Source organism: Salinispora fenicalii, from assembly GCF_000514815.1.
GTDB classification, from domain to species: domain Bacteria; phylum Actinomycetota; class Actinomycetes; order Mycobacteriales; family Micromonosporaceae; genus Micromonospora; species Micromonospora fenicalii.
Window position 1 is genome coordinate 57,672 of sequence record NZ_AZWQ01000020.1, and the last position, 114,967, is coordinate 172,638.

General features: G+C 69.7%; 93 protein-coding genes and 4 pseudogenes (2 of these 97 only partly in view). 49 read left to right on the forward strand and 48 right to left on the reverse strand.

Annotated features, from left to right (window positions below):
• Positions 1-384 carry the 3' portion of an enoyl-CoA hydratase/isomerase family protein gene (locus tag B116_RS0110365; protein WP_018722897.1) on the forward strand. It extends 384 nt beyond the left edge of the window, so the window shows 384 of its 768 coding nt (coding positions 385-768); the start codon falls outside the window, past its left edge; the stop codon is at positions 382-384.
• Between the two features lie 113 nt (positions 385-497).
• A complete protein-coding gene (locus B116_RS0110370; RefSeq protein WP_033667542.1) occupies positions 498-2,474 on the forward strand; it encodes an ABC transporter ATP-binding protein in 1,977 nt (658 codons plus the stop codon).
• 44 nt (positions 2,475-2,518) lie between these two features.
• On the opposite strand, the gene B116_RS0110375 is transcribed toward B116_RS0110370, so the two are convergent.
• The 5 genes from B116_RS0110375 to B116_RS0110395 all read right to left on the reverse strand — a co-directional run bounded on the left by B116_RS0110375 (position 2,519) and on the right by B116_RS0110395 (position 6,194).
• Positions 2,519-3,280, reverse strand: a complete 762-nt coding sequence (locus tag B116_RS0110375) for an SDR family oxidoreductase (RefSeq protein ID WP_027660044.1) — start codon at positions 3,278-3,280, stop codon at positions 2,519-2,521.
• 42 nt (positions 3,281-3,322) lie between these two features.
• Positions 3,323-3,829, reverse strand: coding sequence for a hypothetical protein (locus tag B116_RS0110380; protein ID WP_027660045.1), 507 nt, complete (start codon positions 3,827-3,829; stop codon positions 3,323-3,325).
• Positions 3,826-4,644 (reverse strand): DUF692 domain-containing protein, encoded by an 819-nt coding sequence (locus B116_RS0110385; protein ID WP_027660046.1) that lies wholly within the window; start codon positions 4,642-4,644, stop codon positions 3,826-3,828. Before B116_RS0110385 ends, B116_RS0110380 begins: the two co-directional genes overlap by 4 nt.
• A complete protein-coding gene (locus B116_RS0110390; protein ID WP_027660047.1) occupies positions 4,641-5,531 on the reverse strand; it encodes a TIGR04222 domain-containing membrane protein in 891 nt (296 codons plus the stop codon). The genes B116_RS0110385 and B116_RS0110390 overlap by 4 nt, the downstream gene beginning before the upstream one ends.
• Positions 5,532-5,621: 90 nt before the next feature.
• The gene (locus tag B116_RS0110395) at positions 5,622-6,194 is read right to left on the reverse strand and encodes a TetR/AcrR family transcriptional regulator (protein WP_018722903.1); all 573 of its coding nucleotides are present in this window, start codon (positions 6,192-6,194) and stop codon (positions 5,622-5,624) included.
• A 195-nt stretch (positions 6,195-6,389) separates the two neighbouring features.
• On the opposite strand from B116_RS0110395, the gene B116_RS0110400 reads away from it, so the two are divergent.
• A complete protein-coding gene (locus B116_RS0110400) occupies positions 6,390-7,034 on the forward strand; it encodes an HAD family hydrolase (protein ID WP_018722904.1) in 645 nt (214 codons plus the stop codon).
• Positions 7,035-7,191: 157 nt separating this feature from the next.
• A complete protein-coding gene (locus B116_RS0110405) occupies positions 7,192-8,118 on the forward strand; it encodes a serine protein kinase RIO (protein ID WP_018722905.1) in 927 nt (308 codons plus the stop codon).
• Between the two features lie 119 nt (positions 8,119-8,237).
• Here the strand turns inward: B116_RS0110405 and B116_RS0110410 are convergent, their stop codons facing one another.
• Together B116_RS0110410 and B116_RS0110415 are read right to left on the reverse strand one after the other, a co-directional pair.
• The gene (locus B116_RS0110410; RefSeq protein WP_018251532.1) at positions 8,238-8,486 is read right to left on the reverse strand and encodes a DUF2630 family protein; all 249 of its coding nucleotides are present in this window, start codon (positions 8,484-8,486) and stop codon (positions 8,238-8,240) included.
• A 179-nt stretch (positions 8,487-8,665) separates the two neighbouring features.
• A complete protein-coding gene (locus B116_RS0110415) occupies positions 8,666-11,524 on the reverse strand; it encodes an aconitate hydratase (RefSeq protein ID WP_018722906.1) in 2,859 nt (952 codons plus the stop codon).
• Between the two features lie 223 nt (positions 11,525-11,747).
• Between B116_RS0110415 and B116_RS27815 the strand changes: the two genes are divergently transcribed.
• From B116_RS27815 to pulA, 3 genes are all read left to right on the forward strand, one after another.
• Positions 11,748-11,906, forward strand: a complete 159-nt coding sequence (locus B116_RS27815; protein WP_018722907.1) for a DUF5993 family protein — start codon at positions 11,748-11,750, stop codon at positions 11,904-11,906.
• 15 nt (positions 11,907-11,921) lie between these two features.
• On the forward strand, positions 11,922-12,533 hold the full coding sequence (locus B116_RS0110425; RefSeq protein WP_027660048.1) for a disulfide bond formation protein B: 612 nt from the start codon (positions 11,922-11,924) through the stop codon (positions 12,531-12,533).
• Between the two features lie 124 nt (positions 12,534-12,657).
• On the forward strand, positions 12,658-15,501 hold the full coding sequence (pulA, locus tag B116_RS0110430; RefSeq protein WP_027660049.1) for a pullulanase-type alpha-1,6-glucosidase: 2,844 nt from the start codon (positions 12,658-12,660) through the stop codon (positions 15,499-15,501).
• 66 nt (positions 15,502-15,567) lie between these two features.
• Here the strand turns inward: pulA and B116_RS29100 are convergent.
• From B116_RS29100 to B116_RS0110445, 3 genes and pseudogenes are all read right to left on the reverse strand, one after another.
• Positions 15,568-16,428: pseudogene (locus tag B116_RS29100) on the reverse strand (right-handed parallel beta-helix repeat-containing protein); the annotation flags it as partial.
• Positions 16,429-18,343: 1,915 nt separating this feature from the next.
• Positions 18,344-18,469, reverse strand: coding sequence for a hypothetical protein (locus tag B116_RS28635; protein WP_263404870.1), 126 nt, complete (start codon positions 18,467-18,469; stop codon positions 18,344-18,346).
• A 280-nt stretch (positions 18,470-18,749) separates the two neighbouring features.
• Positions 18,750-20,228, reverse strand: coding sequence for an aminopeptidase P family protein (locus B116_RS0110445; protein WP_027660051.1), 1,479 nt, complete (start codon positions 20,226-20,228; stop codon positions 18,750-18,752).
• Between the two features lie 119 nt (positions 20,229-20,347).
• Between B116_RS0110445 and asnB the strand changes: the two genes are divergently transcribed.
• A complete protein-coding gene (gene asnB, locus B116_RS0110450; RefSeq protein ID WP_027660052.1) occupies positions 20,348-22,309 on the forward strand; it encodes an asparagine synthase (glutamine-hydrolyzing) in 1,962 nt (653 codons plus the stop codon).
• 148 nt (positions 22,310-22,457) lie between these two features.
• Here asnB and B116_RS0110455 read toward each other — a convergent pair whose 3' ends face one another.
• From B116_RS0110455 to B116_RS0110465, 3 genes are all read right to left on the reverse strand, one after another.
• The gene (locus B116_RS0110455; RefSeq protein ID WP_027660053.1) at positions 22,458-29,594 is read right to left on the reverse strand and encodes a type I polyketide synthase; all 7,137 of its coding nucleotides are present in this window, start codon (positions 29,592-29,594) and stop codon (positions 22,458-22,460) included.
• Between the two features lie 94 nt (positions 29,595-29,688).
• Positions 29,689-30,546: an SAM-dependent methyltransferase gene (locus tag B116_RS0110460; protein WP_027660054.1), complete on the reverse strand. Its 858-nt coding sequence runs from the start codon at positions 30,544-30,546 to the stop codon at positions 29,689-29,691.
• A 25-nt stretch (positions 30,547-30,571) separates the two neighbouring features.
• Complete coding sequence (locus B116_RS0110465; RefSeq protein WP_027660055.1) at positions 30,572-33,064, reverse strand: lantibiotic dehydratase; 2,493 nt, start codon at positions 33,062-33,064, stop codon at positions 30,572-30,574.
• 101 nt (positions 33,065-33,165) lie between these two features.
• Here B116_RS0110465 and B116_RS0110470 point away from each other — a divergent pair, with 101 nt between their 5' ends.
• Positions 33,166-34,374 (forward strand): M20 family metallopeptidase, encoded by a 1,209-nt coding sequence (locus B116_RS0110470; protein WP_026321838.1) that lies wholly within the window; start codon positions 33,166-33,168, stop codon positions 34,372-34,374.
• 32 nt (positions 34,375-34,406) lie between these two features.
• Here the strand turns inward: B116_RS0110470 and B116_RS0110475 are convergent, their stop codons facing one another.
• The 12 genes from B116_RS0110475 to B116_RS0110530 form a co-directional block, all read right to left on the reverse strand.
• A complete protein-coding gene (locus tag B116_RS0110475) occupies positions 34,407-35,078 on the reverse strand; it encodes a VOC family protein (RefSeq protein WP_018722916.1) in 672 nt (223 codons plus the stop codon).
• Positions 35,078-36,178 carry an NAD(P)/FAD-dependent oxidoreductase gene (locus B116_RS0110480; RefSeq protein ID WP_018722917.1) on the reverse strand — a complete coding sequence of 367 codons (1,101 nt, stop codon included), beginning with the start codon at positions 36,176-36,178 and terminating at the stop codon, positions 35,078-35,080. Before B116_RS0110480 ends, B116_RS0110475 begins: the two co-directional genes overlap by 1 nt.
• Entirely contained in the window at positions 36,153-37,229 is a 1,077-nt protein-coding gene (locus B116_RS0110485) for a hypothetical protein (RefSeq protein ID WP_027660056.1), read from the reverse strand. Before B116_RS0110485 ends, B116_RS0110480 begins: the two co-directional genes overlap by 26 nt.
• Positions 37,222-38,481, reverse strand: a complete 1,260-nt coding sequence (locus B116_RS0110490; protein ID WP_018722919.1) for a metallopeptidase TldD-related protein — start codon at positions 38,479-38,481, stop codon at positions 37,222-37,224. Before B116_RS0110490 ends, B116_RS0110485 begins: the two co-directional genes overlap by 8 nt.
• Complete coding sequence (locus B116_RS0110495; protein ID WP_027660057.1) at positions 38,478-40,727, reverse strand: lantibiotic dehydratase; 2,250 nt, start codon at positions 40,725-40,727, stop codon at positions 38,478-38,480. The genes B116_RS0110490 and B116_RS0110495 overlap by 4 nt, the downstream gene beginning before the upstream one ends.
• Positions 40,724-42,193, reverse strand: coding sequence for a hypothetical protein (locus tag B116_RS0110500; protein ID WP_027660058.1), 1,470 nt, complete (start codon positions 42,191-42,193; stop codon positions 40,724-40,726). The genes B116_RS0110495 and B116_RS0110500 overlap by 4 nt, the downstream gene beginning before the upstream one ends.
• Complete coding sequence (locus B116_RS0110505; RefSeq protein WP_027660059.1) at positions 42,190-44,475, reverse strand: lantibiotic dehydratase; 2,286 nt, start codon at positions 44,473-44,475, stop codon at positions 42,190-42,192. Before B116_RS0110505 ends, B116_RS0110500 begins: the two co-directional genes overlap by 4 nt.
• Complete coding sequence (locus tag B116_RS0110510; RefSeq protein WP_027660060.1) at positions 44,472-46,907, reverse strand: lantibiotic dehydratase; 2,436 nt, start codon at positions 46,905-46,907, stop codon at positions 44,472-44,474. Before B116_RS0110510 ends, B116_RS0110505 begins: the two co-directional genes overlap by 4 nt.
• A 2-nt stretch (positions 46,908-46,909) precedes the next feature.
• A complete protein-coding gene (locus B116_RS0110515; RefSeq protein WP_027660061.1) occupies positions 46,910-48,709 on the reverse strand; it encodes a hypothetical protein in 1,800 nt (599 codons plus the stop codon).
• Positions 48,697-48,957 (reverse strand): lymphostin biosynthesis Trp-donating RiPP, encoded by a 261-nt coding sequence (locus tag B116_RS0110520; RefSeq protein WP_027660062.1) that lies wholly within the window; start codon positions 48,955-48,957, stop codon positions 48,697-48,699. The genes B116_RS0110515 and B116_RS0110520 overlap by 13 nt, the downstream gene beginning before the upstream one ends.
• A gap of 18 nt (positions 48,958-48,975) precedes the next feature.
• The gene (locus tag B116_RS0110525) at positions 48,976-49,596 is read right to left on the reverse strand and encodes an NADPH-dependent FMN reductase (protein ID WP_027660063.1); all 621 of its coding nucleotides are present in this window, start codon (positions 49,594-49,596) and stop codon (positions 48,976-48,978) included.
• A 284-nt stretch (positions 49,597-49,880) separates the two neighbouring features.
• Positions 49,881-52,553 carry a CHAT domain-containing protein gene (locus B116_RS0110530; RefSeq protein ID WP_027660064.1) on the reverse strand — a complete coding sequence of 891 codons (2,673 nt, stop codon included), beginning with the start codon at positions 52,551-52,553 and terminating at the stop codon, positions 49,881-49,883.
• A gap of 231 nt (positions 52,554-52,784) precedes the next feature.
• Between B116_RS0110530 and B116_RS0110535 the strand changes: the two genes are divergently transcribed.
• From B116_RS0110535 to B116_RS0110545, 3 genes are read left to right on the forward strand one after another with little or no spacing between them, the layout of a single operon-like run.
• Positions 52,785-53,963 carry a S8 family peptidase gene (locus B116_RS0110535; protein ID WP_026321841.1) on the forward strand — a complete coding sequence of 393 codons (1,179 nt, stop codon included), beginning with the start codon at positions 52,785-52,787 and terminating at the stop codon, positions 53,961-53,963.
• Between the two features lie 32 nt (positions 53,964-53,995).
• Positions 53,996-54,559: an RNA polymerase sigma factor gene (locus B116_RS0110540; protein ID WP_018722931.1), complete on the forward strand. Its 564-nt coding sequence runs from the start codon at positions 53,996-53,998 to the stop codon at positions 54,557-54,559.
• A gap of 15 nt (positions 54,560-54,574) precedes the next feature.
• Positions 54,575-55,036 carry a hypothetical protein gene (locus B116_RS0110545; RefSeq protein WP_018722932.1) on the forward strand — a complete coding sequence of 154 codons (462 nt, stop codon included), beginning with the start codon at positions 54,575-54,577 and terminating at the stop codon, positions 55,034-55,036.
• A 98-nt stretch (positions 55,037-55,134) separates the two neighbouring features.
• Here B116_RS0110545 and B116_RS0110550 read toward each other — a convergent pair whose 3' ends face one another.
• Both B116_RS0110550 and B116_RS0110555 read right to left on the reverse strand, forming a co-directional pair.
• Positions 55,135-56,172 (reverse strand): lytic polysaccharide monooxygenase auxiliary activity family 9 protein, encoded by a 1,038-nt coding sequence (locus tag B116_RS0110550; RefSeq protein WP_050591861.1) that lies wholly within the window; start codon positions 56,170-56,172, stop codon positions 55,135-55,137.
• A 369-nt stretch (positions 56,173-56,541) separates the two neighbouring features.
• Entirely contained in the window at positions 56,542-57,786 is a 1,245-nt protein-coding gene (locus tag B116_RS0110555) for a multidrug effflux MFS transporter (protein ID WP_027660066.1), read from the reverse strand.
• A 69-nt stretch (positions 57,787-57,855) separates the two neighbouring features.
• Between B116_RS0110555 and B116_RS0110560 the strand changes: the two genes are divergently transcribed.
• Positions 57,856-58,356 carry a MarR family winged helix-turn-helix transcriptional regulator gene (locus tag B116_RS0110560; protein ID WP_018722935.1) on the forward strand — a complete coding sequence of 167 codons (501 nt, stop codon included), beginning with the start codon at positions 57,856-57,858 and terminating at the stop codon, positions 58,354-58,356.
• Positions 58,357-58,364: 8 nt separating this feature from the next.
• Here the strand turns inward: B116_RS0110560 and B116_RS0110565 are convergent, their stop codons facing one another.
• Both B116_RS0110565 and B116_RS0110570 read right to left on the reverse strand, forming a co-directional pair.
• Positions 58,365-59,192 carry an MBL fold metallo-hydrolase gene (locus tag B116_RS0110565; protein WP_027660067.1) on the reverse strand — a complete coding sequence of 276 codons (828 nt, stop codon included), beginning with the start codon at positions 59,190-59,192 and terminating at the stop codon, positions 58,365-58,367.
• Positions 59,189-59,581: a thioesterase family protein gene (locus B116_RS0110570; RefSeq protein WP_027660068.1), complete on the reverse strand. Its 393-nt coding sequence runs from the start codon at positions 59,579-59,581 to the stop codon at positions 59,189-59,191. The genes B116_RS0110565 and B116_RS0110570 overlap by 4 nt, the downstream gene beginning before the upstream one ends.
• 117 nt (positions 59,582-59,698) lie before the next feature.
• On the opposite strand from B116_RS0110570, the gene B116_RS0110575 reads away from it, so the two are divergent.
• Entirely contained in the window at positions 59,699-60,757 is a 1,059-nt protein-coding gene (locus B116_RS0110575) for a phosphatase PAP2 family protein (protein ID WP_155245747.1), read from the forward strand.
• Positions 60,758-60,793: 36 nt separating this feature from the next.
• Here B116_RS0110575 and B116_RS0110580 read toward each other — a convergent pair whose 3' ends face one another.
• From B116_RS0110580 to B116_RS26550, 3 genes are read right to left on the reverse strand one after another with little or no spacing between them, the layout of a single operon-like run.
• Positions 60,794-62,338: a PH domain-containing protein gene (locus tag B116_RS0110580; RefSeq protein ID WP_033665535.1), complete on the reverse strand. Its 1,545-nt coding sequence runs from the start codon at positions 62,336-62,338 to the stop codon at positions 60,794-60,796.
• Positions 62,335-62,883 (reverse strand): PH domain-containing protein, encoded by a 549-nt coding sequence (locus tag B116_RS0110585; RefSeq protein ID WP_027660070.1) that lies wholly within the window; start codon positions 62,881-62,883, stop codon positions 62,335-62,337. The genes B116_RS0110580 and B116_RS0110585 overlap by 4 nt, the downstream gene beginning before the upstream one ends.
• Before the next feature lie 22 nt (positions 62,884-62,905).
• On the reverse strand, positions 62,906-63,130 hold the full coding sequence (locus tag B116_RS26550; RefSeq protein WP_082312780.1) for a hypothetical protein: 225 nt from the start codon (positions 63,128-63,130) through the stop codon (positions 62,906-62,908).
• A gap of 242 nt (positions 63,131-63,372) precedes the next feature.
• Here B116_RS26550 and B116_RS0110590 point away from each other — a divergent pair, with 242 nt between their 5' ends.
• From B116_RS0110590 to B116_RS0110625, 7 genes are all read left to right on the forward strand, one after another.
• Positions 63,373-64,473, forward strand: coding sequence for an AAA family ATPase (locus tag B116_RS0110590; RefSeq protein WP_018722941.1), 1,101 nt, complete (start codon positions 63,373-63,375; stop codon positions 64,471-64,473).
• Positions 64,452-65,471, forward strand: a complete 1,020-nt coding sequence (locus B116_RS0110595) for a DUF58 domain-containing protein (protein ID WP_027660071.1) — start codon at positions 64,452-64,454, stop codon at positions 65,469-65,471. The genes B116_RS0110590 and B116_RS0110595 overlap by 22 nt, the downstream gene beginning before the upstream one ends.
• Entirely contained in the window at positions 65,468-66,418 is a 951-nt protein-coding gene (locus tag B116_RS0110600; protein ID WP_027660072.1) for a VWA domain-containing protein, read from the forward strand. The genes B116_RS0110595 and B116_RS0110600 overlap by 4 nt, the downstream gene beginning before the upstream one ends.
• Positions 66,419-67,031: 613 nt before the next feature.
• Positions 67,032-67,769 (forward strand): 3-oxoacyl-[acyl-carrier-protein] reductase, encoded by a 738-nt coding sequence (gene fabG, locus B116_RS0110610; RefSeq protein ID WP_018722944.1) that lies wholly within the window; start codon positions 67,032-67,034, stop codon positions 67,767-67,769.
• A 14-nt stretch (positions 67,770-67,783) separates the two neighbouring features.
• Positions 67,784-68,551 carry an enoyl-ACP reductase FabI gene (gene fabI, locus B116_RS0110615; protein ID WP_018722945.1) on the forward strand — a complete coding sequence of 256 codons (768 nt, stop codon included), beginning with the start codon at positions 67,784-67,786 and terminating at the stop codon, positions 68,549-68,551.
• A 102-nt stretch (positions 68,552-68,653) separates the two neighbouring features.
• A complete protein-coding gene (locus tag B116_RS0110620; RefSeq protein ID WP_018722946.1) occupies positions 68,654-69,685 on the forward strand; it encodes a ferrochelatase in 1,032 nt (343 codons plus the stop codon).
• The gene (locus tag B116_RS0110625; protein WP_018722947.1) at positions 69,634-70,497 is read left to right on the forward strand and encodes an HAD-IIA family hydrolase; all 864 of its coding nucleotides are present in this window, start codon (positions 69,634-69,636) and stop codon (positions 70,495-70,497) included. The genes B116_RS0110620 and B116_RS0110625 overlap by 52 nt, the downstream gene beginning before the upstream one ends.
• A gap of 22 nt (positions 70,498-70,519) precedes the next feature.
• Here B116_RS0110625 and B116_RS0110630 read toward each other — a convergent pair whose 3' ends face one another.
• The gene (locus B116_RS0110630; RefSeq protein WP_018722948.1) at positions 70,520-71,314 is read right to left on the reverse strand and encodes a hypothetical protein; all 795 of its coding nucleotides are present in this window, start codon (positions 71,312-71,314) and stop codon (positions 70,520-70,522) included.
• A 117-nt stretch (positions 71,315-71,431) separates the two neighbouring features.
• Here B116_RS0110630 and B116_RS0110635 point away from each other — a divergent pair, with 117 nt between their 5' ends.
• The 7 genes from B116_RS0110635 to B116_RS0110665 all read left to right on the forward strand — a co-directional run bounded on the left by B116_RS0110635 (position 71,432) and on the right by B116_RS0110665 (position 78,529).
• Positions 71,432-72,247: a DUF3097 domain-containing protein gene (locus B116_RS0110635; RefSeq protein WP_027660073.1), complete on the forward strand. Its 816-nt coding sequence runs from the start codon at positions 71,432-71,434 to the stop codon at positions 72,245-72,247.
• A 226-nt stretch (positions 72,248-72,473) separates the two neighbouring features.
• Entirely contained in the window at positions 72,474-72,944 is a 471-nt protein-coding gene (locus B116_RS0110640) for an NfeD family protein (protein WP_018722950.1), read from the forward strand.
• A 4-nt stretch (positions 72,945-72,948) separates the two neighbouring features.
• Complete coding sequence (locus B116_RS0110645) at positions 72,949-74,058, forward strand: SPFH domain-containing protein (protein ID WP_018722951.1); 1,110 nt, start codon at positions 72,949-72,951, stop codon at positions 74,056-74,058.
• Positions 74,059-74,197: 139 nt separating this feature from the next.
• Entirely contained in the window at positions 74,198-75,019 is an 822-nt protein-coding gene (locus B116_RS0110650) for a hypothetical protein (RefSeq protein WP_027660074.1), read from the forward strand.
• Positions 75,020-75,337: 318 nt separating this feature from the next.
• Positions 75,338-75,775: a carboxymuconolactone decarboxylase family protein gene (locus B116_RS0110655; RefSeq protein WP_018722953.1), complete on the forward strand. Its 438-nt coding sequence runs from the start codon at positions 75,338-75,340 to the stop codon at positions 75,773-75,775.
• Positions 75,776-75,862: 87 nt separating this feature from the next.
• Complete coding sequence (locus B116_RS0110660; protein WP_027660075.1) at positions 75,863-78,130, forward strand: transglycosylase domain-containing protein; 2,268 nt, start codon at positions 75,863-75,865, stop codon at positions 78,128-78,130.
• Between the two features lie 114 nt (positions 78,131-78,244).
• Positions 78,245-78,529 carry a DUF6881 domain-containing protein gene (locus tag B116_RS0110665; protein WP_027660076.1) on the forward strand — a complete coding sequence of 95 codons (285 nt, stop codon included), beginning with the start codon at positions 78,245-78,247 and terminating at the stop codon, positions 78,527-78,529.
• On the opposite strand, the gene B116_RS28995 is transcribed toward B116_RS0110665, so the two are convergent.
• Complete coding sequence (locus tag B116_RS28995) at positions 78,526-78,726, reverse strand: hypothetical protein (protein WP_027660077.1); 201 nt, start codon at positions 78,724-78,726, stop codon at positions 78,526-78,528. The two genes, B116_RS0110665 and B116_RS28995, sit on opposite strands and share 4 nt — an antisense overlap.
• Before the next feature lie 316 nt (positions 78,727-79,042).
• Between B116_RS28995 and rpmF the strand changes: the two genes are divergently transcribed.
• From rpmF to B116_RS0110685, 3 genes are all read left to right on the forward strand, one after another.
• Complete coding sequence (gene rpmF, locus B116_RS26560; RefSeq protein ID WP_082312782.1) at positions 79,043-79,222, forward strand: 50S ribosomal protein L32; 180 nt, start codon at positions 79,043-79,045, stop codon at positions 79,220-79,222.
• Positions 79,219-80,463 (forward strand): GTP-binding protein, encoded by a 1,245-nt coding sequence (locus B116_RS0110680; protein ID WP_027660078.1) that lies wholly within the window; start codon positions 79,219-79,221, stop codon positions 80,461-80,463. Before rpmF ends, B116_RS0110680 begins: the two co-directional genes overlap by 4 nt.
• A gap of 76 nt (positions 80,464-80,539) precedes the next feature.
• Positions 80,540-81,232: a VOC family protein gene (locus tag B116_RS0110685; protein WP_027660079.1), complete on the forward strand. Its 693-nt coding sequence runs from the start codon at positions 80,540-80,542 to the stop codon at positions 81,230-81,232.
• 81 nt (positions 81,233-81,313) lie between these two features.
• Here the strand turns inward: B116_RS0110685 and B116_RS0110690 are convergent, their stop codons facing one another.
• Entirely contained in the window at positions 81,314-81,676 is a 363-nt protein-coding gene (locus B116_RS0110690; RefSeq protein ID WP_018722960.1) for a YybH family protein, read from the reverse strand.
• Between the two features lie 789 nt (positions 81,677-82,465).
• Here B116_RS0110690 and B116_RS0110695 point away from each other — a divergent pair.
• Both B116_RS0110695 and B116_RS0110700 read left to right on the forward strand, forming a co-directional pair.
• The gene (locus tag B116_RS0110695) at positions 82,466-83,233 is read left to right on the forward strand and encodes a DUF5753 domain-containing protein (protein ID WP_018827423.1); all 768 of its coding nucleotides are present in this window, start codon (positions 82,466-82,468) and stop codon (positions 83,231-83,233) included.
• Positions 83,224-83,415 (forward strand): DUF397 domain-containing protein, encoded by a 192-nt coding sequence (locus tag B116_RS0110700; protein WP_018722962.1) that lies wholly within the window; start codon positions 83,224-83,226, stop codon positions 83,413-83,415. Before B116_RS0110695 ends, B116_RS0110700 begins: the two co-directional genes overlap by 10 nt.
• A gap of 63 nt (positions 83,416-83,478) precedes the next feature.
• Here B116_RS0110700 and B116_RS24995 read toward each other — a convergent pair.
• Both B116_RS24995 and B116_RS29105 read right to left on the reverse strand, forming a co-directional pair.
• A pseudogene (locus B116_RS24995) lies at positions 83,479-84,626 on the reverse strand (right-handed parallel beta-helix repeat-containing protein); the annotation flags it as partial.
• A gap of 37 nt (positions 84,627-84,663) precedes the next feature.
• Positions 84,664-84,837, reverse strand: a complete 174-nt coding sequence (locus B116_RS29105; RefSeq protein WP_449619012.1) for a hypothetical protein — start codon at positions 84,835-84,837, stop codon at positions 84,664-84,666.
• 583 nt (positions 84,838-85,420) lie between these two features.
• Here B116_RS29105 and B116_RS0110715 point away from each other — a divergent pair.
• The 3 genes from B116_RS0110715 to B116_RS0110725 all read left to right on the forward strand — a co-directional run bounded on the left by B116_RS0110715 (position 85,421) and on the right by B116_RS0110725 (position 89,707).
• Positions 85,421-86,833, forward strand: coding sequence for an autotransporter outer membrane beta-barrel domain-containing protein (locus B116_RS0110715; RefSeq protein WP_027660080.1), 1,413 nt, complete (start codon positions 85,421-85,423; stop codon positions 86,831-86,833).
• A gap of 81 nt (positions 86,834-86,914) precedes the next feature.
• Positions 86,915-87,802 carry a TrmH family RNA methyltransferase gene (locus tag B116_RS0110720; RefSeq protein WP_223874560.1) on the forward strand — a complete coding sequence of 296 codons (888 nt, stop codon included), beginning with the start codon at positions 86,915-86,917 and terminating at the stop codon, positions 87,800-87,802.
• A gap of 114 nt (positions 87,803-87,916) precedes the next feature.
• Entirely contained in the window at positions 87,917-89,707 is a 1,791-nt protein-coding gene (locus tag B116_RS0110725) for a PucR family transcriptional regulator (protein WP_027660082.1), read from the forward strand.
• Here the strand turns inward: B116_RS0110725 and B116_RS0110730 are convergent.
• Positions 89,676-91,049: a hypothetical protein gene (locus B116_RS0110730; RefSeq protein WP_018722967.1), complete on the reverse strand. Its 1,374-nt coding sequence runs from the start codon at positions 91,047-91,049 to the stop codon at positions 89,676-89,678. The genes B116_RS0110725 and B116_RS0110730 overlap by 32 nt on opposite strands.
• Positions 91,050-91,136: 87 nt before the next feature.
• Here B116_RS0110730 and murD point away from each other — a divergent pair, with 87 nt between their 5' ends.
• A complete protein-coding gene (gene murD, locus B116_RS0110735) occupies positions 91,137-92,483 on the forward strand; it encodes a UDP-N-acetylmuramoyl-L-alanine--D-glutamate ligase (protein ID WP_027660083.1) in 1,347 nt (448 codons plus the stop codon).
• 87 nt (positions 92,484-92,570) lie between these two features.
• On the opposite strand, the gene B116_RS0110740 is transcribed toward murD, so the two are convergent.
• The 5 genes from B116_RS0110740 to B116_RS0110760 form a co-directional block, all read right to left on the reverse strand.
• On the reverse strand, positions 92,571-93,875 hold the full coding sequence (locus tag B116_RS0110740; RefSeq protein WP_027660084.1) for a hypothetical protein: 1,305 nt from the start codon (positions 93,873-93,875) through the stop codon (positions 92,571-92,573).
• Positions 93,875-94,177 carry a hypothetical protein gene (locus B116_RS0110745; RefSeq protein WP_027660085.1) on the reverse strand — a complete coding sequence of 101 codons (303 nt, stop codon included), beginning with the start codon at positions 94,175-94,177 and terminating at the stop codon, positions 93,875-93,877. Before B116_RS0110745 ends, B116_RS0110740 begins: the two co-directional genes overlap by 1 nt.
• On the reverse strand, positions 94,174-94,728 hold the full coding sequence (locus tag B116_RS0110750) for a hypothetical protein (RefSeq protein WP_223874561.1): 555 nt from the start codon (positions 94,726-94,728) through the stop codon (positions 94,174-94,176). The genes B116_RS0110745 and B116_RS0110750 overlap by 4 nt, the downstream gene beginning before the upstream one ends.
• A gap of 13 nt (positions 94,729-94,741) precedes the next feature.
• Positions 94,742-94,987, reverse strand: a complete 246-nt coding sequence (locus B116_RS0110755; protein WP_027660087.1) for a hypothetical protein — start codon at positions 94,985-94,987, stop codon at positions 94,742-94,744.
• 173 nt (positions 94,988-95,160) lie between these two features.
• Entirely contained in the window at positions 95,161-96,192 is a 1,032-nt protein-coding gene (locus B116_RS0110760; protein ID WP_027660088.1) for an asparaginase, read from the reverse strand.
• Positions 96,193-96,325: 133 nt separating this feature from the next.
• On the opposite strand from B116_RS0110760, the gene B116_RS0110765 reads away from it, so the two are divergent.
• From B116_RS0110765 to B116_RS0110775, 3 genes are all read left to right on the forward strand, one after another.
• Complete coding sequence (locus tag B116_RS0110765; RefSeq protein WP_027660089.1) at positions 96,326-97,003, forward strand: HEAT repeat domain-containing protein; 678 nt, start codon at positions 96,326-96,328, stop codon at positions 97,001-97,003.
• Positions 96,997-98,007 carry a MerR family transcriptional regulator gene (locus tag B116_RS0110770; protein WP_027660090.1) on the forward strand — a complete coding sequence of 337 codons (1,011 nt, stop codon included), beginning with the start codon at positions 96,997-96,999 and terminating at the stop codon, positions 98,005-98,007. The genes B116_RS0110765 and B116_RS0110770 overlap by 7 nt, the downstream gene beginning before the upstream one ends.
• A 117-nt stretch (positions 98,008-98,124) precedes the next feature.
• Positions 98,125-98,868 (forward strand): 3-oxoacyl-ACP reductase family protein, encoded by a 744-nt coding sequence (locus tag B116_RS0110775; RefSeq protein ID WP_027660091.1) that lies wholly within the window; start codon positions 98,125-98,127, stop codon positions 98,866-98,868.
• Between the two features lie 94 nt (positions 98,869-98,962).
• Here B116_RS0110775 and B116_RS0110780 read toward each other — a convergent pair whose 3' ends face one another.
• Positions 98,963-99,802, reverse strand: a complete 840-nt coding sequence (locus B116_RS0110780) for an NAD(P)H-binding protein (protein ID WP_027660092.1) — start codon at positions 99,800-99,802, stop codon at positions 98,963-98,965.
• 71 nt (positions 99,803-99,873) lie between these two features.
• Here B116_RS0110780 and B116_RS0110785 point away from each other — a divergent pair, with 71 nt between their 5' ends.
• Positions 99,874-100,812: an AraC family transcriptional regulator gene (locus B116_RS0110785; protein ID WP_027660093.1), complete on the forward strand. Its 939-nt coding sequence runs from the start codon at positions 99,874-99,876 to the stop codon at positions 100,810-100,812.
• A 247-nt stretch (positions 100,813-101,059) separates the two neighbouring features.
• Here B116_RS0110785 and B116_RS27450 read toward each other — a convergent pair.
• Together B116_RS27450 and B116_RS0110795 are read right to left on the reverse strand one after the other, a co-directional pair.
• Positions 101,060-101,374 (reverse strand): annotated as a pseudogene (locus tag B116_RS27450) (IS982 family transposase); the annotation flags it as partial.
• A gap of 405 nt (positions 101,375-101,779) precedes the next feature.
• On the reverse strand, positions 101,780-102,292 hold the full coding sequence (locus B116_RS0110795; protein ID WP_027660095.1) for a hypothetical protein: 513 nt from the start codon (positions 102,290-102,292) through the stop codon (positions 101,780-101,782).
• Between the two features lie 951 nt (positions 102,293-103,243).
• Between B116_RS0110795 and B116_RS0110800 the strand changes: the two genes are divergently transcribed.
• Both B116_RS0110800 and B116_RS0110805 read left to right on the forward strand, forming a co-directional pair.
• Positions 103,244-104,554, forward strand: coding sequence for an aspartate aminotransferase family protein (locus tag B116_RS0110800; RefSeq protein WP_027660096.1), 1,311 nt, complete (start codon positions 103,244-103,246; stop codon positions 104,552-104,554).
• The gene (locus B116_RS0110805; protein WP_027660097.1) at positions 104,551-106,041 is read left to right on the forward strand and encodes a CoA-acylating methylmalonate-semialdehyde dehydrogenase; all 1,491 of its coding nucleotides are present in this window, start codon (positions 104,551-104,553) and stop codon (positions 106,039-106,041) included. The genes B116_RS0110800 and B116_RS0110805 overlap by 4 nt, the downstream gene beginning before the upstream one ends.
• On the opposite strand, the gene B116_RS0110810 is transcribed toward B116_RS0110805, so the two are convergent.
• Together B116_RS0110810 and B116_RS25000 are read right to left on the reverse strand one after the other, a co-directional pair.
• Positions 106,013-107,428, reverse strand: a complete 1,416-nt coding sequence (locus B116_RS0110810; RefSeq protein WP_027660098.1) for an acyltransferase family protein — start codon at positions 107,426-107,428, stop codon at positions 106,013-106,015. The genes B116_RS0110805 and B116_RS0110810 overlap by 29 nt on opposite strands.
• A 162-nt stretch (positions 107,429-107,590) precedes the next feature.
• Positions 107,591-107,869 (reverse strand): annotated as a pseudogene (locus B116_RS25000) (hypothetical protein); the annotation flags it as partial.
• A gap of 415 nt (positions 107,870-108,284) precedes the next feature.
• On the opposite strand from B116_RS25000, the gene B116_RS0110820 reads away from it, so the two are divergent.
• From B116_RS0110820 to B116_RS0110850, 6 genes are all read left to right on the forward strand, one after another.
• Complete coding sequence (locus B116_RS0110820) at positions 108,285-109,247, forward strand: MurR/RpiR family transcriptional regulator (protein ID WP_018721808.1); 963 nt, start codon at positions 108,285-108,287, stop codon at positions 109,245-109,247.
• 105 nt (positions 109,248-109,352) lie between these two features.
• Entirely contained in the window at positions 109,353-110,756 is a 1,404-nt protein-coding gene (ngcE, locus tag B116_RS0110830) for an N-acetylglucosamine/diacetylchitobiose ABC transporter substrate-binding protein (RefSeq protein WP_018721810.1), read from the forward strand.
• A gap of 21 nt (positions 110,757-110,777) precedes the next feature.
• Complete coding sequence (locus B116_RS0110835; protein ID WP_018721811.1) at positions 110,778-111,719, forward strand: carbohydrate ABC transporter permease; 942 nt, start codon at positions 110,778-110,780, stop codon at positions 111,717-111,719.
• 10 nt (positions 111,720-111,729) lie between these two features.
• On the forward strand, positions 111,730-112,689 hold the full coding sequence (locus tag B116_RS0110840) for a carbohydrate ABC transporter permease (protein ID WP_027660099.1): 960 nt from the start codon (positions 111,730-111,732) through the stop codon (positions 112,687-112,689).
• 68 nt (positions 112,690-112,757) lie between these two features.
• Complete coding sequence (locus B116_RS0110845) at positions 112,758-114,491, forward strand: bifunctional 3'-5' exonuclease/DNA polymerase (RefSeq protein WP_027660100.1); 1,734 nt, start codon at positions 112,758-112,760, stop codon at positions 114,489-114,491.
• Between the two features lie 212 nt (positions 114,492-114,703).
• A protein-coding gene (locus B116_RS0110850) for a nucleotidyltransferase family protein (protein ID WP_027660101.1) crosses the window boundary here: on the forward strand, positions 114,704-114,967 show its 5' portion. 330 nt of this gene lie beyond the right edge of the window; only the first 264 of its 594 coding nucleotides appear in the window; it begins with the start codon at positions 114,704-114,706; the stop codon falls past the right edge of the window.

Consider the following 114,967-nt stretch of genomic DNA (forward strand, 5'->3'; position numbering starts at 1 on the left):
TGCGACCTGCGGGTACTCGCCGAGGACGTCCGGTTTTCCATGGCCGAGGTGACGCTCGGCCTGGTCCCCGACCTGGCCGGCACCAAGCGTCTGGTCGAGCTTGTGGGCTACTCGCGAGCCCTGGAGCTCTGCGCCACCGGGCGGCGGTTGGACGCCGCCGAGGCGGACCGGATTGGGCTGGCGACCCTGGTCGTGCCGGCCGGGGAGCTGGCCGGCGCGGTCAGTGACCTGACGGCGGGGCTACTCGCCAATGATCGGGACGCGGTCGTAGAGATCAAGGCGCTACTCGCCGGCGCGCCCGGCCGTACCCCGGCCGAGCAGGAACGGGCCGAACGGGAGGCGCAGACCCGGCGGCTGCGCGAACTCGCCGGCCGGGGAGAGTAGTAAGGGCCGTACGGGAAGATTCGGGTTACTGACCGGGTTGTCACAGGCGTCGGGAGAATCGACCCGGAGGTTGTGGTCGGCCCGATGACCCGGAGGTGAGCGTGTCCAATCCGATGTCCGGCGGCGGCATGGGTGGCTGGAGCATGCTCCGGTCAATGCGTAGCCACGACGAGATCTCGGCGCACCGGCTCCAGCGTGGGGTGGCGCGTCGGATCGTCGGCTTCGCCCAGCCGTACCGGCGGGACATCGTCGTCTTCCTGGCTACCGTCGTGCTGGCCGCGATGATCGGGGTCGCCACCCCGGTGCTCGCCGGCAAGGTGATCGACGCCATCACGCGGGGCGGCACCGAGGCATCCTCCCTGGTCGTTCGGCTGGCGTTGGTGATCGCCGCGCTCGCGGTGGCAGATGCGTTGCTCTCGCTCGCCCAGCGGTGGTATTCGGCCCGCATCGGTGAGGGCATCATCCTCGACCTGCGGACCCGGGTTTACGACCATGTCCAGCGGATGCCGTTGCAGTTCTTCACCCGGACGCAGACCGGGGCGCTGGTCAGTCGACTCAACAACGACGTGCTCGGCGCGCAGCGCGCGTTCACCTCGACCCTGTCCGGGGTGGTCAGCAACGTCATCCAGCTGGTGCTCACCGCGGCGGTGATGTTCACCTTGTCGTGGCAGATCACCGCATTGTCGTTGGTGCTGCTGCCGGTGTTCATCATTCCGGCCCGCCGGGTCGGGCGGCGCCTCGCCGAGATCACCCGAGAGTCCTACAACCTCGACGCGAAGATGAACGCGACGATGACCGAGCGCTTCGGCGTCTCCGGGGCACTGCTGGTCAAGCTCTTCGGCCAGCCCGACAATGAGGCACATCGGTTCGCCGCGCGGGCCGAACGGGTCCGGGACATCGGTATCCAGTCCGCGATGTACTCGCGGACCTTCTTCGTAGCGATGCTGCTGGTCGCCTCGCTCGCGCAGGCGCTCACCTACGGGCTGGGCGGGTGGCTGGCGGTCACCGGCAGCGTCAGTGCCGGCACCGTCGTAACGCTCGCGTTGCTGCTCACCCGGCTCTACGGCCCACTCACCGCGCTGTCCAACGTGCGGGTTGACGTGATGAGCGCGTTGGTCTCGTTCGACCGGGTCTACGAGGTGCTCGACCTGCAACCCGCCATCACCGAGAAGGCCGCTGCCGTCACCGTGCCGCGCGGCGACGGTCGGGTCGAGTTCCGGTCGGTGCAATTCCGCTACCCGAGCGCCGCCGAGATTTCGCTGGCCTCCCTGGAGGAGGTCGCCGCCCTCGATCGGACGGTCACCGAGCCGGTGCTCCGAGGCGTGTCGTTCGCCGTCGAGCCGGGGCAGATGGTCGCCCTGGTCGGGCCCTCCGGGGCGGGCAAGTCGACCCTGTCCATGCTGATCTCTCGGCTCTACGACGTTACCGACGGTCAGGTGCTCGTCGGCGGGGTTGATGTCCGGGACGCCAGCCTGGACTCCCTGCGCGACGAGATCGGTGTCGTCACCCAGGACTCACACCTGTTCCACGAGACCATCGCCGAGAACCTGCGGTACGCCAAGCCGGCGGCCACCGACGACGAACTCTGGGCGGCCCTGGCCGGCGCCCAGGTGGCGGATCTTGTGCGGGCGTTGCCCGACGGCCTGGACACGGTGGTGGGCGAGCGCGGCTATCGCTTCTCCGGCGGTGAGAAGCAACGCATCGCGATCGCCCGGGTCCTGCTCAAGGCGCCCTCGATCGTGATCCTCGATGAGGCCACCGCGCATCTGGACTCGGAGAGCGAGGCGGCGGTGCAGCAGGCGCTCTCGGTAGCGTTGACGGGGCGGACCGCGCTGGTCATCGCGCACCGGCTCTCCACGGTGCGGGAGGCCGACCAGATTCTCGTACTCGATCAGGGGCAGATCGTCGAGCAGGGGCGACATGAGGAACTGGTCGTCCTGGGCGGGCTCTACGCCGAGCTGTACCGGACGCAGTTCGCGGTCGCCGACTCGCCGACGCCGTACCAGGACGCGACCGGGCCGGAGCCGGTGACGCTGCCGATGCGCTCCTACGTTGCCGAGGAGGCGCTGCCGCCGGCCGCCGCCAACTAGCCAGCGCCGCTCCTCGACCGATGTCTGCTCTGGGGACTGGGTGACTACAGCCCGCGTAGCGCGCCGCCGTCCACGGGTAGCGTGATTCCGGTCAGGTAGCTGGCGGCGGGGGAGAGCACGAACGCCGCCACCCGGCCGAACTCCGCCGGCTCACCCAGCCGGCGGAGCGGGATCTCCGCCTCCGCCATGGCGCGGGCCTGCTCGGGGTCCCCGGCGGCGGCGAAGAGTTGCGCGTTCCGGTCGGTCAGGATGCGTCCTGGCAGCAGCCCCACCACCCGAACGCCCCGGGGGCCGTACTCGTCGGCCATGTCCTTGGCGACCCCGGCCAGGCCGGGCCGAAGGCCGTTGGAGATGCCCAGGCCGGCCAGTGGCGCCCGGGCCGAGGTGGACAGCACCAGCCCGATCGCCCCGCCGTCAGGCAGCTCGGCGGCGACGGTCCGAGCCATTCGGACGGTGCCGAGGAAGATCGTTTCGAAGGAGCTGCGCCACTGCTCGTCGGTCACCGTGGCCGCGCTACCCGGCGGTGGGCCGCCCACCGACACCAGCGCGCCGTCCAGCCGCCCGAACGCCTCCCGGGCGGCCGCCGTCAGCCGTTCGGGCAGCTCCGGGGCGGAGAGGTCGGCGGCCACGCCGACGGCGTGCGCGGGGCCACCGAGGCGGTGGGCGGCGGCGGTCACCGCCGCGGCGTCCCGGGCGGCGAGGACGACCCGAGCCCCGTCGGCGACGAGCGCCTCCGCGGTCGCGTAGCCGAGGCCCCGGGAAGCACCGGTGAGTACGTACACGCGGTCAGTTAGGCCGAGATCCATGCCCTGATCCTGCCGTATCCGCCCGCCGCCAAGCGGGGCTGGCTAGGGATGGCGGCGGGCGGGACGCAGGAGGCGCACCCGACCGGCGACCTGAATCGCGATGGCGCCGCCGACCCGCCCCCAGGACGGCAGCCGGCGTGGCCGTGGCGGACGACCCGGCTCCGGGTAGTGGTACCCGGCTTGCCAGCAGGCCAACTCGTCCGCGCCCAGCGGCGGCAGCTCGCCGGCGCCGTGGAGGTAGCGGGCCAGATCCCAACCCTCGCGAAGGGCGCCGGCGGGCGGTCGCCCGGCAGCCCAGTGCTGGAACACCTCCAGCCACCGTGGGTGCAGGCCGGTGGCGAGCAGTGGCCAGTATCGGGCCACCTCGCCGGCCCGCTTACGCAGCAGGGCAGCCCGTGCAGCGGCCAGCGGTTCCGGAGCGAAACCTGGTGGCGGCGGGGCGTCGGCCACCAGAGCGGCGACGAGGGCGGCCTGCCGGGCGGCCAGCGTGGTCACCCTCGGGTCGGTGGGCCGTGTCGCCGGTACGTTCGCCGGGCTGGCGGGGGTCACGTGACCCCCGGGAGGCCGCCGACGGCGGCGAGCGCGTCCAACTCGGCGTGGAGGGTAGCGGCCGGGGGGAAGTTCCCGTCCCGTTCCAGGAGCAGGGCCGGTGGTCTGTGGCGAGCGCACAGCTCACCCACCAGGTCGAGTACGGGCCGGGACACCGGGTTGGTGTGTGTGTCGTGGTAGTAGCCGTCCTGCTCGGCCCCGCCGGCCACGTGCGCGTACGCGACCCGTTCCAGCGGCAGTCGGTCCAGCAGGTCGAGCGGGTCGGTGCCCCGGTTGCGGGAATTGGCATAGACGTTGGCGACGTCGAGCAGCAGGTGGGCGCCGGTACGATCCAGGATTTCGGTGAGGAACGCCGCCTCGTCCAGTTCGTCGTCGGGCCAGTCGAAGAGCGCGGCGATCGGTTCCAGCGCGATCGGCACCGGCAACTCGGCCTGGGCGCGGGCGACATTGGCGCAGACCGCTGTCACCGCCTCCCTGCTGCGCGGCAGGGGTAGCAGGTGACCTGCCTCCAGCCCGCCGGCACGGACGAAGGCGATGTGCTCGCTCACCAGCGCTGCCCCGGTCAGGTCGGCCACCGCGGCCAGGTGAGCTACCCGGGCGGGATCGACCGGCTCGGCGCCGCCGAGGGAGAGCCGCACCCCGTGCGGGACGACGGCCACGCCGCGTTCCCGCAGCGCGGTGAGCCCAGCCGGCAGCGGACCAGCGGTCGGCACCGATTCGGCGATCACCTCGACGAAGCGTAGCCCGGGGAGGCCGGCGACGAAGCCAGCGATCTCGGGCCGCCATCCGATGCCCACCCCGACCGGACCGGTCATCCGCCGCACCCACCGCCCCCGCCGCCACCACCACAGCCACCGCCGCTTCCTGCTCCGGCAGTGCCGCCCCCGCCGACTGTTGAACTGTCGGCTAGGAACTGTTGCTGGATCTGCGCCTGCTCGGCGAAGCCGGGGTCCATGGCCCACAGGGCGGCCGTGCCGAAGAGGGCGACGCCCATCGCCGCCCCGGTGGCGCCATAGGTGGCATAGGCCGGATTGTGGCGGGGTGCCAGATGCGTGTGCCGGTGGTGTAGCCGGCGTAGGACCCGGTCGGCGGTTCGGGTGCGCCATGGGCGCTGGAAAAGCAGAATTGTCACGACCAGCAGCGCGACTTGGGCCAGAATGAGCCAGCCGACGGGACGTTCGTTCGCCAGACCGGCCCCGAACCGCAGCACGCCGATGGCGAACAGGACGGTGAGTGGCAGTACCGCGTTGCGTAGGGCAGCCCGCTGCTCGGCAGAGAGCGCCAGGCCGTGTTGCACCAGCTCACCGCGGAGCTGGTGGACGACCTGGCGCACTCCTCGGTCGCTGCTGAGCTCCTGGGCCCGTAGGCCTCGGCTGGCGGCGAGGTGGATGGCCTGGTCCAACGCAGTGCTGCCGATGGGCAGCGAGTCGCTGGCGGTCAACCGTCGGTCCGGGCCCACATTGATCGCACCAGCGCTGCGGAGCCCCGCGAGAGCTGTCCAGACCGCCAGCTGCGCACCACCGCGGAGGTAGGCGACCTGCTGGGGGCCGAGCAGGTTCGCGTCGTACGTCGACCCGTTCAGTACCTCGTTTCGACGTTGGAGTGCGATAGCGACGAGAACGGCGGCGGTCACCAGGTATAGCCCGAGGAAGACTGGGCCGGGGATGCCCCAGGTGTTGCTGGGGGCGGCGAGGAGGATCATAGGACACTCCTGTCATGGGGATGGGACCCATTGTGGGTCACCGATGCCAGCTGAGAGGAGGGCCGCCAGGGCCGGGATGGGCAGGGACGGTCAGCGCCGACGGACGGCTTCCTCGACCAGGTTGAGTACCGGTCCGAGGTCGTCGGCGGGGCGACCCATCGCCAGGTGCAGGACCAGACCGTCGTACGCCAGCTTCAGGAACTGGGCGAGAACGTCGATGGGGATGTCGTCGCGCAGGACGCCCGCCTCGCGCTGGCGGAGCAGGCGGTCGCGGGTGGCTTCGGCGATCGCCGCGGACCGTTCGGTCCACCGCCGGGCGAACGCGGGGTCGGTGCGGAGCCGGCGCGAGACCTCCAGCTGGCTGCCGAGCCAGCCCGTCGTGTCGGGGGAGGTAGCCCGGGCCAGCAGATCTCGCATGACCTGCACCAGGCCGTTGCGGGCGACAGTTTCGACCATCGCCGCGGCATCGTCCTCGGCCACGGCAAGGAAGAGGGAGTCCTTGTCGCGGAAGTGGTGGAAGATCGCCCCACGGGAGAGCCCGGTGGCCTCCTCCAGGCGGCGCACGGTGGCGCCCTCGTACCCGTGTCGGGCAAAGCAGACCCGGGCGGCGGTGAGGATCTCCTGCCGGCGCGCGTCAAGTTGGTCCTGACTTACTCTGGGCACGGGTCGATCGTGTCAAACCACCCGGCGTCCTGCAAACCGTACGTACGGCTTGCAATTTGATCCGCTGGCTGATAGCCCGCGTCCGCCCTCTTCCGCGGATTCCCCTGCCGGCGCTTCATCCGTTTGTCACAAAATTCTGACCATTTGGCTGTCTGGGCCTGTCGGGCGGGCACCTCGGTCCCGTAAGGTGCCGGAGTGCCGCTGCTCCTTCTTGACCTGGATAACACCCTGCTCGATCGAGAGAATTTGTTCCGATCCTGGGGCAAGCACTTCCTGGTCAAGATCGGTGCACCGCCAGGTGACCTCGATTGGCTGCTCTCCGTTGACGCGGATGGGCTTACCGATCGGTGGGATGTGGCGGATGCGATCCGAAACCGCTACTCGCTGGCGGTCCGCTCGGTCGACCTGGTCGAGGAGCTGCACGAGGGGATGCTCGCCGGCACCCGACTCGATCCACTGGTGGCGTGCGCGCTGCAGATCGTCGGCGATGCCGGGTGGATGCCGGTGGTGGTCTCCAATGGGACGGTACGGCAACAGGAGGAGAAGATCCGGCGGACCGGGCTCAACCGCTACCTGGCCGACTGGGTGATCTCCGAGGCGGCCGGGGTCAGCAAACCGAATCCGCGAATCTTCGCACTGGCCGCGCAGCGGGTCCGGATGCCGCTGCACGGGGCCTGGGTGGTCGGCGACGGCCCGGAGGCGGACATCGGCGGTGCCGCGGCCGTGGGACTACCCAGCGTTTGGCTGCACCGGGGTCGCACCTGGACCGATGGACGGTTCGCCCCCACCTACGCGGTCGATGGGTTGATCGCCGCCTTCGCCGCGGTGCTCGCGGCGTAATACCGGTTGCCGTGCGGCGAGCCGACGGTGAGCATGGGGACCGCACGGTACGCACCCGGGCGGGTGGCTCGGGTCGAGGAGAGGAGGTCGGTCATGGCCGTCTACACAGGTCACTTCCCGCTGTCTCCATTGACCTCGACCGAGGGAATTCACCGCAGTGCGCGATCACGACTCTCCGGTACCGGAACGCCGGACCCGCGGCAGACGCCGCTTCGACGATGACGAACCACGCTTCACCAAGCGCGGGTGGAGAACCGGGCCGCAGCCCGTTGACTCCGACCCGCTGACGGACGCCCAGACCTGGTCGTCCTGGGACGACGCGATCCACGGTCCCCAGCCGTACCCCGCCTGGCTGGTGACGGAGCTGGCCGCCAAGGACACCGACCTGGGCGTACTCAAGACCGGCAAGGAGGCGGACGTCCATCTCGTCCGCCGCGCCGTGCCCGACACCGATCGGTCCTGCCTGCTCGCGGCCAAACGATACCGAGATGCCGACCACCGGCTGTTCCACCGAGACGCGGGATATCTGGAGGGGCGGCGCGTCCGACGATCCCGGGAGATGCGGGCGATGACCCGGCGAACCGCGTTCGGCCGGCAGATGATCGCTGGACAGTGGGCGGCGGCGGAGTTCGCCGTGCTCGGCCGGCTGTGGGAGATCGGTGCCCGGTACGGCACGATCACCGTGCCCTACCCGGTTCAGCTACGGGGCACCGAGCTGATGCTGGAGTTTCTCGGTGACTGCGACGAGGGACAGGCCGCCCCACGGCTGGCGCAGCTGCGGCCGGCGGAGGCCGAACTGCGTGACCTGTGGGAACAACTCGTCGAGGCGCTGGTGGTACTCGCTCGGGCTGGCCATGCCCACGGTGACCTGTCGCCCTACAACCTGCTGGTGCACGAGGGGCGCCTGGTCCTCATCGACCTGCCTCAGGTCGTGGATCTGGTCGCCAACCCACAGGGGCCGGAGTACCTGGCCCGAGACGTTCGGGTAGTCACCACCTGGTTCGCCGCCCGTGGTCTGCCGGCGGAGCAGACAGAACCGCTGGCGCTCACCGAACAGCTGCTCCGGGAGGCGGGCCTACGTTGAAATTGCTCTGGGAGGCGGGCCGGCGTTGAGCACTGCTCCGAGGGAGGCGGGCCTGCCTCACCAGGATGCTCCTTCGCGGTCAAAGTGGTAGGCAACGCCGGGCGGGCCCGGCACCGCCTCTACTGGAGGTAGCGCGCCACCTCCGGCGCCGGGCGTACGCCCTGGGCGTCCGGGTCGCCGTGGGTGGATCGGGCGGCACGCCGCCGGCGGAGCAGGTCCCAGCACTGGTCCAGCGATGCCGCCAGATCCCGGAGCCGGTCGCGGCTCTCGTCGTCGGTGCCCTCCTCGTTGGCCTGGGCCGCGGCGCGGAGCTGGTGTTCCTCGTCAACCAGCTCGGAGATGCGCTTCAGGATGGTCTTGTCGTCCATGACCACGAGCCTGGCACAGCATGACGAGATCACACCCGAGATCGGGCTGCTGGCTCGCGGCAACGTCCGGTCAGCAGCGGTGGCGAGGCAGGGGAGTCGCTTCGGGTCGGCAGAGGCCGACCCGCCGGCGGATACGCGACGGGGCCCCCACCGGCGTGGGGGCCCCGTCCGTTACCGCTTCAGCCGATCATCCGGCGCAGCATGTACTGCAGGATGCCGCCGTGCCGGAAGTAGTTCGCCTCTCCGGGAGTGTCGATGCGGACCACCGCGTCGAACTCGACCCCGGTGTCGGTGGTGACCTGGACGGTCCGCGGGGTGTTGCCCTCGTTGAGGGCGGTGACTCCGGTGATGCAGAAGGACTCGGTGCCGGACAGGCCCAGCGACTCGGCGGTCTCGCCGGCCGGGAACTGCAGCGGCAGGACGCCCATACCGATCAGGTTGGAGCGGTGGATCCGCTCGTACGACTCGGCGATGACCGCCTTGACGCCCAGCAGCATCGTGCCCTTGGCGGCCCAGTCCCGGGACGAACCCGAACCGTACTCCTTGCCGGCCAGGATGATCAGCGGGATCCCCGCCTCCTGGTAGGCCACCGCGGCATCGTAGATAGTGCTCTGCTCGCCGGTCAGGTGGTTAACCGTGAACCCGCCCTCTGGGAGTGCGGTCCCGGTAGCGGAGTCGCCACCGGGCACCCGAAGCTGGTTACGCAGCCGGATGTTGGCGAAGGTGCCCCGAATCATGACCTCGTGGTTACCCCGGCGGGAGCCGTACGAGTTGAACTCGTGCCGCGGCACGCCGTGCTCGGCGAGGTACCGACCCGCGGGGGAGTCGGCCTTGATCGCACCAGCGGGCGAGATGTGGTCGGTGGTTACCGAGTCGCCGAGCTTGGCCAGGACCCGCGCCGCCCCGATATCGCGGACCGGCTCCGGCTCGCGCTGCATGCCCTCGAAGTACGGGGGCTTGCGGACGTAGGTCGACTCGCCCTCCCAGGCGAAGGTGTCACCGGTCGGCGTCGGCAGTGTCTGCCACCGCTCGTCACCGGCGAAGACATCCGCGTACGCCGAGCTGAAGCCACCGGCGCCGATTGCGGCGGAGATGACCTCCTGGATCTCGGTGCTGCTCGGCCAGATGTCGCGCAGGAACACCGGGTTTCCCTGGGCATCATCGCCGATCGGCTCGTTGGCCAGGTCGATGTCCATGGTGCCAGCGAGCGCGTACGCAACCACCAGCGGCGGGGACGCCAGGTAGTTCATCTTGACGTCCGGGTTGATCCGGCCCTCGAAGTTGCGGTTGCCGGAGAGTACCGAGACGACCGCGAGGTCCTTCTCGTTCACCGCCGCGGAGATCTCCTCCGGCAGCGGGCCGGAGTTACCGATGCAGGTGGTGCAGCCGTAGCCGACCAGGTTGAAGCCGAGCTTGTCCAGGTACGGGGTGAGGCCGGCCCGCTCGTAGTAGTCCATGACGACCTTCGAGCCCGGGGCGAGGGTGGTCTTCACCCACGGCTTGCGGGTCAGGCCCCGGTCCACGGCGTTGCGGGCCAGCAGCGCGGCGCCGATCATCACCTGCGGATTGGAGGTGTTGGTGCAGGAGGTGATGGCGGCGATCACCACCGCACCGTGGTCCAGCTCGAACTCGGTGCCGTCGGCACCGGTCACCCGGATCGGGTTGGTGGCCCGGCCACCGGCGCCCACGGCCGCGTTCGCCAGGTCATGCGGGGCGTCAGCGGGGTCGGAGACCTTGTTCGCGGGGGCATCGCTGGCGGGGAAGGACTCGGCGCTGGCGTTGTCGGCGGGGCCGTTGACGCTCTCGGGCGCCAGCCCGGCATCGCCGTTGTCCGCTTCCTCGGCGACGTAGTCGGTGAGTGCTGCCCGGAACAGGGTCTTGGCGTTGCCCAGCGGCACCCGGTCCTGGGGCCGCTTCGGGCCGGCGAGCGACGGCTCGATGGTGCCCAGGTCCAGCTCCAGCCGCTCCGAGTAGTTCGGCTCCGCGGCGGAGTCGTGCCAGAGGCCCTGCTCCTTTGCGTACGCCTCGACGAGCGCGACCTGCTGCGGGTCGCGGCCGGTCAGCTCCAGGTAGCGCACGGTTTCGGCGTCGACCGGGAAGATCGCGACAGTGGAGCCGTACTCCGGGGACATGTTGCCGATGGTGGCCCGGTTGGCCAGTGGCACCGCGCTGACACCGGGGCCGTAGAACTCGACGAACTTGCCGACCACACCGTGCTCGCGCAGCATCTCGGTGATGGTTAGGACCAGGTCGGTGGCGGTGGTGCCGGCCGGCATCTCACCGGAGAGCTTGAAGCCGACGACCCGGGGGATGAGCATGCTGACCGGCTGGCCGAGCATCGCGGCCTCGGCCTCGATGCCGCCGACGCCCCAGCCGAGCACACCGAGGCCGTTGACCATCGTGGTGTGCGAGTCGGTGCCGACCACCGTGTCCGGGTAGGCCTGGCCGTTGCGCTCCATCACCGTTCGGGCGAGGTATTCGATGTTGACCTGGTGCACGATGCCGGTGCCCGGCGGGACGACCTTGAAACCGTGGAACGCGCTCTGACCCCAGCGCAGGAACTGGTAGCGCTCCTTGTTGCGCTCGTACTCCAGCTCCATGTTGCGCTGGAAGGCGTCCTCCCGGCCGAACATGTCGGCGATGACGGAGTGGTCGATGACCAACTCGGCCGGGGCGAGCGGGTTGACCTTGGTCGGGTCGCCGCCCAGGTCCCGCACGGCCTCCCGCATGGTGGCCAGGTCAACCACGCAGGGCACGCCGGTGAAGTCCTGCATCAGCACCCGTGCCGGGGTGAACTGGATCTCCACGCTTGGGTCCGCGGTCGGCTCCCAGGCGCCGAGCTGCCGGATGTGGTCGGCGGTGATGTTCGCGCCGTCCTCGGTCCGGAGCAGGTTCTCCAGGAGGATTTTGAGGCTGTAGGGGAGCCGTTCGTGCCCCTCCACCTTGTTGATCTTGAAAATCTCGTAGCTCGCGTCGCCGACGCGCAGCTGGGTCTTCGCACCGAAGGTGTCGAGGCTCGCCACGTCGTACTCCTTCACACCAGTGGCCGTGAGCAGTCCTGAGCAGTCTGTCGCACCGGCGGGGGCGGTGCGGTGCTTAGGCGGCCCTTACCTGTTTCTACTACGTGACAAACCGTACGTCCGTCTTGCTATTCATGCAACCTCGGCTCGGGCAAGAAGTGGCTCGGCGTCGGATGGGTCATCAATGTTGGTTTTATCATTCTGGCCCGAAATCTACTTTCAGTGGCGGTATCGTCGGTAAATGGCCATATTGATCTTTGCGGTGCTGCTCCTCGCCGGCTGGCTCACCGTGCGGGGCAGTGGGCGCGGGACGATCCTCGCCGTGTGGGCGGTTGCGCTCTGCGCCGTCCTGGTGGTGTTCAACCACCACATGGCGGCGAAGCTGTCGCTGAACTTCTGATCGATCGAGGGTGTCATGACCGGCCGTCTGGGCTTCTGGCTCGCGCACCTCTTCGTTCTCAGCTACTGCGGTGTGCTGCTTGCCGGGTTCGTGGTGCAGTTCGGGGCCGACGAGCTCCCATGCCCGCTCTGCATCCTGCAACGGCAGGCCATGATCCTGGTGATGTGTGGGCCGCTCTACATCATCGGGCGGACCCGCCGCGGCGACGTGACGCTCGCCGACTACACCATGGGTTACGGAATGAGCATCGTCGCCGCCGTGGTCGGCGCCGCCGTGGCGGCCCGTCAGATCTTGCTGCACATCGCGCCGCCAGATCCCGGCTACGGATCGGCTGTTCTTGGGCTGCACCTGTATACCTGGTCGTTCATCACATTCTGCGTCGTCTTGGTGTTCTGCGGCGTGAGCCTCATCTTCGGTCGCGAGCTGGTGCCGCGGGGAGTGCGGTTCGGCTGGCCATCCAAAGTGGTCTGCGGGCTGTTCCTGCTGATTGTGGCGGCGAACCTGGTGGCGGTCTTCTTCGAACTGGGCTTCCACTGGTTCCTGCCGCCCGACCCCACTCGCTACGAGACCTTCCACGGTCTGCCGCTGCCCGGTGCTGCGGCGATGTCCGGCGGCGCTGCGGGGTGAGGGCGGCGCCGGGCCTGGACGTGTGCAAGCTATCTGCCCGCTTCCGACTGTAGTTGCAAGCTATTGCAGAAAATTTGCACGGCAGCTAGCGTGCGGCTCATCAGCGACCAGAGGAAGGCCGTCGATGAAACCCCCGCCGATTCCGCGCAAGGCGCTGCTCACCCTCGCCTCGCTGGCGACTCTCACCCTCGCCGGCACCAACACCTTCGTTCACCTCGAACCGCCCGGCGATGCCAATGCGCGTGCCGTGGCCAGTGCCGGGCCGTGGGCTGCTGACCACCTCGGCCCCACGCTGCTCGTCGCCGGTAGCCACCGACCGGAAACCAGGACCACCACCGACCTCGACCTCGCCACGCAGAAGGCGCACTGGATCGACCGCGGCACCCTCGCCTGGCCGACCGAAATCCTGGACGGCGCAACGTACGCCCTGGTGAGCGCCGCGGCCGGCGGGGTGACCCTGGTCGACGACGAACTCGCCGGGACGTACCGGACGATCCCGCTGCAGACCCGGCGGCACGGGCTGACCGCGGAACAGCGCGAGCGGTTCCCGCACCTGGGGGCGTATCAGGCGCTCACCCTGCACCGAAAGCACCTGGCCGAGGTGCCGGCGGCGCTGCGCGGACAACTCGTGGTGACCGAGCGGGACGCCGGAGGTACCCTGCGCGCCGCCACCGGCGTCCAGATCCCCGGTGTGCTCGATGATGTCTACGCCCCGGCGATCCGGGCGCGGCTCGGCCCGACCTTCACCGGTGCGGCGCCGACGCTCGCGGTCTGGGCCCCCACCGCCCGTACGGTGACCCTGCAGTTGTTCGACACGCCGACGTCGCGACCGCGGCCAGTCCCGATGCGACGGGACGACCGCGCCGGCGTGTGGTCAGTGCGGGGAACCCCCTCCTGGACCGGGAAGTACTACCGCTACCAGGTCGAGGTGTGGCAGCCGGCCGAGCAGCAGATGGTCACCTCGGCGGTGACCGACCCGTACTCGCTGGCGCTCGCCCCCGACTCCACCCACAGCCAGATCGTCGATCTCGCCGACCCACGGCTTGCGCCACCGGGCTGGACGCGGCTGCGTAAGCCGGCGGCGGTTCCGGCGACGCAGGCGCAGATCTCCGAGCTGTCGGTGCGGGACTTCTCGATCGCTGACAGCACGGTGCCGGCCGAGCAACGCGGCACGTTCCATGCCTTCACGGAACCGGCCACCGCGGGGATGCGGCACCTGAAGGCGCTCGGCGACGCCGGGACGACCCACCTGCACCTGCTCCCGGCGTTCGACTTCGCCACGATCCCCGAACGCCGCGCCGACCAGCAGCAGCCCCCCTGCGACCTGGCGGCGCTCCCGCCCGACTCGGACGAACAGCAGCGATGCGTCGCCGAGGTCGCCGACACCGACGGCTACAACTGGGGGTACGACCCGCTGCACTACACCGTGCCGGAGGGCGGCTACGCCGTTGACCCGGCCGGGGCGGCGCGGACCACCGAGTTCCGGCGGATGGTCGCCGGGGTGAATGGCGCGGGGCTGCGGGTGGTGCTCGACGTCGTCTACAACCACACCTCGGCGACGGGCACCGACCCGCACTCGGTGCTGGACCAGGTGGTTCCCGGCTACTACCACCGGCTGTTGGCGGATGGCTCGGTCGCCACCTCAACCTGCTGCGCCAACACCGCACCCGAGCACGCCATGATGGGCAAGCTCGTGGTCGACTCGGTGGTCACCTGGGCGAGAGAGTACAAGGTGGACGGCTTCCGGTTCGACCTGATGGGTCACCATCCGAAGGCGAACATGCTGGCCGTCCGCGCCGCCCTGGACAAGCTGACCGTCGCCCGCGACGGAGTCGACGGTCGGGGCATCCTGCTGTACGGCGAGGGATGGAACTTCGGCGAGGTAGCCGACGGCGCCCGGTTCGTGCAGGCGACCCAGGCCAACCTGGCCGGCACCGGTATCGGCACCTTCAACGATCGGCTCCGGGACGCGGTGCGCGGGGGCGGCCCCTTCGACGCCAACCCACGGCGACAGGGCTTCGCCTCCGGGCTGTACACCGACCCCAACCACGACCCGGTCAACGGTTCAACGGCGGAGCAGCGAGCGCAGCTGCTGCACCAGCACGACCTGATCAAGGTGGGGCTCACCGGCAACCTGCGCGGCTACCGGTTCACCAACACCGCCGGGGAGCAGGTCACCGGGGAGCAGGTGGACTACAACGGATCACCAGCCGGCTACACGGCCGCGCCGGGCGAGTCGGTCACGTACGTGGACGCGCACGACAACGAGATCCTGTACGACGCGCTGGCGTACAAGCTGCCAGCGGACACCACAGCAGTGGACCGAGCCCGGATGCAGGTGCTTGCGCTCGGCACCGCTCTGCTGGGGCAGGGCACGGGCTTCGTCACCGCGGGCAGCGAGCGGCTGCGGTCGAAGTCGCTGGACCGCAACTCGTACAACTCGGGTGACTGGTTCAACCAGATCCGGTGGAACTGCGCCCAGGGCAACGGGTTCGGCGTCGGGCTCCCGACCGAGTCCGACAACCAGGACAAGTGGCCGTACGCCCGGCCCCTGCTGGCCGACCCGGGGCTGGTGCCCGATTGCGCGACGATGGACCTGGCTGAAGCGCGCCATGCCGAGCTGCTTCGGATTCGCTCCTCCTCGCCGGTGTTCGGGTTGCGGACGGCGGAGCAGGTGCAGCAGCGGGTGGCGTTCCCGTTGTCGGGCCGCGCGGAGCAGCCCGGCGTGCTGACGATGACGCTGGACAGCCGGGGCTTGGGTGGTCCGTGGCGGTCGGTGACGGTGGTCTTCAACGCCACGCCGGAGTCGGCTACCCAACAACTCACCGACCTGCGCGGGGCGGACGTGGCGCTACACCCGGTGCTGCGTAACTCCGCCGATGAGACGCTGCGGACCTCCTCGTTCGCGGCCGACAGCGGCACGTTCACGGTTCCGGCCCGCAGCGTGGCGGTCTTCGTGCAGCGGTGACCACCGCACAATGGGGTCCGGCCCCCTCCGCTGGTGCGGAGGGGGCCGGACTTGCTAGCTGATCGATCAGCCGAAGCAGTTCTCGATCTCGTCGGGGCTGCCCTTGCAGTTGGTCGGGTCATTGCCCTTGATCGCGGACTTGTTGTCCACCGTTACCTCACCCTGGTCGCTGAACACGCCAGCCGGCTCGAGGAGGGAACCGTTCTTCAACACCTTGCTAGCGGTCAGGTCGACGCTGCCCACGACATTGAAGATCCCAGCTCCGACCGTACCGGCAGTGTTCTCGGAGACCGTGCTGTACCGGAGGGTAATCGCGCTGAGGTCGTTGAACACGCCGCCACCGGCGATACCGGCCTTGTTCTCCGTGATCTTGCTCTTCTCCACGTTGGCGATGGCGTGGTAAGCCAGGGCCATACCGGCGCCGACACCGACGGTGTCGTTGTCGGAGACCTCCGTGTCCTTCAGGTAGAGGTTGCTCTCCTCGACCGCCGCGATACCACCACCTGCGACAAGCCCCAGGTTATTCGCGATCTTCGAGTGCTCAACCGTGGTGTCGCCACCGATGTCGAGCAGGCCCCCGCCGGCGCCAAGCGTGTTGTTCCCGCTGACATCGGCCTTCTCGAGCCGGACCGTGCCGGCCTCAATGTCGTCGTCATCGAGGTACGCCGCGCCGTTGGCGATGCCGCCGCCACCCAACGCGGCACCGTTGTCCTTCACCTTCGACGAGGAGACCTTCAGGATGCCGGCGTTGAAGATTCCGCCGCCGTAGGTGAAGGCCGCGGTGTCTTGCACCGTGGTGTGGTGAAGGCTGGTCTTGCCGAAGTTGGCGATGCCGCCCCCGACTCCGCCAGCGACGTTCTCCTCCACAAGGGACTTCTTGAATTCAGCGGAACCGCCGGCCTGCACCAGGACACCGGCGCCGTCGGTGACATTTTCGTCCCCGAAACCGTTTGCGTCGGTGACGTCTGCCTCGGTGGTGGTGTTGGTCTCCGTGGCGTCGGTGGTGGTCGAGGTCTTGGCCGCAGCGTCCGCGGTGGTCGTGGTTTCGGCCGCAGCGTCTGCGGTGGTCGTGGTTTCGGCCGTAGCGTCTGCGGTGGTGTTGGTGTCCGCGCTGGCGTCAGTGGTGTTGGTGACGTCTGCGTCGGCGGTGGTGTTGGCCTCCATGGCGTCGGTGGTGGTCGGGGTNGCGGTGGTGTTGGTGTCCGCGCTGGCGTCAGTGGTGTTGGTGACGTCTGCGTCGGCGGTGGTGTTGGCCTCCATGGCGTCGGTGGTGGTCGGGGTCTCGGCCGCAGCGTCCGCGGTGGTCGNGGTTTCGGCCGTAGCGTCNGCGGTGGTGTTGGTGTCCGCGCTGGCGTCAGTGGTGTTGGTGACGTCTGCGTCGGCGGTGGTGTTGGCCTCCATGGTGTCGGCGGTGGTCGAGGTCTTGGCTGCAGCGTCCGCGTTGGCCTTGGCGGTGACCTCCGTGGAGTCCGCGTCGGCTGTGGTGTTGGCCTCTGTGCTGTCCGCGTCGGCGGTGGCGTCGGCGTCCGTGGTGTTTACATCGGTTTCGGTCTCCGCCACGACGTCCGCGGTGGCATCGGCGTCCGTGGTGTCCGCGGTGTCGGTGGCGTCTGCGTCCGCGCTTGCGTTGGCGTCCGTGGCGTCCGTGTTGGTCTCGGTCTCGGCAGCGACGTCCGTGGCGTCCGCGTTGGCGTCCGCAGCGTCCGCGTTGGCGTCCGCAGCGTCCGCGTCCGCGGTGGCGCCGGTGCCGTTTGTGGCGTCACCGTTGGCGTTGGCGTCCTGGTTGTTGTTGGTGTCGCTCCCGTTGCCGTTGGCGGTGCCTTCCCCATTGGCGGCGTCGGTGTTGGCCGTGTCGGCCTGGTCTGCCTCACCCGTCGCGGTCCAGTTCGAGAAGCGCTCCCACACCGCCTCCGGTGTGTTCTCGCCCATCTCGTCATCGACGGTCTTGCCGCCCGTGATAATCAGGCCCTCGGCCTTCAGGTGGCCGCCGCGGCCGACATTGAGGATTCGGAAGGATTCGGCCCGGCCGTCCCGGGCAATCTTGGTGTTGTGGCCGATGAGCTTGATCGGTTCCTCGATCACCGGCAGGCCGTTGCCCATGCCGTCGGAACGGGTCAGCGTGTAGGTGCAGTCCTTGGCCAGCTTGAGGGTGCCGCCCTGGTTGTCGTTGGCGTGGACGATCGCCTGGATTAGCTTGTCTGTCTTGCAGGGCACCTCCCTTTCGCGCTCCCTCTTTTCGCGGTCTTTCTGGTCGTGCCGGCTGTCCCAGTCACCCTCGCGGCCCATGTCCCGGCCCTCGCCGGACTGCTCGCCGTCCTTGGTGACCTGGGCAGTGGTGCCGCCGGTCAGGTCCTCGGCGCCAGCGCCGACTCCGGTAAGGCCGACCATGGCGATGCCGACCGCACCGGCGACGCCGCTGGCGAGCCAGAGCTTGCGCCGCCGCTTCGACGTCGCCTCCGGTTCCGCCGCGTTGTTATTCGGTAGGTAGTTGTACATCGGAGCTCTCTGCCCTCTCCTCGTACCAGACAGGGGCGCGGCATCACAAAGCCGGCGTCCCTACTACAAATCGGTTGTAGCTCCCAGAAGCACCGTATGAGAATTTTCTTCACCTTGAGGTCATATCTGAGAAAAGTCCATATTTGTGGTGTTCGTGGGCTGGATCGGGACGAGGTTCGGTCTCGGGGCTAGTGCGGCTAGGCCTGGAGGTGCAGCTGACTTCAGGGCGTCGCACCCTAGATAGCACTGTTTGTGCGATTCGAGGCGTTCGGAGATGGTGCGGGCTCCTCCAGCCGGGTGGCGGTCGGAGGAGCCCGCTCTATGTGGTGGTGCTCCTAGTGGGAACTCAGCCGAAGCGGCGTTCCGGTGTGGCCGGGCTGCCCAGGTGGTTCGTTGGTTGGTTCTGGTTGGCGTGGAGGACGGCCTGGACCGGACCGACGTTGGCCCGGTTAGTTGTGATCTCGGTGGACATCAGAGCATTCCCCCTTCGACTCCCAGAGGGCCCGCGCCGGCTGAAGGTGGTGTGACCTGCTACAAATCGGGTTCCAGCCCCTGGTAGTCACCGTAAGTGAAGATCCGTCTCGGATGAGGATGTATCCGAAAAAGCTACTTGTTCAAGTCATGTAGGAGTGAATAGTGCGAGTGGAACAAAACGGACTAAACATGACACTAAGGAAAAAGGCCGCACCGATTTCGTTTCGGAACCTTAAGGTCCAAACGAAAACGATGCGGCCCGGGCTTGGCCGGCTAGGTCAGCCCGGCAGGCGCGGGCCCGCCTCCCGCTGCTCAGCCAGCCAGGTTTCCACGTCGTCAGCGGTCCGGGGGAGCCCGGCGGAGAGGTTCATCGTGCCGTTCGCCGTGATGAGGACGTCGTCCTCGATCCGGACGCCGATGCCGCGCAGCTCCTCCGGTACCAAGTCGTCCTCAGGCTGGAAGTACAGGCCCGGCTCCACCGTGAGCACATAGCCCTCGCCCAAGGTGCCGTCGCGGTACACCTCACTGCGCGAGTTCGCGCAGTCGTGCACATCGATGCCGAGCATGTGCCCGAAGCCGTGCAGGGTCCACCGTCGGTACACCGCCGACTTCTCGTCCATCGCCTCGTCCACGCTGACCGGTAGTAGGCCCAGCTCAGCCAGGCCTTCGGCGAGGACCCGCATGCAGGTCAGATGCACATCCTTGAACGCCACGCCCGGCCGGATGAACTCGATGCCGGCCTGCTGCGCGGCGTACACGATGTCGTAGATCTGACGCTGTAGCGCGGTGAACCGGCCGCTAACCGGGAGCACCCGGGTCACGTCGGCGGTGTAGAGGTGGTCGTTCTCCACACCCATGTCCATCAGCAGCAGGTCACCTGGGCGGGTGGTGCCGTGATTGTGTACCCAGTGCAGGATCGTGGCGTGCTCGCCGGCGCCGACAATCGAGCCGTAGCCGATGTCGTTTCCGTCGTGCCGGGCCCGCAGCGCGAAGATCCCCTCGAGTAGCCGTTCGGAAACTCCCCGGTCGGCCGGGAGCGCCCGCGCCACATCCTCGAAGCCGCGAACCGTGGCATCCACCGCGTCCTGGAGCTGGGCGATCTCCCACTCGTCCTTGACCAGCCGCAGTTCTGAGATCGTGCTGGCCAACTCCTGGTCGCGGGCCGGCTGTCCCCGCTCCCGCCGACCGTCGTACGGGCGCAGGGCCGCGTCAACCCGGGCGTCGAAGCCGCGCAGCACTCGGGTTCGGGCCGGGGCGAGGTCGGCCAGGGCGGCGTCCAGGTCAGCGAGGTCGGCGGTGGGCATGCCCAACTCGTTCGACTTCTCCGCAAGGGTGCGCCGTCGGCCAAGCCACAGCTCGCCGTGCCGGCTCCGAAAGAACTCGTCGGTCTGCCGGGACGCGTGCGGCCGCAGGTAGAGGAGGGGCTCATGTCCGGAACCGGTCGGACGGAGTACGAGCACGCTGTCCGGCTCGTAGTCGCCGGTCAGGTACGCGAAGTCGCTGCCCGGACGGAACCGGTGGGCGGTGTCGTTGGCGCGTACCTGCTCGCCGCCGGTGGGGATCACCAGGGTCTCGTCCGGGAAGGCCGCGGAGAGGGCCGCCCGACGCTTGGCGTAGTTGGGGGCCGCCGGGTGCGGGACGACCGGCAGCGCGCTGTCTCGCCAGCCCTGCCGCATGAACGCCAGGAGCGCCGCCGGGAACATTGGATCATGCGACTCCGTGCCTCCTGGATCGCGGTGAATGTGTTCCTCGGTCATCTCCGCTCCCTTCGCGTTGTCGCTGGTCCCGACGGTATCCGACGTGGCGGGGCCAGCGGCTGAGGCTTGTTGCGCAGACGGCCGCTACAGCCGCGGTGGGGGCGTGAAAAGATGACGCCATGTGCGGACTCCTGGCCTTTTTCAGCGCGCGCGGGGACGCCGCGGCTCACCGCGATCACATCGCCAACGCGTTGGAATGCCTGCACCATCGTGGCCCGGACGAGACCGGGGTGGAAGTTGTCGGCGACGCATCCGGCCAGTACGCGGACGGCGTGTTCGCCCACAAGCGGCTGGCGATCATCGATGTGGCGTCGAGTCATGAGCCGCTGCCCTACGCGAACGGGCGCTACCTGCTGACCTTCAACGGCGAGATTTACAACTACATCGAGCTGCGGGAGGAGCTGGCCCGCGACTACGGGGCGCAGTTCGCCACTTCCGGTGACGGGGAGGTGATCGTCGCCGGCTACCACTACTGGGGTGAGCAGGTGCTCACCCGGCTGCGGGGGATGTTCGCCTTCGTGATCTGGGACCGGCAGGAACGGCGCGCCTTCGGCGGGCGTGACTACTTCGGGATCAAGCCGCTGCACTATCTGGAGACGGCCGACGGACTCTTCCTCGCCTCGGAGAAGAAGGCCCTGCTGCCGTTCGCGCCGTCCAACTACCAGGGTGACGCCGGCATCGACACGGCCAGTCTCAGCCACTACCTGACGTTGCAGTACGTGCCGGAGCCCGGCACCCTGCATCGGGGGATCCGTCGGATCGGCTCGGGGGAGTACCTGACCTGGACGCCGGGCGGCCGAATCGATGTCCGCCGGTGGTACCGACCGGTGTTCCGGCCCGCTCCGGTGCCGGACGAGCAGAAGCTCTACCACGAGATCCGGGAGACGCTGCGGGACAGCGTCCGGATTCACATGCGGTCGGATGTCCCGGTCGGTTCGTTCCTGTCTAGTGGGATCGACTCCACCGCGGTGGTGGCGCTGGCCCGAGACTTCAACCCGAACATCTTGACCTTCACGGTCGGCTACGACGTGCCCGGCTACTCGGAAATCGATGTGGCCCAGGAGTCGGCCCGCCACCTCGATGTCACCACCATTCCCACCAAGATCGGGCCGCAGGACATGATGGCGGCGCTGCCGAAGATCGTCTGGCACCTGGACGACCCGGTCGCCGACCCGGCGCTGGTGCCGCTCTACTTCGTGGCGCGCAAGGCCGCCGAACACGTCACGGTGGTGCTCTCCGGCGAGGGCGCCGACGAGTTCTTCGGTGGCTACACGATTTACCGGGAACCGCTCTCGCTGAGCTCGGTCAACGGCCTGCCCGGCGGTGTGCAGAAGGGGCTGCGGGCGGTGTCGAAGGCGATCCCGCAGGGGGTCAAGGGCAAGAGCTTCCTGGAGCGCGGCACCACTCCGATCGAGGCGCGCTACTACGGCAACGCCCGGATGTTCACCGAGGAAGAGAAGCAGCACCTGCTGCGCCGCTACGACCCCTCGGTGCGCTACACCGACATCACCGCCCCGATCTACGCCGAGTGCATCGAACTCGACGATGTCACCAAGATGCAGTACGTGGACCTCTACACCTGGCTGCGCGGCGACATCCTGGTCAAGGCGGACCGAATCTCGATGGCGCACTCGCTGGAGGTACGGGTGCCCTTCCTGGACCGGGCGGTCTTCGACGTGGCGTCGAAGATTCCGGTCGAGCTTCGGCTTCCCCCGCGTTCCGACGCCACCAAGTACGCGATGCGCCAGGCGCTGCAGGGGGTGGTTCCGCCGGCCATCGTGAACCGTCGGAAGCTGGGCTTCCCGACCCCGACCCGGGTGTGGCTGCGGGGTGAGATGTACGAGTGGGCCCGGCACATGCTGGCCACCTCGGGCGCCGGTGACCTGATCGACCTGCCGTACGCGCTGCGGCTGCTCGATGAGCACAAGCGGGAGGAGGCCGACCACTCCCGCAAGGTCTGGACGGTGCTGATCTTCTGCATCTGGCATGCGATCTTCATCGCCAAGACGCTGGACCCGGGCATTCAGCGCAACCAGTCGGCGCTGCTGACGAAGCCGGTCGTCGGCAGTATGGTCCGCTGAGCGGGCCGGGAGCATCGAGGTCGCCCGGAAGCATCGGGTCGACCACCCGGGTGCGCCTGCGCCGGGCCGGCTGCTTCGGGCTCGTCGGGGCGGCTCCACGAGCCGCCCCGACGCCCCTCCCGGACCGAGCTGGCCTCTTCGCGAGGTCTCAGTAGGACAGCCCGGGGCAGTACACCCCGCCCTCTGGTGGGGTGTAGCCGCCCAGCGAGATCAGCGTCTCCAGGCGGAGTAGCGAGACCCCTCGGGTGCGGGCGGCCCAGCTGAGCAGGTCTGGTGCCAGGCGGCCCGGGATGCGCAGCCGGGGGGCCAGACCATGGGGGTCCTGGCGGCGCATCAGCTCACCCGCCCCGGCGTACAGCGCCCGCGCCGCCGCCTCTGACGTTGTCGTCAGGTGGCCCAGGTCGGCCAGGCCGGTGGTGTAGCCGGCGAACTCCCCGTTGGACTTGTCCAACACCACGTACGGCATCGACCACTCGAATGCCCGCTTGGCCGCCATGTGGATCTCACTGTCCCGGGAGTGGCCGTTGACTTTGCGGTACAGCGTTTGGCAGCCCGGAACATCCGCCTCGGTCATGGGACGCACCTCGAAGCCCGCCATGTTGCCGGGAGTCGGCGGGGCGTACCCCACCATCAGGGAGAGCTGTTCCTGCGGCACAAAGCCGAGCGATGAGTACAGCCGGTAGCCCCACGTGTTGTTGGTGACCTGGACGCCGCGTACAGAGGGCCAGCCAAGCCGGTCACTGACGGCGATCATGGATTCCATCAGTTTCCGGCCCACCCCGCCTCCCTGCGTGTCGGGGGCGACGCTCAACGGTCCCATGGCGGCCACCTCCTCACCCAGCACCAGGAAGTTGGAGCCCACCACCGATCCCGTCGCATCGACCGCGACCTCACACACGCAGCTCGGTGAGGCGAGTCGTCCCTGGAGCATTTCCAGCACCGCCTGCTCGGAGGACCATTCGGGTGGTAGACCCAGCGAGGCGTTGGTGTCCTCGAATGCCTGATAGCAGATCTGGGCCAACCGTGGCAGGTCGGCGGTGGCCGCCGGCCGGATGCGGAGGCTACCGCCAGTGGAGGCCGCCGCCGGGTGTGCGCCGGGCTGCGGGAAGTAGCCCACCCGGACGAAGAAGTCGACGTACTTCTCGAACAGGTCCTGGGTCATGGGCGGGCAGTCGATGCCGGTCCCGGCCAGCAGGGCGTGGGTCTCGGCGGTGTCGACCGTCAGGTAGTGGTTACGTCCGCTGTAGATGGTGGACTCGAAGCCGTCGACCATCGCCACCATGGTGTTTTCGGGGTTGGACCGCACCCGCCTGACCCAGGGGTCCCAGCCCAACTCGTCAAGGCGATAGCCGCGTGCCCGCAGTGCGCCCATCATCTCGGCGAACGGCAGATGCGTGCTGTTGGCGAGGTGGTGGTTGTGGTTGACGGCGGCCGGGTTCCGGGACAACGCCAGGATCGCCGAGCTGACGTAGTCGACGGGCACGAGGTGGAAGATGCCGGCCGGGTCGGCCGGAACCGCCTCCGCCTGCAGGATGCCCTTCATGCTGAGCCACACGAAGTCGTGCGTCTGGCAGCGGCCCAGCTCCGAGTCGCCGGAGATCTCATCGACCCGGTAGATCGACACCGGTAGCCCGCGTTCCCGGGCGATGTCGATGATCTGCTCCGCGACCAGCTTGGTCTGTCGGTACCCGGAGGAGAGGGCGGCGGCCGGCCCCGGCGGGTCGGTCGACTTCAGGGCAACCCCGGGTACGACCTCGGCGGAGAAGACACCCGTGGACGACACGTGGTGGACCGGAACGCTGCGATGCCGTGCGGCCAGCCGCAGTATCTCCTCGGTGCCCGTCACGTTCGCTGCCTTCAGCGAGGTGTAGGGGTAGAGACTATTGACGGTGGCAGCCGCGTGGTAGACCGCGTCGACCCGGCGGGCCAGTTCGTCGTACTGCTGCTCCGACAGGCCGAATCCAGGAGTGGCCAGGTCGCCGACGACCACGGACAATCGGTTCGGATCGATGTCGTCCCAGAGCTGGTACCACTGGAGGTTGTCCCGCAGCCGGTCCAGCGCCGGCTTCTCGCCCGTGGACCGAACGAGGCAGTGCACCACGGCGTTCGTGTTTCGCATCAGGTCGCGGAGCAGGAAGGCGCCGAGGAAGCCGGTCGCTCCGGTGAGCAGGACCTCTCGGGGGTCGGTGGCTGCGGTGATGACCTCGTCTGCGCAGACGATGTCCGCAGCCAGGGTTACCTCGGCGGCGAAGTCCACCCGCTCCTCATCGTCGTCGGCCGCGCGGAGCACCCGGCTCAGCAGGTGATCGGCGAGGACTGCCACGGTGGGGTATTCGAAGACCAGCGAGGCAGGGAGGTTGACCCCACTGAGGTCGCGGATTTGGTTGCGCAGCTCGACCGCGGTGAGGGAGTCGAAGCCCAGATCCAGCAGGGACTCGTCCGGATCGAGCTCGTCCGGGTCGGCGTGACCGAGCACGGCGGCGACCAGAGTCTTGACGGTCTGGACCAGGTGTAGGAACTGCTCCTCCTCGTCCAGGTCGCTGAGGCCAGCGGCGAGCATGGTGCCCGCCAACTGTGTGCCGCCCGCCGCCGGCTTGGCACCAGCGGACGGCATGGTGTCGGTTGACTGCCGGGTGATCCCTGGGAGGTGGGGCGAGTCAGCCCCGTTGACCAACTCGCGGAGGGCCGGGCTCGGGCTGGTGGGCGACGGTACGACGGCCGGTGGGAGCCAATAGCGCCGTCGTTGGAACGGGTAGGTGGGCAGGTCGACCTCGGGTTCGCCGGTCGGTGGGAAGAAGCCCTCCCACTCCACCGGCACACCGAGGGCGTGCAGGGTGCCCAGGGCCGCGGCCTCGGCACCCGACCGGCTACGACGGCACAACGGCACCGCGTGGTGCTCGTCCGCGCCGAGGGTTTCCCGCACCAACCCGGTCAGTACCCCGTCCGGACCGAGTTCGACGAAGGTGTCGGTCCCCTGCGTCCGAATCGCGTGTACGGCTGGCGCGAAGCGAACCGGTTGGCGGAGTTGGCCGACCCAGTACTCCGGTGTGAGTAGCTCCGGACCTGCGGCCGTGCCGGTCACGGTGGAGACGACGGGAATGTTCGGTCGCTGGTAGGTCAGCGACTCCGCGACGGCACGGAAGTCGTCCAGGACGGGATCCATGTGAGCAGAGTGGAAGGCGTGACTCACCTGGAGTCGGGTGGCCCGAACTCCGTGTTCGGCCAACTGGGCGGCGAGCGAGGTCACCGCCTCCTCGTCGCCCGAGACGACGACCGACCGGGGTGCGTTGATCGCGGCGATTCCGATCCGCGCCTCCGCCCCGGCGAGCAGGGGCAGCAGCTCCTCCTCGGTGGCTTTGACCGCGAGCATCGCCCCGCCCGGGGGCAGCGCCTGCATCAGGGCACCCCGGGCGTTGACCAGGCGGGCCGCGTCCGGCAGCGAGAGCACCCCGGCCACGTGTACCGCGGTGATCTCGCCGATGGAGTGCCCGGCGAGCACGCTCGGGTGCACCCCCCAGGAACGCAGTAGGGCGAACTGGGCGACCTCCAGAGCGAAGAGAGCCGGCTGAGCGAGACCGGTTTGGTGGATCGACTCGTCATCCGTCGTCCCGGCGGGCGTCAGCAGGGCCGACCGTACCTCCGGTGCCAGTTGTTGGCAGACCTCGTCCAGCTTGTCGGCGAAGACGTCGAAGCTGTCGTAGAGGTGGCGGCCCATGCCCTGGTACTGCGCGCCCTGGCCGGTGAAGAGCGCGGCGACGGCCCGACCGGGCACCGCGCGTGCCGTCGTCAGCCCGGCCGCCGGTGTACCGGAGGCGAGGGCGTCCAGGCCGGCCAGGAGTTGCTTGGTCTCCGTACCCACCACGGTCGCCCGATGGTCCAGACCCGCGCGCGAGCGAGCCAGCGCGCGGCCCACGGCCACCGGGCTGAGCTCCGGCGCGGAGCGCGTCATCGCCGCCAGCCGGGCAGCCTGCGTCCGCAGCGCCGCCGGTGACTTGGCGGAGAGCGGCCAGGCAACGACGGCGGGGCTCCTGGACTCGGCAGCGGTTGTCGACACCGGCGGCTCGACCGGGCTCTCCTCCACGACCACATGCGCGTTGGTGCCGCTGATCCCGAAGGCGGAGATCCCGGCCCGCCGGGGCCGGCCGGTGACCTGCCAGGGCTTGGGCTCGGTCGCCAGGCGTACCTGGCCGGAGGTCCAGTCGACGTGCGGCGATGGTTGGTCGACGTTGAGCGTGGCCGGGAGGGTCCGGTGGCGCATCGCCTGCACGATCTTGATGAGACCGGCGGCCCCGGCAGCCGCCTGGGTGTGGGTGATGTTGGACTTGACCGATCCGAGCCATACCGGCTGCTCCGGCGCCCGCCCCTGCCCGTAGGTGGCGAGGATCGCTTCGGCCTCGATGGGGTCACCGAGCGCGGTTCCCGTGCCGTGCGCCTCGACCAGGTCGACGTCGGCGGGGCCGAGCTGGGCGGCGGCGAGGGCCTGCCGGATCAACCGCTGCTGCGCCTGGCCGTTGGGGGCGGTGAGCCCGTTAGACGTGCCGTCCTGGTTGATCGCGCTGCCCCGGATGACGGCGAGTACCTTCCGTCCCGCCCGGCGCGCGTCCGAGAGGCGCTCCAGCAGTACGACCCCCGCACCTTCGCCGAAGGCGGTGCCGTCCGCGGCTGCGGCGAACGCCTTGACCCGGCCATCCGCGGCGAGGCCACGCTGCCGGCTGAACGTGATCAGGTCGTCGGGGGTAGCCATCACCGTGACCCCACCGGCGAGGGCGAGGCGGGACTCCCCGGAGTGCAGCGACTGACAGGCCAGGTGGAGCGCCACCAACGAGGCCGAGCAGGCGGTGTCCACCGTGATGGCCGGGCCCTCCAACCCGAGGGTGTAGGCGACCCGTCCAGACAGCACACTGCCCGAGGTGGCGAAGCCCAGGTAGCCCTCGTACTCCGAGGCCGCAGTGGCGAGGGAACTGTACGTCTGCCCCTTCGTGCCGATGAAGAGACCGGTCGGCGAGCCGGCCACCCGGGTGGGGTCGATTCCGGCGCGCTCGAACGCCTCCCACGCGATTTCCAGGAGGATCCGCTGCTGCGGGTCCATCGCGGTCGCCTCCCGCGGGCTGATCCCGAAGAAGGCGGCGTCGAAGCCGGCGGGGTCGGCGAGAAACCCGCCCCGGGCCACGTAGCTGGTGCCGAGGTGGTCCGGGTTCGGGTCGATGAGGGTGTCCAGCGGCCAGTTCCGGTCGTCCGGGAGCTCCGAGGTGGCGTCCCGTCCTTCGGCGATCAGCGTCCAGAGCTGGTCGGGATCCTCGACTCCGCCCGGAAAACGGCAGGCCATCGCGACGATGGCGATCGGCTCGTCGGCGTTGGCCCAGCCGGCCCGCTCCGGAGTAGCGGTTTCGGCCGGCGCGTTCGCTCCGCTCACTTCGGCGACCAGCCGGGCCGCAAGGGCGGTGGGCGTCGGATGGTCGAAGACGACGGTCGCTGGCAGCCGTAGCCCGACCAGCGCGCAGAGCCGCTGGCCAACCCCGACGACGGCGAGGGAGCCGAGCCCGAGGTCAACGAAGGGCTGGTCGGGTCGGACCTGCTCGGGAGCTTCCAGCCCCACGGTACGGGCTACCTCGCTGCGAACCAGCTCCAGGACGTTTCGGGTTCGCTCGCTCGGCGGCATCTCCCGCAGTTGCGCTGCCCACGCTGTTCCGTCGACCGGCCCGGCCTCGTCGGGCTCGCCGTCCGGGGTGGCTACGCCCAGCAGCTGGGGGCTCGCCTCCGCCAGCAGGTGTCGGGTGATCTTGCCGGTACTGGTCCGGGGGACGCGTTCGATGGCGTAGAGCTTCTCGGGAACCTTGAAGAAGGAGAGCAGCCGTCGGCAGTGCGCGAAGACCGCCGCCGCGTCCACGCCCTCCGGGCCCGGCACCAGATAGGCCACCGGCACCTCACCGAGCACATCGTGGGGTTCGGCGCCCACCGCGACGTCGGCTACCCCGGCGGCGGCCCGCAGCACCTCCTCGACCTCGACGGGGTGAATGTTCTCGCCCCCACGGATGATCAGTTCCTTGCGCCGGCCGGTCAGGGTCAGGTGCCCCAGGGCGTCCTGCCGCCCGAGGTCACCGGTGCGGTACCAGCCGTCGCGCAGGGCCGCGGCGGTGGCCTCGGGCTGCCGGTGGTACCCGAGCATGAGGTTCGGTCCGGCGACCCAGACCTCGCCCTCCTCCCCGGTGGGCACGTTCTGGCCGGTGTCGGGGTCGACCAGGCGGACCTCCACGCCGGGCAGCGGCGGCCCCACGGAGCCAGGGACCCGCTCCCCGAACGGCCGGTTCGAGGTGATGGCGCCGGTCTCGGAGGACCCGTACTGGTCCACCAGGGGAACACCGAACGCCTCTTCGAAGCGGCTGCCCAGCGCGGCGCCGCTCGCCGATCCCGCCACGAAACCGAGTCGTAGCGCGGAGAGGTCGGTGGTGGCGTCGGTGCCGTGGTCCAGCAGGTAGTGGTAGGTGGTCGGCACTCCGGCCAGGAACGTGATGGCCTCCGCACGCAGGAGGTCGCGCACCTCGGACGGCGCGAAGCCGCTCATCAGCCGTGCGCTGGCGCCAACCGCCGTTACGCCCAGTACGCACAGGTTCTGTCCGAGCCCGTGGAACAGCGGCATCGGCCACAACAGCCGATCCTGCTCCGACAGCCCCAGCACCGGCGCATGACCCGCCGCTACCAGCCACAACGAACTGCGCAGCGAGTACAGCACTCCCTTTGGTCGACCGGTGGTCCCGGACGTGTAGAGCATCCACGCCGGGGCATCCAGCGGGGCCTCTTCGGGGACCGGCCCGCTCGGCTCGATGCCCATCAGCTCCTCGTAGCCCACCGTCTCGGCCGCTTCGTGCTCCGCTGCTTCGGCCGCGCCGGTGCGGATGATCCGGGGCAGTTGAGCCGGGTGGTGCCGGCGGCCCACCTGGTCGAAGCGGGCCGGGTCGCACATGATGATCGTCGGTTCGGCGTCGTCGAGGAGATGGTCGATCTCAGCTGCGGAGGACTGTGGGTTGAGCGGTACCGCGATGCCGCCGGCCCGGATCACCGCGAGGCAGCTCTCCACCGCCTCGACGCTGTTACCCATCAGGATCACGGCTCGCCCACCGGTCTTCAACCCCAGGGCGGCCAGGTGCCCGGCCAGTCGAGCGGTCCGCCGATCAAGGTCGGCGTAGCTGACGCCACGCTTTCCGTCGGCGAAGGCGATCTTGTCTCCGCGCTGGACGGCGTGTCCGCCGAGTAGCTCGGACAGCGGCCGGATCAACTCGCTACGCATGTCTTCGTACCTTTCGGCTTCGTACTCTGGGGTAGGTCGGGGTGTGCGGGACGACGCCGGTCAAGGGCGGGCGCCGGTCAACAGACGGCGCCGGTCAACGGAGAGCGCGGATCGTTCGGGTCGGGCAGGAGAACTGCAGCGAACCGTCGGAGCTCGCCAGGCTCCGCAACGCGGCCCGGGCCGCATCGGTCGCCTCGGCCTGCCGCTCCGGCGGCACCAGTTCCCACAGCATGCGCGGGGTGACCGTCCATGTCCAGGAAAGATAGTCGTCTATTGATTCAAATCGGGACTTCGCGGGTACGTGCCGAATCTCGACATCGGTGAAGCCCGCCGCCAGAACCGCTGCGGCGGTCGACTCCTCGGAGACCAGCGGTCCGTCGAGACCGAGGACCAGCCGCCACGGATTGTCAACGCCCTCCGGGAGATAGGTGGACAGCACCTCGGCCAGAATCTCCGCCGACTCCCAGCCGGCGGCGAGTCGGCCGTTCTCGGTGGGAAAGGTCGTCGCGACCAACCGTCCACCGCTGCGCAGCGCCGCCGCGGCAGCGGCCAACGCCTGCTGCGGCGCCGGTAGCAGGAACAGGACCATGCCGGCGCTGATCGCGTCGAAGGGCTGGTCAACGGTGAAGCTCTGGATATCACCGAGTCGCACCTGCGCCCGGTCGGCCAGTCCGCGGCCCGCGAGGTCGGCCGCACACGCCTCCACCATGCCCGGCGCCTGATCGATGCCGAGCACGAAACCCTCGGCACCGACCTGGGCGACGATGGGAAACAGGCAGGCGCCACGGCCGCAGCCGAGGTCGAGCACCCGCTCACCTGGCTTGAGCTCCAGCCGGTCGGCGACCATCTTGCCCAGTGGGTGGAAGACGAGTTGGCCGGCGGAATCGTACTGGTCAGCGGACTTGTCGTAGACGTCCCGGACGCGGGCGGTGAAGTCGCTCTGTTCAGTCATGATCTTTTTCCTGGTCGCGAAGTGGCTACGGGTGATGGGGGATGGGGTTGTCCTCGTCCGCGTGGGCCGAGGCGGTCGGACGTACCACTGCACCGAGGCGGAGCTCCGCGCAGTGCGGCTGGTCGTTGGGGCGCCACCACAGCTGCTCCGGCGTGGGCAGCATCTCGGAGACCACGACCTCGGCTGAGGTGAGACGGGCGAGGTCGAGCAGTGCCATCGGGTCGGCGAAGTCGACGTACAGCGGCTTCGGTTCGGCGGGATGCCGGACATAGACGTGGCGCGGCAGTCGGTGCTGCGCCCGGATGCGTTGGAGCGCCAACCACTGCCCGTACGCGTCGTCGGCGCGTTCCGGGAGCCGCACCCGCCACCGCGCGCGTTGCAGCACGACGCCGGCGACGACGATTCGCGGCGTGTAGGTGCCGAGGTCGATCGAGACCGGGCCGAGCGCCGGGCGGGAGAGCGCCCGGTGCAGGGTGGAGGAGAGATCTCCCGGCCAGAGCAGCCGACGTTCGCCGTCGATCACGACGGCATCCGCCGTGGCGGGGACGTGGGCCTCGGCGATCGGCACCACCTCGGCGCGGTCCTTGCTGGACAGGCCACTGAGTTCGATCGCCACCCCCGGTAGCTCCGGGGTGACGTGGGCGCTGCGGCGGCGGGAGACGATTGTCGCGGCCGTCTGCGGCGAAACCGCCTGTTCGACCCGGTCCACGAAGTCCGCCCAGAGCCCGTCCGGATCGCTGTGCAGGGGTCGCTCCAGCCCGCCGAAGATGGAGCTGCAGTCGTCGTGCAGCTCCGAGAGCACCCAGGTGGCGGTGGCGGGATCCGGGCCGGCGACCATCAGGTCGGGGCTGGGCAGGCAGGCGTCGTCCGGGTCCAGGGAGACCGTCTCCCACAGCGGGGCGAGGGCATCGGCGAGTACGTGTGGGTCGAGCTCGACGACCGACGGACGGTCGGCGACCGCCGTCAGGTCGCCGACGGCCTTCGCGGTCAGCTCGTGCAGGATGGCATCCAGCTGGTCCCGCCGATCGGTACGAGCTGGAATCTCTCGGGTGGCGAGGGCCGCGAGCGGGGCCGACGTGCCCCGCAGCGCGGCACAGAGCGCGTCCCGGGCATCCTCGCGGGCGAGCAGGGCAGCCAGGAAGGTCAGCGGGAAGACGGCCTCGGTGACTTGACGGATCCGGTCAACGATGGGCGCCCCGAGGCTGACCTGTTCGCTCAGCGGACTGGACCTGTCCTCGTGGAACAGTTCCCGATCGGCGTAGTGCTGGCCACCGTTGCGGGAGGCGTCGCCGCCGGCCTGGGCACTGACCTGCTGCGCCGCGGCGAGATGCGGGACCCGATCCGGCCACCCGGCCTGGGCGTACCTGTCCCGACGATCGGCGAGTTCGGCAACCGTGGGTGTGGGGTGTTCGCCGGCGAGCCGGGTCAACGCGTGGAGTTCGGTGGCCGGAAGACGCCAGGGCGAGACGGTCAGCGCCGGACCCAGTGCCCGTACCAGTCGCGCCAGGCGTTCGTCGGACTGCTCCGTCGTCCCGGTGGCAGCCAGCAGGTCGGCCAGCTGGGATCCGGGGCTGGCCGCTGCCGCCTGCCACAGCGCCAGCGCGGCGGCGGCGACGGTGAAGCGACGGCCGTCCACGACCCGTTCCAGCACGTGCTCCGGGCCCGGTTGGCGGAACAAGGGACTGGGCCAGGCGCGCTGGGTCCGTAGTGGAGTATCGGCGGCGGCCTGTTCCCGGAGCTGTTCGACCAGCCAGGCGCTGGCTTCCACCACGACGCGCTCGGGCCCGGGAGTACCGACCCGGACCGGCTGGTCCTGTTCCGGGTGAAGCTTGCTGAACAGCACCGGACCGAAGAACGAGACGGTCTCGCATTTGGTGGCGAAGCGGCGAAGGTAGCGATGCAGGGTGTCGAGCCGGCGGCGCAGCGCCCGCGGGAGGTCGGCACCCGCCGCCGAATTGTCCCAGCCCGGGTGCTCCAACGGCGGCGTCCGCAGCGCGGAGTGATAGAAGCCCGGGTTGGATACGAACACGGCGTGCCGGAAGGTGTCAGAGCTGGCCGCCTTCGCGGTGCCCAGCCGAGCCTGGCGCAGCGCCCCGTCGAACTCTGCGCGGACGGTCGCCAGGTGTGCGGCGTGCGTGTCGACCAGGGTGTTCCACCGCGCCGCCCACTGCGGCACGCCGGTGGCCACCAGGATCTCGATGCCCCGCTCGTCCAGCCGTGCCCCGGCCTCTATCCGCCGCCGACAGCTCTGCAACGCGCGCAGGGATCGTTGGCGGGGCTCAAGCTCCCGGACGGCCTCGCGCGCGGCGGGCCAGCATTCGCGCAGAAAGTGGACGCGCGCCGCCTCGACCTCCTGCTCGGCGGCGAACACCCGGTCGGCCGCAGCGATGAGGGTCGCGGTGGCCAGCCCCGCCACCAGCTGGACCGGGAAGCCGGTGCTACGGAGCAGCGCCGACGGTACGGTCGCGACGGTCAACTCTCCTCGCCCGGCCGGCACCGTCCAGGTCAGCGCTGTCATCTCGAGCCTCCTAACTGGTCTCGCTTTCGGTTGCCGGCTCGGGTAGGAACGGAAGGAGCCGGGTACGTCACCGCGGCCCGGCCGGTGCGACGGGAGGGAACATGCCGCGGATGAGGCTCAGCCCCGAGGTCCGGCGTCGGTGTGCGGACGCTGTTGACCAAGCCGAGGATCGACTGCTCGCCCTGTCGCGCAGCTTGCACGCGGAGCCGGAGACGGCGTTCCGGGAGCATCGCAGCGCGGCCAAGGTGAGTGGTCTGCTGCGCGACGAGGGCTTCGCGGTGGACGTCGGCGTCGGTGGCCTCGACACCGCCTTCACCGCCCGCTTCGGCGACGGCCCGCTGGTGGTCGGCCTGTGCGCCGAGTACGACGCGCTGCCGGGGCTCGGTCACGCCTGCGGACACAACATCATCGCCGCCTCCTCGGTCGGCGCGGCCCTGGCGTTGCGGGAGGTGGCGGCGGAGCTTGACCTGACGATTGTGGTGATCGGCACGCCCGCCGAGGAAGACGGGGGCGGCAAGATCACTCTGCTGGAGGCCGGGGTCTTCGACGAGGTCTCGATGGCCATGCTGGTCCACCCCGCGCCGGAGGACAACTGCACCCCTCGCCCGCTGGCACTGGTCGAGTTGGAGGTCACCTACACCGGGCGGGAGTCCCACTCCGCGCTCGCCCCGCAGCTGGGTGTCAACGCCGCGGACGCGTTGACCATCGCCGAGGTCGCCGTGGGGGTCGGGCGTCAGCACTTCGAGCCGCGCCAACTGGTGCACGGCATCGTCACCCGCGGCGGCGACGTGCCGAACGTGGTCCCGGCGCACACCCGTGCCCGTTACAACCTGCGGGCGGCCGACATGGAGTCCCTGAGCCGACTGGAGTCGCGGATCCGGGCCTGCTTCGCCGCGGGCGCCGTCGGCAGCGGCTGCACCCACGAGGTCAGCGCCACCCCCGCGTACGCGGAACTGGTGCACGACCCCTTCCTGTCCGAGGCCTACCGATCGGCGGCGACCGAGCTGGGCCGGCCGCTGGTCTCCCCCGAGCAGGAGCGGGAGATGCCCACCGGCAGCACCGACATGGGCAACGTGAGTCGCGCCCTGCCCAGCCTGCACCCGAGCATCGGGATCGACAGCGGCGACGCCGTGAACCATCAGCCCGAGTTCGCCGCGGCCTGTGTGGCCCCCGGTGCTGATCGGGCGTTGCTGCAGGGCGCGGTGGCGCTGGCCTGGACCGCCGCCCAGGCAGCCCAGGATGATTCGGCCCGGCAGCGGCTGCTGGACCTGCACCGGGCTCGGGGCACGTCGACGGCGGGCCCACGCTAGCGGCGGGCATCCACGAGCGGTTCGACTTCGGCTCATGGCAGGCGCACCACCGTGTCGCCCGCGTCGGTCTCGACCCGGACCTCGGTGATCTTCGGGCCCGCGTCGTCCTGGACCGCTACCGCGAGCCCCGCCACGCCGGGCCACCGTGGAGCCCAGGCTCGCTCCGGTGCCGGGCCCGTCACCAGACCCGCGAGCGCGGTCGGCCGCACCCGGTGCCCGGCTGCCCGTAGGTCACCCGCTACCCGCTCCGCTCGATCCGCGGGGTTGCCGTAGCTCAGGAAGAACGGCAGCACCTGGCTTCGCCACGACAGGTCGAAGGCGGCCTCCGCCCACGGCACCCGCTGGCCGTCGGCGCGTACCGACTCGCCCCGCAGCAGGCCGGGGTCGGTGCCGGTGACCTGTTCCACCTGCTGCGCGGTGGCGGCGATGTCGTCGGTGAGCACCGCCCAGTTGAGGAAGGTTGGACCGTCCGCGGTCCGCTCCAGGAAGGCCCGGCCGAAGTCGGTGCTGCCCAGTTCCCGCTCATCGTCGGTGACGAGAAGCTCCAGATACTGGACGTCGGGGGTGTCGAACGGCACGACCCAACTCGCGGTGCCGTCCGGGTTCGGGCTGCCGTCGGTGATCCCGAAGCCGTGCCGCTCCCACAGCAACTCCCGTAGCGGTTCGATCGTGCGGGCCCCGAGAATCACGTGATCGATGCGCATCACGCGGCACCTCCCTGTGCCTGCGTCGGGCACATGCGGTATGGCAGGGCGTCCCAGTCGTCGCCGAGTAGCCCGGCCGCCATCCCCTTGGCGGTGGTGCGGGCCGAGAGCAGCCCATGACCGGCGTGTCCGGCCGAGATGAAAATCCGATCCTGACCCGGCAGTGCCCCGGCCAACGGCCGACCCGTGTCGGAGACCGGCCGCAGCCCCGCCCGCAGCTCCACGGGAACCGAGGCGGCGAGGCTGGGCATGGCGGTGGTGGCGAACCGCAGCAGCGCCCCGACGCCCTGCGTGGTGACGTGATCGGCGAAACCGGCATCCTCCTCGGTGGCGCCGACGAGGATGTCATCGCCGACACCCGGGGCGAGGTAGTAGGCGGAGGAGAGGATGCTGGTCAACTTCTCGTCGCTGCGCAACACCACCATCTGACCGCGTTGCGGCCGGATCCCGGTGGACTCGGCCAGCCCGGTGCCGGAGCTCCACGCGCCAGCGGCGATCACCACCCGGTCGGCGTGCAGTGTCGCGTGGTCCGTACGAATCGCCACCTGGTGCCCGTCCGCACGCACCTCGCGTACCCGGCACTCCTGTCGCCAGTCGACCCCCTGTTCGCGGCAGCGGCCGCGGACCGCGGCCAGATACCGCCGTCCGTCGATCATGAGCCCGCCCTCGGCGTGCAGGTAGTGTCGGCTGGTGGGGAGCTTCAGGCCGGTCGCGACAGCGGCGAGGTCGTCGCCGCTGACCCGCGCCCCGGCCCCCGCCTCCGTCAACAGGTGGCCGTAGGTTTCGATGTCCTGCTCGCGCAGGGCGCGCAGAATCGGCCGTCCCACGCTGAAGGTGCCGAACTCCGGCTCCAGACGGGCCACGTCCGCGTCCAGGTCCAGCTTCGCGCTGCGCAGCCAGGAGTAGAACTCGTGGTCGTCCAGGTAGCGCAGGGAGGGCACCGCCACCCCGGCCGCGCGATGGGTCGCGTGTCCGGGCTCGGCGCCGGCGTCCAGCACCCGGACCGAGGCGCCCTGGCTGCTCAACTCCTCCGCCAGGCACGCACCGACTATTCCGCCGCCGACGATGGCGAAGTCAGGAGTTGACGGTAACGACTGCATGTCCGGCACCTTCCAGTTCGGCTGCGCTGGCGAGTACCAGCGAGCGGGTGGTCACGTCGCTGTCGCTGTAGACAGCCGTTCGGGGGCCCGTCAGACCGCGGGCATGACGGAGTAGGTGGATGGGCTTGCCGTGCAGCACGATCACGAAGGTCTCCTCGGGGTGGTCCACCGGTCGGGCCACACAGTGGACCCGGATCGTGCCGTCGCCGTGGTAGCGCTGGAGCCCTTCGACACACCACTGCAGCTCGATGGCGTTCGGGGGTGCTATCGCCTCGGGCCCGTCGAGCTCGAGCCGGACGATCGGGGGCGGACCGCAGGCGGCGGTGTCGTGATCCCAGACCGCCCGGCCCGGCGGCACACCGTCGCGCCACTGCCCGGGGGGACAGATCCGGCCGGCGTCCACCAGCGTGCTGGCCGTGGCGGATTCACCGAGGTCGTCCCGGTCGTACCCGGCCGGCACCACGGGGAGATCCCGGATGGTCAGCGCGGGTAGTACCCGGCGCCCGGCGAGTTGCGCCGCGGTCTGCCGGCCCTTGCGCGAGGAGAGGGAGAACGCCGTGCCGGCCACGAGCACGGCCGCGGGCGCGGGGCGCAGGATGAGCGGGCGATCCCGCCAGCCCGCCGGCGGTTCGGCGGCTGGCGGGTGCGCCAGCACCGCCAGGTCCTGCCCCGCGACGGCCGACACCAACTCCAGCGGTGTGCCATGACCGGCGGTGCCGAGTACGACGGGCCCGGCCGCGGTCTCGACCCGGAGCAGCAGGTCGCTGCGACCCGAGACCGGCAGGTCGTTGTCGGCTCGCCACTCGTGGACCGTGGCGACGGCGCTCTGTAACCCGTCGAGGGCACCGCCGATCCGAGCGGTGGCGTCGGTGAGCAGCAGCGCTACGTTCTTGGCCGCCGTGTCGGTAGCGGATCCACCCACCCGCTCCGAGCCGAGGACCCGTCCGGAGTCGTCCCGGTGTAGCTGCACGAGGTCCAGCGACACGGTCAGCCGAGGGCCAGCGGAGGTGGGGGTGAGTAGCCCGGAGGCGCGTAGCCGAAGCTCAGGCATGGCGCACCGTCCGCATCCCGACCGATCCGGCGGGGAGCCGGAGGCCCGCGTTGGCGAAGGAGACCAGGACCGGATACTGCCCAAGCTTGCCGCAGCCACCGGTGGCCCGGAGATACCCGGCGACCTGGTGTGCGTACGGCCGGATGCGTGCCAGCGCCCGCGCGCCGTCGCCGATGATGCGGAGGGGGCCGAGCCGGGCGGTGGTGCCGTCGGCCCGGTGCAGTACGGAGATCGGCGCGTGGAAGACGAACGCGCCCGAGGCGATATTCATCATCTCCAGCCGCAGCCCGCGGGGAGCGATCCAGTCCCCGGCCGGCTCCTCGACCTCGACGCCGGGCTCCAGCACCGCCGCGGTGTGCGTCATTCGGGGGATCGCGGGGTGTCGGTAGTTCTGCCGGCGCCCGTGGCCGGTCCTGGTGGTGTTCAGGCGCTGGGCCAGGGCCAGATCGTTCATCGGCCGGCCAACCATGCCCCGGTCGATCAAGCGGGTGGTCACCGAGTCGGCTCCCTCGTCGTCGAAGGCGCTCCGATAGCCGCCGGCGGCGAGGTGACCGCCGTCGAGGATGGACAGCCAGGGTGGGGCAACCCGTTGCCCGAGCTGCTGGCCCAGGTAGCTGGTGCCGGAGGCGACGACGTCGGCCTCCATCGGGTGCCCGACGAGCTCGTGGAAGAACGCCCCGGCGAACCCCGGCAGCAGGACGAGGTCCGCGTTCGCGGGTAGCTCCTCGGCCAGCGGCAGACCGAGCCGACCCCGCATCTGGGTGGCCGTCTGCCTCGCCGCCCGTGCCAGCGTGTCGGGATCGTCGGTCGGATTCCACCGAACCGACTGGGTGTGCCGGGTGCCGTCGTCGCCGGTCAAGGTGAGCAGCAGCGTCGCGACGAAGCGGTGGGTGGTGCGGACCTGGTCCGGGTCTCCGGCCGCGACGTGCTGCTCCGCGACGCCGAGAACGAGCTCGGCGTCGGTCTCGGCGGCGATTGCGGTGAGCAGCGCGCGGTGCTGCGCCGTCACCTCGAACACCGGTCGGCCCTGAACCTCGCGCAGGACGTCGGCGGCCGGCGCGGTCGGCCCGGCGCAACCGGTCCCGAGCAGCGCGTCGCCGTCGGCGAACCGGTGTTCGGTGCAGCCGTCGCCGAGGTGCCGCTCCACACTCATCCCCCGGACGGCCGAGCGTTGGATCGGGAATGAGCCGTCCGGTCGTACGTCAACCCGTAGCCGTAGGGAGTGCTCGCTGAACCAGATCGTCGGCGTCATGCTTGCCCGCCTTCGCCGACGACCTGCATCCGCAGCTCGCTGGTGTAGCGCCGTCCCTCGGCGTCGCGGAGCCACAGCCCGTCCGGTCCCGGTGCCATCCGCTCCACGTCGATCTCGTCGCAGCCCCGGGTGATGTGGTTGACCAGGTCGGCTGCGAGTGGGGAGGCGAGATCGATCAGGTACGGCTTGCGTTCGTGGGCGCTGCGGCCGAAGAGGAACCGGACGTTGGTGTCGCGGGCGAGCCGACGCAGCCCGAGGAACCGGGTGTGCGGCTCCGCCGCCGCCAAGGTCTGGGTCGGTACCCGCCAGCGGGCGCGTTGCAGGGTCACCGCCCCCAGCACGACCTCGGGCAGCGCGCCGCCGGTGGCGGTACGGAAGGTGGGGTGCAGGACCTGCGGGTGCGACAGCGCGGCGATGGGCGCGTACTTGACGAAGTCGCTGAGCGGGACGTACGCGGTGACGATGCGACCGTCCGGATCCCGGAGGGTGACCGTATCGGAGGTGATGGAGACCTGGAGGTCTTCGGGTTTGAGTAGGTCCGCTCGGCCCTCGTCGGTCCAGGAGAGCGGACGCATCGCGACCTCCCGGCCGGGGAACCGGTAGTAGCCCTTGTTCCGACGACCGAGGTCGAGACCGACCAGGTCGCTAGCCCGGCGGGCGACCCACTCGGCGGCGGCTGCGCCGAACCGTCGCGGATCCGGATGCATGGTGGCGAGCCAGCTGTCGACCAACAGGTGGTGGTGGGCGCGGGACAACACCAACGGCGCCTCGTCCAGCCCCGCCGCGTCCGTCGCGGCAGGGCAGAGGTCGATGACGGCGTACCGGTCGCCGTCGAGGGCGTCGGCCTGGCCGATGAGCTGGGCCAGTTCGGACCGCCAGGCCTCACCGGGGTAGCTGGGCGCGTAGGTCGCCTGGTAGGTGCTGGTGGAGTCGGACTGGTCCGTGGCGGCCCGGGTCGCGTACTCGAGGAGGTTCAGCTCGACGTCCTGGCCGTTGCCGGCGAAGCTCTCCCGGACGGCCCCGGCCGCCGCGGCCTGGGTGGCTTGACCGTGCGTGACGCAGGCCTCCAGGAGCGGGGTTAGCTGCTCCTCCCAGCGCCGAATCAGCTCGGCCCCGATGGTGAGGGCGAAGGGGGACGCGCACTCCTCGAAGAAGACCGCCCGGTCGGCGTACGCGGCGCCCGCGCCCCGGCGGGCCGGTTTGCCGGTGATCTCGGTGAACCGGGCCTCCACCGCGGCCACCGTGGTGACCTTGCGCTCCAGCGGCTGCTCGCCCAGCTCCGCCAGGAGCGCGGCGAAATCGTCGAGCCGGGCGAGCCATTGGTCTCGGGCGGGTGTGGCCGGTAGCGCGGCGAGTTGTTCACGCAGGGTCGTGAGGGGGTCCAGGTCGTAGTCGCCGCCGCCGAGTCCGATGGTGAGATGCTCGGTCGCCACCAGCTTCATCAGCGTCCGTACCACCTCGGCGGCGGGGCGGCCCGAACGGTGGATCAGCTGCCGCACGGTCGTGCCGCCCGGGAGTACCTGGGCCAGGATCGGCTCACCCGGATCGGCGCCGCGGCCGGTGCGGTGGAGTCGGAGGTGCGGCAGGATCGCGGAGTCCCGGGCGATGGCCAACGCCAGGGCCCGCGCCGCCCAGTGGGACAGAAACACCCGACGCGTACGGGGGACGTCTCGGCGGAGCTGGGCGTCGTCTCCGGGGCCCACCGTGCCGTACGCCATCGGGCCGAAGAAGCTGACAGTTTCGTTCTTGGCGCAGAATCGTTGCACGTAGGTGTACATCTGTCGGCGTACCCGCCGCCAGCGTGAGTTCAGTGCCCCCTGGTACGCCAGGAATGGTTGCAGCATGTTGCGATAGGCATCCGGGTTGGACAGGAAGACCGCCTCGGAGACCTGGGACGTGCCCAGCAGTTCCCGGAGTTCTTTGCCGACCTGCTCGTCCGCTTCCCGGTAGGCGCGGACGTACTGGGCCAGTGCCTCCCCCCAGGCATCGACCGCCGCCCGCCAGTCCGGCCCGGCGGCCCGGGGCAGCTGAGCGATCCGGCCGTGCAACACGTCTGCCCGGATCCCAGCGGCTCGATCGCCGGCGAAGTGCGTCGCCACGCTGGCCAGGAGGACCTCCTCCCGCCGGACCACCTCGTCGGCCAGCTCCAACAGGTCGTCGGAGGCGCCCAGCTCCTCCAGCCAGTCGAACGGCATTCCCGCGTGGCGCACGATGAACTCGCGGCCAATGCGCCAGTTTCTTGTCATTGTGGACTCCGGAGTGCTCCGGCCCGGACCAGCTGACCGGACAGTTTTGTACGGACCGTGTCACTGAGGTGCTGCCAGACGGCAGCGTCACCGTTCGCCAACCGCCGTACGACGGGCGTCAGTCTCGGGTGCAGTCGAAACGCGCTACCTGTGCGTAGGTTCACCACGAAAGATCCGGGTCCGCGCTCATCTGGCCCTGCCCCGCTGGCCTCGACGACCGCGGCGGAGGGTTCCCAGGTGGCGGGGGGCTGGATTCCGGGAGCGAGCGCGCAGCAGGCGAGTCGACCGGGATACAGCTCGGTTTCGGCGCCGAACTCGGCGGTCAACGTGCTGGTGATGCGCTGCCGGTCGGCGTCGTCGAGCGAACCCGGCCCGTGAAAACGATCCCAGCGGGGGAGATCGTGCCGCGCTGCGTCCTGTCGGGTCAGCGGCACCCCACCCCACATTGTCGAGCTGCGCGGACCGGTCCGGCTGGTCAGCCGGAACGGGCTCAGACCCGCCAACCGGGGTCCGGGCCCGGAGCGCAGCCGCCGGGCGGCGGTCGTGGTCGCGTCGGCATCCAGCCCCGGGGCGCCGACCAGTAACTCGACGGCCAGCCGGTCATCGCCGACGAGCCGGCGTACCGTCTCCAGGTCGGTGTCGATGCCACTCACCCCCGCCACCGCCGACCAGGAGGAGAAGCGGGCCACGGTCAGCGCCACCCCGCGGCAGTCCCGCCAGGCTCGGGCCGGCAGCAGCACAGCCTGTTCGGGGGCGAGCCAACCCGCCCAGGGCCGCCCCGGGTACCACTGGTGGGCATCGCGGATCCAGCGGATGTCTTCGCCCGCCGGGACCCACTCCCGCCGTAGGCGCCAGGACGGCGTCCAGTCCTCGATCTCGGCGCCGGCAAACGGTGCGAGCGCACGTAGCGCCTTCCGGTGTGCGGCGGCGAACCGCCCGCAGAGGGTGACTCGGTGCGGACCCAGCGCCACCGCCAACGCGGCGGCGGCCGGAAGCTGCTGGTCGGTTTCGACCAGCAGGTGCACCCGAGCCCCCGGTGCCCAGGCACGGGCCCGGTCGGCCTCCGGGGCGAACAGGGCGGTCCCGGTCGCGGCGGAAACCACGTCGGCGCCCGACTCGGTGGTTCCGTTGACCAGCTCGACATCGTCCACGGCCAAGCGGATCGTCGGGTCCGCTTCGGCGGTCAGCCGCAGGGCCAGACCCGTCGCCCGGAGCCGGCCCCAGTCGTAGCGCCCGCGGTCCAGGATCGTCGCGGCGGCCGCGGCGAAGAGTGCCTTGGTGGCCACCTCGGTCTCGGCCACACCGGACGTCGGCCGCGCCGAGGCCTTGGCCAACGCGCGCAGGCTCGCCGGAGCGCAGAGCCGGTCGAGGAATTCGGCGTTGGCGTCGAACAGCTCGTCCTCGGGCCCCAGGACCGGTTCGAGGCTCAGGTCGTACAGGGGTGGCAGGATCACCCGGCGCATCACTGTCCACCACCCCGTAGGTAGACGCAGCGCAGCTCCGAGGCGAATCGCAGCTCACCGTCGCGGAGCCACGCGTCGGTCGGCGCCGGCAGGGCCTCGGTGATGGCGAGGTGGTCGTCGGTGGCCGCCAGCCGTGCCATCCCCTTCAGCAGGTCGGGACTCGCGGTGTCGACGTACACCGGCTTGCGCTCGGCGGGCGACTTGACGAAGAAACGGTTCGGCAGGGCGCGGTCGGAGACCAACCGGGCGGCACCGAGCAGCAGGTCCAGGTCCCGCTGGCCGCGGAGCAAGGTCTGTACCTCGGCGCTCGGCACCAGCCAGCGGCGCCGGGAGAAGACCGCGTTGCCCCAGCGCAGTCGGGGCAGGTACGGCAGCGTCGGTAGGACGGCGCGACGAATGCGGGGCAGCGCGAGTGCGGTGTGTACCGCGGTGTCGAGCTCGCCGTTGTGCAACAGCAGGCTTTGCCCGGGGAAGTTCGCTCCCCGAAGCACCACCTGCTCCCCGTCACTGTCGAGCCAGAGTTCGTCCAGGCCGATCCGGTGCCGGCCGGCAGTGGCGGAGCCACCCAGCTCGAGTACGACGCCGGGGAACTCCAGCGGCGGGAGCCCGGTCGTCCGTCGGGAGATCACGTTGACGGCTATCTGGTCGCCGAGGGCCCGCCGCACGGCGGCGTCCCGCTCGGCCAGTAGCGTCGCCGCTTCCGGATGAAACTGAAGGGCCCACGGGGTGAGCAGCGCTGCATCGTGGATGTCGCCGAGCACCAACGGAGTCGTACTCGGGTCGTAGTCGGTCAGGTTGGCCGTGCCGATCAGGACGTCGATGGAGCAGAGAATTGGTGCGGTGGGGGCGGGAACGGGGGGCAGCAGCCCGGCGATGTCGAGCTCACTCGCCTCCGGTCCAGCCTCGCCGACGACGCGGGCCAGCTCCGTACTGAGCTGACCGCCGAACTCGATGGACATGTCCGCGCAGAGGCGCAGCGCTCGCAGCAGCGGAGTGCGGCCCGGGCCGAGCCGTCGTGCCACCGCTCGGTTGGTCTGCACCCGGGTCAGCTCCGCCTCATGTGCGAGCAGGTCGAGTACGGGGGCCGCCGCCGCCCGCAGGTCGTGGGCGAGCTGCCCACGGAGCTCCAGCTGGGCAGTCCCCACCGCGGCCTCGTGGATGATCACCCGGTCGTTGTAGAAGCGGCTGCGGTTCGTCGGCCCACCAGTGGGGAGCAGGGCCTCCACCTCGGCCTGAATGGCCAGTTTGCGCTCCGGCGAGGTCCAGGGGTAGCTGTCGAGGAGGTCGAGCACCTTGACCAGCAGCGACCGCACGGCCGCCGCGCGGCTGGCGGTCTCGGCGTCGGCCTCGTCGATCCGCTCCAGGGTCCAGCGCAACGGATCCACCGTCGTCGCCGGCGGGCACCAGGAGTGCGTCAGTACCCCCTTGGCCACGGCCGTGCGGAACAGCCCGACCGTACGGGTCACCTCGTCGCCGCTGGCCGCGGCGAGCTCAGCTAGCGTGCGGTCGCCGTCCACCGCCCGGATCAACTCGGCCAACGGGTCATCTCGGCGGGGCGGCCGGGCCGTGGTCTTGCGGATGGGGACCAGGTGCGTCACCAACGCGTCATCGTCGATGATCATCATCTGGACGGCGTCGTTGACCCGGGCGGCGCAGTGCGCCTGGCGAACCCGGATTTCTTGGTGGCCGGCCCACGACAACGTCGTGGGCGCGTCCGAGCCGGCGTCCACCCGGCCATAGTTGATCGGCCCGAAGAAGCTCATCGTCTCGCTCTTCGCCGCCAGGCGCTGCGCGTACGCGGCGAGTTGGCGGCGGATCCTGCCCCCGGTCGCCCCCCGGACCAGATCCCGATGGACGGCGGGGGAGGAGCAGACGATGGCATCGTTGATCCGCGGGTCGGTACGGATCTCCGCGAGCGCCGCATTGACCGTCGCCGCGTCCGCTTCGACGGTCGGCTCCAGTTGGTCCCGGGTCCGCGTCACCTGCTCGGCGATCTCGTTCCACTCGGTGAGCCAGGCCTGGTCGAAGATGTCCGATGGGGGCAGCGGGCGGACGTTGCGTAGCTTGCTCTGCTGGCCTCGGGTGAGACGAGCCGAAGCGCGCATCCGGGAGGCCACCTCGGCAGCCCTTCGCTCCAGGGTGGCCAACTCGCCGAGTAGCGCTGTGGTCTGTCGATAGGTCAGGGACTCGATCAGTTGCCAGGGGAAGCCGGCGCTGCGCAGCACGAGGACTGGCAGCAGCTCCCAGCTGGGATCGGCCGGGCCGACTCTGGTGGGGACGGTCACGACGAAGCCCTTCTCATAGCGATCCGGAACTCGGCGGTCACGGGTTTGTCGCCGTGGCGTAGCCACAGGGCGTCCGGTGCGGGCCGCATCTCGGCCAGCGAGACCTTCCCGTCGCCGGCCAACGTCAACGCCAGCAGCGCGTCCACGGCCAGCGGGTTGTCGAGGTCAACCCCGACCGGCTTGGGTTCGTGTGCCGCCGAGACGAAGCAGAAGCGGGGAATTTCGTGCCGGGCGCGTAGGGACTGCACCGCGAGGAACGCGGTGGCGGCGTCCCGGACCTCGGCAACGCCGAGGTCAGCGGCGCTGAACCACCAGCGGGCCCGCTGCACGATGACGTCCCCCACGCGAATCCGGGGTGCGAAGTCACCGAATCGGATCAGGGGGAGAGCCACGCCCGGTGCGGCGAAGGCCCGGAGGTGAACGTGGTCGTCCTCGCCGGCGTAGAGGGTCAGCTCACCGTCGGGTGCGCGCAGCCGCGGTTTCCCATCAACCAGGACGGCGGTTAGGTCAGCAAGCGCCACGGTGCGCTTGCGGTCGTCGGTGGCCACGGAGGTGACCTCGACGAAGCGTCCCGGAAACCAGTCGGCGACCAGGCCCTTGTGCCGTCGTCGACGGATGACTGTGGCGAGCTGGTCGGGGCCGCCCCACGGTTCGAGCCCCGCGGTGAAGTCGGCCAGCATCCGCTCCTGATCATCGGAGAAGAGCCCCTGCGACCCCCAGGCGAAGACGTAGGGGTGAAGCTCACCCAGGACCAGCAGGTCGGAGCCGTCCGGCTGCCGCTCCAGCATGAGGTCCGGGCTGACGAATCGGTCCCGGCCCGGGCTGGGCGCCAGTGCCGCGAGGGCGGCGGGGGACAACCGGGCCTCCTGCCCGCGCAGGCCGGCGCGTACCAGCTCGGTGTAGGTCTGGGTGAACTCCCGCACCGGGTCGGAGAGCGCCGTCAGCGCCCCCGCCTCGACCGCTGGTAGCACCCGGCGGATCAGTTCGTCATAGGGCAACGAATCTGTTCCCGCCTCGCTGATGACCGTCGCGCACAATTGCGCGGCGACCTGTTGCTGGAGCTCGCCATAGCGGGCCGCGACATCCAGCACCGGGGTGAGCTGCTCCTCCCAGCGCCGGGCGATGTCACCGCCGACCACCACCGGGCACTGGTCACCCTTGGCGTCCAGCGACACCACCAACCGGTCGGCGTACATCTGCCCGCCGGCCCGGCGAGCGTCGGTCGCCGTCAGCGCGGAGAAACCCGCCTCCACTTCGGCCAGCATGGCCGCCCGCTGGTGGTGCCCGGCGGCGGCTGCGTACCGGTCAGCCAGGGCACCGAGCTCCCGCAGCCGTGTCGGCCACTCGGTGCCACCGGCGTGCTGCTGCGCGAAGCCCACCAGCCAGTCCAGCGGACGGGCGGTGGTGGACGGCGGCTCGGGCCACAGCCGTACGGCGCCGACCTGCCGAAGCCGGTCCAGGATCGTGCGTGCCTCGGCGACCTCCATTCCGGCGAGGTCTGCGAGGTCCCGTACCGAACGGTGGTCATTGACGTCGCGAACGAGTCGCCAGTGGGTGCCGGAGAGCCGGATCCGGCGCCCGCCGCTGGTCTGCACCGTGCCGGTGCCGGCTTCGGCCTCCGCTCGCCGACGGCAGGCCGCTACCCAGGTCACCGGCAGCTGGTCGCGGACGGCGGGATCGGCGCCGAGGTTGCGGGCCAGCTCGCACACGGCCCAGAACGCGGTCTGCGCCTCCGTGGTGTGGACCCCCGACCCGGTCTCGGGGCCCAACCCGATTCCTTCGGCCGCGTGGTCGACCCGTCCGTGCACCAGCGGACCGAAGAAGCTGGTCGTCTCGTTCTTCGCGGCCAGGCGCTGGCCGTAGAGGTAGGCGCGGCGGTAGAAGGCGCGGTCCTTGGCCCGGTTCCGGTTCGCACCGTCACCCCGGGTGGCCCACCCCTGCTGCCAGCGCAGGACCTCGCCGTAGAACGAGGGCGAGAGCTGAAGCAACGCGTCGCAGACTCGATCGTTGGCCAGCAGCGCGCGCACCCGGTCTGGTCGGCGCAGCGCCTCCTGGGCGAGGACGCCGGTCAGTCGTTGGGCCGCCTGCTCCAGCTCGGCCTGCGCCGTGCCGTAGGCCGCCGCCGCTGGCGCCAGGTCGGGGTCCACCTGCTCGGGGCTGACCGACAGGCCACGCCCCGCTCGACTGCGGGCCCGGGACAGCGCCCGAAGCCGCGACCGGTCCGACTCCCGATCGGTCTGGGCGACAGCCCGGGCGATGCCATCGATCAAGTTGGTGCGGCACTGCCCGAACTGTTTCGCTGCCGTGCGGTACTCCACGGCACCTTCTCGCGTTGGTTCATCGGCCAGGGCTGTCAACAGGTCGATGCCGAAGCCCGCTCGACGGAGAAGCAGCCGGGGGTAGAGCTGCCAGGGGGTTGGTTGCTCAGTCATCGTCAGTCCTGAAAGTTGATCAGGTCGAAGGGACGGTTGAGCTTCGTGCGGGGCTTCGGCAGGAGGTCGGCGAGCTCCGCCGAGCTGGACACCGCCTTTGCGAGGGCCGTCGCCTCGACCGGACGGCTCAGGCTCAGTGCCGCGTTCGCCACGGTGGCCGGGACGTCCGCGCCGGCCCCACCCGTCATCACCTGTCCGGCCTGGGCGAGGGCGATCCGGTAGGGGTCGCCGAGTAGTCGCGCATCCTGCTCGGCCAGCTCGTACTCCGCGACCGCCGCCTCACGGTCACCGGAGGTGGCGTGGAGCATACCCAGCTCGAGGCGGACCTCGGTCTGATGGAAGATGTCGTTGAGCCCAACGGCGTTGGTGAGGGTCGTGCCGATTTCCTTGACTGCGGTGTCCCGGTCACCGACCAGCAGCCGCAACCCGGCGCTGCGATACGAGTGGTGCTTGGCGAAGCCCGCCGTCGAGGAGCCGGTGGCCTGCCGGAACTTGTCCCAGGTGGCCAGGGCGGACGAGTACTTGCCGGCCTTCTCCTGCAACACACTGATGTTGGAGTACAGATTGATACGTAGGTGAGCGGAGCTGGCATCGTTGAGGCCCGCGAGGCAGGCGAGCGCCTTCTTCTCATGCTCGAACGCCAGGCCGAGTCGTCGCTCGGCGAAGAGGGTCAGCCCGCGCAGGTTGTGCAGCCAGCCCCGTTCACGGCGGACGCTGTCAGCCTCGTTCGGGCGTTCCCGGACGACCTCAAACCCCTGCTCGACCTCGGCCACCGCCTCGCCCAGGCGGTTCTTGCGCTTGGAGAGCGTGAGGGCGGTGTACAGGTGGGACTGGGCGCGGATCTCCGGCGAGAGGCCGTCGTCGTGCTCACGAATGGCGCGGAAAGCGGTGACCGCCGCGTCCTGGTCTCCGCGGAAGCCGGCCTGGATGCCGATTACCTTGAGGAGGAAGCCACGGATGTCAGCGGTGCTGCGCAGGATCGTGGTTTCGAACTCGATGGCGTGGACCAGGCTGTCCTCGCGTTCCGCCTTCGCCAGTAGCTCGGGAAGAGCCGGCGTGGAGACCCTGGGCAGGAGCTCGATCGCCTCGGTGGCGACGACCGCCATCCCTTCCCAGTTCGCGGAGAAGAAGGCCCGCCGGCAGTAGGCCAAGGCCGCGGCGACCCGGTCAACGGCGCTGCTGTCCTTGTCGCGTGCCCGCTGGTAGAGCTTGCCCTCCTCGGAGACGGGCGCTACCGCGGAGGCCGCACCCGACGGCAAGTCCAGCACGAAGTCGTCGACAGTGATGGGCAGGTCCATGCGACGGAGGCAGCGAGCCCGCTCCGCGCGGTAGTCGGCGTGCGGTCCGAGCGGTACGCGGACCGACTCCGGTCGATCCAGCAGCAGCGCCGCGCCGGGGTGGACCCGCGAGTGCTCCACGGCCCGCATCAGCCCGCGTAGGGATGACAGGTCGGTGCCGCCGGCGCCGCGGACGAGCAGCGGACGGCCCAACTCCGCGGTGCCGGCGCAGAGCGCGGCGGCCGCGACCGACAGGACCCGGTAGACCTGCTCGCTCTCCCGGTGGAGTCGCCGCTCGGAGGCGGCGAGGGCAATCTCGCCAAGTGGCAGGGGGGTGTCCCTTGGCGTTTCGTCGGGGGCCAGTTCCGCCCACTCCGCGGCGTGGCGGTGGGGTAGCTCACCAAAGCTGGCACCTGCCGCGCGGAGCGCGGCGATACATTCGCGCAGCCCGACATAGGAGCTGGCGGGGCCGGTGTTGATGTCCACCCGGACGGCGGCACCGGCGGCTACGGTCACCGGCGCCACAGGATCGCCTCATTCGATGCCAGAGCGAGCGGTGCGATCTTGTTTTCCACCTCATCGAGGTCGAAGTCGACGTTGTCCAGGTCGTCGAGCCCCTCCACGTCGGGATCGATCGGCTGGGCGCTGGCCTGCTGGCTGTCGACGGGCGCGGCGGGTGCGGCGTCACCCGGCAGTGGCGGGTTGTCGGTGGTGCCGTCGGCTACTTCCGCGGGTGCGGCGGAGCGGTCGTTGTCCAACATGTCGTACTCCACTTCGGGTCGGGCCGGCAGTCAGGCTGCAGTGGCTCGGGTGAGGGCGAACTCGACGACCTGTTCTCCCATCAGGGACAGCTGGGAGGAGATGTGTGGGTCGGTGCTGATGCCGTCGGGGGCGAATGTGACGTTCTCCGTGTTGATCGCGACGCCCAGCGGCGTCGGCCAGCCCCGGAGTGCGTGCACCACCGCGCGGAGGCTGGTGAGGGTGGTAGCGGCCTGGGACCCGCGAGCGGTGACCAGGCAGCCGACGGCTCGACCATGCAGATAGGGGCGGGGCGCGTCGTTGAGGTCCTCGATGTAGTCGAGGGCGTTCTTGACCAGGCCGGAGATACCTCCGTGGTACGCCGGCGATCCGATCACGATCCCGTCGGCCATGCGTACGGCGTTGACGAGTTGCCGGGCCGCCGCCGTGCGTCGGTTCTCGCCGGGCAGGTACAGCGGCAGCTGTAGCGCGGTGGCACCGAGCAGGTGCGTACGGGCTCCGGCCCGCTCGGCGGCGGAGAGTACTGCCCGGACTGCCTGCTCGGTGGAGGACCCGGGGCGCATGGTGCCGCCGATGCCGACGATGAGGGGACCGGTGCGGCTTCCTACCCTGCTCGTACCATTGCTGGTGCTCTTTAGCTGGAGCACGTTCACACCTCTCTTTCGTCGCGCGCGGACACGAAACCCGCGAGCTGTCCGGTGCGATGGGATGTGTTGCTCTTGTCGTCACCCGTGCGGGTTCCCCCATAAGAGGGGGCCCAGGATGCGTTTGATGCATGCAACCCATGTCGCGAACGCGACGTATCAGATCGGAGCGTGACTGTGCAATTACTCAGTCCACTGTGTTTCGACGGAGAACGTCCGTGGGCTCGACTGAACGCTCAAGGCCAGCCGGCAGGGTGGACTGGTGCGGTGTGGCCGCGGTCGGGAGAGGTCGGTCAGCCGGCGCCGAAGCAGACGAACGAGGCGGCGGTGGCGGTGCCGGCGTCCAAGCCAGCACCGAACTCCGCCTGCGCGCCGGCGAGGGCGAGCCCCGGTGTGTCGCCGGTGGCCAACCGTCGATGCATCTCCACCATCAGCTCCTGCGCTGCGGAGTCCAGCGCCGGCAGGACACTGGCCAGTACCGTCGCCGTTCCCAGTTGGAGAAGTGCGGTCGACAGCCCCATCAGCTCCTCGCCCGGGTGCACTGCGGACAGCCCCACGTCGCAGGCGGAGAGCACCACCGTGCCGGGCGCGCAGGCGAGCCGTTCCAGGTCGTAGACGGTCAGCGGGCCATCGGCGAGGCGTACATGCGAGAACATGGGGTTGTCGGTGCGGAACGTGCCGTGTGCGGCGAGGTGGGCGAGGGGAGCGCCATCCAGCGCCGCGAGCGCTGCCTCGGCGGTCGCGTCGGGGCCGAGGAGCACCTTGACCGGCGCGAGTGTTCCCGCCAGCCGCTGTACCTCCGCTTCGGCATAGGCGAGGCCGGGGCCGGCGACCAGCACCGGGTTTCGCTGGTGGGACAGTGTGGTCGTCGCCGGGTGAGCGGCCTGGCGGCGGGCCGACGCGGTGAGCCACTCCGACGCTGACGGCACCACCGTGACCGGTCGCCCGGCACAGGTCGGCAGCAGGGCCCAGGGCATGGCGTGCAGTGCGCCGACCGGCACCAGGACCAGTCCGCCAGCGCCGAGCCACGGCTGGATCGCACCGAAGATCATGTCGTCCAGCCGGTGCACCGCGAACCGGGCTGCGGTCGCCGCCGCCGCCCGGGAGTCATCGCTGCCGCGGCTGGTCAGGATGCGCCGCAGCGCGAACCGTAGTGCCTGAAGCTCGTCGGTGACGGCGGCGAGCGCACCCAGCGCCCGGGTGTGAAACCGGCCGCCGTGCACCACGACGATGTGTAGCGCTCCGTCGATGTCGATCAGCTCGACCAGCGTCTGGTCGGCCAGCTCCACCGCGATCCGGTCCAGCGATATCCCGCTCACCGCACTAGACTCGGTGCCGCTGGCCTGCCAGCTACGGGCTCGGATCCGTTCCTCGATTGTCCGCTGTCGACGCAGCAGGGTCGACCCCAACGCGGCACTTGCCTGGGTGGCTTCGTCGACGGTGCGGCGCAGCTCGGCCAGGTCGGCGGCGAGCCCGGCTTCGTCCGGCGGCCGGGCGGGGGGTAGCCGTAGCGCGGCGGCCCGCCACCGTTCACTCCAGCGTAGGACCGCCCGAGCCTGACCGCCCTGAACCGCGAGTCGAAGGCCGGTGCAGGCCAGTTCCAGGGCGTACGCCCCGGCCAACACCCGCAGCTCCGTGGCACCGAGGGCTGCCTGGTAGCGGTCCAGCAGTGCCATTCCCGCGTTGAGCGCCCGGCGCGCCCCGGCGGTGTCGCCGGTGGCGATACGGCGGAGTGCCTCAGCATGCCAGGCGCGGGCCCGGAGCTGGGCCGGCCCGCGACGACTGGCGGCGCGGATGGCGCTCAACTCCCCGGCGATGGCTGCGGCCTTGGCGCGTTGCCCGGTGCGAAGCGCCCGGTCGAGGGCGACTCGGGCGGCGTAGAGGCGGGCGTCGAGTGCGGGAATCGGCCAGCTAGTCGCCGTCAGCGCACGTGCCACGGAGCGGGCCTGCCGCAGGTGCGCCGGCTCGTCCGGCGAGCTGGCCCGCAGCTTGACGTATCGGGAGAGCGCCGCCCAGGCCGGTCGGTTCTGTCGACTGAACAGGCGGTACGCGGCCTGTGCCTGCTTCGAGGCGGTCGGCAGGTCGGCCTCGGCCAACGCGACCTCGGCCAGCATCAGCCGGGCCTGCGCCTCGTAGAGCCCCATTCGGCTCGCCCGGGCCGCGTCCAGGGCGGCCTCGGCCGCCGCGCGAGCCTCCGGTAGGAGCCGGGCCCCCAGGAGTAGTTCGCCTCGATCCATCAGTGCGATCGCCGGGCGGGTGGTCTGGGCGAAGTACTGGTCGGCCAGGTCGTACCAGCGCAGTGCGCCAGGAATGTCACCCGCGCGGGATAGTACGAAGCCGAGGTTGTGGCGGACCTGGGCGAGGGCCAACTCCTGGTCGAGTTCCGCGTAGCCCTGCTCCGCGGCCCGCAGGTCAGCCTCGGCCTGGCGCAGGCTGCACCGGTAGGTGTGCAGCACCCCTCGGTTGGTGAGCGCACGCGCCTGCCACAGGCGGTCCCCGCCCCGTCGGAACGCGGCCAGGGCGTCGGTGTAGCCGGCCATCGCCTCATCGAAGCGGCCGAGGCGGTCGAGGATCAGCGCCCGCTGCATCTGTAGGCGTGCGGCGGGCAGCCCACGGAGGATCGGTGACGCGGCGTCGATCTCTCGTAGCGCCTGTTGCGGTTGGCCGGCCTCGGCCAAGACCAGCGCCAGGCTCATCCGGGCTTCGGCGGCGCGGACCGGGAGTTGGGCCGCCTCGGCCACGCGGCGCGCCCGGCGCAGGTGGCGGAGCCCGTGATCTGCGTTGTGTTGTTCCCGTGCGGCGAGACCGAGTGCCCGCAGCGCCACTGTCTCTTGGTCGGGATCCGCACCTGCACGGGCAGTGGCGAGCGCAGCATCGGCTAGCTCGGCGGCGCGAGCTGGGTCGGCGGTGACGAGGCGGAGCGCCCTGCCTGCTGGACTGTCGTCCATCTGGTCGGCGCTGCCCATCACCAATGGATTTTGGCACAGCGGTGAACGACCGGAAAGCCGTGCGGTGAAGCTTCCACTTTGTTCACTGTGGCAATCCCCAGCTCGGGTGGGTATCAGTCAAATTCCTGACTCAACCCGCTGCCCACGATTTGTATCAGCGCGCGGTACTCCACTCTCTCCTGTGCGAACACCCGCCTGTCGGTCCCCGGCTGGCGGCTGTGACCGAAGCCCCAACCGAAGGAGAACTGGATGCCTCCGTCCTCAGAACGCATGAACCGATACGCCGCCCGCCGTCGGGCGCGGCTGGAGCGCCTGCCAAAGCTCGCGCACACCGCTGTCGGCGGTAACGCCCGGGCATGGTACGTCGCCGACGAGCTGTTGGTCGTCGACGACAGCCGCCGGGATGCCGAACGCTATCTCGGCCGTGCTCGGGCGGCGCAGCCTGGCTCCGGCGACGAGGAGCTGCTGCCGGGTCTGCGTCGCTACCGGGCACCGGGGCTGGACGTGCCGGCTGCGGTACGCGAGCTGCGCTCGGGTCGTCCAGCCGGTAACCAGGTGGTCAGCCCCAACCACGTTTTCCTGTCCAGTCCGTTCAACCATGGCGGTCCATTCGGTCCGCCGGCGCCCGTCGCCGCGTCAACGTTCAAGATGCCGGCCGAAACCGATCGAGTCGCGGTATCCATCGTCGATACCGGCTTCTGGACCGATACCCCGCTTCCGGCCGGCTACCTCGCCGGGGACGGTGTGGAGGTGGAAACGGAGACCGATGTTGATGAGGATGGGCTGCTCGACGGCGACGTGGGGCACGCCAACTTCATCGGTGGTGTGATCGCGAGTCATACCGACCGTGCAGTAATGCGGGTAATTCGTACATTGGACACCTTCGGTGTCTGCACGGAGGACGAGCTGATCGCCTCCCTCGGCCGGCTGCACCCGGATACTAAGGTGATCAACCTTTCCCTCGGCGGGTTCACCGCCGACGGATCCGCACCGCTCGGCGTACGAGCGGCGTTGGAGCAGGCCCTGTCCGGGATCGACCGGGTGGTGGTCGCCGCCGCCGGCAACGACGGCAACCGCAGCGATCCGTTCTGGCCCGCCGCGTTCGCTGGTGCTGGTGAGTCGTGGAGTGATCAGGTCCTGGCAGTCGCCGCGCACGACGGCACCAGCCTCTGCTCCTGGAGTAACGCCGGATCGTGGGTCAGCGTGGTCGCACCGGGCGCGGACGTTCGTAGCACGTACATCGACCACGCGCTGTTCCCCGAGGGGTGGGCACAATGGAGCGGAACTTCGTTCGCCGCGCCACGAGTGGCTGCCGAACTCTCCACCCGCATCGACGCCGAGGTCGGCGCGGTAGCCGCTGCCAATCAGCTAATGGCCGACCTGAGGGCGGCCGACCAGCGGTTTGGAGGCCACATCGGGCTGATCTGATGCGCTCAGGTAGCGCTGTACGATGCTTGTCTATGAGCGACGACGACGCGGGTCGACTGGTGCGTGCTGCTGCCAATGGTGATCAGGCGGCGTGGGAAGCGCTGGTCGACCGGTACGCGCGGCTGGTGTACACGGTGGCGCGGGGATTCCGGCTCGACGATGCTGACGTCGCGGATGTTAGCCAGGCGACCTGGTTGCGGCTCGTGGAAAATCTGGACAAGCTACGTGATCCTGGATCGGTAGGGGCGTGGCTTGCCACCACGGCACGCCGAGAGGCCCTTGCCTTGCTGCGTAACCGGTGGGAGGTGCCGCTTCCGGAATTCACGAGGTCAGAGCCCATGGACGAGTCGCAGCCGGAGCCTTGGCAGCGGCTGGTCGCTGAGGAAACTGATGCGGAGCTGTGGCGTGCGTACCGTCAGTTGCCGATACGCTGTCAGAAGCTACTGCGGTTACTGGTGTTCGAGCCGGTGGGCAGCTATGCGATCGCTGCTGCAGCGCTCTCGGTGCCCATCGGCAGTCTTGGCCCTTCGCGTGCCCGGTGCCTGGCCGCGCTTCGGGCACTGCTGAATCAGCCAGCACCGCAGCGACGTACCTAGGGAGCGTGCGTACGCATGAGTGACGACCGATTAACCACATCAGATGAGGAGCTGCTTGTCCGGCTAGGGAGCCTACTGGCTGAGGTCGATTCGGTTCCGGAGTCGGTACGCGCCGCCGCGGTCGCCAGCTACAGTTGGCGCTCGCCCGATTCCGAGCTCGCCAAGCTGGTGGAGAGCATGTCTGGGGCAGCCGAGGTCCGCGGCGACGAGGCGCGGCTGCTGACCTTTCGCGCAGATTCGATCACTATCGAGGTAGAGGTCATTCCCGTTCGTGATCAGCTCCGGATCGTCGGTCAGCTGGTGCCACCACAGCCGGCTCGGGTGCAGGTGGAACAGCCGGGTTCCGAATCGACCGTCGGTACCGACGCGGATGGTCTGGGGCGCTTCATGCTGGACGGCACCGCGCCGGGACCGGCTCGGTTGGTCTGCACCCTGGCTGACTCCGGTCCGGTCTGTACCGAATGGACCACCTTGTAATTCGGGTGGTCAGGTCGTAGCGACGTCGGCACCGCCTTGCTCGGCGGACCAGGGCGGTGCCGACCGTCGCCGTTGACGGCCCGGGTGCGGTCCGTGGTTCAGGTGCTGCTGCAGGTCACAGTCGGCGACGTGTTCGGGCCGGTGAGGCTGGCGAGGAAGCCGAAGGTGGTCCTACTTCCCGGGTTCAGCGTGCCGTTGTAAGACGCATTGGTCACCGTCACCGTCGACCCCGAGTTGGTGTGCGTGCCATTCCAGAGCTGGGTTACTGACTGCCCACTGGGCCAACTCCAACTCGCTGTCCATCCGCTCCAGGTGGTGGCGGTGTGGTTCATGATTTCGACCTCCCCCTGGAAGCCGTCTGGCCAGGCGTTGATCACCTTGTAGACCGCCATGCAGTCGCCGCTGGGCGGCGGCGTGGTCGGGCTCGGTGGCGCAGTGGTCGGGCTTGGTGGCGGGAAGGTGCCACCGGGGCCGATGCCGGTCACCTCACCATTGCCTCCGTCAAATGTGACGTCCGAGCAGCCGAAGAAGTTCTCCGGGCTGTCCGAACGGACCCAGCGGGAGTAGATGAGGTGTCGGCCACTCTTGTCGGCCGGCAGCGTTCCGGTGAAGTAGTAGTGCCCGTCGTTGGTGCCCGGACCGCCGCGCTGAGGTGGGTTGGTGACGGTCAGGAACGGTTGCTCCTCCAGGTCACTCCAGGCCAGTGGACGGGTTGGGCTCCAGCTGTCCTTGGTGACATAGAAGTAGAACGTACCGGGATGGTGTGCCCAGTTGCTGTAGCGGAACTCCATGCTCTGGCCCGCGGTGAGGTGGGTCAGCGGCCAGTCGGTGCGGGCTAGGTCATAGCCGAGGAATCCGGAGTTTCCCCCGCTGCACAGCTGGCCGTCGGCTATGAATCCGACGGTACGGCCGGCGGCGTCGGAGCGCAGCACACTGAACCAGTTGTAGAGCGAGTTCGCCCCACTCTGGTCCACCGCTGCCGAGCAGGCGGGGTTGTGCGGTTGGATTTCGCCGGTGGGGCTCAGCCCGTCCCGCCAGCAAAGGAAGGTACGGCTGCCGGGGACCATGGCGGCGCCGTGTGCCGCCGCCGGCTCCGACCTGGTGGTGAGCACCACGACGGCTGCGAGGAGAGTCATGGCCGCGGCGAGGAGTGCGGCTGTTCGGGCTCGGTAGGAGGACACGGGATCTCCTGACTCGCGGGGCACGCCCTACCACCCCGCGCGGGTGACGGATGCGGGGCGGCACCCAGCCGGCCCGCAGCGACGAGCGGTCACGGTGCAGGCGGCGTGCGCGGGAGTGTCGGGCACGCGAACCTGCGATCGGTCACTGGACCGATGCCCTCGCGTGGATGCCCGAACGGACGATGCGAAAGCCCTGCGTCGTCCGGCGTCGTCATCGCAACACGGTGAAGTGCTCGATCGCAATAGCCAGCAGCCAATGTCCTTTTCAATTGGCGCAGTTCACGGAATCGGTGGCGCGAAATCCGCGTGGCCGTGAGTGGTCGATCAGGGGCGCTGGGGGCGGGCCAGGGTGAGTGCGACGATGAGCGACAGTACGGCGGAGGCCGCGAGCACCGCTGCCATCGGTACGGCGCTGCCTTCCCCGCCCAGTCCGACCAGGGGCGCGGCGAGCGACCCGATCACTGACTGGAGGGCACCCATCAGCGCGGCCGCGGTCCCGGCGTGGTGCGCGTGCCGGTCGAGGGCGAGGGCCGTGCCGTTCGGCATCACCATGCCCAGCGACCCGATGAAGGCCAGTAGCGCGCCTATGAGGAGTAGCTGGCTGGTGGCGATCGCGCCAGCCAGCACGCCAGCGGCGGCCACCGCACTCACCCCGAGGGTGCTGACCAGCAGGGTGCGGGGCGGGAACCGGTCCAGCAGGCGGACGTTGGCCTGCCCGACCGCGACGAAGGCCAACGCGTTGAGGCCGAACAGCAGACCGAATGTGCTCGCCGAGAGGTGAAACACGTCTTGGAAGACGAACGACGAACCGGAGATGTATGCGAACAGCCCGGCGAAGGCGAGCCCCTGGGTCAGCGTGTACCCCAGGTAGACCCGGTCGGTGAAGAGCTCGCGAAGCGACCGGATGGTGCCGTTGAGGCCGTCACGGCTGCGTCGATTCTCGGGCAAGGTCTCGGGCAACCGGGCCGCCACCACGGCGGTGAGCAGTGCGCCGACGACAGCGAGCAGGACGAACAGGGTCCGCCACGATCCGAATCGCAACACCAGGCTGCCGACGGTCGGCGCGGCGATCGGGGCGAGACCGAAGACCAGGGTGAGCCGGGAGAAGTACTTCGCTGCCGCCCGACCCGAGTACAGGTCGCGAACGACGGCACGGGTTACCACGGCGGCCATACCGCCGGCGAAGCCCTGGGCGAACCGCAGGACGGCGAACGTCTGGGCGCTGGGCGCCACGGCGCAGGCCAGGGCGAGCAGGGTGTACGCCGCGAGGCCGATCAGCACCGGGCGGCGCCGGCCCCAGCGGTCGCTGAGCGGGCCGGTGACGAACTGCCCGAGGGCGAGCCCAACCAGGCAGGTGGTGAGGGAGAGCTGAATTTGGGCCTGACTCGCGTCCAGGTCACGGGCCATGGCGGGGAGCGCCGGCAGGTACATGTCGAGGGAGAGCGGGCCGATCGCGGTGATCGCCCCGAGGAGGAGCAGCAGACCGAGCCCGGTACCGATCCCCGCCGGCTGCGGCTGGCCGGCGGGAGTGGTTGTGGCGGGTGCGGTCGGTTGTGCGGTCTGCGTCACTTAGTTCCCCCGGGAGTCGCTTTTCAACCGGGTAAGCTTAGCTCTGTATCCAGAGTTTTTTCAGGTGAGGTGGGTGACACGGTGGCGACCGAGGACGTGACGGCACGGCCGGTGCCGTGCCTCGACCCCGCTTCAACGGCGGCGCTGGGCGCCGTCGTTGGCGACCTGCACCGCCGGCTGCGACGCGCGACGGCCCGGCACGCCAACTGCCTCCCCTTGCCGGAGGCCCAGGTCGAGCTGCTTCTGCTGGTCCGGGCCTACCCGGACATCAGCGTGAAGGATGCCGCCGGCCGCCTACACGCGGCACCCAACACGGTGAGCACCCTCGTGCGGGACCTGGTGGCCGCCGGACTGCTGCACCGCGAGTGCGCTCCGGCTGACCGCCGCACCGCCCGGCTCCGCCTCACCGACGCCGCCCGCGCTCGGATCGCCGACTACGAACAGCAGCGCGCCGCCCTACTCGGCACCGCGGTGTCCCGGCTGTCGCCCGAGGCGCGCGCGGCGGTCGTGGCGGCCACCCCGTACCTGACCTGCCTGGCAGATCTGCTGGACCCGGAGCCTTCTGGTTAACTCCCCACTCAGAGCTCGCCGTTGAGTTCGGCGTAGCCGCGGCGGGTAGCGATCAGCGCGGGACGGGCACCGAAGGGTGCCTCGGCGGCCACCCGTTCCGCTGGCGTCCCACCGGCATGGCCAGCCCGGATCCGCCAGGCCAGGTCGCTGAGCAGGCCGTGCTGGGCGTGCACGAACTCGTGGTCAACCAGGTCGCCGTGTCCCGGTACCACCACGGTGGTCGAGGTCGTCATCCGCAGTAGCTCGGCCACCGCCTCCGGCCACCGCAACGGGTACGAATCCTCGAAGGCCGGCGGGCCGCTCTGCTCCACGAGGTCACCGGCGACGAGTACCTCCGCATCGGGTATGTGCACCACCAGATCCGCGGCGGTATGCGCCCGCCCCAGGTGCCGCAGGATGACCGGGCGGCCACCCACGTCCAGCTCCTCCCGCTCGCCCACCGGATGGGTCGGCGCCAGTACGTCAGTGTTGAGTAGTTCCCCGGCGAGGTGGGGCTGCTCGTCGCGCATCTCCGCGTGCGCTTCCCGGCGCAGCCGGTCCGGGTCGCGTAGGGCGGCGGCGGCGAGCTGGTGCGCGTAGACCGGGCGGGGTGGATCGCCGGCCAGAGTGGCGTTGCCGAAACAGTGGTCGAAGTGGTGGTGCGTGTTCACCAGTACCCACGGGTACGGAGTGACGGCCCGCGCCGCCCGGGCCAACTCCGCCGCCTGGCCGGCCGTGGAGAGGGTGTCCACGAGCAGGGCCGCGCCGTCGCCGACGAGCAGTGTCACGTTGACCTGTAGCAGCGGCTCGCGTAGCACGTGCACCCGGTCGGCGACTTCGACGAAGCGGAGGGTCATGACGACCGCCCGGCCCGCTCGATGAAGCGCTGCCGGTCAACCAGGAGCCGCTCCACCCGCCCCTCGGCGACGGTGGACCCGCCCTCGGTGACGGAGATCGCAAACAGCAGCCGCCGACCGTCGACCTCCGTCAGCCGGGCCCGCGCCACCACGGTCCGCCCGACCGGGGTGGCGGCGCGGTGGTCCAGCTCGATTCGGACGCCCACGGTCGTGGCGCCACCGGGCAACTGGCGGGTGATCGCCGCGACCGTCGCCGCCTCGGCCAGGGCGAGAATTCGTGGCGTGCCCAAGACCGGCACGTCGCCGGAGCCAATGGCCTGGGCGGTGTCGGCATCGGTGACGGTCAGCTCCACCCGGGCGGTCGAGCCCGGGGAGAAGGGCTCCTGCATGGTCACCAGCCTATGCGTCGGATGGCGGGCAGGCCACGCTTGAGCCGAACCGCCCGGATGCGTCCGAAGCGCCTCCTGCGTCCGCTGTTGCGCCGACCGCCGCTAACCTGGACCGCGATGTCTGCTCCAATCGATCCCCAACAGCCTGCCCAAACCGACGCGCCGGTGGTGGCCGACGGCGGGCGCCGTCGCGTGATCACGATGTCGGTGTGGGGCGTCGCCTTCGTCGTCGGCTGGCTCGCCATCGGTCTGCCCACCGATCCGGTCTACGCCTTCGTCTGGATGTGGGCGGCGACCATCGCCTGGAACTCAACCCGGCCATGGCGCAGCCACCTGCGGTTCGCCCGCGACTGGCTGCCGGTGGTGTTGCTGCTCGTGCTCTACAACCTCTCTCGTGGCTTCGCCGACAACGGGGCGACACCGCACGCCTACGAGCTGATCGTCGCCGACCGGGTGATGTTCGGCTGGGCCACCGGTGGCGAAGTCCCCACGGTCTGGCTCCAGCAGCATCTCTACCAGCCCGACGTGCGCTGGTGGGACGTGCTGGTGAGCTGGGTCTACTTCTCCCACTTCGTGGTGGCGCTGGCCGCCGCCGCGGTGCTCTGGATGCGGGACCGCCAGCGGTGGGCGGCGTTCATGCGTCGCTGGGGTTTCCTCTGCGCCAGCGGCCTGGTGACGTACTTCCTCTACCCCGCCGCACCGCCGTGGTGGGCGGCGCAGAACGGGTTGCTGGAGGAGGTGGCCCGGATCTCGACCCGGGGATGGAAGGCCTTCGGGCTGCACGGCGCGGGAAATCTGCTCAACGCCGGTCAGCTCGCGTCGAACCCGGTCGCCGCGATGCCGTCGCTGCACACCGCGTTCGCACTGTTCGTGGTGCTGTTCTTCCTTCGCGCGACGCGGAAGCGGTGGTGGCCGCTGCTCCTCGCGTACCCGCTGGCCATGACCTTCACCCTGGTCTACTCCGGGGAGCACTACGTGATCGACGTCCTGGTCGGCTGGGTGTACGTGGGGATGGCCTTCCTGGCGGTGGGCCTGGCCGAGCGATGGTGGGCGGCCCGACGCGCCCGGCGCGCCCCGGACCGGCCGGTTGAAGCGGCACCGGCCACCGTGGCGCCGGCCGATTCACCATCGGTCGATTCGCCGCCGGCCGATGAGGCGGTGGTAGCGGGCCGCTGATCGGCGCCGGGCCTCGCTGCCGGGGCCAGCTGCGCGCTATTGCCCTCGGCTGGCACGGCGAGCCTCGTGCGCGCGTGCGGTTAGCTCGGCGGCCAGGGCCCACGCCTCGGCGAGCGCTCGGTCGTCGGCGGTGGCCCCGGCGCCGCCGGCGGTGTCCGCATGCACCGTGGCCAGCCCCAACCGCCGCTGCACCGGCCCCTGCACCACTCGTACGCTCTGGATCCGCGCGTACGGCACGACCACGATCTGGCGGGTTAGCAGGCCGGAGCGGACCGCGAACACCCGCTCGTGCAGCCCGGCACCGAGCACCGGCTGACTCAGCGGGTTCAGCCAGCGAGCCCGGGTCGGAGGTGCGGTCAGCGGCAGGTCGTCGAGGCGTACCCCGGGTAGTACCTCGGCAAGGATCGTCTCGGCGACGGGTTGCTGGCCGACAGGGAGGAGCTGGTCTGGTCGGTTACGCCCATCGGCTTCCCCCGTCGAGTAGCCGGCCACCTCCAGCCGCAGCCGCAGCCAGCCCTTCGCCCGCCACAGCAGTGGCCAGGTCGCACCGACCGTCTGTACCCGGTGTAGCGGCACGGTCTGCGCCCGAGTCTCCAGTAGGCCATTGCGGATCCGTAGGTTGTCGGCATCACGCGCCAGCTGGAAGTTCCAGTCGTCGAGCACTCGGCGGATGGGCTGGAGCAGGATTCCGGCCATCGCGGTCAACGTGCTCGCCACTGCGACGAACGACCACGATTCCCCGGAGAGGAACTGCGTCGCCAGGAAGGCCACCCCGAACGGGATCATGAAGGCCTGTGGGGTGAGTAGCTGGCTGACTAACAGGTCGTTGTTCCGGACGGCGTGCAGTGGTCGGCCGGGTGGGCTCGCCTCCGGCCGGACCAGCGGTGTGTCCGGTGCCGGGGCGGCGGTCTCCGGTTGCGGACCGGCCAGGGCAAGTAGCCGCTGTCGCAGGGCGGCGGCCTCCGCCACGCTCAGATAGGCCAGCGGTGCCTCGGTCTTGCCGCCGCCGACCACCTCGAGGCGCAGCTCCGCCAACCCGGTGAGCTGGGCGAGCAACGGCCGGACCACCTCTACCGCCTGGAGCCGTTCCAGCGGGATCGCCCGGATGCGTCGCCAGAGCAGGCCCTCGTACACCCGGAGCTCGCGGTCCACGACGTGATAACCGGTGTTGTACCAGCTGACCACCGCGAGCACGGTGGCGCCGAGCGCCAGCACCACCGCCAGCACCGCGAACCAGCCGACGCCGACGCGGGACAACGTGGACCAAGAGAGCCCAGCGATGACCACGACCAGCGACTTGGCGCCGTGCAGCGCGGGGGAGAGCGGGTGTAGCCGCTGCCGGCGCTCAGTGCCGTGCGGGGGCGCCGGTGGGGTGTGCGGCGGCGGGGGCATGCCGGCCGGCGGATACCAGCCGGGCTGCGGCGGGAGCACGCCGGCCGGTGGGTATCCGCCGGGGTGTGGTGGCGGAGTAGGGGGATATCCGCCAGGGTGCGGTGGCGGGATGGGTGGGTATCCGCCGGGGTGCGGCTCTGGGGCGGGTGGCCGGGTCTCTTCGGGGTCTCGCGCCGCCGGCTCGTTCACAAGCCCTCCGCCCGGTCCCGGCCGAGCGCGGTGAGGCGGTCGCGGAGCCGGGACGCCTCCGCCGGGCGTAGCCCCGGCACTCGCGCGTCGGTGGCCGCCGCCGCCGTGTGCAGTTGAACGGTAGCCAGGTTGAAAGCCCGCTCCAGCGGGCCGGCGCTGACATCTACGAACTGCATCCGTGAGTACGGGACGATGGAGAGCCGGCGCACCAGCAGACCGTGTCGGACCAGGAGGTCATCCTCGCGTTCGGCGTACCCCCACGCGCGTACGGCCCGCACGATGGTGACCGTCCGCAGCGCGGTCAGCAGGAGCACCCCGGCAAGGGCCACCCCGAACGCCCCCAGGCCGCTGACCGCCCACCCCACTGCCAGCCCGGCCAGCACGATGACAATCAGCACGGCCAGCCGCAGCAGCTCAACCCAGATCAGGTCGGTGGAGACGGACTGCCAGCGGACGGTATCCGGCCAGGGCTCCAGCGGACCGGGGGGTGGACCGGTCGGGGGCGGGGCAGCGGGCGGGAGCCCGGCCTGGTCGTCGCCGGTCACCGTGCGGTTCCGTTGTGCGCGCTCACGAGTCGAGAGTAGGCGATTCGGCCGTCGGAACAACCTCGCGGAGGAAGCCCCGGGCGCCGAGGAAGTCACCGAGCGTCACCCGATGCTCGGGGCAGGCGAGCCAGGTCTTACGCCGCGCCGCGTCGTGTAGGCGGGGATTGTTCCACCGCAGCGCCCACTGGGCGGGGGCTGTGCAGCCACGAGCTGAGCAGACCAGGGCGGGGTTTGCGGGGGTCTCCATCTCCGCCAGTCTAAGGTGGCCGGGGAGGAGCTTGAGCGCCGGGCGACCACGGGGGGAGCCGCCCGGCGACGGGTTGAATCGTACACGTCCTGTGCCGATTGCTGTCCACCCCGCTGACGGCGATTTCGGTGGTTCGGACCGCGGGCGTCAGGCGGGGGGTTCGCGCCGCCGCGTACCGCCACCGATCGTGTCAGTCTTGTACCCGCACCACGCCCGAGTACCGATCATGCTGTGGAGGACCGGTGGCCCAGCCGAGCACGCCCGATGCCAGGACCTCCGACGGGTCGACCCCGCCGGACCCGCAGAGCACCCCGGCCGCGGACGCCACCCTGCTGGAACGGGCGCTGTTCGAGGTCAAGCGGGTGATCGTCGGGCAGGACCGGATGGTCGAGCGGATGATCGTCGCCCTACTCGCGCGGGGGCACTGCCTGTTGGAGGGGGTTCCGGGGGTGGCGAAGACGCTCGCCGTGGACACCCTCGCCACGGTCGTCGGCGGGTCCTTCGGTCGGGTGCAGTTCACGCCCGACCTAGTGCCGGCGGACATCATGGGCACCCGGATATACCGGCAGTCGAGCGAGAAGTTCGATGTCGAACTGGGGCCGGTGTTCGTCAACTTTCTGCTCGCCGACGAGATCAACCGGGCACCCGCCAAGGTGCAGTCGGCGCTCCTGGAAGTGATGGGTGAGCGGCAGGTCTCGATCGGCGGCGAGACGCACCCGGTGCCGGATCCGTTCCTCGTGATGGCCACCCAGAACCCGATTGAGCAGGAGGGGGTCTACCCGTTGCCGGAGGCGCAGCGGGACCGCTTCCTCATGAAGATCGTCGTGGGCTACCCGACCGCCGCCGAGGAGCGGGAGATCGTGTACCGGATGGGCGTGGCGCCGCCGGAGCCCAGTTCGGTGTTCACCACCGCCGACCTGGTCGCGCTACAACGCAAGGCGGACCAGGTCTTCGTGCACAATGCCCTGATCGATTACGCGGTCCGGCTGGTGCTGGCCACCCGGAGCCCCGACGAGCACGGCATGCCCGACGTCGCCCAGCACATCCAGTACGGGGCGAGCCCACGAGCCTCGCTCGGCCTGGTCCGTGCCACCCGGGCCTTGGCGTTGTTGCGTGGCCGGGACTACGCGCTACCCCAGGACGTGCAGGACATCGCGCCCGACATCCTGCGGCACCGGTTGGTGCTCAGCTACGACGCGCTCGCCGACGAGGTGCCGGCCGACCACATCGTCGGCCGGGTGCTGGCGACGATCCCACTGCCTTCGGTGGCGCCGCGCCAGCAGGCCACCCCGGCTCCGGCCGTTGTGCCGCCCGGCCTCGGGTGGCCCGGGCAGCAGCCGTGACCCCACCCGCCCGTCGGCCAACCGACGCCGCCGGCCGCGATTCCGATGACTTCACCGCCGGTAAGCGCACCGAGGCCACCTTGGCCCGGCTGCACCTGCTCGTCACCCGCAAGCTCGACGGTCTGCTCCAAGGCGACTACGTTGGTCTGCTGCCCGGTCCGGGCAGTGAGGCGGGAGACTCACGCGAATACCGCCCGGGCGACGACGTTCGGCGGATGGACTGGCCGGTCACGGCGCGTACCACGATGCCGCATGTGCGGCGCACGGTGGCTGACCGGGAGCTGGAGACGTGGCTCGCCGTGGATCTCTCGGCCAGCCTCGACTTCGGCACCGGCCGCTGGCTCAAACGGGACGTGGTGGTGGCCGCCGCCGCGGCGCTGGCTCACCTGACCAGCCGGGGCGGCAACCGGATCGGCGCGGTGATCGGCACCGGGGGCGGGTCGGCCACCGCCGGCCGGGATGCGTCGGCGGCCCGGCCCGGCCGGTTCACCCTGCTACCCGCTCGCTCAGGACGCCGGGAGGTGCAGGCCCTGATCCGGGCCGTCGCCGGCACTGAGATTCGGCCCGGCCGCGGCGACCTCGGCGCCCTGATTGACCGGTTGAACCGGCCGCCGCGGCGACGCGGTGTGGCGGTCATCGTCTCCGACTTCCTGGCCCCACCGGCCCAGTGGGCCCGGCCACTGCGCAAGCTGCGGGTACGCCACGATGTGCTGGCCATCGAGGTACTCGATCCGCGGGAGCTGGAGCTGCCCGACGTGGGCGTACTGCCGGTGGTTGACCCGGAGACCGGCGAACTGCATGAGGTGCGGACCGGCGACCCGCGGCTGCGCCGGCGTTACGCCGAGGCAGCCGCCGCCCAGCGCGCGGAGATCGCCGCGGCGTTACGCGCCGGGGGCGCTGCCCACCTGAGGCTGCGCACTGACCGAGACTGGTTACTGGACATGGTGCGTTTCGTCGCCGCGCAGCGGCACACCCGCACCCGGGGGACGACACGATGATTCGCTTTCTGCAACCGTGGTGGCTCCTGGCCGTGCTGCCGGTCCTCGCCCTCGCTGGGCTGTACGTGTGGCGGCAGCTGCGTCGCCGGGCGTACGCGCTGCGGTTCACGAATGTGGAGCTGCTGCGGACCATCGCGCCGAAGGGCCTCGGGTGGCGTCGGCACGTACCGGCGACCGCGTTCCTCCTCTGCCTGCTGGTGCTCGCCGCGGCGCTGGCCCGGCCGTCGGTCGACACGCGCCAGCCCCTGGAACGGGCCACCGTCATGCTCGCTGTCGACGTCTCCCTGTCCATGCAGGCCGACGACGTGGCCCCGAACCGGCTGGCGGCGGCCCAGGAGGCGGCGCAGCAGTTCATCGCCGAGCTGCCGGCCAGCTACAACCTGGGGCTGGTCTCGTTCGCGAAGGCGGCCAACGTGTTGGTGCCGCCGACCAAGGACCGGCAGGCAGTGGTCACCGCCATCAACGGCTTGGCGCTGGCCGAGTCGACGGCGACCGGGGAGGCGGTCTTCACCTGTCTGGAGGCGATCCGTTCGGTGCCGGCCGACGGCGCGGCGGGGATTCCCCCGGCCCGGATCGTGTTGCTCTCCGACGGCTATCGCACGTCGGGCCGGTCGGTGGAGGAGGCCGCCGCGGCGGCGCAGGCCGCGAACGTGGCGGTCTCCACGATCGCCTTCGGGACCGACGGCGGTCAGGTCGACATCGGTGGCCAACGCCAACGGGTGCCGGTGGACCGGCTCGCCCTGGCGGATCTGGCGGAGACGACCGACGGGTACTTCTACGAGGCGGCCTCGGTGAGCGAGCTGAAGCAGGTCTACCAGGACATGGGCTCGTCGATCGGGTTCCGGACCGAACCGCGCGAGGTCACTCAGTGGTACGCCGGGGTGGCGCTGCTGCTGGCGCTCTGCGCCGGGGCGACCAGTCTGCTGTGGTCATCCCGGATCGTCTGACGCGGACGCCGATGCCGACGACGGCCGGACCGAGCTGGGATTCGGTAGGGGTCAGTGACCGCCGCCGGCGAGGATGAAGAGGACGGCCACCCAGACCGCGGCCAGGGTGAAGCCCAGGGGGGCGACGTAACGGTTCATGGGAATTGGCTCCGGTGGCGACTGGGCGCGGGCGTCGGGGCCCGCGGGAGGGTGGTCAGAACGCGCACACAAAGTCGTGGCCGGCAGCTCCGATCACCCACCCGGTGAGTCCGGCGGTGAGCCGATACCCGGTGGCGAGGGAGCGAGTCTGGTCAGCCGTGCTAACGGCACTCAGCGGGGCTGACGGTTGGCCCGGCCACGACTCGGAGGATCGCTATCTCGCACAGCGATCACCTCCTGCGGTCGGCGGGGCCCAGGGATGCGAGTCGTAAGGCGGGCTCGCAAAACTGCGCCATCGTACACCCTGGTCGGTGCGGCCTCGAAGTGGGCCGGGACGGGGGTGACGGGGACGGGCGGTTGAGGTGGGTATCGCCTTGTCAAGTTGTGGTCGGTGCCGTGGCGCGTTAGCGCTTACCTGCCGGTAACCCCTAGGCTCCGACGCGACGTGGAGATCTTCTGAGCTGAGGGGGGAATCGTGGCCCGCACCGTGCTGGTGACCGGGGGTAACCGCGGTATTGGTCTGGCTATCGCTCAGGCCTTCGTCAAGCAGGGTGACCGGGTGGCGGTGACCTACCGGAGCGGGGCGGCGCCCGGCGCCGACACGGCCGACTCGGAGACCGGCGCCGGTCGTCTCTTCGGCGTTCGCTGCGACGTGACGGATTCGGATTCGGTGGACGCCGCGTTCACCGCCATCGAGGCGGAGCTCGGCCCGGTCGAGGTGCTGGTCGCCAACGCCGGCATCACCGATGACACGCTGCTGCTGCGCATGTCCGAAGACCAGTTCACCGGAGTGCTGGACACCAACCTGACTGGCGCGTTCCGCTGCGCCAAGCGCGCCTCGACCAAGATGCTTCGGGCCCGGTGGGGTCGGATGATCTTCATCTCGTCGGTGGTCGGGCTCTACGGCAGCCCGGGTCAGGTCAACTACGCGGCCAGTAAGGCCGGCCTGGTCGGCGTCGCCCGCTCCATCACGCGGGAACTGGGAAGTCGCAACATCACCGCCAACGTGGTGGCGCCCGGCTACGTCGAGACCGATATGACCGCCGCGCTACCCGAGGACCGCAAGACCGAATACCGCAAGGCCATCCCGGCCGGCCGGTTCGCCGCCACGGACGAGGTGGCCAGCGCCGTCACCTGGCTGGCGGGGGACTCCGCCGGCTACATCAGCGGTGCGGTCATCCCGGTCGACGGTGGCCTCGGTATGGGGCACTGAGAGGAGACATCGATATGTCAGGACTGCTTGCCGGCAAACGGCTGCTGGTCACCGGCGTCATCACCGACGCCTCGATCGCCTTCTCGGTGGCGCGGCTCGCGCAGGAGAACGGCGCCCAGGTGGTGCTCACCGGCTACGGTCGGCTCTCCCTGGTCGAGCGGATCGCCAAGCGGCTACCCGAGCCGGCTCCGGTGATCGAGCTGGACGTGACCAATCGCGAGCACCTCGCCGCGCTCGGCGACCGGGTCCGGGAGCACGTCGATGGCCTCGACGGGATCGTCCACTCCATCGGCTTCGCCCCGCAGAGCTGCCTCGGCGGTGGCTTCCTCGACGCGCCGTGGGAGGACGTCGCGACGGCCGTACACGTCTCGACCTACTCGTACCAGGCCCTCGCCACCGCGGCACTGCCACTGATGGCATCGGGAAGCTCGGTGGTCGGGCTCACCTTCGACGCCACCAAGGCCTGGCCGGTGTACGACTGGATGGGCGTCGCCAAAGCCGGCCTGGAGTCCGCCAGCCGCTACCTGGCGCTGCACTTGGGCCCGAAGGGCATCCGCAGCAACCTGGTCGCGGCCGGGCCGCTGCGTACCGTCGCCGCGAAGTCGATCCCGGGCTTCGAGCAGTTCGAGGATGCCTGGTCGGCGCGGGCGCCGCTGGGCTGGAACCTCACCGACTCCGAGCCGGCCGCCCGGGCCTGTCTGGCGCTGCTCTCCGACTGGTTTCCGGCGACCACCGGCGAGATCGTCCACGTCGATGGCGGCTACCACGCCATCGGCGCCTGATCTGGCCGACGGCCCCTGCGGTCTGCGCAGGGGCCGTCGTATGGTCACCGGGTGACCCGGGGCCGTCGTCTGGTCACCGAGCCGCCGGGGAAGAATGGGGCCATGGCGTACGACGCGGTGGTGCTGGTTTCTTTCGGCGGGCCCGAGCGGCCCGAAGACGTGATGCCGTTCCTACAGAACGTGACCCGGGGCCGGGGCGTGCCGCCGGAGCGGCTGGCCGAGGTCGCCGAGCACTACCAGCACTTCGGCGGGGTGTCGCCGATCAACCAGCAGTGTCGGGAACTGCTCGCCGCGGTTCGGGACGACTTCGCCGCCAACGGTGTTGATCTGCCGATCTACTGGGGCAACCGGAACTGGGACCCGATGCTCACCGACACCGTGGCGCAGATGCGCGACGACGGAATCGAGCGGGCCCTGGCCTTTGTGACCAGCGCCCTCGGGGGATACTCCTCCTGCCGGCAGTACCAGGAGGACATCGCCGCCGCCCGGGCGGCGGTCGGCCCGGACGCCCCAGTGATCGACAAGCTCCGTCAGTTCTGGGACCACCCCGGGTTCGTCGATCCGCACGCCGACGCGGTGCGTACGGCCTTGGCCCAGCTGGACCCGGCGCGGCGGGACAGCACCCGGATCGTCTTCACCGCCCACTCGGTCCCTACCGCCGCGGCGGCCGCGGCCGGCCCGCACGGTGGCCGGTACGAGGCACAGTTGGCAGAGACCGCTCGGCTGGTACACGCCGCCGCCGCCCCGGACCTGGCCTACGACCTGGTGTGGCAGAGCCGCTCCGGGCCCCCGCAGGTATCCTGGCTGGAGCCGGACGTCAACGACCACCTCGCCGAACTGCCCGGGCAGGGGGTCACCGGGGTGGTGATCAGCCCGATCGGGTTCGTCTCCGACCACCTTGAGGTGGTGTGGGATCTGGACACCGAAGCCCGGGAGACCGCCAAGCAGCTCGGTCTGGACTTTGTTCGCGCCGCCACGCCGGGCACCGATCCCCGGTTCGTGGCGATGGTGCGCGAACTGGTCCGGGAGCGTACCGATCCGGCTGGCGCGATGCTGCGCCGGCGCCTCGGCGACCTGCCGATGTGGGACACCTGCCCAACAGCCTGCTGCGTCCCGGCCCACCGCCCCTCCTGACCGCTTCGGCGGCCCGACACCAGGGATCCGAGATGAACGATCGTAAGCCTGTCCAGAGTTGGCTCACCGACATGGACGGGGTGCTGGTGCACGAGGGGCAGCCGGTGCCCGGCGCGCCCGAGTTCATCGCCCGGCTGCGTTCCTCCGGCCGGCCCTTCCTGGTGCTGACCAACAACTCCATCTACACCCCGCGCGACCTACAGGCCCGGTTGGTTCGGATGGGGCTGGACGTGCCGGAGTCCGCGATCTGGTCGTCCGCCTTGGCCACCGCGCAGTTCCTGGCCGATCAGCGGCCGGGCGGCACCGCGTACGTGATCGGTGAAGCCGGGCTGACCACGGCGTTGCACGCGGTCGGCTACGTGCTCAGCGACTTCGCGCCCGACTATGTGGTGTTGGGGGAGACCCGTACCTACAGCTTTGAGGCGATCACCAAGGCGATCCGGCTGATCAACGACGGGGCCCGCTTCATTTGCACGAACCCCGATGTTACCGGCCCGTCGATGGAGGGCGCGCTACCCGCCGCCGGTTCGGTCGCCGCGATGGTGTCGAAGGCAACGGGCGTGGAACCGTACTTCGTCGGGAAGCCGAACCCGATGATGATGCGGTCGGCGTTGAACACGATTGACGCGCACTCCGAGTCAACGGCCATGATTGGCGACCGGATGGACACCGACATTCTCTGTGGGCTGGAGGCGGGGCTGGAGACGATCTTGGTGCTCACCGGCATCAGCAGCCGGACCGAGGCCGAGCGCTACCCGTACCGGCCGTCGCGGATCGTCAACTCGGTGGCCGACCTGATCGACGAGATCTGAGGGCCGGCCCGTCGCCGACTGGCTACGGGCGCAGGGGGGCGTTGCAGGCGGCGGCCAGTGCCTGCCGGCAGGCACTGGTCAATGGGCGCAGCGCCGCGTCGCGCTGCTGGGCCTCGTAGTTGTTGACCGCGCCCCCCGGCGCGGCCTGCCCGGCCAGGGCGAGCACCCGATCCAGCACGGCGGCGCGGGCGAAGAGCCGGCGGGCGCGGGGGTCGAAGCCAGGGGGCAGGTCGGTGGTGCCGTCGGGGCGGCGCAGCGCCTCCAGCGCTCCGGCCAGCTCCGGCCGCCACTGGGCCACATCGAGCCGGGTCAGCGTGGCGGTGGTTTCGGCGAGGGCGGCGGTCAGCTCCGCCTCGGCCTCCGCCGCCCCGGGGAGGGTGAGCGATGCGGCCGGCGCGTCGGCCGGCAGCGGGTAGATCCGCCACAGCACGGTCTCGAAGACGTCCCCGGAGCCGGAGGTGTGCGTGCGCAGGTGTGGGACCAAGCCGAGCGAACCGGCGACCACCCCTTCGCCGGCGAGCAGAGCGGCACCGGCGAAGTCACCCGGGCCGGGCAGCCCGCGTGGGTCGCCGGGCGCGGGCAGCACCAAGCGGATCACGTCGGGCGAGAGCTTGGCGAGCGTGGGCAGCGCCTCGGGCAGGGCGATATCGGTCCAGGTCCCGGGTGCGTCGGCGACCAGATGCTCCTCGTCGCCGGCGATGGCGTCGGCGACCTCGTCGAACGGCACCAGCCCGGCACGCCACGCGCGCACCCAGGCAACGAACCGGCTGGACCGGCGTGGCGCGAGGGTGACCGCGCCCGCTGCGGGGGTGGACATGCCGAAAGGGTACGTCCTCCCGCCCACCTCTGTCTCGGCTGCCGCCCCAGCCGTCCCGCACCCCCGACCGGCGTGCCGGGTCGGACGTGGGGGCCCGATGGGGCTAGCTTGATCGGCATGGCGGGGCGTTACGACCATGACGTGTTGGCGGGGGACTGGCGGCGGCGCCGGGTCACCCCGGAGGTGGCCGCGGAGCTCGACCTGGTGGTCGAGGACGCCGACTCGGGGTTCTGCGGCGCAGTGGTCGGGTTTGAGACCGGCGCGGTGGTGCTCGAGGATCGGCACCGACGGCGGCGTACCTTTCCCCTGCTGCCGGCGGCGTTCCTGCTTGATGGCGAGCTGGTGACGCTGCGCCGCCCCTCCCGTCCGACGGTGCCGGCCGCTCGGCGGCGGACCGCCTCCGGCTCGATCGCTGTCGACAACGTCCGCGCCCAGGTGGCGAAGGCGAGCCGGATCTGGGTGGAGGGGGTGCACGACGCCGCGTTGGTGGAGCGGATCTGGGGCGACGACCTGCGCGTCGAGGGGGTGGTGGTGGAGCCGCTGGACGGGATCGACGACCTCGACGCCCGGGTACGCGATTTCGCCCCCGGCCCGGGCCGGCGGCTTGGTGTACTTGTTGATCACCTCGTCCCCGGTTCGAAGGAGAGTCGGGTGGTGGCCCGGGTGACCTCGCCGCACGTGCTGGTGACCGGGCATCCCTACGTGGACGTGTGGCAGGCGGTCCGACCGGCCGTACTGAACATCTCGGCCTGGCCGGTGGTGCCGCCCGGGCAGCCCTGGAAAGAGGGGGTCTGTGCGGCGCTCGGTGTGGCCGAACCCGCCGAGTTGTGGCGGCGGATCCTGTCCCGGGTGAACTCTTTCGCCGATGTCGAGACGCCGTTGATCAACTCAATGGAGCGGTTGATCGATTTCGTCACCGAACCGGTGAGCTGAGCCTGACGGTGAGCTGAGCCCGTTGGCGAGCTGAGCCCGGGCGGGCTTGCCGAAGTTCGGTGGGTGTCCCGGCTGACCCCGTTCGGATTAGCGGACCCGACCGGGGACGCGCGTGCGAGCCATTGCCACCGGGCTCGCGATCAGGGCCATCCCGCCGGCTACCGCGGGCTGGCGCCGGTGAGATGGCGATTCGATGACACGTGCACCGGCGTGTCACGATCGTGGTGTGGACGCGGTGCTGTGGATTGTCGTCGGGGTGGTACTCGCCGTCGCCGAGATCTTTACGACGACGTTGTTCCTCATCATGTTTGCGGTCGGGGCGTTCGCGGCTGCGGGTGCGGCGGCGCTCGGGGCGCCCGTGGAGATCCAGGCGGTCGTCTTCGCCGTGGTCTCGGCGCTGACCGTGCTGGGTGCCCGCCCGGCGTTGCGACGTCGGATTACCCTCACCTCGACTGAGGATTCAGCGTTCGGTGTCGGCGCGATCGAGGGGAGCACGGCCCTCGTGCTGGAGCGAGTCGACGCCGACCGCGGCCTCGTGAAGATTGACGGCGAGCTGTGGCAGGCCCGTTCCTACGACGCGACCCAGGTGTTCGCGCCGGGGGAGCGGGTGCAGGTGATCCAGGTGCGCGGCGCCACCGCGCAGGTGTGGCGGGATGATGTTTCCCGGCCCGGCGAGCTACCTGAGACGAAAAGGTGAGTAGATGGACTTTCTGGTGCCGGTCCTATTGATAGCTCTGGCGATCATCGGCGTGGTAACCCTGGCCCAGGCGGTGCGGATCGTGCCGCAGCAGCGCCAGGACGTGGTGGAGCGGCTCGGCCGATACAAGCGCACCCTGGACCCGGGGCTGAACCTGCTGGTGCCCTTCATCGATTCGGTGCGCACCAAGGTCGATATGCGTGAGCAGGTGGTCAGCTTCCCGCCGCAGCCGGTCATCACCTCGGACAACCTGGTCGTATCAATCGATACCGTGCTCTATTTCAAGGTGGTGGACTCGGTCCGTGCCACCTACGAGATTTCGAACTTCCTGCAGGCCATCGAGCAGCTTACGGTGACCACGCTGCGCAATGTCATCGGTTCTCTCGATCTGGAGCGGGCGTTGACCAGCCGGGAGGAGATCAACCGGCACCTCTCCGGCGTGTTGGACGAGACCACCGGCCGCTGGGGCATCAAGGTGACCCGGGTGGAGATCAAGGCGATCGAGCCGCCGCCGAGCATCCGGGACTCGATGGAGAAGCAGATGCGCGCCGAGCGGGACCGTCGGGCCGCGATCCTCAACGCCGAGGGGCACAAGGAGTCGCAGATTCTCACCGCCGAGGGCGAGAAGCAGGCGGCGGTGTTGCGCGCCGACGGTGACCGGCAGGCCCGCATCCTGGAGGCCGAGGGGCAGGCGAAGGCGGTCCGTACCGTCTTCGACGCCATTCACCAGGCGAACCCGAGCCAGAAGGTGCTCGCCTACCAGTACCTGCAGGCGCTGCCGCAGATCGCCAACGGCTCCGCCAACAAGGTCTGGATTGTTCCGGCCGAGCTGACCAAGGCGCTGGAGGGCATGGGCGGTGCGTTGGGGGGCCTGAGCCAGATGGTCGGTGACGCACCGTCACCGGAGGCCTCCGACGGGGCCAGCCAGGTCGAGCGGGAGGCCGACGAGGCTGCACGGGCCGCCGCCGACGCCGCGCGGGAGGTTCACGACGAGGTACGCGTGGCCGAGGCGCAGGCCGCCGGGAGCACGGAGCCGAAGGGGCTGCCCGCGCCCGAGCCGGTCCCGGCGGAGAGCGTGCTGAACGACTCCACCGACCAGCGCGAGCGGGGCTGACCGCCGACCTCGCGCGATAACGCGAGAACAGCTCATGAGGCGCTCCGGTGCCTGCCACCATCGGTCGTAGGGCGGGTGGTGACCAGGCTTCGGGGCGCCTCGGCGCGTCCCGCACCGCTCGGGCGGAGCGAGGTGACGGATGAAGAAGGCGGACAGGCAACGCCACTCCTCGGCGTCGGAGACCGGGGCGCACGACCCGATCGCGCCACTGGGTACTCGCCGTGCCGGTGGGGGGTTCGGAGTGTTGCCGTTCATCGGGGACCCCCCGCCGGGCACGCCGGCTACCGACGCGACCTGGGCATGGTCGATCCGTCGGCTGGCCCGCGCGGCGGTGTGGCTGCTGCCCGCGTACGCGATCCTCTACGGAATCGTCTCGATGGCGAGCGACCGGGGCATCGGCAACGCGCCGTACCCGACCGATGGTCGCCCGCTCTATCTGGTGAGTTGGTTGCTGGCGACCTGGCTGGGGCTGCTCGCGGTGCTCGCGCTGGCTGGTCTGCTGGCGGCGACCCGGAGCCGACGGGCCGCGGTGACCGGGCTCTTGTTCAGTCTCGCGGGCCTGGTGTTGATGTTGCCGTTCGCGGGCTTGGCGGCGCAGACACCGGTCTTCGGCACGACCGCCCGGGTCCTGGTTCTGGTGGGCTCCGCCTGCTACAGCTTGGGCTGGCTGGCCACCGGGTGGGCGGTCGCCCGTTCCGGCATGTTCAGCATGGGCGACGGCGCGATGTTGATGATCGCGGCGCCGCTGCTTGGCCTGGCGGGTTCGCTGCTTGGTTCGCTGCAGACCTTCGGCGCGATCTTCGCGCTGATCGCCGGCATCGGCATTGGCTACCGCTCCGGTCGCCTGCTGCCCCGGGACATCATTCGCGACGCCACCAATGCCAGTCTCCCGACGACCGCGCCGGCCGCGCCGGCCGCTGGTGGCCCGGCCGGGACCGGCGGACCGTTGGCCGCGGGCTGACCTGTCCGGCCCGGCCTGGGTCGTTGGCCGTGAGCTGACCTGTCTGTTCCGGTCTGGCCGTTGGCCGCGGGCTGACCTGTCTCGGCCGGACCCGGCGGACCGTTGGTGGATACCTTCCTCGGGCTCGGACCGGCGGACCGACGGGAACCTTCCTCGGCTCGGATCACCGCGGGGCTGGCAGGTCTATGGTCGGGCTATTTTCAGACACGTCGGTACCCTTCCCGGCTCTGCTCCCGCATGGTGGGTGACAGTCTCTGGGTCCGAACGGACTCACGTCACTGCTGACAGCGATGAGGGAGCACACCGATGGAAGCGCGGATGCCAAGTCTGACCGGTCCCGACGTGATGACAGCGGTCCAGCATCTCGGCAAGGCGATTCACGCCGGGGGCGTCGCCCCGGGCCTGCTGTCCCTGATTCACCTGCGAATCAGCCAAATCAATAGCTGCAGCCCATGTGTCTTCGGCGCGATTCGGTCGGCGAAGGAGGTCGGTGAGACCGAGGAGCGGCTGCACAACGTGACCGCCTGGCGCGACACGCCCTTCTACACCGAGGCGGAGCGGGCGGCCTTCGCCCTGGCGGAGGCGGCCACCCGAATCCAGGACGGGGCACCGGGCGTGACCGACCAGATTTGGGACGCCGCCGCCAAACACTTCACCGAGGAGCAACTGGGTGCGATTACCCTCCAGATCGCACTGGCTAACTTCTTTAATCGTATTAACCACACCATTCGGGAGCAAGCTGGTAAAACATGGTAAAAAGGAACGGATGATCTGCCTTGTCGGGTTTGTCTACTCGAGTGACCACCGTGGCGGTTAAAGCCGTGAAATAGCTGGCAGTAGCCGGTGAATTGGCTGACAGTCGTCGTTCAGGCTGGCTGCTCTGCGCATTTCCAGGCAATCCTGGACGCCATGGCCCTGCCCCGTACGCCGCTGTCTCGGCTGTTCACCGTGCTGCTCGCCGGCCTGCTCGCTGGTCTGGTCCTGGCGGTCGCCGTGCTGCCGGGCAACCTGCTGCTCGGATTCGCGGCCCGGTCGGCGCTCGGTAGCTACTCGTCACTGCCGGATGTGCTGCGGACCCCCGCCACACCGCAGCGCTCCTACCTCTACGCCAACGACGGTACGACGCTGATCACGAGCTTCTACGACGTCAACCGCACCGACTTGGGGCTCGACGAGATCGCACCGTCGATGCAGGCGGCGATCGTGGCGGCCGAGGATCGTCGCTTCTACGATCACGGTGGCGTGGACCTGCGTGGAATGGCCCGGGCCCTGGTCGCCAACGTGAGGGGTGGCGAGACCCCGCAGGGTGGCTCGACCTTGACCATGCAGTACGTCCGCAACGTGCTCAAGACCGATCCCGGGCTGACGGCCGAGGAGCGCGCCGCGGCCACCGAGCAGACGGTCGAGCGCAAGCTGCAGGAGATCCGGTACGCCAACGCGCTTGAGCAGCAGCTCAGCAAGGACGAGATCCTCAACCGCTACCTGAACATCATTTACTTCGGCTCCGGCGCGTACGGCATCTCGGCGGCCAGCCAGCGGTACTTCGCCAAGACGCCGGCGGAGCTGACCCTCAGCGAGTCGGCGCTGCTCGCCGGCCTGGTGCAGTCACCCGAGGCGTACAACCCGATCGACGGCGACCAGGAGGCGGCGCTGGTCCGGCGGGGGTACGTGCTCGACGCGATGGTCGCCACCGGCGAGATCTCCGCTGACGAGGCCGCCGCTGCGAAGGTGGAGCCGCTGACGCTGCGCCCCACCCCCCAGCCCAACGGCTGCACCGCCGCGGCCGGTGGCCAGGACGACTTGGGCTTCTTCTGCGACTACCTACGCCAGTGGTGGCTCGCCCAGCCCGCCTTCGGGGAGACCGTCGAGGAGCGGGAGCAGGCGCTGCGCCGGGGCGGCTACACCGTGGTCACCTCGCTGGACCCGGAGCTCCAGGCGACGGCGCAGCAGCAGGTCACCAGCGTCTACGGGTACGACAACGAGCGGGCGCTGCCGCTCGCGGCAGTGGAGCCCGGCACCGGCCGGGTGCTCGCGATGGCGGTGAACCGGCACTACAGCCTGGAGGCGAACCCGGCGGGGCAACCGAACTACCCGAACACGGTGAACCCGCTGATCTCCGGCGGCGGCAGCATCGCCGGCTACCAGGCCGGTTCAACCTTCAAGCTGTTCACCATGCTCGCCGCCCTGGAAGCGGGGATGCCCCTCGCCACCGGCTTCGACGCGCCCAGCCAGCTGCCCACCCGGTACGCGGCCGAGGGCGACGCGAGCTGCGACGGACGCTGGTGCCCGGCCAACGCCAACCCGGAGTGGATGGATGGCTACCGGATGATGTGGGACGGCTTCGGCCGTTCGGTGAACACCTACTTCGTCTGGCTCTCCGAGCAGATCGGCCCGGAGAAGGTGGTGGAGATGGCGCAGCGCCTCGGCATCACCTTCCGGTCCGAGGCGGACGCGGCGTTCGCCGAGAACGACGCCGAGAACTGGGGTTCGTTCACCCTCGGTGTGGCCGCCGCCACCCCGCTGGACCTGGCCAACGCGTACGCCACCGTCGCGGCGGAGGGGACGTACTGCGAGCCGCTGCCGGTGGTCTCGGTGACCGCGCCGGACGGCTCGGCGGTGCCGGTCGGGCCCTCCTGCGAGCGGGTGCTCGACGCGGAGGTGGCGCGGGCGGCCACCGATGCCGCCCGCTGCCCGGTCGGCCAGCAGTCCTCGACTGACCAGTGCAACGGCGGCACCGCCACCTCGGTGGACCGGATCCTGGATGGCCGGCAGGTCGCCGGCAAGACCGGCACCTCGGACAGGGACGTCACGGAGAGCTTCGTCGGCTTCACCCCACAGATCGCGGTCGCCGGCATCGCCGCGAACCCCGACGACACCACCGACGCGGTCGGCAGTGCGGTGCAGGTGCAGGTGATCGACGCGGTCGCCGAGGTGATCTCCACCGCCGTGCAGGGGCAGCCGGAGCAGGCCTTTGTCGCGCCAAGCTCGGAGTTGATCGGTGATCCGCGCCGTCCGGCCGAACGGCCCGGACCGGACCGTGGGCAGCAGGAGCCCGGCGACGACCGCGGCCCCTTCGCCGACCTGCGTCGGTGGTTTGAGGGCCGCGGCTGAGGGGCCACCGGCTGAACCGCGCATGATCACCGATCTGGGCTGATCCGCGACGCGGGCTGATCCACAACCCGCACCGGTGCTGCCGCCGGCATCACCCCGGTTAACCTCGCCGCTATGGCGAGCCGCTTTCTCCGCCGTCGTTGGAATGAGTCACGAGGCGACGAATTCGATGGCTGGGGTCCTTCGGTGTGGTACGTCGAGGTCGACGAAGACGGTTGGCCCGTGCGGCAGATCGAGACGTACGAACACGGCCCGGTCCTCCGCTACGGGCCCGGGCATGAGGAAGACCAGCACGGAGGCCTGGGGCAGGTGAGCCTCGACGACGCGGACGAGGACTGGAGTCGCTACCTGATTACGCGTGCGGCGTTCGAGCGGGTCTGGGACTCCACTACCGACTAGGCATCGCCGATGTGGACCGGGAGCGTCTTGGCGACGCGTGACGCGGCCAACGCCAGCTCGGCGTGGATTGGCTCCACCAGCTTCGCGCTGCGCTCGATCGCAACGGCTGACCGGGCGAGGGTTCCGGTCTCATCGGTCATCCTCGCCTTCGCGTTCCAGATCGCGTCGGTCACCCACGGCTCGCGGTGGTCGACCACGGTTGAGCACCTCGGTGGCGCGGCGGGATGCCGGTATCCGGGGACGTGCGGTCCGCTGCTCGGCGCGCTGCTGGTCCGGTAGTAGCCGTGGGCATGCGGTGGGTGCGGCACCGCCGGTTTCTCCTGCACGTCGAGGGGGAGGATCAGGGCGGTGACGGTACGCCGTCGGCGCCAACCACCAGCGTCGCCACCTCAACGCGCAGCGCGATGACCACCGTGGTGTCCCACCTCACGATGAAGATCGGAACCAGCGGTTATGGAAACGACAACCGTTACCGATAGGCTCTGGTGCGACTTGTCGAAGAAGGAGATCCTCATGGCCGTTCCGAAGCGGAAGATGTCGCGGTCGAACACCCGGCACCGGCGGGCGCGGTGGAAGGCGAGCGTGCCGCAGTTGACGCCCTGCCCCTGTCCACGGAAGGAGATGGTGGTGCCGCACCGGGCCTGCACGCACTGCGGCCTGTACAAGGGGCGCCAGGTGGTGGATACGCCATGAGTGACCGGCTGCCGGTGACAGTGTTGTCGGGGTTCCTCGGGGCCGGCAAGACCAGCCTGCTCAACCATGTCCTGGCCAACCGCGACGGACTGCGGGTAGCGGTGATCGTCAACGACATGAGTGAGATCAACATTGACGCCACGTTGGTCCGCGACGGCGGTGCGTTGTCGCGTACCGAAGAGCGGCTGGTGGAGCTGACAAACGGCTGCATCTGCTGCACGCTGCGTGACGACCTGCTTGACGAGGTGGCGCGGCTGGCGCGCCTGGGCCGGTTCGACTATCTGCTGATCGAGTCCAGTGGGATCTCCGAACCGATGCCGGTGGCCGCCACGTTCGCCTTCGGCGTGGAGGCCGGACAGATCCTGGACGACCTGGCCCGGTTGGATACCACGGTCACTGTGGTCGATGCCGCTGGTCTGCTGGCTCGGATCGAGGCGGGGGAGACGCTGGAGTCGCGCGGCCTGGCCGCGTACGAGGGGGATGACCGGAGCATCGCCGACCTGCTGGTTGACCAGATTGAGTTCGCCGATGTGCTGGTGGTGAACAAGACCGATCTGTTGGCCCCGGAGGACCTGACGGTGGTGGAGGCTCTGCTGACCCGACTCAACCCGGCCGCCCGTCAGGTCCGTACGGCGCATGGCCGGGTGCCACCAGCGATGATCCTGAACACCGGCCGGTTCGACCTGGAGCGGGCGGAGACCACGCCCGGTTGGGTGGCTGAGCTCAACGGTGAGCATGTCCCGGAAACCGAGGAATACGGCATCTCCAGCATCGTGCTCCGCGACCACCGGCCGTTCCACCCGCAGCGCCTGTGGGAGCTGCTCGCCGACGGCTTGGATACCTTCGGGGTGGTGCGATCGAAAGGGTTCCTGTGGCTGGCCAGCCGGCCGGACGTGATGGCCCTCTGGTCACAGGCCGGTGCGTCCGGGCGGTGCGACCCGGCGGGTGTGCCGATCGTGGTGTCTGGGGAGTGGCCGGAGGACCCGGTCGAACGGGCGGACCTGGGGTCTCGCTGGCATCCGGTGTTCGGTGATCGGCAGCAGGAACTGGTCCTCATCGGCGTCAACCTGGACAGCGAAGGGCTGCGGGCTGCCCTGACCGCCTGCCTGCTCACCGATTCGGAGGTCGCCGCCGGGGAATCCTTGTGGCGGGCACTGCCCGACCCGTTTCCCGAGTGGGACTTGGGTGACCTACACGAACACGAACACGAACACGAACACGCCGAGCCGGTCCAGGCCTAGGTCAGGTCGGCAATGAGTACTCCTGTTCGTAACCATACTGTCAGAGTTCCTAACCGCTACTTCGTAGGGGAATCACGTGCGTTGCAGCCACATCCTGCACCGGGTGGATGACATCCACGCCGCAGTGCGAGCGTTCCAGCAGGTCGGGTTCACGGTTGTGCACGGTCGGCGGCCCGACCGTAGTTCGAATGCGCTGATCTGGTTCGAGGAGGGCCCGTTTATTGAGCTGGTTCGGGTTCCGCGGCTGTCTCTACCGCTACGGTGGGCGGTCCAGTTGTACGGCGGCCGTGGCTTGCGGCGGCGGGTGGAACGGTGGGCCGGAGAGGACCATTCGTGGATCGATGTGTCCATCGAGACCGACGACGAGTCGATCGGCGCCGAGCGGGATCGGCTCGTCGCCGCGGGCGTGCCGATGAGCCGGATTCTGAACATGCGCAGGGTGACCCCGGACGGCGTCACCCTGCGCTGGCAGCTCGCGGTGCCGCAGGACCCGAGCCTGCCGTTCGCGATGTCCGCCTACCGGCCGTCAGCCCGGCCGGAGCGGGTCGTGCACGCCAACGGAGCCACCGCGGTCGCGCGCGTTCACGTCGCGGTCCCAGCGGCCACCCGCGCGGCCTGGCAGTCACTCCTCGATGGTGCGGACCCGTGGATCCGGTTGGCGGACGGCGACGGCGACGGCGTCCGGCTGGTCGAGCTGTCGGGTCTGACCGCGCCCCTTGACCTGGAGTCAATCGGTGGGCTGCCGCTACAGCCGGTCGACTCGCCATGACCACGCTCGGTGGGGGCCGTTCCACGCGGTACCGGGCGCTACAACCCGACGAGGACGCGGATCATTCGCCGTCGGTCCAGGTCAGCTGGACAGATGCTCATGCACCATCTGCCACGAGCCGTCCCGACGTGCCAGTACGTTCGTCCCCCGCCCGCCGCCGGATCGTGGCTGGCCGTCCACCAGCCCGGACCAGGTGAACCGATACAGGCACACTGCCACAAGCTCGTCCGCAGCGATCCAGCGGACATCGCTGATGTCGTATTTCTCGTCAGCGATTGTTGCCCACGCCGTCTCGAACGCGGCACGGATCGCGTCGCTGCCCTCGTGAATGCCGTTGCTGAACCAGTACACCGCGTCCCGCGCTATCAACGGCGCCACCTGGTCGAAGTCGTGGCTGTTGGTGGCCTGTACATACCGCTGGACAAACTCATCAAGATCACGCATCGGGTGAAGCTACCAGCGGGTACCGACACCGACGATGCCGTCTTGATCTCTCTGAATGGTGTTGCCGCCGTCGAGCAATTTTGTTCCGTGTGCCCTGCCCAGGTGGACGAGCCGCCGTCCCGCGACAACCAGCCGGGGTTCCGCTCCGCGACCGTACGGGCACGGGGCGGAACCCCTGGTGTTGGCCGGTGTGACGGCCTCAGCCCGGGCAGCCGGCAACGTTGACGCAGTTGTTGGGCCGGTTCTTGATGACGGTCGTGCCAGTAGCCGTGTTCAGTTCGACCGTTCCACCACCTCGTTGAAGTGTGGTCACCGATCTTGCGCACATGGTCCCCAATGGCGTTTGCCGCCCCCGGTCGTCACCGAGAGGTGAGGTAGCGTCAAAATCGACACACCCCGCACTCCAGGAAACGCGCTGACCGTAAAACGCGGGTGCTGTCTATTGGCCTTGAGATGCACTGCTGTGGAGCCGTCGAACCGGCGCGGAGTGGCTCAGTCGGCTCCGCGTGGCGCTCGGCAGCAACGGCCGGAGACCACGGTTGGAGACCACGGTTGGAGCAGGTGCCGACCAGCGGTTTTGATGTCATCATCGGTCATCCGCGCTTTTGCGGTTGATGGGTTGCCCTGAATCCATTCCGGTACTGGCGTTCCCTCAGCTCCTCCACCGAAATTTGGGTCTTCCCCCGACGTGTGTCCATGACGCACACTCTGTCAACACGCCACGGGATAAGTACACAGCATTTGTGCACGTTGTTGGGACGTCCGAGAACATCCTTGAATGGAGGCAGGATGAACTATGCACTGCAGCGGGCCATGGTGGAGGCAGGGGAGACCGCGGAGAGCCTGGCTGCCCAGACCGGTGTCGATCCGAAAACTGCGGCGCGTTGGATTACGCCGGGACGTGTTCCGCGGCCTCGTCGCCGCCTGCAGGTGGCCACTATCCTCGGCCGGGAGGTCGAGGAGCTTTGGCCGGATGTCGTCAAACGTCGCGAGCCGGAGTGGTTGCGGGAATGGGTTGACTGGGAGCGTGAAGCGGTCGCGGTGCGCTGGTTCGAGCACACCTGGATTCCCGGCCTGCTCCAGACCGAGGACTATGCCCGCGCGACCCTCGCCGGTGAGGCGCTGACCCCGGGCGAGGTCGACGAGCTCGTCGCCTCCCGGATCAGTCGACAGGCCATTCTCCGCACCGACCGCCCCCCGCTGCTGACCGCCGTCATCTTCGAGGGGGTGCTCTACCAGTCGGCCTACGGCGACCGTCGGCTGATGCGCGAGCAGCTTGAGTTTCTCGCCGAGCGCGCCACCGACGACACGGTGCAGGTCCACCTGGTGCCGAAGGACATCGGGATGTATCCGGGGCTCGGCGGCGGCTTCATCCTCGCCGAACTGCCCGAGGTCGAGCACGTCGCCCACGTCGACAGTCAGGCGCCCGCGCAGATCCTCCGACAGGCCGCCGACGTTGCTACCCTGAGCCGAAGGTGGGAGCGCATCAGGGGCGAATCCCTCCCCCGAGCTTCCTCCTTGGAGCTGATCAGAGAAGCGGCGGGATCATGGACTTGACCGGTGCGCGATGGCGCAAAAGCAGCAAGAGCGGCAACAACGGTGGCTCGTGCGTTGAGGTCGCCGACAACCTCCCCGGCGTCGTCGGCGTCCGGGACTCCAAGGACCCGGCCGGGCCGGCGCTGGTCTTCGGCCCGGCGGCGTGGCGGGCCTTCGTCACCCAACTCCCCGACGGCAGCTGACCGACCCTACGCCGACGCGCCCGCCCCTTGGGGCGGGCGCGTCGTCATGGGCTGCGCGGATGACTATCCGACGCAGCCGGGAACGTCGACACAGTTGTTCGGCCGGTTCTTGATCACCACGGTGCCGGTGGCCGTGTTCAGCTCGACCGTGCCACCGTCGTTGTAGATGCCCCCACCGTCGGTCAGAGCGATGTTCTTGACCACCTTCGTGTCGAAGAGACGGGCTGTGCCGAAGGCGATGTTGAAGATACCGCCACCCAGGCCGCCCGCCTGGTTGCCGATCACCTTCGTACGCCGCAACACAAGCTTGATGACGGTGCTGATGCCGCCGCCGTCCATGGGAGCGGTGTTGTTGGTGATATTGGTGTTTGTCACAATGCCGATTCCCGCGATAGCGAGGCCGCCGCCGCTGCCGAACTGAGCAATATTGTCGGTAATAGTGCTGTGGTCGATCTGGACTGTGCCAACGCTGATGACCCCAGCTCCTCCAGAAGGGGCGGTGTTGGCGTTTACGTGGGACTTGCTGATTTCGAGTGCGCCGGAGTTTTCGACACCCCCGCCGATGACGCCGGCACTGTTGTGGCTGGCGGTGGAGTTTTTCATGCGGGTGGTGCCGTTGTTGGCGATGCCGCCGCCAAAAGGCTGGCGATGTTGCGGGTGATGGTGGTGTGATTGGTGGTGAGTGCTCCGCCCGCGTCGACGAAGATCCCTCCGCCGTCCTCGCTGGTTTGTCCGCCGGTGATGGTGAGTTTGTTGAGGGTGAGGTTGCCGCCGGTGTTGATGGTGAGGATTCTGAATTGGTCGGTGGTGGCGGCGCGTTCGATGGTGGTGTGTTTGCCGCCGTTGAGGGTGATGGGGGTGGTGATGGCGGGGAGTCCGGCGCCGTCGATGTCGGTGGTGAGGAGGTAGGTGCAGTCTTTGGCGAGGTTGAGGGTGGCGCCGCCGCGGGCGTTGGCGAGGGTGATCGCCGCGATCAGCGCGTCAGCGTCACACGGGACCGGCGTGCCCTTGTCTTCCTTCTTCTTTCCGGTGTCCTTGCCCTTGGCTGTGTCCTTGCCCTTGGCTGTGTCCTTGCCCTTGGCTGTGCCTGACCCGGGGCCCATGCCCGTGCCGGGTCCTGGGCCCATGCCTGTGCCTGGGCCGGGGCCTGTGCCCGTGCCTGAGCCGGGGCCCGTGCCCCTGCCCTTCTGGTCCTTGCTGTTGTCGCGGTGGCTGCCGGCGCCGGCTTGGTCGGGCTGCCCGAGCCGGTCATCCGAGCTGGTGAGGAGGCGTCCCGACGGAATCAGCGGTGGGGGTGGCGGCAACGCCGACGGTGGTGAGGGCCAGGCCGGTCACACCGGCCAGCCCGACGGCCCACCACCGGGTCCTCGCCCGGCGTCCACCGGGGCGGTCCGGTTTGTCTTCGTGGTGCTGATGGTTCATGCGGCTTCGGTGTCCTTCCCCCGTCACGGACGAGCAACCAGCCATCCGGGGCAGTTCGGGTGGTGGTCCTCGGCTACCAGGCGGGCGGTAGCACCCTTGAGCCAAACCGAAAGCTGCGCCAAAAAGACATGAATGCGAAGAATGTCCCTAAACGAGATAGCGGTACGGAGGGATGGTGTTGACCGGACATTCCTCTGCCGGGGTGGCTCGCCCACCGCGAGGGGCGGGCGCGTCGGCGTAGGGCTTCCGGTGAAGTTGACCCGCAGCCTGGGCCAGATCCGAACGATCGTCCGTACGCGCGTGAGGCTGGTCCGAGCGGACCGTGGGTGAGCAGCCCCGCGTACATTGCTGGGGCGTCCTACCGGCCTGCCAGCCGACGTCGGGTAGTCGTAGTCGGTCTGCGCCGGTATGTCGGATAGTAGCCCGCTAGTCTCGTTTGGGTGTGTTCTTCGCATTCGTGCCTATAGTGGAGTAGGTGTCGCTTTAGCTCGGATGGTTGCTACTCCGCCTGGTAGCAGAGGAAGGCCACCCTCGGTCTATCCGGGGATGGTTGGCCCGTTGCGGGAAAGGACACCGAGGCCACATGAGCTATCCGCACTACACCCGCGAACGTGATTCTGGCCGGTCCGGTAGACGCCGGACGAGGTCATGGTGGTGGGCCGTCGGGCTGGCCGGTGTGACTGGTCTGGCCCTGACCGCCATGGGCATCACCGGTCCCGCCGCTAATGCCGCCGGACGCACCCTCGCCACCGCCGAGGACCGGACCGGGCAACCCGACCGACCCTCCGCCGAAGGTCACCGCGACGAGGGTAAGCCCGACGACGAAGGCAATGCGAAGGGAAAGGGCAAGAAGGAAGAGAAGGGGTCGAAGGGCATTCCGGTCCCCTGTGACACAGACAAACTGATCGCCGCGATTGTCCTGGCCAACGCCCGTGGCGGTGCCGCGCTCGACCTCGCCAACGACTGCACCTACCTACTCACCGCCGACCTCGATGGCAGCGGCCTGCCCGCCATCACCACCCCCATCGCCCTCAATGGTGGCAAAGACACCACCATCAAACGCGCCGCCGCCGCAGACGAATTCAGAATCCTCACCGTCGACGCCGGCGGTGATCTCACTCTCAAGAAGCTGAAGATCACCGGCGGTCAGACCACTGAGGCGGCTGCAAATGGCGGTGGCATCCTCGTCAACACCGGGGGGGCGTTGACCGTTGTCCACAGTAATATCATCCGCAACATCGCCGGCAGCAATGGGGGCGGTGTCTATAGCACCGGCCAGGTGACCATCAACAAGTCCAACATTGAGTCGAACGTGGCCCCCGATGGGGGAGGCGGTATCGCAAGTGTGGACGGGTTGGTCCAGATCACGCACAGCTCCCTCTCCCGTAACAGCGCAAGTCAGAGCGGGGGAGGTGCCGTCCTGAGCGCGCGGGGGACGGTCCGGATCGCGCACAGCTCCCTTTCCGAGAACCAGGCAATCCAGGGTGCTGGATTGTACATTATTGCTAGCGGCAGTGGCGCGGTTGTCGGAACTCGATTCGTGCGAAATGTGGCGACCGAGGTTGGCGGAGGTATCTTCGTCCTCGGTCAGTTGACAATGCAAGAATCCGCTCTCGTCGACAATACTGCCGGCCTTGCGGGTGCGGGCCTCTTTATTGTCCTTGGTTCAGCGGTGAGCGTCGATGACAGTTCCATCAAGAACAACATTTCAATCCAAGCTAACGGCGGAGGAATTTTAAACTCCGGTGAAACCGTAATACGTAATACGAAGATTACTGGAAATCAGGCGAACTTGGGTGGCGGAATCTACAATGAAAGCAGTGGTGTGCTCACCCTGTTCGCCACGAAAATTATCAATAATATCGCCACCAGTGATGGCGGCGGCATCTTCAACGTGGCGGGCGGCACGGTCGAGCTAAACGCGGCTACCGGCACCGTCGTGATCAAGAATCGACCGAACAACTGTACCGGCGACGTATCCGGCTGCGCCGGATAGCAGTGTGGGTTCTTCGAACCCACGAGGGCCCCGTTCCGCCGCTTGCCGGTCGGGACGGGGCCCTTCCGCCGTTCCTGTGCAGTGTCTGACCACGGCCGTGCTCAATTGGGCCGGGCGGGTGGACGGGGCGCCGTCAGCGGCGTCCGGCAGAATCGTCCGGTGCCCGTCCACCAGATCACCGACCCCGACGACGACCGGATCGCCGACTACCGCGCCCTCACCGACGTGGAGCTGCGGACCCGCTGGGAGCCACCACACGGCCTCTTCATCGCCGAGGGCGAGCTGGTGCTGCGGCGCGCACTGCGCGCCGGCTACCCGGCGCGGTCCTACCTGGTGGAGGCCAAGCGGGTAGAACAGATCGCCGACCTGGACACCGGGGACGCCCCGGTCTACGCCGCCACCCCGGACGTGCTGCGTCAGGTGACCGGCTTCCACGTCCACCGGGGGGTCCTGGCGTCGTTCCGCCGCCGGCCGCAGCCGACGGCGGCCGACGTGCTCGCCACCGCCCGCCGGGTGGTGATCCTCGAAGACGTGAACAACCACACCAACCTCGGGTCGATCTTCCGGGCTGTCGCCGGGCTCGGCGTGGACGCGGTGCTGCTCTCTCCGACCTGCGCCGACCCCCTCTACCGCCGCAGCGTCCGGGTCAGCATGGGGGAGGTGTTCGCCGTGCCCTACGCGACGCTCGGCCCCTGGCCCGACGCGCTCGCCGAGGTTCGCGCCGCCGGGTTCTCCGTGCTGGCCCTGACCCCCGCCCCCGACGCCGTGCCGATCCAGCGCCTCGAACCGGGCCAGCGGGCTCGGGCGGCGCTGCTACTCGGCGCGGAGGGCTCGGGCCTGACCCGGGAGTCGATGGACGCCAGCGACGTCCGAGTGGTGATCCCGATGCGACGCGGTGTCGACTCCCTCAACGTGGCCGCCGCCACCGCCGTCGCCTGCTGGGAACTCGGCCGGGATGACCCGCTCTGACCAGGAGTAGCGGTCGCCCAGTTCACCACCGTCTACCCCCGCGTCGCTGACGCGCGGGCAGTCGCGAGGTACGGGAGTTTAGTGACCAACGTCATACGAGGTAGCGTGTCGCCCGTGTTCCCCACCATTCGGGAAGTGCTCGCGCTGGAACCGGTGCGCTCCGGCGCGCCCCGCCTCGTCGCCGGTGAAGCCGTGTTGGACCGGCGGGTCCGCTGGGTGCACGTGGCCGAGGTGCCCGACATCGCCTCCCTGCTCGGCGGCGGCGAACTGGTACTGACCACCGGGATCGGGCTGCCGGCCGACAACGCCGGCCTGCGCGCGTTCATCGCCGACCTGGCGGCTGTTGGCGTCGCCGGCCTCGTCGTCGAGCTGGGCCGCCGATACTTCGGCGGGGTGCCCCGGGCGATGGTCGCCGCCGCCGCCCGGCACGGGCTGCCCCTGGTCGAGCTGCGCCGCGCCACCCCGTTCGTGCGGGTCACCGAGGCGGTACACGCGCTGATCGTGGACGCCCAGCTCACCGAGTTGCGCGCCACCGAGGAGATCCACCAGCGCTTCACCGAGCTTTCGATGGAGGGCGCGGGACCGGGAGAGGTGGTCCGACAGGCGGCGGAACTCTCCGGCTGCGCGGTGGTGCTGGAGAACCTGTCCCGGCAGGTGCTCGCGTACGACCCGGCGGGGGGCAGCGCCGCACTGCTGCTCGACGGCTGGGAGCAGCTCTCCCGGCGGATCCTGCCGGCCGGCCGTACCGCGTACGACGGGGACAACGGCTGGCTGGTGACCATGGTTGGCGCCCGGGGGCAGGACTGGGGCCGGCTGCTGGTGCGTTGGCTCGGCAGCGGATCGGTCGTCCCCGGCGACCGGCCGGACACCCCGCCCACCCGACTGACGATCCTGGTGGAACGGGCGGCGTCGAGCCTCGCCCTGGGCCGGCTGATCCGGCGCGACGCCGAGGGCCTGGAACGGCAGCTGCACCGCACCCTGCTGGCGGCCCTGCTCGACCATTCCCGGCCGGTGGACGAGGTGGCCCTGCGGGCCCGCGCACTCGGCGTGCCGTTGGAGGGGCGGCATCTGGTGGGGGTGGTGGTCCGGTACCGGGCCGACGATCCGGCCCCGGCCGGGTCGGACGAGGGCGGCCACGTCTCCGGGGGAGGCCCGCGGACGGGCTCGGTCCGGCTGCGGGAACTCGCCGACGTGGTCGGCCACGCCGTGCACGAGGCGCAGCTGACCGCGTTGGCCAGCGCGCTCGACGACCAGGCGGTCGGCGTGCTGCTCGCGCTGCCCGACCGCTCCGGCGAGGACCGGGCCCTCACCGCCTTCGTCGCGGCCCTGACCCGGGCCCGCCCCGACGTGTTCCCCGGACCCGTCAACGCCCAACCGGAGGGCGGGGGCAGCACGGGCCGTCCCGATCCGGCCGGCACCGCTGTGATCGGCGCCGGCTCGGGCGCGGGCAGTCTGCGGGAGGCACGCCGCTCCCTGGTCGAGGCGCGGCAGGTGGCCGAGGCGGCCCGGCGGGACCGGCGGGACCTGCCGATCTATCGGCTGCCGCACGTCGGGCTCGCCGGGCTGCTGCACCTGCTGCGAGACGAGCCGTCCCTCCAGACCTTCGTCGAGCGGGAGCTGGGCGCCCTGCTCTCCCACGACGCGCAGCACCCCCGGGAACAGCTACTCGGCACGCTCCGCGCCTACCTGGAGCAGGGCCGGAACAAGTCGGCCGGCGCCGTCGCGGCGCACCTGTCCCGCCCGGCGTTCTACGAACGCCTGGCCCGGATCAGCCGAATCCTCGACGTGGACCTCGACTCGGTTGACGCCTGCCTCGGTCTGCACGTGGCCCTGCTGGCGCTGGACGCGATCCGCAGGCCCGTGGCGGCCAGCGTCAACCGGGCAGGTTCCGAACCGGCTCGGTGAGGGAGCCGAGGGCGTCGGCGTACCGGGTGGGGGTGAAGCTGGGACCACCCGGCGTGAAGACGGCGGAGGTGGCCGCCGTCTTCCAGGCCGACTCCGGGACCGCGTCGATCAGGGCGCGTACCACCGGCGCGTCGCGCCACTCCGACTGCTCCGCGAGGAGGCTGAGCGCCACCACCGACTCCTCGACCTCGCCGACACACTCGAACGGCTTGTGCCCGTCCACGCCCAGCAGCTCCCGGTAGCCGGGTAGCTGCGCCGGGTCGGCCAGCAGGTCACCGCCGAAGACCCCGGTGATCCGCTCGCGCGACATGAACGGCGCCAGGGCGAGGAAGACGAACCGGCACTTGGGGCAGTCCCGGCACCAGCGGTCACTCGCGCCGCGCAGCTTGAACGCGGCGTTGCAGCTGGTCACCACGGCGTCATACCCGCCGATCTGGGCGAAGAGCCGGGCGATGTGCAGCTCCGAGAGCTGACGCAGCAGGGAGAAGTACGGGTCGGTGAGACCGGCGTACTCCGCCAGGGCCCCGCGCAGCAGCCCCTCCGCCTCGATGCCCTTGGACCACTGATGGTTGATCTGGTGCCCCTCCCAGACCAGGTTCGGGTCCGACGCCGAGCGCTCGTTGGACATCACCACCGGGCCCAGCCCGTTCAGCACCGAGGTGGCCACCGCGATCAGCGAGTTGATCGCGGTAACCGGAATGTGGCCGTTCAACGCACCGGCGGCGTTCAGGTCGAACAGCACCGGGTCGATGCGCCGCCGCGCGGCCAGCGCCGGCAACCCGGACGCGACGTTCACCGCCTCGATCACCCGGTTGGGGTTGACCGAGAACGGCAACGGGTCCAGCCCGTCCCGGCGCAACGCCTCCAGGCTGACGATCGAGTCCTTGCCGCCCCCGACCGCCGACAGTGGTCGCCGGCCATCGGTGTCGTACCCGACCGCCGGGGTGGGCTCACCGGCGGGCACCTCGGGGCGCAGCTGCAGCACGTGCGGCAGCGCGTTGCGGTACGCGTACTCGCCGAGGCCCTTGGTGTAGACGGCGGTGACCAGCGCGACGGCGGCCGGCCCCAGCGGAGCCGGCAACACCAGTCGGTGCGGGGCGGCGGTCTTGTAGTAGCTGACCCCGGCGATCACGTGCAGCAGCTCCAGGACCCGCCCCAGCGTGGCTACCCGCTCATCCGAAGGGGGTGACGCGGGCAGCGGGAGGGTGATCACCTCCGTGAAACGTTGCTCGCCGTCCGGCCCGGTGAGGGCGTAGTCGAACAACGCCTCCCCGGTGGACAGGTCGAAGGAGTAGGACGGGAAGGTGAAGGCGTCCATCCGCCGCAGCTGCTCGTTGGGCACACGCCATACTAGGCCCTGGTTCGTCCGCCGTGCCCGAGTGCGGCCCGGACCGACCACCGACGTCGTCGATATTTCGAGGGAGAGCCCGTGCGCCTGTCTGACCTGCGCGGACGCAAAGTCGCGGTCTGGGGGACCGGCCGGGAGGGACGAGCGGCGGTGACCGCGATCGCCGCGCACGGCCCGGCGGACCTGGTCGCCGTGGACGACGGCGGCTCGCCGGTCAGCCCGCCCTGGGACGGATTCCTCGCGGCGGCGGCACCGTTGGTCACCGGCGACGCGGGAAAGCAGCGGCTGGCCGCCGCCGACGTGGTGGTCCGCTCGCCGGGCGTGCCGAACACCCACCCGTGGCTGGCCGAGCTGCGGCGGCGCCAGGTGCCGGTCACCCAGGGCACAGCGCTCTGGATGGCCGACCACGCCGCCCGAACCGTCGGGGTCACCGGCAGCAAGGGCAAGAGCACCACCTCCAGCCTGATCAGCCACCTGCTCGCCGCGGTGGACCAGCCCAACGTCTTCGGCGGCAACATCGGGGTGCCGACGTTGGACCTGCCCGCGGCCGACCGCTACGTGCTGGAACTCTCCAGCTACCAATGCAGCGACCTGACCGACTCACCCCGGGTCGCGGTGGTGACCGCGCTCTTCCCCGAGCACCTGGACGCCCACGGCGGCGAACGGGAGTACTACCGCGACAAGCTCAACCTGCTGGCCCACGGCCCGGAGACCGTCGTGGTCAACGGCGCGGACCCCCGGCTCGCCGCCGAACTCGGTGACCGGCCCGTCGTGCGAGCCGGCACCCCCGACACCACCCACGTGGCGGGCGGGCCGGACGGCACGCCCTGGTTCCACCTCGGCGACCAGCCGCTCTTCCCCCGGGCGGTGCTGCCGCTGGTCGGACGGCACAACGAGGGCAACCTCTGCGTGGCGCTGGCCGTGCTCGACGTGCTCGGCGTCGACCTGCTCACCCGCCGGGACACCCTGGCGGTGGCCGTCGCCGGGTTCCAGGGGCTAGCCCACCGGCTCACCGAGATCGTTGACCCGTCCGGCCTCACCTTCGTCGACGACACCCTCGCCACCAGCCCGTACGCGGCCATGCACGCGATCGACGCGTACGACGGGCGGGCGTTGACTGTGATCGTCGGCGGTGCCGACCGGGGGCTGGACTACACGCCGCTGCGCGATCACCTCGCCGAGCGGGAGATCACCGTGATCGGCGTACCGGACAGCGGGGCGCGGATCGTCGCCGCGCTGGACGGGTTGCCGAAGGTCCGGTGCGAGGTCACCGGCGATCTCGTCGAGGCGGTTCGACTGGCCCGACGGGTCACTCCGGCCGGCGGGGTGGTGCTGCTGTCGCCGGCGGCACCGAGCTACGGGCAGTTCCGCAACTTCGAGCACCGCTCCGAGGTCTTCGCCCAGGCGGTCCGCGACACCGCCGGCTGAGCGGTGAACTGCACACCCCGCCCGGCGTCAGCCGGGGAAGGGTGGGCAGCAGGTATTGCGCGGTGATGTGACCCGAGTGCTGGTTGGTCAGACGGTGGGCCGGTCCGGTCGGGGTGCCCAGGTGATGCGGTCGGTCCACGCGCTGGCACCGACCTCGGTGGCCGGAAACGGGGTCACATCGTGGCTACGGGTGCCAAGGTCTGGGCGTTCCTTGCGTTCCTGCTCGTCAACCCGGATGAGGTTGGCCATGGCGTCTGCGTGTCGGGCTTCCACATTGACTAGAAAGTCGGTGAAGCCCCGCACGACACTGAGGAACGCCTCCTCCGGGTTGGTGCAGGCGGAGAAGGGACTGTTGACGGCATCGAGGTAGCTGTCAAGGGCGGTGATGAGGGTGCTGATGTGTTCGTAGCCGAGAGCTGCGTATGCGTTGCGGAGGCCCTCGAGCATGGTGGCGGCGCGTTTGCCTTCATCGGCCAACCAGCGGGCCTGCGCTTCGAGTTGGGTGAGGTAGGTCGTTGTGCTGTTGGCGTACTGGGTAAAGGCTTGGGAAGCGGCTCCTTCCCAGTAGAGCCTGAGGTTGGCCGCCTCGCCGGTCATCTCGGCGGACAGTTCGCTGTAGGTGTTGGCGACAGAGTGGATCAGGTCGGCACGGTTGTGGATGATCGGGGGGACGGATCGCCAGGCGTGGATCATGAGGTCGGTCAGCGGAAGTGGGTCACCGGTGCCCAGCCGGATCAGGAGGCCCTCGAGCTGCAGCAGCGTGCTTCGATGCTCCTTGATGAAGGTGTCGAGTTGGTCGCCACTGCCGTTCTCGTAGTAGGTGGTGCGACCGCCCTCGAAGCTGAAGTCGCTATAGATTGTCAGCGGTTCTTCGACGACCCGGGTGTGGGGCAGCGTCTCGGCCCGAGTGGCGGCAAGCCGTTCGTTGTCGTCGGGGATCGCCAGAATGGGCGCGTCGCCCGGCTGCAGCCGATCCGGTGGCGGTGCGACGATCCCAGCTCCGCCCGCATGGACACGGACCGGGTTGCCGTAGCCGACGCCAAGGGGCAGGTAGGGCTGCAGGTCCCGGTTGACTACGTCGAGAGTGGTTGCCACCTGCAGGTCGATGCCTTCGTAGTCCGCGGCGATCTGGAGTAGCCCGTCGGCCATTCGTTCCATCTCGTCACGTGCCTGATTAGCCTCGGTGGTCCGGTTGTTGAGCGCGGCAGCCCAGTCTCGGTGGAGCTGGTGGGAGATGCCGTCGAGAGTGCCCCACGCCGAGCGGGGGATGGATCCGATGTCGGTGAGATAGCGGCGGATGGCGCTGTAGGTGGTGCCGTCCTCGTAGCGTTCCCGACCGAAGGCCACCAGGACCTGTGTCTCAACGGTAAGGGTGGAGAGGTCGGTATTCATCACGTCTGCTCCTGGCCATCCGGTGGCTCGGACGGGATGAACTCCTCGACGCCCAGCGACGAGCCGAAGTAGTCGATGCGCAGTTGCCGGTACTGCCGTCGATGGTCGGCGACCGCAGCTACCAGCGCGGTGCGGATCTCAATGGCGACCTCCTCCTCAGTGCAGCGGCGCAGCAGGCCGGGGCGGATGTGCACGTCAAGCTCCCCGTCGTGGTGGCGGACAACTTCCACCCATTGATTGGTAGAGAGACCGACGGCCCGGATGCGGCCCACATCGGCGAAGTATCGGGTCAGACTATTCACCGGGTGCCTTCGTCTGTAGTCGTCAGGGTCATCGTGAGGTCGGTGATCCGCTGCACGGTGTCGTTGGTGTAGGAGACGGTCTGCTCTTCGGACCGGTCAGGGCCGGTAAGCGAGGCGCGGACGTGGGTGTAACGCCATTCCGAGATTGCGTAGACAGTGGCGAAGACCTTGTCGTTGATCAGATTCAAGCAGGATCTCGCCGTCCGGTACCGCTCGGCACCCGGAAAGGGGAATTCTCTGCCATAGCAGGGGCTGCCCATGACCATTTTTTGTAGCGTCGCGGCATCGCCGCCATCAATAATGCTTATCCGAACTTCGCCGATGTACCCCTGGTCGGCGGAAGTTAAGTCGAACTCGCAAACCAGGAGGTGGCTCGGGTCCGGCTGGGTGTGCGCCACCGTCCACGACCCTGGCACCGTATCCGGCAGCATCGTGGCCACTTCGTCGCAGGATGGCAACGCTGCTTGCTCGCTCCACGGTGCCCACTGCCACAGCCCAAGGAGTCCCAGACCCAGAGCAGCGACCGTAGTCATCGCGATTAGCCGCTTCATTCCCACCGGCTACTCACCGCCAGCCAGGGCGACGCTGGTCCTGACCAGACTGGTCATCCTGGGTCGGCTGTTGCAGGTGGGCCAAGGCCAACCGGGCTGCTGCCCGTACCTGCCGGGCCAGCGATTCCTCGGTGTGGCGGTGCAGACTCCGTACCTGAACGTCTACCTGCCCGTCCAGGGAGGCGATGATCCGGATCGTGTGGTCTGGCGAGTGCACGTCCGCACCGGCCTCGACTTGCCCTCGGGAGCCGGCGGTCATCGGACCGACGTTCTTCCTGTGGTGCCTGCCGGCTGGCTTCCGGATCGGAACCTAGGGGTTTCGAGTCGTGCGGGGCTCATCCAGATGATTATACCGAAGTTGATCAGTCTCAGGTCACTCCAAGAAAGAGGAGGAGGTAGCAGTGAGCCTCCTATTCATCGATCCGTCTGATGTCAGGGGGTGCCGGCCCAGGGCCAGTGGGCGGGATCTCCGGTGCCACCGGCGGCGGCGAATCCGGCGGCGATGGTGTCGCGGTCGGCGCCGGCGGCGAGCAGGGTGTGCAGCAGGATACGCGCCTTGTAGGTGTCGAGGAAGCCCGCACCGATCAGTCCTCGCTGCCGCAGGTCGCTCTCCGAGCCGGGGAAGGCGTAGGTGGCTTCCAGGACCGGCCCGGCGCCGATGCGGGAGGTGAGCACGACCGGGATCCTCGCCGTGAGGGCGGTGAGTTGGTTGATGAGGCGTTGGGGTACGTGGCCGACACCGAAGCCGGCCACGACGAGACCGTCCAGGTGATCGGCGCCGGCGAGCAGGGTGCCATCGTCGCCGACGGTGACGGTGTACAGCCCGACCCGGGGCGTCCGGGCGACCGCCGCCAGTGGCACGGTCAGCCGGTGGGGCGGGTAGACGAGCAGCCGAGCCACGCCCTCAACGACGTGGCCGAGCGGGCCGGTGTTCGGCGAGCGGAAGGTGCCGCCACTGGTGGAGTGCGTCTTGCGGACGTACCGCGCGGCGTGGATCTCGTCAGCGAAGACCACCAGCGCGCCGAGTCCGCGGGCGGTGGGGCTGGCGGCGGTGTGGATCGCGGCGAGGACGTTCGCCGGGCCGTCGGCACCGGCCTGGGTCGGGTTGCGCATCGCCCCGGTCACCACGATGGGCGCGTCGCCGGTGTGCAGCAGGTCGAGCAGGTAGGCGGTCTCCTCGATGGTGTCGGTGCCCTGAGTGACCACGACGCCATCCACGTCGCCGGTCCCGGTGCGCTCGGCGATCAGGGCGGCGAGCCCGGTGAGGTCGTCGAGGCGCAGGGAGGCGCTCGGTAGTTGGCGGAAGGTCTGGACCTGTACGCCGATGCCGGTGTCGGCGGCCCCAGGGATGGTGGCGATGAGGTCTTCGGCGGTGAGGGTCGGCACGACGCCGCCAGCGCCATCGGTCATGGCGATCGTGCCGCCGAGGGAGAGCATCAGCACCGATGCCGGCTGCTCCGTCACCGCACCTCCTCGTCCGGGTGTACCGGCGGCAGCCTGTCACAGTTTCCGGATGAAGCCGAGGCGGCTCGGCCGATCCGCTTGACCTTGACACCGTGACAAGGTCTTGACTGCGTCCGGGAGGTGGTATTTACCCATGAACCCAGTTTCGAACACCCGCCGCGCGGTGGCGGCCTTGAGCGCCGAGGCATCGTCAAGCCGACTGCAGGCGGCCATGCTGCTCGGCACGCACCCCGACCCGAACGTTGTCACCGTGCTGGTGCAACGGTGCGCGGTCGAGCCGGACTTCTTCGTGCGGGACATGCTCACCTGGGCGCTCACTCGCCTCCCGGAGGCGGTCACGCTGCCCAAACTCCTCGCCGAGCTCACGTCCGCGCAGCCCCAGGCTCGTAGCCAGGCCCTGCACTCGCTATCCAAGATCAATAACCGGAGTGTGTACCCCTCGATCGTCGGGACTCTGCTGCGCGACCCCGACGACGAGGTCGCGCGGACCGCCTGGCGGGCGGCGGTCGTTCTCGTCCCCGAGGGGGAGCAGAGGGCGCTGGCCGCGGAGTTGGTCACCCAGCTCGGTCGGGGGGACCGGGACGTGCGGCTGAGCCTCAGCCGGGCACTGGTCGGCCTCGGTGCGGCGGCCCTGCCGGCCCTTGCTGCCGGCGTCAGTAGCCCGGAGCCGAGGACGCGGGAACACGCCCACGCCACGCTGCTACTTCTGCGCGACCCGGAGGCCGACTACGACGAGCTCATCGAGGAGGCGCGACGGCTCGTTGCCCGCAAGGTGGGCCCGATGGGTGCAGAAGAGGAGCCGCCATGCTGATCGGCGACGTGGCACGCCGCTCGGGAGTGAGCACCCGCATGCTTCGGCACTACGACTCTCTGGGGCTGGTACGACCGACCGGCCGCACCGCGGGCGGCTACCGAGAATACTCGGACGAGGACGTACGGCGACTCTTCCACGTGGAGAGCCTGCGGTCACTGGGGCTGTCGCTGCGCCAGATCACCCGGGCACTCCAGGACCCCACCTTTACGCCGGCCGGTCTGGTCGGTGACCTCATCACCTGGGCCGAAGAGCGGCTGAACCGGGAACGGGAGCTGCTCGACCGGCTGCGTACAGTCGCCGCCTCGGCGCCCACCGGATGGCCGGACGTCCTCCGTATCACCGAACTCATAACCGGGCTCAACTCACCCAGCGCCGCCCTGCGTCAGCGGAGTGCCCTGGCCCCCGCAGCGGACGTACGGGTCCCCGCTGAGCTGCTGGCCGGCGCGGTCCTCACCGAAGCCGAGCCGAATGTGGCCGGCGCGCTGCGGTGGGCGCTCGGGCGGGCGGACGGGGACGCCCTGGCAACCCTGGCGTGCGGTGCCCACTCCGAGAATGTGGACATCCGCCGCCGCGCGATCCAGGCGGTTGCCGAGTTGACCGGGGACGAGGCGACCGCAGTGCTCGTGGACGCCCTCGACGACCCGGATCCGACGGTCCGCCGACGCGCGGCCCTGGCGCTCGGGACGCACGGCGAGGTGGCGGCCGTGCCCGCCCTCATTGACCTGGTGGTCGAGGGCGGGCACGACGTCGAGGCGGCCGAGCACCTGGGCGCCCTGGCAACGGACCCAGCCCGCGCTGAACAGATCGTCAGCGCGCTCTCCGACGAACTCGCCGCCCCCACTGCGGACTCCGCCGCCCGCAGCCGCCTCACCCAGGCCATCCTGGAGCTGCCTCGAACTGTTGCGCAGCCCGTCCTGCGACGGTTGTCCCGCGACGATGACCCGGTGGTGGCATGGACCGCCGCGGCCTATCTGGAAGACGAAGACGCCACGTCACGTTAAGGGGTGGTGCTCGGCACTTCTCGGCCGGAACGCGACGTCGGATTGCCGCCAGACTCCCTGCCCGCAGCATGTGAACAATGCATTTGTTCACGAACACAACAGGAGAGATGAGCGAACATGAGTACGGTACTTGGCGGCAAGGTGGCATTCGTGACCGGCGGCAGCCGTGGCATCGGCGAGGCCGTGGCGCTGAGGCTGGCAGCGGATGGCGCCGACGTCGCGTTGACCTACCGGGACAGTGTGGAGCGCGCGGCGGATGTCGTCGACCGGATCAAGGCGCTGGGGCGCCGGGCCTGGGCGGTCCAGGCTGACAGCGCGGACCCGACTGCGGTGCGCACGGCCGTGGATCAGGCTGTCGCGGAGTTCGGGCGGCTCGACATCGTGGTCAACAACGCGGGGATTCTGGTGCGCGGTCTGGTCGAAGACATGTCACTGGAGGACATCGACCGCGTCTTGAGCGTCAATGTCCGGGCACCCTTCGTGGCTTCCCAGGCGGCGGTACGGCACATGACCGAAGGCGGAAGGATCATCAATATCGGCAGTTGCCTGGCCGAGCGGGTGCCGCTCCCCGGTGTCTCGCTGTATTCGATGAGTAAGACCGCGTTGATCGGCCTGACCAGGTCGTTGGCCCGCGAGCTGGGTGCCAGGGGGATCACCGCCAACCTGGTCCATCCCGGGCCGACGGAGACCGACATGAACCCCGCCGACGCCGAGGGCGCCGATGTGCAGCAGAGCTTCACCGCACTCGGTCGTTTCGGCCAGTCGTCGGACATCGCCGCGACCGTCGCCCACCTCGCGGGTGACGGTGGTCGCTATGTCACTGGTGCCGCCATCGCTGTGGACGGTGGCTTCGCCGCTTGACCCTGGCGGCGACTCCGCCGCTGGATCCACGCGGACCGACTCAGGCCGCTGTCCTCAGCGGCGTGGCCTGAGTCGATCCGCATGGCACCGCAGGCTATGCCCCGCCCCAGACGCCGGTGGCCGCGGTGCTCGTGGCGTAGTCGGCGAAGTCGCGCGGCGGCCGGCCGAGGGCGCGCGCAACACCGTCGGCCACCTGGGCGTTTCGCCCATCCAGCAGGGTCGTGAAGAGGTGTGTCAGCAAGTCGATCGCCTCAGCGGGAACGCCTACGGCGGCCAGGTCGTCCGCGTACTCGTCGGGGGAAACCCGCACGAAGTTGATGGTGCGACCCGTGACTCTGGAGATCTCGGCGATCGCCTCACCGAAGGTGAGTAGTCGGGGCCCGGTCAACTCGTAGAGCTGCCCGGCATGTTTGTCATCGGTCAGCGCCGCCGTGGCCACCTCGGCGATGTCGTCGGCGTCCACGAACGGCTCGGGTACGGCCCCGACCGGGAGAACCACCTCACCGCCGCGGACCGGCCCCAGGAGGTAGTCCTCACTGAAGTTCTGGTTGAACCAGCTCGACCGCAGGACCGTCCACTCCACCCCGGCGGACTGGACATGCTCCTCGGCGGTCTGGGCACTCTCCTCCCCGCGGCCGGAGAGCAGTACCAGTCGGGAGACTCCGGCCGCCACCGCGAGATCGGTGAACGCGGAAACCGTCTTCAGCGCCCCCGGCGCGGAGAGGTCCGGGTGGTAGGAGAGGTAGACGGCCCCCACGTCCCGCAGGGCCGGTGCCCAGGTTGCCGGGTCGGTCCAGTCGAAGGGCTGCTGGGCGGCGCGGGAACCAACCCGCACCGGTACGCCCTGATCCCGCAGGCGGGCCACGATGCGCCGGCCGGTCTTTCCGGTGCCGCCGAGGACCAGGGTGTGCTGTTGCTTTCGCTGGTTTGCCATACGCCCAGTGAAGAGCAACAGCCCGAGACGGAACATAGCTGATCCGCGCGAACTTGTGTTCAATCGTCTACGTGGACGCGGTCGTAGGTCTTTTGGATGGACCCCGAGCCCAGGGGGCGTTCCTGTTGCGCTCGGTCCTGACCCCGCCGTGGTCCATAGCGATCCGGGACGAGGCGCCCCTCACCCTGGTGGCCCTGGTTCGAGGTGACGCTTGGGTTGCGCCGGAGGAGGGTACGGCGGTCCGGTTGACCCCGGGGGACACCGCGATCGTTCGCGGCCCCGCCCCGTACCTGATCGCCGATGACCTCTCCACGGCACCGCAAGCCGTCATCCGTCCCGGCCAACGCTGCACCGGCCCCGATGGTCGGGAACTCTCCGGGATGAGCGAGTGGGGGGTGCGGACCTGGGGCAACAGCGTGGACGGCCCGACGATGCTACTGACCGGCACGTACCCGATGTGGGGTGAGGTCAGCCAACGGCTGCTGACCGCACTGCCGCCGCTGCTCGTCGTGCCCGGCGACTCCTGGGACTCACCGTTGATCCCACTGCTGGCCGACGAGATCGTCAAGGACGACCCCGGTCAGGAAGCGGTCCTCGACCGGCTGCTCGACCTGTTGCTCATCGCGGTGCTGCGGGAGTGGTTCGCCCGTCCCGGCGCTGAACCCCCCGGCTGGTACCAGGCGCATAGCGACTCCGTCGTCGGCCCTGCCCTGCGAATGCTGCACCATGATCCGGCCCGGCCGTGGACCGTGGCGGCACTGGCCGCCGAAACCGGGGTCTCCCGGGCGGCGCTGGCCCGGCGGTTCACCGCACTGGTTGGTGAACCGCCGATGTCCTATCTGACCGGCTGGCGGTTGAGCCTCGCCGCCGACCTGCTTCGGGAGCCGGACGCCACCGTCGGCGCGGTCGCCCGCCAGGTGGGCTACGGCAGCTCCTTCGCGCTGAGTACCGCCTTCAAGCGTCGCCGTGGCGTGAGCCCCCGTGCGCACCGATCGGCCGCTGGGCGGTAGCAGTTCGAGGGCGACCATGGTGGGATGTGGATGAAACCGGGAACCGCTGGTGCTGAGGTCGGTGCCTGCTCCAGGCGGACAGGCAGTGGGGGCAAGGGCTGATACTACTGAGGGTAGTCCGCACCAGTGAAGAGGAGCGCGGTATGGGACGGCTGAACCACGTTGCCAGGATCCTCATGACGGCCGGGGGCACTCTAACGCTCGCCTCTATGGCCTTAAACGGAGCTAGACGATCTATTCCGAGGGATCAGTGGTCGTAAGCGATGAGGGAGCGCATGACGGGTTGGCCGGTGGTCCAGTTGTGCCAGATCGCGGCGGTCATCGCGAGGATGCGTTGTGCGACGCGTACGAGTACGCCGGTGGCGGTACGGCCGCCGTGTCTTTCGAGGTCGAGTTGACCTTTGAGGGTCTGGTTGACGGACTCGATGCCTTGTCGTACTGCGCGTAGTAGCGTCCGTCCGGGGCGTGGCTGCTCGGTCCGGTAGGCGGGGCGGATCATGGTGACGCCGCGTTCGGTCAGCTGTCGTTCGGTGGCAGCGTCGCGGTAGCCCTTGTCCACGACCGTCTAGAGTATCCCCGCTATCCCTTGCGCTACTCGGAGTAGCCATCATCGGTGGGGTTCCCATGGTTGTCGATGGAGAACTGAAAAAGCGGCGGGAGCGATAGGAATCTCCCACCAGGAGGTCCCTACCTCCGGGTTGACCAGGCAGGTAGGGGCCTCCATCATTGCGGGGTTTACCTTGCGATTCGTGGTGCTCCGAGCAGGTCGTGGGTAAGCAGCCCGGCGTATGGCTGGTTGTGCAGCTGAGAAGGCGCCGGCCCGCGTCGCGTTACCGGGCAGCAGGACCGACGGCGTCCAATCGTGCGGGCCGGCGGCGGCGGAGTCGGCGGAATAGCCGGATCATGCGCGTGCTCCCTCACCCTCGACCGGTGGGTGAGGCCTCCGCCCTTTCGGCTGCAACCGCCCCTACCTGATCTGCCGGTCGGCGGTCGCGAGCTCACGGAGCTTGTCCGCTACAGTCCTGGCTGCTGCTTGGTCGTGGCCTGCGCGTGGCCTGTGGTCGGGATCGGCGAGGATTGCCTGCGCTAGAGCGGTGAGCTCGGACGCGGGTAACGATATGTGACTATCCTGAATCAGGAAATCAATGCTTTTGCTCGACTGTTGGTCGATGGCCACCAAAAGGAGCTGGTTTTGGTTCTCGGTCCTGGGGCGCAACTCCACCTTGGCGCTACGTAGATCGATACGGCGGCGTAGCAGGATGCGTCGCTCGATGAGGATCGTGCCCCTGAGCCAGATCTTGTATCTGCCTATGCTGAGGAATCCCCAGGTCATGGCACCCGTCATGTAGAGCAGGGCGCCCAGGATGATGATGTAAACGACGTGGAGGAGGATGTTCCCCAGGCTGAAGTTGCCATTGGTGAAAAACTCCCGTACCGCATTGACCATACTCACCATCACCATCGCGGTGATCGGTGCCATGACGATTCCTCCGAGTAGGGCGAGGCTGCATCCCGGTGACGTGCCCGCCGACAGGTGTACCCGCTTCCTGCTCACGGCATTTCGCTCCGCATGATCATCGGCACAGGCTAGCAGGTGCTCTAAAGGGGAGCGGTCGGAAGCGTGGGCCGGGCAGCGGCCAGGGCGGCGGGTGCCAATGCTGCTGGCCGCCAGTGGAACCAGGGTTAGTTTCGCTGTCGAGCTGCCCCGCCAGCGGGACCGGCACCAAGGCTCGACCCGGGCTGCCGCGAGCAGGTGTTATGAGCCGGAATAGACCGAGGTATCGATCGAGGCGGGTGCGCCGCCACCAGTCGACCAACATGGACGTACCAGCTCCGCCGACGCAAACGCGGTCGGCGCGGTCCTTCGGCGGCAGGCCAGGCACCGGCGGGCTGCTGGGCGGGCGCGGGTATTGCTGCGCCCCAGCTATGCGGGCAACTCGACAGCGGGCGGCACCGCACCGCCTGGTCACGGCAGGACGATGCTCGGTCGCCCGCCCGGGTGTCCCGGCGAGCCCGTTCAACGCTGAGCGGGCCGGCCAGGTACCGCACGGCCTCCCTCGCGTACCCACGGCACCACGGTGTTTGTGGAACTCATGGTGACGCAGGACCTTGATGAAGTCGATCTCTGGTAGGGCCACCCCCAGATCAAGGTCCGGCGGCATTTTCACTGCAGCGACGTCTCGGCCGATCCGGACAAGCCGAGACCGTCACCTACCGCACTGGCCTCGTCGCCCGGAATGGCTCATTGAACTGAGCACCGTATTGGACATCGTCTGGGCCACGCCCTTCGGTGCTGCTTGATCAATCCTCGGAGCATCTCGTTGACGTGGTGTCAGGTGGACGGTGCGGTGACGCTACACGGTGCCAGTTGTTCGTGGTGCGCGGTGGTGAGAGCGTGCGGTCATCACCCACCGCGTTGAGAGGTGTCACTATGACCACTGACGATCTGCTGGCCCGACACCGGGCGGTGCTCCCGTCCTGGATGCCGCTCTACTACGACGAACCGCTCGAACTCGTCGCTGGCCAGGGGCGTCGGGTCACCGATGCGCAGGGTCGTACCTACCTGGATTTCTTCGGTGGCGTGCTGACCAACAGCATCGGGTACGACATTCCGGAGATCCGGGAGGCGGTGGAGCGCCAGTTGCGTACCGGGCTCGTGCACACCTCGACGCTCTACCTGATCCGACAGCAGGTGGAGCTGGCCGAGAAGGTGGCCCGGCTGTCCGGCATCCCGGACGCCCGGGTCTTCTTCACCAACTCCGGCACCGAGGCCAACGAGGCCGCGCTGCTGATGGCCACCAACCATCGGCGGTCGCACCAGATCCTCGCGGTGCGCAACAGCTATCACGGCCGGTCGTACGCGACCATCGGGGTCACCGGCAACCGGGGCTGGTCGGCGAGCCCACTGAACCCGTTGCAGGTGGCCTGGCTGCACTCGGGAGAGCGGCTGCGGGGCCTGCTGGCCCGGCTGCCCGAGGTGGATCGGATCGACGCGGCGGTGGAGGATCTGCGGGAGGTTTTGGCCACCCAGACCTCGGGTGATGTCGCCTGTCTGATCGCCGAGCCGATTCAGGGCGTCGGCGGATTCGTGCACGGCCCGGACGGGCTGCTCGCCGGCTGGCGCAAGGTGCTTGACGAGCACGGCATCCTGCTCATCTCGGACGAGGTGCAGACCGGCTGGGGGCGTACCGGCACGCACTTCTGGGGCTACCAGGCCCACGGGGTGACCCCAGACATGATCACCTTCGCCAAGGGTATCGGCAACGGGTTCGCGCTCGCCGGTGTGGTCGGGCGGGCCGAGGTGGTCGAGTCGGTGCCGGCGATCAGCTTCTCAACCTTCGGCGGCAACCCGATCTCCGCCGCAGCCGGCAACGCGGTGCTCGACTACCTGCTCGACAACGATCTGCAAGCCAACGCGGACCGGGTCGGCACGATCCTCATCGAGGGGTTGCGCGCCGCGGTCGGCGGGCTGCCCGGGGTCGCCGAGGTACGCGGCAAGGGGCTGATGCTCGGCGTCGAGTTCGTCCACCCGGGCACCGCTGACCCGGATCCCGGGCGGGCCGCCCAGGTGTTCGAGGCGTGCCGGGCCAGCGGCCTGCTCGTCGGCAAGGGCGGCCTGTACGGGAACGTGGTGCGGATGGGCCCGCCGTTGACCCTGACCGAGGAGGAGGCCCGCGAGGGTCTGGCGATTCTGGTGGACGCGATCCGGTCCGGCGGGACCGCGGCGCGGGTGACGGCATGAACCTCATCGGGCACTTCGTGGACGGCAAGCCGCTCTCCGGCACGGCGGTGCGCCGCGGCGATGTCTTCGACCCGGCCACCGGTGCGCGTACCGCGGAGGTCGAGCTGGCCTCCGCCGCGGAGGTGGCGGCAGCGGTCGAGGCCGCCGACCGGGCTGCGCGGAGTTGGCGGGACGCCTCCCTGTCGCGGCGCACGGCGGTGCTCTTCGCCCTCCGGGAGCTGGTTCACGCCCGGCGTGACCGGCTCGCCGAGGTGATCACCGCGGAGCACGGCAAGGTGCTCGCCGACGCCGCCGGTGAGGTGCAGCGCGGGCTGGAGGTGATCGAGTACGCCTGCGGCATCCCCTCGGCGATGCGCGGCGGGTTCAGCGAGAACGTCTCGACCGAGGTGGACTCCTACAACCTTCGCCAGCCCCTCGGGGTGGTGGCGGTGATCAGTCCGTTCAACTTCCCGGTGATGGTGCCGCTCTGGTTCGTGCCGGTCGCGGTGGCGACCGGCAACGCGGTGGTGCTCAAGCCCAGCGAGAAGGATCCGAGCGCGGCGCTGCTGCTGGCGGAGTGGTTCGCTGAGGCGGGCCTGCCACCGGGGGTGCTCAACGTGATCAACGGGGACAAGGAGGCCGTGGACGCCCTGTTGGATCATCCGGCGGTACGGGCGGTGTCGTTCGTCGGCTCCACGCCGGTCGCCCGGCACGTGCACCAGCGTGCGTCGCTGGCGGGTAAGCGGGTGCAGGCCCTCGGCGGGGCGAAGAACCACATGGTGGTGCTCCCCGACGCGGATCTGGACCTGGCCGCCGACGCCGCCGTCAACGCGGGGTTCGGGTCAGCGGGGGAGCGCTGCATGGCGATCTCGGCGCTGGTCGCGGTGGAGCCGGTCGCGGACGCGCTGGTCGAGAAGATCGCCGAGCGGATGGCGGGGCTGCGCACCGGCGACGGCCGGCGCGGCTGCGACATGGGTCCGCTGGTCACCGCCGCACACGCCGAGCGGGTGCGCTCGTACGTCGAGGCGGGCGTGGCGGCGGGCGCGGTGCCGGTGGTGGACGGGCGGGACGTGCGCCCCGACGGGGACCCGAACGGCTACTGGTTGGGCCCGACCCTGTTCGACCGGGTCACCCCGGAGATGTCGGTCTACACCGACGAGATCTTCGGGCCGGTGCTGTCGGTGCTCCGGGTCGGTTCCTACGAGGAGGCGGTCCACCTGGTCAACATCAACCCGTACGGCAACGGGACGGCCATCTTCACCAACGACGGGGGCGCCGCCCGGCGCTACCAGCACGAGGTGGAGGTGGGCATGGTCGGGATCAACGTGCCGATCCCGGTGCCGATGGCGTACTACTCCTTCGGCGGCTGGAAGGCGTCGCTCTTCGGCGACCTGCACGCGCACGGTGAGGACGGGGTGCGTTTCTTCACCCGGGGCAAGGTGGTCACCAGCCGTTGGTTGGATCCCCGACACGGTGGGGTCAACCTCGGGTTCCCCACCCAGACCTGAGTAGCCGCAGGGTGCCCGCCCCGGCCAGGTAGGCCACCAGCGCCGGGACGGGCAACCCGAGCAGCAGCGGGGCGTCCCGTGGGGCGGTCGCGTTGATGACGAGCGCGGCGACGATGGCGACGAAGGCGGCGACGGCGAGCCCACTGCGGCCGGTGGCCCGCCAGCGGTGCTCCGCCCGGTCGTCCGATGGTGGGAAGGGCCCTCGGGCGGCCGGGGGGCGGCCGGTGCGCGCCTCGATCGGACCGAAGATGGCGACCAGGGCGGCCAGAAACACACCGATGATCAGGACCCAGGGGATCCGCCACGCCAGCCAGGCGGCAGTGCCGGCGGTCGGGGTCGGCAGCAGCCCCACGGCGTCCAGGGCGCCGATCGCCAGGATCGCCGCGCTCAGGTGCCACAGAAAGACCGTCAGTACGACGCTGTTCACCGCGATCACCGCCATCCAGGGGCGGTCGCGGCGCAGCCAGCGCTGCGCCGGCCGGCGCAGCAGCAGGAGGAGCCCGAGCTGCGCGGTGCTCACCGCCAGCAGTGCGAGGCTGGGCGGGGCGGCGTTGTTCAGCCGCTCACCCGGGATGTTGATCATGCTGACCGGGTACGGGCCGGGGCCGGTCAGCAGCACCGCCACCGCCAACCCGCCGAGCAGCGCCGTCCAGCCGGCCCGCCGGGACAGCGGTAGCCGTCGGGTCCGGAGCCCCGCCGAGCGGCCCCGCGGTTCCGTAGCGTCAGCCTCTTTCTTGTCCGCGTTGTACCAGGCGAAGCCGAGCTGGTGAATGGCCAGCCAGCCGAAGAGGTAGTTCGGCAGGGCGGCGTCGTCCAGGCCGAGTTCGCGAGTCAGGTCGCCCGCCGCGACCAGGGCGGCCAGTGCCACCGGTACGAGCAGCCCGTACCGCCGGTGCAGCGCGTACATCAGCGGGGTCAGCGGCACCACGAGGAGGTACGCGGCGAGGAACCACAGCGGGATGGTGGCGAAGTAGACCACGGTCCGGATCAACGACGGGTCGGCGCCGCCGAGCCGGGCGGCGAGGCCAGCGGCGGCGAGAACGAGCACCAGCACGCTGGTGGGCCGGAGCAGGCGGGCACTCCGGCCGAGCAGCCAGCCGGTGGCATCACCGCCCCGATGGCGGTGCGAGGTCAGGGACGCGGCGTTGGCGTACCCACCGACCAGGAAGAAGATCGGCATGACCTGGACCGCCCAGGTCAGTGGGTAGGCCCAGGGCAGGTCGGGTAGCGCGGAGCGCGCGGTGGGTTGCCCGGAGGCGTCATGCCCGATGTCCACGACGCTCCAGTGACCGAGAACGACCATGACGATGGCGAGGGCCCGGAGCAGGTCGAGGTAGCGGTTCCGGCTCGCCGGTGTCGCCTCGGCGAGTCGGCGCAGGCGGCCCATGAGCGCAAGCGTAGGGGAGGATGATGTTCATCCGTCGGCGTTCGCCCAGACGTGGCTGTTGGCCGGCACCCTGGTTCGGGTGCCGGCCAACAGTTTCTTTCCCCCTTGTGTGGGTTAGGTCTGTGGGTGGGGGTTTGTTTGTGCCTGGTGGTGTGGGTGGGGTCAGCTGGTCCAGTGCTCGGCGACGAGGTCGGCGGCCTGGGTCTCCCACTGGGCGTAGTGGAACGGGTAGGCCGACACCTGCACCGTCTGCGCGGCTTCGGTCAACGGCATGTCCTGCCAGCCCTCGACCTGCTTCAAACCCTCCAGGAACGCGGTGGTGGAGTAGGCGGGGTCGGTGATCTGCTCCACCGTGCCCCAACCGGACGACGGGCGCTGCTGGAACAGGCCCTTCGAGTCGTGGTCGTTGCGGTCACCCAGGTGACCCAGGTTCTCCAGCTGCCGCCATCGGCGGGGCGCCTGCTCGGTCGTACGCAGGGTGTAACGCCCCGACGGCCGCCGAGATTCCACCACCACCATGCCCGCGGTCACACCTCAAATCGGTGTAAACCACACAAAAACTGCCTGAAGTCCGGAATGGGTCAGCCGGCGCTTCTCTGCTGATTCCGTCGAGGCGTGATCATGTCAGGTCGGCGTTGTCCGGGGTGTGCCGACGGGTCCGGCGGGTCGGCCGCGCGGTCGCTGTCCGGGTGCTTTCGCGCTGGTCAGGGCCGGTTGCCGGACGGGCTCCGCTACCTCGGTTGGGGCCGGCACCCAAAGATAACGTTTTGAAAACTTCATCCATGGTCTTGACACGACAGGGGGTTCAGTAAGAACTTTTACCAACAGTAAACCTTCTTTGCCGAAAGGGTCTCGGATGGTTGATCACGAGGTGGGCACCACTGCCGAGACCGCGGTGGTCGACGCCGACGGGTTCGATCGCCGCGGCGTCCGTGCTGATGCGGCCGACGGGGCGCTGGCCCGGGTTCGGGCCGAGGTGGGCGACCTGACCGGGGCCCTGCGCCGGGTTGCCGAACACGTGCTCAGCGACCCGGAGGCCGTTACCCGTGCCACCATCGTCGAGCTGGCCGAAGGCAGTGGCACCTCCCCGGCCACCATCACCCGCTTCTGTCGGGCGATGGGCTTCGAGGGGTATGCGGACCTACGGCTCGGCATCGCCGCCGAGAGCGGTCGGGCCCGCCTGGCCGGCTGGGCCATCGACATCGGCCGGGAGATCCAGCCCGGCGATCCGCTGCGCCGGGTACTCGAACAGATCATCGCCGCCGATACCCGGGCGATGCACGACACCGCCGCCCTGCTCGACCTCGGCGAGGTGGAGCGGGCCGCCGCGGCGATCGCCGGCGCGGGCCGGGTGAACATCTTCGGCGCCAGCGGTAGTGCCCTGGTCGGCGAGGAGATGCAAGTCATGCTCCACCGCATCGGAGTCGCCGCCTGGGCCTGGAACGACGTGCACGAAGGGCTGGCCTCGGCGGCCCTGTTGGGGGCCGGCGACGTCGCCCTCGGCGTCTCGCACGGCGGCCGGACCCGGGAAACCATCGAGATGCTGGCGGAGGCCGGCAGCCGGGGGGCGACCACCGTCGCGGTGACCGGCTTCGCCCGCTCGCCGCTCGCCGAGCTGGCGGAGATCGTGCTGCTCACCACCAGCGGTGCCACCACCTTCCGCCCCGACGCGCTATCCGCCCGGCACCCCCAACTGGTCGTGCTCGACCTGCTCTACATCGCCGTCGCCCAGCGCACCCACGACCGAGCCCACGCGGCCCTGCGGCGTACCGCCCAGGCCGTTGAGGGGCACAAGGCGGCGAAACGGGCCAGCTCATGATCAGCGCACCTCGGTACGCCGAAGCGGTCCCGCTGACCGCCGAGGTCGTACGACGGATTCATCAGCCCGCAGTGGTACCCCCGATCTACCGCTAAGGAGAGTCGAATGTCCGCTACCCCAGATCTCAACCGTCGGACCCTGCTGCGTCGCGCCGCCGCCGCGGGTCTGCTGACCATCCCGGCTGCTGGCCTGCTCAGCGCCTGCGCCGGCAGCGAGCCGGCCCAGGAGCAGAGCTCCGGTGCCGAGAAGAGCAAGGACAACCCGTTCGGCGTCCAGGACGGCAGCTCCGTCAAGGTGGTCATCTTCAATGGCGGGCTGGGCGACCAGTGGGCCAAGGAGGATGAGGCGGTCTTCAAGGCCAAGCGCCCGAACGTCACGGTCAACATGTCCTCGACCCAGAAGATCAAGACCGAAGAGCAGCCGAAGATGGCGACCCAGCCCAGCGACCTCATCATGAACTCCGGCGCCGACATCATGGACATCAGCACCCTGGTCAACGAGGGTGCGATCGAGCCGCTGGAGGATCTGCTCGCCGCCCCGGCGTGGGACAGCGAGGGCACGGTGGCGGACACCCTGCTGCCGGGGACCGTCAACAACGGCACCTTCCAGGGCAAGTTCTATGTGATGAACGTCGCGTACACGGTCTGGGGTAACTGGTACAACGCCGCCCTCTTCGAGAAGGAGGGTTGGCAGCCGCCGAAGACCTTCAACGAGTTCTTCGCCCTCGCGCCGAAGATCAAGGCGAAGGGCATGGCCCCGTACGTCTACGACGCGGTGCACGGCTACTACCCGCGCTGGGCGCTGATGGCGACGATCTGGAAGTCCGCCGGCAAGCAGGCGGTAATCGACATCGACAACCTCAAGGAGAACGCCTGGAAGGCCGACGGAGTGCTGCCGGCCCTGGAGGCGTGGGAGAAGCTGGTCAAGGACAAGCTGCTCCTCCCCGGCCGGCTCGACCACACTCAGTCGCAGCAGGCATGGCTCGACGGCAAGGCCGCCTTCATCCAGGTCGGCACCTGGCTCAAGAACGAGATGGCGGAGACCATCCCCCCGGGCTTCGAGATGAAGCTGTCGGACTACTGGAGCCTGGGGGCGGGCGACAAGGCGCCGAACGACGTCTACGCCGGTGCGGGCGAGGGCTTCGTCGTGCCGTCGAAGGCGCCGAACAAGGCCGCTGCCATGGAGTTCCTGCGCGCGGTGCTCTCCAAGGAGGGCTCGGCGAAGTTCGCCGGGCTGACCAAGTCGCTCGCCTCCACCAGGGGCTCCGGGGACAACGTCCAGGACTCGGCGCTGGCCAGCGCCAACGAGCTGATGAACAACGCTCCGCAGGATCTCATCTCAGTCAAGTTCTGGGACTTCTACGCCGACCTGGACAAGGAGAGCCAGAACCTCTCCGCAGAGCTGATGGCCGGCCGGCTGACCGCCCAGCAGTTCGTTGACGGCATGCAGGGCGCCGCCGACAAGGTCGCCAGTGACTCGTCGATCAAGAAGCAGACCCGCTCCGCCTGACCCGAACGGAGGCATTGAGTCATGCGGTACGGTGTCGCGCGTTTCGTCACGGGCTTCCTGGCCCTGCCGGTCGCGCTCTACCTCTTCTACGTGGTCTGGCCCTTCGCCCAGGCGGCTGGTTACTCGTTGACCGACTGGGGTGGCTACTCCGACCGGCAGCAGTTCGTCGGGCTGGAGAACTACGTCCGGCTCTTTTCCGACGAGCTGATCAGGAAGGCCTTCTGGCACAACGTCTTCTTCCTGATCACCGTGCCGCTGTTCACGATCGCGCTGGCCCTGTTCCTCGCGTTCCTGCTCAACGTGGGCGGGCGTGAGGACAGGGCCGGCATCCGGGGTGTCTTCGGCTCCGGCCTTTACAAAATTATTTTCTTCTTCCCGCAGGTGCTGTCCCTAGTCGTCGTCGCCGTCATGTGGCAGCAGATCTACCGGGCCGACGGGCAGGGCCTGATCAACGGCGTGTTGATGAAGATCGGGCTGGTCGACCCGGAGAACCCGATCACGTTCATGCACGACCCGGCGCCCTTCCTCGGCGTTCCCGCGGTGCTCTGGTGGCTGCTGCTGATCGCGGTCTGGAGCGGCGCCGGGTTCTACATGGTGCTCTTCTCCGCGGCGATGCAGTCGATTCCAAAGGACGTCTTCGAGGCGGCCATCCTCGATGGTGCCGGCCGGTTCCACACCTTCTTCCGGATCACGCTGCCGCTGCTGCGGGACACCGTCTCGGTGGCCTGGATCTATCTGGGCTTCATCGCCCTGGACATGTACGCCCTGGTCTTTGTGATGACGCCCAGCCAGGGCGGTCCGAACCACGCCAGCGAGATTTTCGCGTCGGTGCTCAACTTCACCGCCTTCCAGAAGGGCCAGTTCGGCTACGCCTGCGCGATGGGTGTGGCATTGGCGATCTTCACGATTCTGCTGGCCGCGGTGCAGCTGAAGATCACCCGCCGCGAGCGGATTGAGTACTGAGGAGTCGACGATGAGTACGGTGACCCACGACCCCGGTCCCGTCGGGCCGGATCTCGTTCCGCCGGCCCGCACCACGTCGGCCCGCCGCTTTGGGCCCGGCGGCCGGCGGCCCGGCACGCAGGTCTTCAACGGCTTCTCCCACCTGTTCCTGCTGGTCTGGGCGATCATGGTCGTCTACCCGCTGATCTGGGTGGTCATGTCGGCGCTGAAGAGCGACGCGGAGGTTATCCAGCAGCCACTGTCGCTGATCCCGGAGACCCTGCGCTGGGAGAACTTCGGTCGCGCCTGGACCGAGGGGCAGCTCGGTAACTTCTTTCTCAACACCGTGCTCGTGCTGGCCGGAAGCGTCACGCTGACCATGCTGCTCGGCTCGATGGCCGCGTACGTGTTGGCGCGCTACGAGTTCCCCGGCAACCGACTGCTTTACTACATGTTCCTGTCCGGCCTCACCCTGCCGATCTACCTCGCCGCCGTTCCGCTGTTCAAGGGCGTCTACAACACCGGGGTGTTCTTCCCGCCGCTCGGGCCGAACAAGCACCTGATGCTGATCCTGGTGTACGCGGCCTGGTCGCTGGCGTTCACGGTCTTCTTCATGCACTCCTTCTTCCGGACCCTGCCGAACGCGATCGCCGAGGCGGGCCTGGTTGACGGGGCCTCACACACCCGGCTGTTCTTCAGCGTGATGCTGCCGATGGCGAAGCCCGGCCTGATTAGCATCGGTATCTTCAACGTGCTCGGTCAGTGGAACCAGTGGTATCTGCCGACGCTGCTGATGCAGTCCGTCGCAGGTGAGCCGAAGAACCAGGTCATCGCCCAGGGCCTGATCGATCTGTCGGTCAATCAGGGGTACAAGTCTGACTGGTCCGGCCTCTTCGCCGGGGTCACCATGGCGATGTTGCCGGTGTTGATCGTGTACATCGTCTTCCAGCGCCAGGTGCAGTCGGGCTTGACCGCGGGCGTCGGCAAGTAGCCCGCCGTCAACCCGGCGGATCTGCTGTCGGCCAGCCTCGCGACTGAATGTCGCCGGGCTGGCCGGCGCTGTCGTACCGGGCGGGCAGAATCGCGATCATGGCGGTGGTGGCGGTGGTGGCGGGTGCGGACCATCGACTCCCCGCTGCTCCGGGCGCGGGCACCAGGGGCGGCGGGGGAGTTCTGCAACCGCTCGACGCTTCCGGAGCGCCGATCGGGCCGCCGGAGCAGGTCGCCGACCTGGCGCTCGCGGTGGCCGACCGCGAGCGAAGGGAGCGCCCCCGCTGGGTCTGGGCGTCCGGCGCGGCGCTCTACCCTGTGTTGCTGCGGGCCGGGGTGCGGGTTGACCGTTGCCACGACATCGAGCTGACCGAGGCGTTGCTCCTCGGGTACGCGGGCCGCTGGGGTGAGCCGCGTTCCTTCGCCGCCGCCTGGGCGCGGCTCACCGGCGCGCCGGTGCCGCCCGATCCACCGCCGCGGTTGGCCGAGCCCCCGGGCCACGGCCAGGGTGCGCTCTTCGAGTCGCCGCTGGCTCCGCCGGGTCCCGGCATCGCGGCTCTGACCCGCGTCTACGCTGACCAGCTCGCTCGGATCGCCGCCACCGAGCATCCGGGCCGGTTTCGGCTGCTGGTCGCCGCCGAGTCAGCGGGGGCGCTGATCGCCGTCGAGTTGGGGGCGGCGGGGCTGCCGTGGCGGGTGGACGTGCACGATGCCCTCCTCGGTGAGCTGCTCGGCGGTCCCTCCCCGGTGGGCGGGCCGCCACGTCGGCTGGCGGAGTTGGCCGCTCGGATCGCTGCCGCCTTCGATGTTCCGCAGTTGCACGTCGATTCGCCGCTGGAGCTGGTGCGGGCGTTCGCCCGGGCAGGGGTGGAGGTGCCGAACACCCGATCCTGGGTGCTGCGCGGCGTTGACCATCCCGCGGCGCCGCTGGTCCTGGAGTACAAAGAGCTCTATCGGATCTGGACGGCGCACGGCTGGGCCTGGCAGGAAGCCTGGGTGCGGGATGGTCGGTTCCGCCCGGAGTACGTACCCGGTGGCGTGGTCTCCGGCCGGTGGGCGACCCGAGGCGGTGGGGCGCTACAGATCCCGAAGGTGATCCGGCGGGCGGTGGTGGCGGACCCGGGCTGGACGTTCGTGGTTGCCGATGCGGGGCAGTTGGAGCCGCGGATCCTGGCGGCGGTCTCCGGCGACACTCGGCTCGCCACCGCGGCCCGGGCGGGCGACCTGTACGCCGCGCTGGCCGCCGACGCGTTCGGCGGGGACCGGGGGCGGGCCAAGGTGGCCTTACTCGGCGCCATGTACGGGCAGACCGGCGGTTCGGCGGCACCGGCGCTGGAGGTGTTGCGGCGTAACTATCCGGCGGCTTTCGGCTACGTGGAGACGGCCGCGCGCAGCGGGGAGGCCGGCGAGTTGGTTCGCTCCTGGCTCGGCCGTACCTGTCCACCCGGCTCGGTCGAGTTTGCCGGGGCGGACCCGGTCCCGGCTGGGGGCGAGGGGGGTCGGTCGGCGCGGGCTCGGGCGCGCGGCCGGTTCACCCGGAACTTCGTCATCCAGGCCACCGCCGCCGAGTGGGCCGCGACGCTGCTGGCCACGCTCCGGGGGGAGTTGGCCGGAAGCGACACTGAGCTGGTCTTCTTCCAGCACGACGAGGTGATCGTGCACTGTCGCGCGGAGCGGGCCGCGGCGGTGGCCGCGGCGGTGACCCGGTGTGGGGAGCGGGCGAGCGCGTTGCTCTTCGGTCAGACGCCGGTGCGTTTCCCGCTCGATCTTTCCACCGTTGAGTGCTACGCCGATGCGTCCTGAGCTGCTGTTCGGCCGGCGCCCGGCGGGCCGACGTCAGTCCAGGCGGTGCGCCTGACTCTAGTCTTTTGTCTCTGATGGTCGGAATATCCGATTCATGCCCGGAACCTGAACGCTGACTGCTCGTTGGGTCCGTTGTGCGTCCCGGACCGGGCAGGTGGCCTGCCCGGTCCGTTACCAAGACGGAGGTGGCACCGCTGAACCGGACCGCAGGAATGATCATCGCCGCGGGTGGCGGGCGCCGGATCGGTGGCCCCGAGGCGCTGCTGTGCCAGGGCGAGAAGCCACTGGTGAGCACGATGATCGATACGATGACGGCGGCGGGCTGCGAGCAGATCGTAGTCGTCCTCGGGGCCGCTGCCGACCAAGTGCAGGAGACCGCCGACCTCACCCAGGCCACCGTCGTGGTGAACCGGGCCTGGGGAACCGGAGTGGGCTCCTCGATCAAGGCCGGCCTCGCGGCCATCGACGACGACGAC

What these genes read in the sequence shown, in the direction of transcription:
- B116_RS0110650 (WP_027660074.1), top strand. Translation starts at nt 74,198, where the DNA reads ATGAAGAAGGCGGACAGGCAACGCCACTCCTCGGCGTCGGAGACCGGG.
- B116_RS0110490 (WP_018722919.1), bottom strand. Translation starts at nt 38,481, where the DNA reads ATGACGCCGACGATCTGGTTCAGCGAGCACTCCCTACGGCTACGGGTT.
- B116_RS0110455 (WP_027660053.1), bottom strand. Translation starts at nt 29,594, where the DNA reads ATGCGTAGCGAGTTGATCCGGCCGCTGTCCGAGCTACTCGGCGGACAC.
- B116_RS0110765 (WP_027660089.1), top strand. Translation starts at nt 96,326, where the DNA reads ATGAACCCAGTTTCGAACACCCGCCGCGCGGTGGCGGCCTTGAGCGCC.
- B116_RS0110565 (WP_027660067.1), bottom strand. Translation starts at nt 59,192, where the DNA reads ATGACCCTCCGCTTCGTCGAAGTCGCCGACCGGGTGCACGTGCTACGC.
- B116_RS0110645 (WP_018722951.1), top strand. Translation starts at nt 72,949, where the DNA reads ATGGACTTTCTGGTGCCGGTCCTATTGATAGCTCTGGCGATCATCGGC.
- B116_RS0110770 (WP_027660090.1), top strand. Translation starts at nt 96,997, where the DNA reads ATGCTGATCGGCGACGTGGCACGCCGCTCGGGAGTGAGCACCCGCATG.
- B116_RS0110740 (WP_027660084.1), bottom strand. Translation starts at nt 93,875, where the DNA reads ATGAATACCGACCTCTCCACCCTTACCGTTGAGACACAGGTCCTGGTG.
- B116_RS0110390 (WP_027660047.1), bottom strand. Translation starts at nt 5,531, where the DNA reads ATGATCCTCCTCGCCGCCCCCAGCAACACCTGGGGCATCCCCGGCCCA.
- B116_RS0110840 (WP_027660099.1), top strand. Translation starts at nt 111,730, where the DNA reads ATGAGTACGGTGACCCACGACCCCGGTCCCGTCGGGCCGGATCTCGTT.
- B116_RS0110575 (WP_155245747.1), top strand. Translation starts at nt 59,699, where the DNA reads ATGTCTGCTCCAATCGATCCCCAACAGCCTGCCCAAACCGACGCGCCG.
- rpmF (WP_082312782.1), top strand. Translation starts at nt 79,043, where the DNA reads ATGGCCGTTCCGAAGCGGAAGATGTCGCGGTCGAACACCCGGCACCGG.
- B116_RS0110755 (WP_027660087.1), bottom strand. Translation starts at nt 94,987, where the DNA reads ATGACCGCCGGCTCCCGAGGGCAAGTCGAGGCCGGTGCGGACGTGCAC.
- B116_RS0110820 (WP_018721808.1), top strand. Translation starts at nt 108,285, where the DNA reads ATGGTTGATCACGAGGTGGGCACCACTGCCGAGACCGCGGTGGTCGAC.
- B116_RS0110775 (WP_027660091.1), top strand. Translation starts at nt 98,125, where the DNA reads ATGAGTACGGTACTTGGCGGCAAGGTGGCATTCGTGACCGGCGGCAGC.
- B116_RS0110480 (WP_018722917.1), bottom strand. Translation starts at nt 36,178, where the DNA reads ATGCAGTCGTTACCGTCAACTCCTGACTTCGCCATCGTCGGCGGCGGA.
- B116_RS0110680 (WP_027660078.1), top strand. Translation starts at nt 79,219, where the DNA reads ATGAGTGACCGGCTGCCGGTGACAGTGTTGTCGGGGTTCCTCGGGGCC.
- B116_RS0110750 (WP_223874561.1), bottom strand. Translation starts at nt 94,728, where the DNA reads ATGAAGCGGCTAATCGCGATGACTACGGTCGCTGCTCTGGGTCTGGGA.
- B116_RS0110570 (WP_027660068.1), bottom strand. Translation starts at nt 59,581, where the DNA reads ATGCAGGAGCCCTTCTCCCCGGGCTCGACCGCCCGGGTGGAGCTGACC.
- B116_RS0110410 (WP_018251532.1), bottom strand. Translation starts at nt 8,486, where the DNA reads ATGGACGACAAGACCATCCTGAAGCGCATCTCCGAGCTGGTTGACGAG.
- ngcE (WP_018721810.1), top strand. Translation starts at nt 109,353, where the DNA reads ATGTCCGCTACCCCAGATCTCAACCGTCGGACCCTGCTGCGTCGCGCC.
- B116_RS0110385 (WP_027660046.1), bottom strand. Translation starts at nt 4,644, where the DNA reads ATGACCGGTCCGGTCGGGGTGGGCATCGGATGGCGGCCCGAGATCGCT.
- B116_RS0110510 (WP_027660060.1), bottom strand. Translation starts at nt 46,907, where the DNA reads ATGACTGAGCAACCAACCCCCTGGCAGCTCTACCCCCGGCTGCTTCTC.
- B116_RS0110655 (WP_018722953.1), top strand. Translation starts at nt 75,338, where the DNA reads ATGCCAAGTCTGACCGGTCCCGACGTGATGACAGCGGTCCAGCATCTC.
- B116_RS0110530 (WP_027660064.1), bottom strand. Translation starts at nt 52,553, where the DNA reads ATGGGCAGCGCCGACCAGATGGACGACAGTCCAGCAGGCAGGGCGCTC.
- B116_RS0110545 (WP_018722932.1), top strand. Translation starts at nt 54,575, where the DNA reads ATGAGTGACGACCGATTAACCACATCAGATGAGGAGCTGCTTGTCCGG.
- B116_RS0110810 (WP_027660098.1), bottom strand. Translation starts at nt 107,428, where the DNA reads ATGGGCCGCCTGCGCCGACTCGCCGAGGCGACACCGGCGAGCCGGAAC.
- B116_RS0110475 (WP_018722916.1), bottom strand. Translation starts at nt 35,078, where the DNA reads ATGCGCATCGATCACGTGATTCTCGGGGCCCGCACGATCGAACCGCTA.
- B116_RS28635 (WP_263404870.1), bottom strand. Translation starts at nt 18,469, where the DNA reads ATGTCCACCGAGATCACAACTAACCGGGCCAACGTCGGTCCGGTCCAG.
- B116_RS0110550 (WP_050591861.1), bottom strand. Translation starts at nt 56,172, where the DNA reads ATGACTCTCCTCGCAGCCGTCGTGGTGCTCACCACCAGGTCGGAGCCG.
- B116_RS0110535 (WP_026321841.1), top strand. Translation starts at nt 52,785, where the DNA reads ATGCCTCCGTCCTCAGAACGCATGAACCGATACGCCGCCCGCCGTCGG.
- B116_RS0110665 (WP_027660076.1), top strand. Translation starts at nt 78,245, where the DNA reads ATGGCGAGCCGCTTTCTCCGCCGTCGTTGGAATGAGTCACGAGGCGAC.
- B116_RS0110690 (WP_018722960.1), bottom strand. Translation starts at nt 81,676, where the DNA reads ATGCGTGATCTTGATGAGTTTGTCCAGCGGTATGTACAGGCCACCAAC.
- B116_RS0110465 (WP_027660055.1), bottom strand. Translation starts at nt 33,064, where the DNA reads ATGACAGCGCTGACCTGGACGGTGCCGGCCGGGCGAGGAGAGTTGACC.
- B116_RS0110485 (WP_027660056.1), bottom strand. Translation starts at nt 37,229, where the DNA reads ATGCCTGAGCTTCGGCTACGCGCCTCCGGGCTACTCACCCCCACCTCC.
- fabI (WP_018722945.1), top strand. Translation starts at nt 67,784, where the DNA reads ATGTCAGGACTGCTTGCCGGCAAACGGCTGCTGGTCACCGGCGTCATC.
- B116_RS0110370 (WP_033667542.1), top strand. Translation starts at nt 498, where the DNA reads ATGTCCGGCGGCGGCATGGGTGGCTGGAGCATGCTCCGGTCAATGCGT.
- asnB (WP_027660052.1), top strand. Translation starts at nt 20,348, where the DNA reads ATGTGCGGACTCCTGGCCTTTTTCAGCGCGCGCGGGGACGCCGCGGCT.
- B116_RS0110780 (WP_027660092.1), bottom strand. Translation starts at nt 99,802, where the DNA reads ATGGCAAACCAGCGAAAGCAACAGCACACCCTGGTCCTCGGCGGCACC.
- B116_RS0110620 (WP_018722946.1), top strand. Translation starts at nt 68,654, where the DNA reads ATGGCGTACGACGCGGTGGTGCTGGTTTCTTTCGGCGGGCCCGAGCGG.
- B116_RS0110630 (WP_018722948.1), bottom strand. Translation starts at nt 71,314, where the DNA reads ATGTCCACCCCCGCAGCGGGCGCGGTCACCCTCGCGCCACGCCGGTCC.
- B116_RS0110800 (WP_027660096.1), top strand. Translation starts at nt 103,244, where the DNA reads ATGACCACTGACGATCTGCTGGCCCGACACCGGGCGGTGCTCCCGTCC.
- B116_RS0110835 (WP_018721811.1), top strand. Translation starts at nt 110,778, where the DNA reads ATGCGGTACGGTGTCGCGCGTTTCGTCACGGGCTTCCTGGCCCTGCCG.
- B116_RS0110460 (WP_027660054.1), bottom strand. Translation starts at nt 30,546, where the DNA reads ATGACTGAACAGAGCGACTTCACCGCCCGCGTCCGGGACGTCTACGAC.
- B116_RS0110700 (WP_018722962.1), top strand. Translation starts at nt 83,224, where the DNA reads ATGGACTTGACCGGTGCGCGATGGCGCAAAAGCAGCAAGAGCGGCAAC.
- B116_RS27815 (WP_018722907.1), top strand. Translation starts at nt 11,748, where the DNA reads ATGGCCATATTGATCTTTGCGGTGCTGCTCCTCGCCGGCTGGCTCACC.
- B116_RS26550 (WP_082312780.1), bottom strand. Translation starts at nt 63,130, where the DNA reads ATGGAGACCCCCGCAAACCCCGCCCTGGTCTGCTCAGCTCGTGGCTGC.
- B116_RS0110445 (WP_027660051.1), bottom strand. Translation starts at nt 20,228, where the DNA reads ATGACCGAGGAACACATTCACCGCGATCCAGGAGGCACGGAGTCGCAT.
- B116_RS0110425 (WP_027660048.1), top strand. Translation starts at nt 11,922, where the DNA reads ATGACCGGCCGTCTGGGCTTCTGGCTCGCGCACCTCTTCGTTCTCAGC.
- pulA (WP_027660049.1), top strand. Translation starts at nt 12,658, where the DNA reads ATGAAACCCCCGCCGATTCCGCGCAAGGCGCTGCTCACCCTCGCCTCG.
- B116_RS0110600 (WP_027660072.1), top strand. Translation starts at nt 65,468, where the DNA reads ATGATTCGCTTTCTGCAACCGTGGTGGCTCCTGGCCGTGCTGCCGGTC.
- B116_RS0110495 (WP_027660057.1), bottom strand. Translation starts at nt 40,727, where the DNA reads ATGACAAGAAACTGGCGCATTGGCCGCGAGTTCATCGTGCGCCACGCG.
- B116_RS0110795 (WP_027660095.1), bottom strand. Translation starts at nt 102,292, where the DNA reads ATGGCACCGATCACCGCGATGGTGATGGTGAGTATGGTCAATGCGGTA.
- B116_RS0110695 (WP_018827423.1), top strand. Translation starts at nt 82,466, where the DNA reads ATGAACTATGCACTGCAGCGGGCCATGGTGGAGGCAGGGGAGACCGCG.
- B116_RS0110635 (WP_027660073.1), top strand. Translation starts at nt 71,432, where the DNA reads ATGGCGGGGCGTTACGACCATGACGTGTTGGCGGGGGACTGGCGGCGG.
- B116_RS0110470 (WP_026321838.1), top strand. Translation starts at nt 33,166, where the DNA reads ATGCCGCGGATGAGGCTCAGCCCCGAGGTCCGGCGTCGGTGTGCGGAC.
- B116_RS0110540 (WP_018722931.1), top strand. Translation starts at nt 53,996, where the DNA reads ATGAGCGACGACGACGCGGGTCGACTGGTGCGTGCTGCTGCCAATGGT.
- B116_RS29105 (WP_449619012.1), bottom strand. Translation starts at nt 84,837, where the DNA reads ATGAACCATCAGCACCACGAAGACAAACCGGACCGCCCCGGTGGACGC.
- B116_RS0110805 (WP_027660097.1), top strand. Translation starts at nt 104,551, where the DNA reads ATGAACCTCATCGGGCACTTCGTGGACGGCAAGCCGCTCTCCGGCACG.
- B116_RS0110715 (WP_027660080.1), top strand. Translation starts at nt 85,421, where the DNA reads ATGAGCTATCCGCACTACACCCGCGAACGTGATTCTGGCCGGTCCGGT.
- B116_RS0110375 (WP_027660044.1), bottom strand. Translation starts at nt 3,280, where the DNA reads ATGGATCTCGGCCTAACTGACCGCGTGTACGTACTCACCGGTGCTTCC.